Annotated in this window: 85 protein-coding genes, 4 tRNA genes and 1 riboswitch (1 of these 90 running past the window's edge); of the genes, 44 read left to right on the top strand and 45 right to left on the bottom strand. The window is 57.3% G+C overall.

Going from position 1 to position 93,692, the window contains the following annotated elements:
• From JXR15_RS07105 to cobS, 7 genes are all read right to left on the bottom strand, one after another.
• Window positions 1-910, bottom strand: a 910-nt coding sequence (locus tag JXR15_RS07105; RefSeq protein ID WP_422052537.1) for an ABC transporter permease, incomplete at its 3' end; no start/stop codon positions are given.
• Window positions 907-1,599, bottom strand: a complete 693-nt coding sequence (locus JXR15_RS07100; protein WP_422052536.1) for an ABC transporter ATP-binding protein — start codon at window positions 1,597-1,599, stop codon at window positions 907-909. The genes JXR15_RS07100 and JXR15_RS07105, both read right to left, overlap by 4 nt.
• Window positions 1,600-1,649: 50 nt before the next feature.
• Window positions 1,650-1,991 carry a DUF427 domain-containing protein gene (locus JXR15_RS07095; protein ID WP_422052535.1) on the bottom strand — a complete coding sequence of 114 codons (342 nt, stop codon included), beginning with the start codon at window positions 1,989-1,991 and terminating at the stop codon, window positions 1,650-1,652.
• 54 nt (window positions 1,992-2,045) lie between these two features.
• Complete coding sequence (locus JXR15_RS07090) at window positions 2,046-3,857, bottom strand: aminopeptidase P family protein (protein WP_422052534.1); 1,812 nt, start codon at window positions 3,855-3,857, stop codon at window positions 2,046-2,048.
• Between the two features lie 150 nt (window positions 3,858-4,007).
• Window positions 4,008-5,882: a cobaltochelatase subunit CobT gene (gene cobT, locus JXR15_RS07085; RefSeq protein WP_422052533.1), complete on the bottom strand. Its 1,875-nt coding sequence runs from the start codon at window positions 5,880-5,882 to the stop codon at window positions 4,008-4,010.
• 108 nt (window positions 5,883-5,990) lie between these two features.
• Window positions 5,991-6,488: a hypothetical protein gene (locus tag JXR15_RS07080; protein ID WP_422052532.1), complete on the bottom strand. Its 498-nt coding sequence runs from the start codon at window positions 6,486-6,488 to the stop codon at window positions 5,991-5,993.
• The gene (gene cobS / locus JXR15_RS07075; RefSeq protein ID WP_422052531.1) at window positions 6,481-7,467 is read right to left on the bottom strand and encodes a cobaltochelatase subunit CobS; all 987 of its coding nucleotides are present in this window, start codon (window positions 7,465-7,467) and stop codon (window positions 6,481-6,483) included. The genes JXR15_RS07080 and cobS overlap by 8 nt, the downstream gene beginning before the upstream one ends.
• Window positions 7,468-7,663: 196 nt before the next feature.
• On the opposite strand from cobS, the gene msrB reads away from it, so the two are divergent.
• The gene (gene msrB / locus JXR15_RS07070; RefSeq protein WP_422052530.1) at window positions 7,664-8,134 is read left to right on the top strand and encodes a peptide-methionine (R)-S-oxide reductase MsrB; all 471 of its coding nucleotides are present in this window, start codon (window positions 7,664-7,666) and stop codon (window positions 8,132-8,134) included.
• A gap of 99 nt (window positions 8,135-8,233) precedes the next feature.
• Here the strand turns inward: msrB and JXR15_RS07065 are convergent, their stop codons facing one another.
• Both JXR15_RS07065 and JXR15_RS07060 read right to left on the bottom strand, forming a co-directional pair.
• The gene (locus tag JXR15_RS07065) at window positions 8,234-8,941 is read right to left on the bottom strand and encodes a response regulator transcription factor (RefSeq protein WP_422052529.1); all 708 of its coding nucleotides are present in this window, start codon (window positions 8,939-8,941) and stop codon (window positions 8,234-8,236) included.
• Window positions 8,942-9,228: 287 nt separating this feature from the next.
• Window positions 9,229-10,245, bottom strand: coding sequence for an AraC family transcriptional regulator ligand-binding domain-containing protein (locus JXR15_RS07060; RefSeq protein ID WP_422052528.1), 1,017 nt, complete (start codon window positions 10,243-10,245; stop codon window positions 9,229-9,231).
• A 113-nt stretch (window positions 10,246-10,358) separates the two neighbouring features.
• Here JXR15_RS07060 and JXR15_RS07055 point away from each other — a divergent pair, with 113 nt between their 5' ends.
• Window positions 10,359-10,613: a hypothetical protein gene (locus JXR15_RS07055; protein ID WP_422052527.1), complete on the top strand. Its 255-nt coding sequence runs from the start codon at window positions 10,359-10,361 to the stop codon at window positions 10,611-10,613.
• Entirely contained in the window at window positions 10,610-11,005 is a 396-nt protein-coding gene (locus JXR15_RS07050) for a hypothetical protein (RefSeq protein ID WP_422052526.1), read from the top strand. The genes JXR15_RS07055 and JXR15_RS07050 overlap by 4 nt, the downstream gene beginning before the upstream one ends.
• Here JXR15_RS07050 and JXR15_RS07045 read toward each other — a convergent pair.
• Both JXR15_RS07045 and JXR15_RS07040 read right to left on the bottom strand, forming a co-directional pair.
• Window positions 11,002-12,543 (bottom strand): adenylate/guanylate cyclase domain-containing protein, encoded by a 1,542-nt coding sequence (locus tag JXR15_RS07045; RefSeq protein ID WP_422052525.1) that lies wholly within the window; start codon window positions 12,541-12,543, stop codon window positions 11,002-11,004. The two genes, JXR15_RS07050 and JXR15_RS07045, sit on opposite strands and share 4 nt — an antisense overlap.
• Window positions 12,544-12,689: 146 nt before the next feature.
• Complete coding sequence (locus tag JXR15_RS07040) at window positions 12,690-13,313, bottom strand: DnaJ domain-containing protein (RefSeq protein WP_422052524.1); 624 nt, start codon at window positions 13,311-13,313, stop codon at window positions 12,690-12,692.
• A gap of 75 nt (window positions 13,314-13,388) precedes the next feature.
• On the opposite strand from JXR15_RS07040, the gene JXR15_RS07035 reads away from it, so the two are divergent.
• Window positions 13,389-13,649: a BolA family protein gene (locus JXR15_RS07035; RefSeq protein ID WP_422052523.1), complete on the top strand. Its 261-nt coding sequence runs from the start codon at window positions 13,389-13,391 to the stop codon at window positions 13,647-13,649.
• 6 nt (window positions 13,650-13,655) lie between these two features.
• Here JXR15_RS07035 and JXR15_RS07030 read toward each other — a convergent pair whose 3' ends face one another.
• From JXR15_RS07030 to JXR15_RS07020, 3 genes are all read right to left on the bottom strand, one after another.
• Window positions 13,656-14,135, bottom strand: coding sequence for a DUF4177 domain-containing protein (locus tag JXR15_RS07030; RefSeq protein WP_422052522.1), 480 nt, complete (start codon window positions 14,133-14,135; stop codon window positions 13,656-13,658).
• 32 nt (window positions 14,136-14,167) lie between these two features.
• Window positions 14,168-14,761, bottom strand: coding sequence for a class I SAM-dependent methyltransferase (locus JXR15_RS07025; RefSeq protein WP_422052521.1), 594 nt, complete (start codon window positions 14,759-14,761; stop codon window positions 14,168-14,170).
• Between the two features lie 96 nt (window positions 14,762-14,857).
• On the bottom strand, window positions 14,858-15,331 hold the full coding sequence (locus tag JXR15_RS07020; RefSeq protein ID WP_422052520.1) for a thioesterase family protein: 474 nt from the start codon (window positions 15,329-15,331) through the stop codon (window positions 14,858-14,860).
• Between the two features lie 245 nt (window positions 15,332-15,576).
• Between JXR15_RS07020 and JXR15_RS07015 the strand changes: the two genes are divergently transcribed.
• Entirely contained in the window at window positions 15,577-17,736 is a 2,160-nt protein-coding gene (locus tag JXR15_RS07015; RefSeq protein WP_422052519.1) for a S8 family peptidase, read from the top strand.
• A 90-nt stretch (window positions 17,737-17,826) separates the two neighbouring features.
• On the opposite strand, the gene gatB is transcribed toward JXR15_RS07015, so the two are convergent.
• The 5 genes from gatB to pepN all read right to left on the bottom strand — a co-directional run bounded on the left by gatB (window position 17,827) and on the right by pepN (window position 24,588).
• Window positions 17,827-19,335, bottom strand: coding sequence for an Asp-tRNA(Asn)/Glu-tRNA(Gln) amidotransferase subunit GatB (gatB, locus tag JXR15_RS07010; RefSeq protein ID WP_422052518.1), 1,509 nt, complete (start codon window positions 19,333-19,335; stop codon window positions 17,827-17,829).
• Between the two features lie 75 nt (window positions 19,336-19,410).
• The gene (locus JXR15_RS07005) at window positions 19,411-20,724 is read right to left on the bottom strand and encodes a hypothetical protein (RefSeq protein WP_422052517.1); all 1,314 of its coding nucleotides are present in this window, start codon (window positions 20,722-20,724) and stop codon (window positions 19,411-19,413) included.
• Window positions 20,725-20,837: 113 nt separating this feature from the next.
• On the bottom strand, window positions 20,838-21,263 hold the full coding sequence (locus JXR15_RS07000) for a hypothetical protein (protein ID WP_422052516.1): 426 nt from the start codon (window positions 21,261-21,263) through the stop codon (window positions 20,838-20,840).
• Between the two features lie 2 nt (window positions 21,264-21,265).
• A complete protein-coding gene (locus JXR15_RS06995) occupies window positions 21,266-22,003 on the bottom strand; it encodes an SDR family oxidoreductase (protein ID WP_422052515.1) in 738 nt (245 codons plus the stop codon).
• Entirely contained in the window at window positions 22,003-24,588 is a 2,586-nt protein-coding gene (pepN, locus tag JXR15_RS06990) for an aminopeptidase N (protein ID WP_422052514.1), read from the bottom strand. Before pepN ends, JXR15_RS06995 begins: the two co-directional genes overlap by 1 nt.
• 210 nt (window positions 24,589-24,798) lie before the next feature.
• On the opposite strand from pepN, the gene JXR15_RS06985 reads away from it, so the two are divergent.
• A complete protein-coding gene (locus JXR15_RS06985; RefSeq protein ID WP_422052513.1) occupies window positions 24,799-26,931 on the top strand; it encodes a malate synthase G in 2,133 nt (710 codons plus the stop codon).
• A 126-nt stretch (window positions 26,932-27,057) separates the two neighbouring features.
• A complete protein-coding gene (locus tag JXR15_RS06980; RefSeq protein ID WP_422052512.1) occupies window positions 27,058-27,837 on the top strand; it encodes a gamma-glutamyl-gamma-aminobutyrate hydrolase family protein in 780 nt (259 codons plus the stop codon).
• A 170-nt stretch (window positions 27,838-28,007) separates the two neighbouring features.
• Here the strand turns inward: JXR15_RS06980 and JXR15_RS06975 are convergent, their stop codons facing one another.
• The 3 genes from JXR15_RS06975 to JXR15_RS06965 all read right to left on the bottom strand — a co-directional run bounded on the left by JXR15_RS06975 (window position 28,008) and on the right by JXR15_RS06965 (window position 31,199).
• Complete coding sequence (locus JXR15_RS06975) at window positions 28,008-29,267, bottom strand: NAD-dependent epimerase/dehydratase family protein (RefSeq protein ID WP_422052511.1); 1,260 nt, start codon at window positions 29,265-29,267, stop codon at window positions 28,008-28,010.
• 368 nt (window positions 29,268-29,635) lie between these two features.
• Window positions 29,636-30,322, bottom strand: a complete 687-nt coding sequence (locus tag JXR15_RS06970; RefSeq protein ID WP_422052510.1) for a pentapeptide repeat-containing protein — start codon at window positions 30,320-30,322, stop codon at window positions 29,636-29,638.
• Between the two features lie 124 nt (window positions 30,323-30,446).
• On the bottom strand, window positions 30,447-31,199 hold the full coding sequence (locus JXR15_RS06965; protein ID WP_422052509.1) for an SDR family NAD(P)-dependent oxidoreductase: 753 nt from the start codon (window positions 31,197-31,199) through the stop codon (window positions 30,447-30,449).
• 349 nt (window positions 31,200-31,548) lie between these two features.
• Between JXR15_RS06965 and JXR15_RS06960 the strand changes: the two genes are divergently transcribed.
• From JXR15_RS06960 to JXR15_RS06950, 3 genes are all read left to right on the top strand, one after another.
• Window positions 31,549-32,007: a methyltransferase family protein gene (locus JXR15_RS06960; protein ID WP_422052508.1), complete on the top strand. Its 459-nt coding sequence runs from the start codon at window positions 31,549-31,551 to the stop codon at window positions 32,005-32,007.
• A 135-nt stretch (window positions 32,008-32,142) separates the two neighbouring features.
• Window positions 32,143-33,714, top strand: a complete 1,572-nt coding sequence (locus JXR15_RS06955; protein ID WP_422052507.1) for a Re/Si-specific NAD(P)(+) transhydrogenase subunit alpha — start codon at window positions 32,143-32,145, stop codon at window positions 33,712-33,714.
• 12 nt (window positions 33,715-33,726) lie between these two features.
• Window positions 33,727-35,169, top strand: a complete 1,443-nt coding sequence (locus tag JXR15_RS06950; RefSeq protein ID WP_422052506.1) for an NAD(P)(+) transhydrogenase (Re/Si-specific) subunit beta — start codon at window positions 33,727-33,729, stop codon at window positions 35,167-35,169.
• A gap of 237 nt (window positions 35,170-35,406) precedes the next feature.
• Here JXR15_RS06950 and JXR15_RS06945 read toward each other — a convergent pair whose 3' ends face one another.
• Window positions 35,407-36,294 carry a DMT family transporter gene (locus tag JXR15_RS06945; RefSeq protein ID WP_422052505.1) on the bottom strand — a complete coding sequence of 296 codons (888 nt, stop codon included), beginning with the start codon at window positions 36,292-36,294 and terminating at the stop codon, window positions 35,407-35,409.
• An 84-nt stretch (window positions 36,295-36,378) separates the two neighbouring features.
• Window positions 36,379-36,584: riboswitch (FMN riboswitch) on the bottom strand.
• 143 nt (window positions 36,585-36,727) lie between these two features.
• Between JXR15_RS06945 and JXR15_RS06940 the strand changes: the two genes are divergently transcribed.
• The 12 genes from JXR15_RS06940 (at window position 36,728) to JXR15_RS06885 (ending at window position 44,943) form a co-directional block, all read left to right on the top strand.
• The gene (locus JXR15_RS06940; protein ID WP_422052504.1) at window positions 36,728-37,096 is read left to right on the top strand and encodes a MerR family transcriptional regulator; all 369 of its coding nucleotides are present in this window, start codon (window positions 36,728-36,730) and stop codon (window positions 37,094-37,096) included.
• Complete coding sequence (locus JXR15_RS06935) at window positions 37,089-37,460, top strand: carboxymuconolactone decarboxylase family protein (protein WP_422052503.1); 372 nt, start codon at window positions 37,089-37,091, stop codon at window positions 37,458-37,460. Before JXR15_RS06940 ends, JXR15_RS06935 begins: the two co-directional genes overlap by 8 nt.
• 113 nt (window positions 37,461-37,573) lie before the next feature.
• Entirely contained in the window at window positions 37,574-38,854 is a 1,281-nt protein-coding gene (locus tag JXR15_RS06930; RefSeq protein WP_422052502.1) for a DUF3422 family protein, read from the top strand.
• A gap of 250 nt (window positions 38,855-39,104) precedes the next feature.
• On the top strand, window positions 39,105-39,386 hold the full coding sequence (ihfB, locus tag JXR15_RS06925; protein WP_294113766.1) for an integration host factor subunit beta: 282 nt from the start codon (window positions 39,105-39,107) through the stop codon (window positions 39,384-39,386).
• Window positions 39,387-39,389: 3 nt separating this feature from the next.
• Window positions 39,390-39,740, top strand: coding sequence for a lipopolysaccharide assembly protein LapA domain-containing protein (locus tag JXR15_RS06920; protein WP_422052501.1), 351 nt, complete (start codon window positions 39,390-39,392; stop codon window positions 39,738-39,740).
• Window positions 39,741-39,779: 39 nt separating this feature from the next.
• The gene (locus JXR15_RS06915) at window positions 39,780-40,424 is read left to right on the top strand and encodes a phosphoribosylanthranilate isomerase (protein WP_422052500.1); all 645 of its coding nucleotides are present in this window, start codon (window positions 39,780-39,782) and stop codon (window positions 40,422-40,424) included.
• 257 nt (window positions 40,425-40,681) lie between these two features.
• Window positions 40,682-41,521, top strand: coding sequence for a LysR family transcriptional regulator (locus JXR15_RS06910; protein ID WP_422052499.1), 840 nt, complete (start codon window positions 40,682-40,684; stop codon window positions 41,519-41,521).
• A gap of 95 nt (window positions 41,522-41,616) precedes the next feature.
• Entirely contained in the window at window positions 41,617-42,870 is a 1,254-nt protein-coding gene (gene trpB, locus JXR15_RS06905; RefSeq protein ID WP_422052498.1) for a tryptophan synthase subunit beta, read from the top strand.
• Window positions 42,871-43,062: 192 nt separating this feature from the next.
• Window positions 43,063-43,332, top strand: coding sequence for a hypothetical protein (locus JXR15_RS06900; protein WP_422052497.1), 270 nt, complete (start codon window positions 43,063-43,065; stop codon window positions 43,330-43,332).
• A 154-nt stretch (window positions 43,333-43,486) separates the two neighbouring features.
• Entirely contained in the window at window positions 43,487-43,855 is a 369-nt protein-coding gene (locus tag JXR15_RS06895) for a PepSY domain-containing protein (protein ID WP_422052496.1), read from the top strand.
• A 158-nt stretch (window positions 43,856-44,013) separates the two neighbouring features.
• Window positions 44,014-44,412 carry a hypothetical protein gene (locus JXR15_RS06890; protein WP_422052495.1) on the top strand — a complete coding sequence of 133 codons (399 nt, stop codon included), beginning with the start codon at window positions 44,014-44,016 and terminating at the stop codon, window positions 44,410-44,412.
• Between the two features lie 39 nt (window positions 44,413-44,451).
• On the top strand, window positions 44,452-44,943 hold the full coding sequence (locus JXR15_RS06885) for a helix-turn-helix transcriptional regulator (RefSeq protein WP_422052494.1): 492 nt from the start codon (window positions 44,452-44,454) through the stop codon (window positions 44,941-44,943).
• Between the two features lie 51 nt (window positions 44,944-44,994).
• Here JXR15_RS06885 and JXR15_RS06880 read toward each other — a convergent pair whose 3' ends face one another.
• Together JXR15_RS06880 and JXR15_RS06875 are read right to left on the bottom strand one after the other, a co-directional pair.
• Complete coding sequence (locus JXR15_RS06880) at window positions 44,995-45,315, bottom strand: antibiotic biosynthesis monooxygenase family protein (RefSeq protein WP_422052493.1); 321 nt, start codon at window positions 45,313-45,315, stop codon at window positions 44,995-44,997.
• Between the two features lie 99 nt (window positions 45,316-45,414).
• Complete coding sequence (locus tag JXR15_RS06875; protein WP_422052492.1) at window positions 45,415-45,798, bottom strand: DUF2237 family protein; 384 nt, start codon at window positions 45,796-45,798, stop codon at window positions 45,415-45,417.
• A 127-nt stretch (window positions 45,799-45,925) separates the two neighbouring features.
• Between JXR15_RS06875 and JXR15_RS06870 the strand changes: the two genes are divergently transcribed.
• Together JXR15_RS06870 and JXR15_RS06865 are read left to right on the top strand one after the other, a co-directional pair.
• Window positions 45,926-47,290 carry an FAD-dependent oxidoreductase gene (locus tag JXR15_RS06870; protein WP_422052491.1) on the top strand — a complete coding sequence of 455 codons (1,365 nt, stop codon included), beginning with the start codon at window positions 45,926-45,928 and terminating at the stop codon, window positions 47,288-47,290.
• A gap of 181 nt (window positions 47,291-47,471) precedes the next feature.
• Window positions 47,472-49,592: a hypothetical protein gene (locus JXR15_RS06865; protein WP_422052490.1), complete on the top strand. Its 2,121-nt coding sequence runs from the start codon at window positions 47,472-47,474 to the stop codon at window positions 49,590-49,592.
• A 63-nt stretch (window positions 49,593-49,655) separates the two neighbouring features.
• On the opposite strand, the gene JXR15_RS06860 is transcribed toward JXR15_RS06865, so the two are convergent.
• The 4 genes from JXR15_RS06860 to JXR15_RS06845 form a co-directional block, all read right to left on the bottom strand.
• Window positions 49,656-50,822 (bottom strand): serine hydrolase domain-containing protein, encoded by a 1,167-nt coding sequence (locus JXR15_RS06860; RefSeq protein ID WP_422052489.1) that lies wholly within the window; start codon window positions 50,820-50,822, stop codon window positions 49,656-49,658.
• 71 nt (window positions 50,823-50,893) lie between these two features.
• Complete coding sequence (locus JXR15_RS06855) at window positions 50,894-51,931, bottom strand: DUF2332 domain-containing protein (protein WP_422052488.1); 1,038 nt, start codon at window positions 51,929-51,931, stop codon at window positions 50,894-50,896.
• Window positions 51,928-52,644, bottom strand: coding sequence for an aminoacyl-tRNA hydrolase (gene pth, locus JXR15_RS06850; protein WP_422052487.1), 717 nt, complete (start codon window positions 52,642-52,644; stop codon window positions 51,928-51,930). The genes JXR15_RS06855 and pth overlap by 4 nt, the downstream gene beginning before the upstream one ends.
• A 60-nt stretch (window positions 52,645-52,704) precedes the next feature.
• Window positions 52,705-53,802, bottom strand: a complete 1,098-nt coding sequence (locus JXR15_RS06845) for a fatty acid desaturase (RefSeq protein ID WP_422052486.1) — start codon at window positions 53,800-53,802, stop codon at window positions 52,705-52,707.
• Window positions 53,803-54,234: 432 nt separating this feature from the next.
• Between JXR15_RS06845 and JXR15_RS06840 the strand changes: the two genes are divergently transcribed.
• From JXR15_RS06840 to JXR15_RS06830, 3 genes are all read left to right on the top strand, one after another.
• Window positions 54,235-55,239, top strand: a complete 1,005-nt coding sequence (locus JXR15_RS06840; protein WP_422052485.1) for a DctP family TRAP transporter solute-binding subunit — start codon at window positions 54,235-54,237, stop codon at window positions 55,237-55,239.
• 89 nt (window positions 55,240-55,328) lie between these two features.
• On the top strand, window positions 55,329-55,994 hold the full coding sequence (locus tag JXR15_RS06835) for a TRAP transporter small permease (protein ID WP_422052484.1): 666 nt from the start codon (window positions 55,329-55,331) through the stop codon (window positions 55,992-55,994).
• Window positions 55,994-57,373, top strand: a complete 1,380-nt coding sequence (locus tag JXR15_RS06830; protein WP_422052483.1) for a TRAP transporter large permease — start codon at window positions 55,994-55,996, stop codon at window positions 57,371-57,373. Before JXR15_RS06835 ends, JXR15_RS06830 begins: the two co-directional genes overlap by 1 nt.
• Window positions 57,374-57,906: 533 nt before the next feature.
• Here the strand turns inward: JXR15_RS06830 and tpiA are convergent.
• From tpiA to JXR15_RS06805, 5 genes are all read right to left on the bottom strand, one after another.
• Window positions 57,907-58,650, bottom strand: coding sequence for a triose-phosphate isomerase (gene tpiA / locus JXR15_RS06825; RefSeq protein WP_422052482.1), 744 nt, complete (start codon window positions 58,648-58,650; stop codon window positions 57,907-57,909).
• A 66-nt stretch (window positions 58,651-58,716) separates the two neighbouring features.
• Window positions 58,717-59,115, bottom strand: coding sequence for a HesB/IscA family protein (locus JXR15_RS06820; protein ID WP_422052481.1), 399 nt, complete (start codon window positions 59,113-59,115; stop codon window positions 58,717-58,719).
• A 28-nt stretch (window positions 59,116-59,143) separates the two neighbouring features.
• Window positions 59,144-59,518: an SUF system Fe-S cluster assembly protein gene (locus JXR15_RS06815; RefSeq protein ID WP_299424460.1), complete on the bottom strand. Its 375-nt coding sequence runs from the start codon at window positions 59,516-59,518 to the stop codon at window positions 59,144-59,146.
• A gap of 193 nt (window positions 59,519-59,711) precedes the next feature.
• Window positions 59,712-59,987 carry an NfeD family protein gene (locus JXR15_RS06810; RefSeq protein ID WP_422052480.1) on the bottom strand — a complete coding sequence of 92 codons (276 nt, stop codon included), beginning with the start codon at window positions 59,985-59,987 and terminating at the stop codon, window positions 59,712-59,714.
• A 3-nt stretch (window positions 59,988-59,990) separates the two neighbouring features.
• Window positions 59,991-60,875: an SPFH domain-containing protein gene (locus tag JXR15_RS06805; RefSeq protein WP_283426169.1), complete on the bottom strand. Its 885-nt coding sequence runs from the start codon at window positions 60,873-60,875 to the stop codon at window positions 59,991-59,993.
• Window positions 60,876-61,005: 130 nt separating this feature from the next.
• On the opposite strand from JXR15_RS06805, the gene tgt reads away from it, so the two are divergent.
• The 3 genes from tgt to lon all read left to right on the top strand — a co-directional run bounded on the left by tgt (window position 61,006) and on the right by lon (window position 65,397).
• A complete protein-coding gene (gene tgt, locus JXR15_RS06800; protein WP_422052479.1) occupies window positions 61,006-62,136 on the top strand; it encodes a tRNA guanosine(34) transglycosylase Tgt in 1,131 nt (376 codons plus the stop codon).
• 11 nt (window positions 62,137-62,147) lie between these two features.
• Window positions 62,148-62,699, top strand: a complete 552-nt coding sequence (locus tag JXR15_RS06795; protein ID WP_422052478.1) for a hypothetical protein — start codon at window positions 62,148-62,150, stop codon at window positions 62,697-62,699.
• Window positions 62,700-62,994: 295 nt separating this feature from the next.
• The gene (gene lon / locus JXR15_RS06790) at window positions 62,995-65,397 is read left to right on the top strand and encodes an endopeptidase La (protein ID WP_422052477.1); all 2,403 of its coding nucleotides are present in this window, start codon (window positions 62,995-62,997) and stop codon (window positions 65,395-65,397) included.
• 61 nt (window positions 65,398-65,458) lie between these two features.
• Here the strand turns inward: lon and JXR15_RS06785 are convergent, their stop codons facing one another.
• Window positions 65,459-66,226, bottom strand: a complete 768-nt coding sequence (locus JXR15_RS06785; protein WP_422052476.1) for an SDR family oxidoreductase — start codon at window positions 66,224-66,226, stop codon at window positions 65,459-65,461.
• A gap of 91 nt (window positions 66,227-66,317) precedes the next feature.
• Between JXR15_RS06785 and JXR15_RS06780 the strand changes: the two genes are divergently transcribed.
• Window positions 66,318-67,214, top strand: coding sequence for a LysR family transcriptional regulator (locus JXR15_RS06780; protein ID WP_422052475.1), 897 nt, complete (start codon window positions 66,318-66,320; stop codon window positions 67,212-67,214).
• Here the strand turns inward: JXR15_RS06780 and JXR15_RS06775 are convergent.
• From JXR15_RS06775 to phaZ, 4 genes are all read right to left on the bottom strand, one after another.
• Window positions 67,211-68,572 (bottom strand): DUF3179 domain-containing (seleno)protein, encoded by a 1,362-nt coding sequence (locus JXR15_RS06775; protein ID WP_422052474.1) that lies wholly within the window; start codon window positions 68,570-68,572, stop codon window positions 67,211-67,213. The two genes, JXR15_RS06780 and JXR15_RS06775, sit on opposite strands and share 4 nt — an antisense overlap.
• Window positions 68,573-68,900: 328 nt before the next feature.
• A complete protein-coding gene (locus JXR15_RS06770; RefSeq protein WP_422052473.1) occupies window positions 68,901-69,092 on the bottom strand; it encodes a hypothetical protein in 192 nt (63 codons plus the stop codon).
• Between the two features lie 10 nt (window positions 69,093-69,102).
• Window positions 69,103-72,768: a vitamin B12-dependent ribonucleotide reductase gene (locus tag JXR15_RS06765; protein ID WP_422052472.1), complete on the bottom strand. Its 3,666-nt coding sequence runs from the start codon at window positions 72,766-72,768 to the stop codon at window positions 69,103-69,105.
• 590 nt (window positions 72,769-73,358) lie between these two features.
• Window positions 73,359-74,648, bottom strand: coding sequence for a polyhydroxyalkanoate depolymerase (gene phaZ, locus JXR15_RS06760; RefSeq protein ID WP_422052471.1), 1,290 nt, complete (start codon window positions 74,646-74,648; stop codon window positions 73,359-73,361).
• A gap of 108 nt (window positions 74,649-74,756) precedes the next feature.
• Between phaZ and JXR15_RS06755 the strand changes: the two genes are divergently transcribed.
• The 5 genes from JXR15_RS06755 (at window position 74,757) to JXR15_RS06735 (ending at window position 78,518) form a co-directional block, all read left to right on the top strand.
• On the top strand, window positions 74,757-76,550 hold the full coding sequence (locus tag JXR15_RS06755; RefSeq protein WP_422052470.1) for a PHA/PHB synthase family protein: 1,794 nt from the start codon (window positions 74,757-74,759) through the stop codon (window positions 76,548-76,550).
• A gap of 144 nt (window positions 76,551-76,694) precedes the next feature.
• Window positions 76,695-77,141: a phasin family protein gene (locus JXR15_RS06750; protein WP_299424478.1), complete on the top strand. Its 447-nt coding sequence runs from the start codon at window positions 76,695-76,697 to the stop codon at window positions 77,139-77,141.
• A gap of 136 nt (window positions 77,142-77,277) precedes the next feature.
• Complete coding sequence (gene phaR, locus JXR15_RS06745; RefSeq protein WP_422052469.1) at window positions 77,278-77,829, top strand: polyhydroxyalkanoate synthesis repressor PhaR; 552 nt, start codon at window positions 77,278-77,280, stop codon at window positions 77,827-77,829.
• Between the two features lie 157 nt (window positions 77,830-77,986).
• Window positions 77,987-78,424, top strand: a complete 438-nt coding sequence (locus JXR15_RS06740; protein ID WP_422052468.1) for an HU family DNA-binding protein — start codon at window positions 77,987-77,989, stop codon at window positions 78,422-78,424.
• A gap of 18 nt (window positions 78,425-78,442) precedes the next feature.
• Window positions 78,443-78,518 (top strand) — tRNA-Val (locus JXR15_RS06735).
• A gap of 129 nt (window positions 78,519-78,647) precedes the next feature.
• Here JXR15_RS06735 and JXR15_RS06730 read toward each other — a convergent pair.
• Together JXR15_RS06730 and JXR15_RS06725 are read right to left on the bottom strand one after the other, a co-directional pair.
• The gene (locus JXR15_RS06730; RefSeq protein ID WP_422052467.1) at window positions 78,648-81,458 is read right to left on the bottom strand and encodes a calcium-binding protein; all 2,811 of its coding nucleotides are present in this window, start codon (window positions 81,456-81,458) and stop codon (window positions 78,648-78,650) included.
• 376 nt (window positions 81,459-81,834) lie between these two features.
• Entirely contained in the window at window positions 81,835-82,836 is a 1,002-nt protein-coding gene (locus JXR15_RS06725) for a GlxA family transcriptional regulator (protein WP_422052466.1), read from the bottom strand.
• 115 nt (window positions 82,837-82,951) lie between these two features.
• Between JXR15_RS06725 and JXR15_RS06720 the strand changes: the two genes are divergently transcribed.
• Window positions 82,952-83,027 (top strand) — tRNA-Val (locus JXR15_RS06720).
• A gap of 182 nt (window positions 83,028-83,209) precedes the next feature.
• On the opposite strand, the gene JXR15_RS06715 is transcribed toward JXR15_RS06720, so the two are convergent.
• On the bottom strand, window positions 83,210-83,401 hold the full coding sequence (locus JXR15_RS06715) for a hypothetical protein (protein ID WP_294113700.1): 192 nt from the start codon (window positions 83,399-83,401) through the stop codon (window positions 83,210-83,212).
• 236 nt (window positions 83,402-83,637) lie between these two features.
• Here JXR15_RS06715 and JXR15_RS06710 point away from each other — a divergent pair.
• Window positions 83,638-83,714: transfer RNA gene (locus JXR15_RS06710), tRNA-Asp, on the top strand.
• Window positions 83,715-83,777: 63 nt separating this feature from the next.
• Window positions 83,778-83,854: transfer RNA gene (locus JXR15_RS06705), tRNA-Asp, on the top strand.
• Window positions 83,855-83,980: 126 nt separating this feature from the next.
• Here the strand turns inward: JXR15_RS06705 and JXR15_RS06700 are convergent.
• The gene (locus tag JXR15_RS06700; protein WP_422052465.1) at window positions 83,981-85,354 is read right to left on the bottom strand and encodes a M20/M25/M40 family metallo-hydrolase; all 1,374 of its coding nucleotides are present in this window, start codon (window positions 85,352-85,354) and stop codon (window positions 83,981-83,983) included.
• A gap of 217 nt (window positions 85,355-85,571) precedes the next feature.
• Between JXR15_RS06700 and hemA the strand changes: the two genes are divergently transcribed.
• From hemA to ispG, 3 genes are all read left to right on the top strand, one after another.
• Window positions 85,572-86,795, top strand: a complete 1,224-nt coding sequence (hemA, locus tag JXR15_RS06695; protein ID WP_422052464.1) for a 5-aminolevulinate synthase — start codon at window positions 85,572-85,574, stop codon at window positions 86,793-86,795.
• A 110-nt stretch (window positions 86,796-86,905) separates the two neighbouring features.
• Complete coding sequence (locus tag JXR15_RS06690) at window positions 86,906-88,123, top strand: helix-turn-helix domain-containing protein (protein WP_422052462.1); 1,218 nt, start codon at window positions 86,906-86,908, stop codon at window positions 88,121-88,123.
• Window positions 88,124-88,270: 147 nt separating this feature from the next.
• The gene (ispG, locus tag JXR15_RS06685; protein WP_422052461.1) at window positions 88,271-89,398 is read left to right on the top strand and encodes a flavodoxin-dependent (E)-4-hydroxy-3-methylbut-2-enyl-diphosphate synthase; all 1,128 of its coding nucleotides are present in this window, start codon (window positions 88,271-88,273) and stop codon (window positions 89,396-89,398) included.
• Between the two features lie 205 nt (window positions 89,399-89,603).
• Here ispG and JXR15_RS06680 read toward each other — a convergent pair whose 3' ends face one another.
• Together JXR15_RS06680 and JXR15_RS06675 are read right to left on the bottom strand one after the other, a co-directional pair.
• Window positions 89,604-90,359 carry a DsbA family protein gene (locus tag JXR15_RS06680; RefSeq protein WP_422052460.1) on the bottom strand — a complete coding sequence of 252 codons (756 nt, stop codon included), beginning with the start codon at window positions 90,357-90,359 and terminating at the stop codon, window positions 89,604-89,606.
• A 10-nt stretch (window positions 90,360-90,369) separates the two neighbouring features.
• Complete coding sequence (locus tag JXR15_RS06675) at window positions 90,370-91,716, bottom strand: M48 family metalloprotease (protein ID WP_422052459.1); 1,347 nt, start codon at window positions 91,714-91,716, stop codon at window positions 90,370-90,372.
• A gap of 41 nt (window positions 91,717-91,757) precedes the next feature.
• Between JXR15_RS06675 and JXR15_RS06670 the strand changes: the two genes are divergently transcribed.
• Both JXR15_RS06670 and JXR15_RS06665 read left to right on the top strand, forming a co-directional pair.
• Window positions 91,758-92,909, top strand: coding sequence for a pyridoxal phosphate-dependent aminotransferase (locus JXR15_RS06670; protein WP_422052458.1), 1,152 nt, complete (start codon window positions 91,758-91,760; stop codon window positions 92,907-92,909).
• 150 nt (window positions 92,910-93,059) lie between these two features.
• A protein-coding gene (locus tag JXR15_RS06665; protein WP_422052457.1) for an N-acetylmuramoyl-L-alanine amidase crosses the window boundary here: on the top strand, window positions 93,060-93,692 show its 5' portion. 597 nt of this gene lie beyond the right edge of the window; only the first 633 of its 1,230 coding nucleotides appear in the window; it begins with the start codon at window positions 93,060-93,062; its stop codon lies beyond the right edge, outside the window.

Here is a 93,692-nt window from a genome sequence, read left to right as displayed (position 1 = left end):
GTTCGTCATGGTCGCCATGCGCTTCGTGTTCGTCATGGTCGCCATGCGCTTCGTGTTCGTCATGGTCGCCATGCGCTTCGTGTGCGTCGTGGTCGTCATGCGCTTCGTGCTCGCCGTGGTCGCCATGCGCTTCGTGCGCGCCGTGGTCGCCATGCGCTTCGTGTTCGTCATGATCACCATGTGTTTCGTGATCGCTGTGGTCATCATGCGTGTGATCGGCGTTGCTCTGGAGCTGCTCTTCCAGAGCATGCGAAGCCAGAGGGTCGGCACTATGCGTTTCTTCCTCCGCATGAATGGCTTCAAAACCCTCCAGAGACACAAATACCATGCGATCAACTGCCGTATTGGTGCGCTTCAATATGCCGGTAATCTCAAACGGCGCTTCGTCATGGACTTCCAGTGCAACCGTGCCAGAACCGTGGGCATTCACGATCTCTGTGCCAATGCCGTAGTCAAGCCGCTCTGCGACTTCCGCGCCAATGACAGCAGAGGACGCATCCGCAAACTTGGCACCTTCAGCAAACACCAAAGGTTCACCACGGCTGTGCTTGAAGTGCTCAAAATAGTCCTGAGACGTGCCAACAACGGGGAATCCTTTGTGGTTGTCGCCCTGCATCAGCGGCACGGTCCAGGCCACTCCGGGCATCTCTGCAACCACGTCGGCCACGTCACCGGACATGCCTGTACCCGTGGAGCCAACACCAAATAGCGTGGCCAGCAGGATTTGCACGTCGTTGCCTCGAGGGGCGACGATCAGATCGATCCCTGACGCGGAGTTTGCAAAAGACGTGCGTGCGGAGTCGCGCAGGCGCTCGACGCTGAGGATCAGGGCCACGCTTAAGGCAATTGCCAAGACTGTCAGGGAGGCCACAAACCGGCGGTTCCAAAGGCTTTGTGCTACCAATGTCATTGGTTTTCCTCCGAATCCGTCAGACTTGAAATCTCGACCATACGATCGAAGTGTTGATCCAGACCGGTGTCATGGCTGGCCATCAGCAAGGCAGCGCCACTTTTCTGCGCCTGCTGACTTAGCAGCTGCATGAAAGAGTCTTTGGTGTCGGGATCCAACGCTGAGGTTGGTTCATCCGCGAGTATGACTTCGGGCGCACCGATCAACGCTCGGGCCGCGGCCACACGTTGCTGTTGCCCAACGCTGAGGTTGCTTGCTTTGGAGGCCCCCAGAGTGTTTGGGTCTAGTTCGAGTGCTGACATCAGTCGGCGGGCTTCGGTGTCAATGGCGCCGTTCACACGCTGGCGTCGGCGTTTGGAGAACCGGCACGGGAGCAGGACATTGTCCAAAGCACTCAGCCAAGGCACAAGGTTAAATACTTGAAAAATAAGCCCCAAATGGTCCGCCCGAAAGCTGTCCTTCTTGCTGGCGGGCAGCGTTCCGATGTCTTGTCCTGCAATCGTCACCGCGCCACTGGGGATGTCAATCACCCCCGAGATTGCGGAGAGCAGAGTCGATTTACCTGATCCGCTGGGGCCGCGTAGCATCACGCGTTCGCCGGTATCGATGTTTAAAGAGAGGTTTTGCAAAACCGGTGCGTCGCTACCGGGCCAGCTATGGGACAAATTGGAAATATGTATTTGGGACATAAGCTCGTTTTGGGGAAGGCGCGCCGTTTCCAGCACGCCGGATTGGGGGTCTAAACGCGTTCAACCGCCACCAGATCGCTGGTATAAAATGCGAGGTGGTCTTTGATACGTTCGGCGGCTTCAACCGGCGCCTCATAGCTCCATGCCGCATTGGCAATGGTTTGGCTTTTGGTCACGATCGAGAAATGGTTTGCGTCGCCCTTGTACGGACAATGCGTGGTTTTTTCGCTTGGGTCCAAAAACGCCATGGCGATGTCATCACGTGGAAAATAGATCACCGGCTTCAGATCGCCTTCGTTCAACTCCAACGCGTTGTTGCTTTCACCTAGGATGGCACCACCTGCACGGACAACCCAATTGCCTTCTGCTTTGCGGATTGTGATGTTTGTCATGTGTGGTCCCTTTCGGTTTCGCACCAGGTGCGGTTATAGTATAACATATCTTGTTTATCCAGCGGAATTTGTCAGCGTGGCGCAGGCGGCATCCAACCACATCTGCTGCTCTGCTGCGAGTCGTGGTGACAAAACCTGACGGCACGTCGCGTGATAGGCGTTTAACCAGTCCAGCTCGGCTTCGCTCAAGAGGGCTGTCACTACCATAGTCCGGTCAATTGGCGCATACGTGAGATTGCAGAATTGCAGCATCTCGCGGTGGTCATCACCGCCGGACAGGGCGGGGGCTTCCTCGACCACAATCAGGTTTTCGATGCGGATGCCAAAGGCGCCGGGGCGATAATACCCGGGTTCATTAGACAGAATCATGCCTACTTCCAACGGTGTGTCGCTCACCCGGCTCAGGCGTTGGGGACCTTCGTGCACGCAGAGGTAAGCGCCCACGCCATGGCCCAACCCGTGATCAAAGTCTTGACCGGCCATCCACAAAGGCAGGCGACCAATGGCCTCAATGTGGCTACCAGCAACCCCTTTAGGGAAGCGCATGCGTGAGATGGCGATCATGCCTTGCAGCACGCGGGTGAAGGCAATTTTGGCGTCCTCGCTCACCTCACCAATTGGCAATGTGCGGGTGATATCGGTGGTGCCATCGGCGTATTGTCCGCCGCTGTCCAGCACCATCAGGTCGCCGTTTTGCAGCGGACGGTTGGTCTCGTCAGTCACGCGGTAATGCATGATGGCCCCATTAGGGCCAGCACCTGCGATGGTGTCAAAGCTGATTTCCAACAGCGCATTGGTGGCCCGGCGGTATTCTTCCAGCTTTGTCACCACGTCAATTTCTGTCAGTGCGGTTTTGTCTTGTGTATCAAACCAGCTGAGGAAATTCACCACGGCTGCACCGTCACGCAAGTGCGCCTCAGCCATGCCGGCAATCTCAGCCGAGTTTTTGCGGGCCTTGGGCATGACACAGGGATCTTGGCCGAAGCTGATATCGGCACCGCTTTGCATTAGTGCGGATTGAACAGCGATAGGGGCGCTGCCTTTGTCGAGCCGCACAGTGCCGCTCCGTTGGGCAAGGTGCGGAATAAAGCTCTCTGGAGTATGTACGCGCACCGCGTCACCAAGGTGGTCCGTGACATCTGAAAGTTTCTCTGCTGCCATGAAAAGGTCCACGGAAGCGTCGGAGTTGAGCACGGCAAAACCATGGGCCAGCGGGTTACGAGGGATGTCGGCACCGCGAATGTTCAAAAGCCAGGCAATGCTGTCGGGCAGGGTGATCACAGCGGCGCTTTCGCCATGGGCGTTCAGGTCCGCCGCCAGACGTGCGCGTTTGTCGTGATGGGATTCTCCTGCGACAGACGTGGGGTGGCCTTTGACCGGGGCCATTGGTGGCGCAGGTTGGTCTTCCCAAATGGCATCAACCATATTGGGCACTGGCACAAAGGTGATGTCTTTTCCGTCAGCGGCGTTGAGCAGCGCCTCCATCTGGCCCACGGTGTAGAGCCATGGGTCAAACCCCACCTTGCCTGCGCCAAGGTGCTCCACAATCCACGGCCCTGGTAACTCTTCGGGCCAATCCACGGGGGTGAACACATCCGCCACCTGCTGTTGCACCTGTGTGCGGTAGCGGCCATCAACAAACACCCCAGCGATGTCGTTGAGCACCACACAAAACCCTGCCGATCCAGTAAAGCCGGTGAGCCATGCCAAACGGTCATCGCGCGGGGCGACGTATTCGCCTTGATGCGCGTCGGCACGCGGCACCAAAAAACCGTCCAGACCTTCTGTGGCCAACGTCTCGCGTAGCGCTTGCAAGCGGCTCGGCCCCTGTTCCGGGCGGGCGGTGACAGCAAAATCCTGAAACATGAGGTGGTCCTCGCAGCAAGTGAATGGGCGTTCAGTGATACCCAGAGAGCCGCCATTGACAAGTGTCTTGCCTGTGGCGCAAGCAGAAAGGGGGCCAGCCCCCTCGCAGACGCTCACCCCCGGGATATTTACAGACTGAGAATGCAGGTCTTAGCTGACCTTGCGCATCCCCATGACACGCGCACGGGCACGTGGATCGTTGTCAAATAGGGCGGCCAATTGCTCGGTCATGGCACCGGCCAACTGTTCCACATCGGTGATGGTCACCGCGCGGTCATAATAGCGGGTTACGTCGTGGCCAATCCCAATCGCCAGCAGCTCCACCATCTTGCGTTTTTCCACCATGGCGATCACGTCGCGCAGGTGTTTTTCCAGATAGTTGGCCGGGTTCACCGACAGGGTGCTGTCATCCACCGGCGCGCCGTCGGAAATCACCATCAGAATTTTGCGCTGTTCAGGGCGGGCCATCATGCGGCGGTGCGCCCATTCCAGCGCCTCACCGTCGATGTTTTCCTTCAGCAAGCCCTCTTTCATCATCAGACCCAAGTTGGGCCGGACACGCCGCCAAGGAGCGTCCGCTTGTTTGTAGACGATGTGACGCAGATCATTCAGGCGGCCTGGCTGTTGTGGGCGACCGTCGTTCAGCCATTTTTCGCGGGCCAACCCACCTTTCCACGCGCGGGTTGTGAAGCCGAGGATCTCGACTTTCACATTGCAGCGCTCCAGCGTGCGGGCCAAAACGTCAGCACAGATGGCGGCGATGGAAATAGGGCGGCCCCGCATGGAGCCAGAGTTATCAAGCAACAGCGTCACCACGGTGTCGCGGAACTCGGTGTCGTGCTCCATTTTGAAGCTGAGTGGGGTGGTGGGGTTAGCCACAACCCGCGCCAGACGACCGGCGTCCAATGTGCCTTCTTCGAGGTCGAACTCCCAGCTGCGGTTCTGCTGTGCCTGAAGACGGCGTTGCAGGCGGTTTGCCAGACGGCTTACCGCGCCTTTGAGCGGTTCCAGCTGTTGGTCGAGATAGGCACGCAGGCGCTCCAACTCGACCGGCTCGGCCAGTTCTTCCGCGGCAATTTCTTCGTCATGGGTGGTGTCAAAGGCGACGTAATCCGGGTCCGCGTCCGAAATCGGCGGTGCAGGCGGCGGATCCAGTGGCGCATCGCCATCGGGCATCTCAGCCTCATCCGACATCTCATCCTCAGCCATGTCATCCATGGTGACCTGCGCCTCAGACATGTCCTGTTGCTCTTCCTGAGATTGCTCAGGGCTGGCTTCGGTGTCTTCCTCGTCGCTGTCGTCTTGGCCTTGGCTATCCGGATCCTCCTGCTCTTCGGCCTGTTCTTCAGCGTCGTCTTCCTGATCCTCGATATCGTCGGGATCATCACCCAGCTGGTCGCCATACCCAAGATCTTCGATGATCTGGCGAGCGAATTTTGCGAAAGCCTGTTGATCAGACAGCAGGTCTTGCAGGTTGTTAAGGTGGTCACCGGCGCTTTGCTCGATATAGCCGCGCCACAGGTTCATCACATTGGCCGCAGCCGGGGGCAGGTCGCGCCCGGTGGCGAGATGACGTATCAAATAGCCCGCAGCCACAGGCAGAGGCGCCTGTTCCGTGGAGGTCATATCACCATAGCCACGCCCGTTGGCTTCCTGGCTGATTTTCATGTCGATGTTGGTGGCAGTGCCAGGCATGTCGCGCGCGCCCATGCCTTCGCAGCGCGCGGTTTCCATGGCTTCATAGAGATCGCGGGCGATGCCCTGACCCGGCGCATACCGTATGTGCGTGGCGTCATCATGGTACTTGCGCTGCAAGGCAAGCGCATCGGCTGTGCCACGGGCCAGAAGCACTTCGTCGCGGGACATGCGACGGCTGATTTGCGGCAGGCGGATGCTGTCCCCGGACATACCAGAGGGGTCGACCGTGTAGGACACCGATAGTTCGGGATCGTCGGCCATGACTTTTGTGGCCTCGGCCAGGGCCTTTTTGAACGGATCAGCTGGGTTGTCGGTTGGTTTTTTCATAGCAGAGATTAATCACGGTGAAGTGGTGCAGTGCAAGGTTCGAAATGGTGGAAACGCGTTCCACGCGAGCACATTGAAGATGGACATAAAGACGGCTCATCTCGGATCTTAGTCAGGAAATGGAACCTTCTTTATTTGATTGGTGAACGGGGGGCTACCTTGCTGATCTGCCATTGAGACGAAATGGGCCATGCAAGCAAAAGTCTGGTCCAACAAAATTTGCCCTTCACGTACATTGTATGGTGTGTGGTCAGTCAATAGCGCTGCCCAGTAAGTCTCGCCGTGACTCCGCCAATTGGGTTCCCATTCAATTGCAGTTTTGAAGGCTGCTTCAGCTTCTTTTACGCCTCCAACTGTGCGCAGAACCCAATCTGACGGTTGTTTCAAGTTCACCTGAGAACTGTATTTTGATTCACCTGGCTCTAGTGATGAGTTGGCGAGCTTGGCACCCAAAGCTCCAGCCAGTGCCGAGGCATACTCTACGGATAAACAATGGCGCGTGATGCGTTGTGCCGAAGCGTGATCTGGAAAATCTGGCATCGGTTCGGCATTACCGGAGACAGGGACAAGGGTGGCCAATGCGGCCACCCTCAGAAGCTTATCCAAGGCTCACGCTTGCCGCACTTTCCGGCAGCTCTTCATCAAAGCAGCGCTGATAGAATTCGGCCACGGTCTGGCGTTCCAGCTCGTCACATTTGTTCAGGAAGCTCAGGCGGAAAGCGTAGCCAACATCGCGGAAGATTTCCGCGTTTGCTGCCCAGTTGATCACGGTCCGTGGACTCATCACGGTGGACAGGTCACCGTTCATAAACGCGGTCCGGGTCAGGTCAGCCACGGTCACCATCTGGTTGATGATCTTGCGACCTTCGGCGGTGTTGTAGTGCGGCGCTTTGGACAGGATGATCGCGGCCTCGGCGTCGTGGCTGAGGTAGTTCAGCGTGGAGACCAGAGACCAGCGGTCCATCTGGGCTTGGTTGATCTGTTGTGTGCCGTGATACAGCCCGGTGGTGTCACCCAGACCCACGGTGTTTGCTGTGGCAAACAGACGGAAGTAGGGGTTTGGCGTGATCACTTCGTTCTGGTCGAGAAGTGTCAGTTTGCCGTCATGTTCCAGAACACGCTGGATCACAAACATCACGTCGGCACGACCGGCGTCATATTCGTCAAATACAATCGCTGTGTTGTTGCGCAGCGCCCAAGGCAGGATGCCTTCGTGGAATTCGGTGACCTGCTTGCCGTCGCGCAGTTTGATGGCATCTTTACCAATCAGGTCGATCCTGCTGATGTGGCTGTCGAGGTTCACACGCACACAAGGCCAGTTCAGACGGGCGGCAACCTGCTCAATGTGGGTCGATTTACCGGTGCCGTGGTAGCCCTGAATCATCACACGGCGGTTGTGGCCAAAACCGGCCAAGATCGCCAGCGTGGTTTCAGGGTCAAATTTATAGGTTGGGTCGATTTCAGGAACGCGGTCGGTGCGCTCTGCAAAACCCTTGATTTTCATGTCGCTGTCGATGCCGAACACTTCGCGCAGATCAATGTCTTCGGTGGGCTTTGTGTTGGTGTCCATCATGCCGTCCGCCATGTCCTCTGTCCTTCTCCCGGCAGCCCTTTTAGAGCGGCCCAAATCTATCGGCCTTTGGTGCATCAAATCCTGCGGGATCACAAGTGAAACTCTGCAAATTACGTGGTGTTGTCACGAAACTCACAGCCATGTGCTAAGTCGTTAGTTGCTAAACCGATCGCTGGTACGCAATTTTACGACCAAAGGAGGATGGATTATGCAACGTCGCCATTTCTTATCCGCCGCAGGCGCGGCAACCCTCGCAGCTATGGTTTTGCCGCGCACATCTCTGGCCAAGGAGTTTGAGGTCACCCGGACTGAGGCGGAGTGGCGTGCCATGCTCACACCCGTGCAATACAAAGTCATGCGCGATGAGGGCACGGAGCGGGCTGGGTCGTCGCCGCTCGATAAAAACTATGGGAAAGGCACTTACCATTGCCGTGGGTGTGACCTGAAGCTCTACAGCTCCAAACATAAGTACGACAGCGGCACCGGATGGCCCAGCTTCTACAAGTCGCTCCCCAAAGCGATTGGAACCAAGCCGGACCGCAAATTGCTTCGGGTCCGCACCGAATGCCACTGTCGCAGATGTGGGTCTCATCTGGGACACATCTTTGATGATGGCCCGAGACCCACAGGGAAACGCCACTGTCTGAATGGCGTTTCGTTGGTGTTTAAGCCAAAATGAGGCCGGGTGCGCCGCTGCCGAGGTGGGGCATTAAGTACGGTGACGGCGCAACCCGGCCTCGCTTCTCCGGAGGTGGATCATGGGAAAAGAACCGACCACTTAAGCGGCCACGGCCTCCGGGGAATCTGAGAAGCGATATCCAAGCCCATAAAGGGTCTCGATCGCCATAAAGTCGGGCGCAACTTCGCGGATCTTACGCCGGATGCGTTTTATCTGGCTGTCGATGCTGCGATCGGTGACAAACACGTCACCGCCATAGGCAAGGTCCAAAATATTGGCCCGGCTGAGCACTTGCCCGGGGCGTTGCGCGACGATCCATAGCACGTTGAACTCGGTCGCGGTCAGTGCAACCTCTGTGCCGTCCCAGCGGGCCTCGTGACGGAGCCGATCCAGTCGCAACGCTCCGCGCTGAATCACCGTTAGGTCATCCGCGTCACGGTGATTTGGTGCGGCGCTGCGCAAGGCTGCTGCCACGCGGGCGCCAAACACGCGCATCGAGAACGGTTTGGCCAGATAGTCGTCGGCCCCTAGGCGCAGCAGCATTGCCTCTTCGGTGGCGCTGGCGGTCGTGCTGGTCACGACAACCGGGATGCCAAAGGTGTTGGTGATCCGCTCAATCACATTGAGAGCATCCATAGAGCGTTGTCGCAGCTCCATGACCACCAGGTCCGGTGCCTGCCGGGCCAAGTCGCTCAGCGCGGTGTCAGGCGCAACGTGGCACAGGCTGTCGTGCCCGTCGTGCAGCAGCACTTCCTGCATCGCCATCATGTGGTGACGGTCCGGTTCGATTAGAAGGATTTTGGACATGGCCGCCCCCCGATCTGACCGCCACGCGCTGCCGAGTCATGTCGTGTGATTGCCACAAGTTGTGGCTGCCCAAGCTGGTTTATCCATACCAGCGCAACCAGGGCGCTAAGTACTAAAGCACTGAAAAACATGGCACCTCCCTTTTGAGATCTGATGTGAAAACTCGAAGAGAGTGTCTTGTCTCTTCATTCATCACACAGATGGGGAGGGTTCAGGCGCTTGCTTTGGGCAAAGTTGCCACTGTTTTGTCAAACCACGCCAATCGTGGCCGTTTTGACAAAGTCCGCTCAGGTCAGCGATTGCCGACGCTCGCCCGGCGATTGACCGGTCCAGCGTTTGAAGGCGGAGGCAAAGGAACTCACGTCAGAATAGCCTAGCAGAAAGGCAATCTCGCTCTGGCTCATATCGCTGTTCTTCAGGTAGCGGTCTGCCATTGCTCGGCGGAAATTCGACAACACGGTCTGGTAGGTGGTGTTGGCATCTCCCAAGCGGCGCGCCAAGGTGCGCGCGCTCATGCCCAGATCTCTGGCAACTACGGAAACCGACGTTTGCCCAGAGGCCATACGATCTGAGATGGCTTTTTCAACCACCAGTTCGATGTTGGACCGGTTCTTGGGGCGTTGCGCCAGGACCAGATCAGCATGCGCTTGCAGAACCTTGTGGAGCCCTTCGTCTGACGTGCTCAGCGGCACGTCCAGATCAGCGGTGCGGTATTGCAGGCTGTTCCATTGCGCCCCAAAAGTGACCGGGCACCCCAAAAGCTTCTCAAGCTCGGCCGCATTGTGTTTGCGACGGTGGCAAAAGGTGATGTGCTTGGGCAATACCGTGCGCGGCAACAACCGGTTAGTACCGCTAAGAAACTGGCTCACCTGGGCCTCAACAAATCGCCCGGTTTCCACCGTAGCCGGAATGTCCAGCCGCCATTTGAAAATTCCCTGATCATCCAGCTCGGAAATGTCACTTTCCATCGCCTCGGAGAACACCTGACCGTAACGCGCGAGGTTTGTGACAATGCACCGGATATCCTTGGAAGACCGCCCGAGGTAGCCAATCAGCCCGAGTTTTGCAAACCGCCGCGTTTGTCCCCAGCGCACCGCAATCAGGTCATCCTGTGTCAAGGCAAGGCCGTTTTCGACAATCCGCGCCAGTCCGGCGAGGGGGACCAGACTTTCGCTGTCCTGGAGTTCAGCGAGGGTGATGCCGGTTCCTTTGAGCACCTCTCTCTCGGGAAAGCCGAGTCCAATGATGTACTCGGAAAAATCGCGCCCCATGGCCGCAACATGTTTGGCGGAATTTTGCATCATGCGCACACATCACCGCATTTGTCGCTCAAAATCAAGACCGTGGCTGGAAGCTTGACCAGAAGCCAAGAATTCACTAGGTTTGTGTACCTTGGTACCAAGGTAGGATTCGTGCCGTGAAGAAAATAGAACGTGTGCAAACCGGGCTACGGCTGGAGAAGCGGCTCCTCAAAGTCATGAAAGGCCTGGCGGAGCACTTGGATATGTCCACAGCCGAGTTGGTAGAGGGGGTGATGCTGCATGCACTTGATGGCAAAGCCCCGTTTTCTCAGCAAACACTGCAGAAGGCTGCGATGTTGCGAGAGGTTTATGATCTCAACCTGTCGGCTGAGGACTCGCACAAACTGTCCGAAGAAGGATCAGACACATGAGACCATATCGTCAGACATTGCTCGCGATCGACAGCGGGACGTTGAATCCGGCAGATTTTGACCACCAAACCCATGTTGCGGTGGCATTCGAGGCCCTGCGTGAGGATGATTTCTTTACCGCGTCCAAGCGCATTGCGGATGGGCTGAAGCGGTTGACCATTTCGGCGGGTGTACCAGAGAAATTCCACGCCACGATTACACAGGCTTATATGTGTGCCATTGCAGAAGCCATGCATGTGTCCCCGGTAGAGACAGCAGAAGAATTCTTGGCGCAAAATGCGGACCTGTTGGCCGGTGGCTTTCTGAAAATCCGCTACAGTCAGGCGTGTCTCACATCCGAATTGGCGCGGCGGGTGCCGCTTTTGCCGGATCGGGTGCCCAACGCCGCTTAAGCTTTGTCGAGCGCTGCGCGGACAGCGGCGGCGATTTTGGTGCGGCTGTCCGCATCCATGCCCTGCATATCAACAACCAGGTTTTCGCCTTCCTCGCGTGCCGTGGCTGGGCGACGATTTGCGCCGTGGCGTAGCACACGATAGGGGATGATTTCTCTGGAAATGCCTTTGAAGTGTTGCGGCTCCAACGCCTCTGCTTTCACCAGATCGCGGGCATGCGCATAGGTTTCATAGCTCATAACAATGCCGCCGGGTTCCGCGATGCCTTCCAGCCTTGCAGCAAGGTTCGCTTCAGCTCCAATGATGGTGTAGTCCATGCGGGTGTCGCTGCCAAAATTTCCCACATTACAATACCCGGTGTTGATGCCCATGCGAGCGCGGAACGGATGCTCGATGCCCTTGGCGCGCCATTGCACCTCCAGCTCGTCCAAGCGTGCCTGCATGTCGAGCGCCATGCGCACACAGGCGCGCGCGTCTTCGGTGACGCCGTTGGTGGTGGGGTCTCCAATGAAGGCGACAATCGCGTCGCCAATGAACTTGTCGATGGTCGCGCCGTGTTTTTGCGCAATGGCGCCCATCTCGGTGAAATATTCGTTGAGCAACGCAGTCAGTTCTTCCGGTTGCATGCGTTCCGTTGTGGCGGTGAAATCTTTGATGTCGCTAAAAAACACCGTGAGCTTTTTGCGCTCGGTGCTGATCGCCACATCCCGTTCGCCTTCAAAAATTGACCGATACACCTGTGGCTCGAGGTATTTTGAAATTTTGAGCGATACATCCGCGAGGAAGGAGTTGTTTTCCGTCAGCTCGTCGTTGGCTGCGGCAAATTTTTCAGCCAACCGCAGCTGGTGTTTGGCAAAGGCAATGCCAAAGGTCCCGGCAATCAGCAGGTAACTGAGCAGGAATTTGAAGGACGCCAAGTCCAGAGTCAGCGGCTGTCGCACATGCACCACCTGAAGGCCGCGCACGTCTCCAACTTTCCAATCGGTCTTGGAGCTTTCGGGGTGGCTGTTGTGACACGCGACACAGGCGTCTTGCATGTAGACTGGGGCCGCCAAGGTCATCCGGTGGTCGAGCAAACCACCTTCTTCTGCAATTATCCGGTCGCGTTCATTTGCCGGGTCGCGAAAGGCCTGAAGCGCTCGGGTTTCAAACTCCGTCATATGGCGTTGCGGGCGGCCGACAAACGGGTGGTCGGACACAAAGTGGTAATCGACCCCAGGCAGGATCTCTGAAAACCGGGCGGACAATTCGATGGCAGCCGTGGCCGGGATCGGAAAGGCGCCTTCGATGTCATGGTAGTCGTGGCGGGCTTGGGGCGTATTGGGCGCGGCCTGGACACGGGCGACCACGTTCTCCGCATAATAAGAGCGCACATCATCCATCAGCTTATTCAAACTTGTCGCTTGGCGATGCAGGTTGTGGTGGGACAAGCTGTTGAGATCGAGCCAAAGGGCTACAGGCAGCAAGAGGACCGCACCGGCCACAACAGTATAAAGTCGTTTTGGGTGTGCTGTCAGATATTCAATCAGTCGATGCATCGCCGTTTCCCCGCTGTGCTCGCGCATTCACACTTCAGTGATACTTAAGCGTTGTTACAGTACAAACGGATTTCAAGCATTTTTCCGTCGCAAACAAAAAAGGCGCGACCCTTCGGTCACGCCTCACACATTGCGTTGCGCTACAGTTATTTAAAGTTGCGGCTCTCTTTGATTTGATCCCACGCCCACATGACTTCCTGCAGCTGGTCTTCTTGGCTGCGGTCGCCACCGTTCATATCGGGGTGCAAAACCTTGATGAGCTTTTTGTAAGCCTTGCGAATTTCAGCCTTGGTCCAGCTGTCTTTGGCTTCCAGAATCTCCATAGCGCGGCGTTCCGTGGGCGGCAGACGTTTGCCCGCACCGCCGCCTTTGCCGGGGTTCTGCGTGGCATTGCCGCCGAGCACTTGATGCGGGTTCTCGATGCCCAAGCGGGCCCAAGCACGGGCCTCAGGGTCGGTAAACTTCTTGGTCTCGCGCTCCCAGACCTTGTCTTTGGAGTTTTGCGCGTTCAGCTCCGCTTCGGTTTTGCCGTCAAAGAAGTTCCATTTCAGATTGTACTCGCGGATGTGTTCTTTGCAGAACCACTTGAATTCATCGAGTACATCGGGCGCACGTGGGGCGCGGTATGCCCCCGGCTCTTCGCATCCCGGATGCTCGCAAACGCGTTGTGACGTCTCTGACGCCCCTGACATGCCACGACGCCCTCGCGGGTTTTTCTTCTTTGCCGATTTAATCGACATGTCGAAACCAAAAGGATCTGATTTTGTCATTCGCGCACCTATTCGACTCGGAGCGGAGAGTTTACCCTAACCGGCGTCAGATTGAAGAGGCTGGAGATAAAAATTATGAGCGTCGCACAGGAAATTCACGACAAATTGTCCACCGCCTTTTCGCCGGTTGACCTGCAAGTTGTGGACGACAGCGCAAGTCACGCAGGACATGCGGGAGCCCCGGCTGGTGGCGAGAGCCATTTCAACGTCCGCATCCGTGCCGCTGCCTTTGCGGGGCAAAACCGCTTGGCCCGTCACCGGGCTGTGCATGCTGCTTTGGGGGCGGATTTGGTGGGGAGAATCCACGCCTTGGCACTGGACATAGACGCGGCCTAAGCGGGATTACTTGGACTGTTCCAGAGTCTCGACGCGCTTTTTTAGCGCCACGTTCACATCATCCACCGAGTCGGCCTCGTCCGGGTCCTTTTCCGCAGATGCGCCGGTCTTGTCGTTTTCGGCAAGCACTAGCGTGTCCTCAGTGGCAGCTGTCTCCGCTTGAGGCTCTGGCTCTGCAGGGCTGTCGTCCGGTGCAGGCAGTTCTGCCACCTTTGGGGCTTCCAGCGTTTCCGGTTGAAACGCCGCCACATCCCCCGCCTTTGCCCTACGGAACACCAATACCGAACGGTAGCTGGTGTTCGACCCGGTCAAGCCGCTGCGTTCCTCATGTGGCAACGTGTCGGCGCGCAGGTATTCCCAGCCTTCGGCACCCAGACGGTTCATCTCGATCTCAAGCGCATTTGCAAAGCGGCCTTCTGGCCCTTTGATGCCTTTGGCCTTTTGTCCACGTGTCGGGGCGGGGACCACTTTGTATTCATAAGTCATTGAAAAATCCGGTATTCATTGTTTGGCGGCGGTTAGCCGCGCAATCTCTTTGGCAATTTGCGCAGGCGGTCCGGATATTCCGGCACCTCTGCACTTTCCTTGAACATAGCCCAACTTGGGAACTTGTCTTGCGGGTCGCGGTTTTTGGACAGTTGGGTGCGCATCACCGGCTGGCCAAGCTCGTCGCCCAAGGCGTCCACGCAAATCTGCACCAATGGCCATTTTTCATGATAGTCGTGTCCGGCAATCATGCCTCCCACCTTCACTTTTTTGAGCCAGTCAAACATGGTTTTTCCGCGCTCTTCACCGGTGTGGGCGTAGCCGTCAACATAGACATAGTCGAAAAACTCATCCGGAAAGGCATTCAATGCCTCCTTAAAAGTCATCCGCAACAGCCAGTAATTCTGCCCCATGCCGATGTTCTTTAGCGCTTTGATGTATTCCTTGGTGTCGTGTTTATCGCCATAAATGTCGACCCCGTAGAGCTCTTTGAAAAGCCCACCTTCCATCAACCTCTTAGAGTACCAGCCTCCGGCCACCCCAAGCTCAATTCCAATGAGCCCATCGCGTTCCAGAAACTGCGGCAATTCCTTGCGCTCTTGTATGATGTCGATCACGTCTACCATTTGGCGGCTACCGTTTCACGTGACGACAAGGAGGTCCAGTAAATTGGCTGCCTGTGACGCGCTTGCCGATTAAACGTGTCACCTCTGCATCGCGTCTCATTTGCGGCGAAGCCCCATGATCCGTCCGACTCTTTCGGGGCGGGGGAGGCCGCTATGGGCGTCCGACAGCTCAGCGAATTTGGCAAGTATCTCTTCTGGCATTGGAGCAACGCGGGGCCCGTTTTGGTCAATATGCAACCCAACACCTTCACCGGTGGCCGAGATCCAGCCATCAGGGTGAATCAGTTCCTGATAGAAATGAAAGCTTTTGGCGTCGTAGTCGAGCAGTTGAAAGCTTGCGGTGACCTCATCTCCCAGGTGCAGTTCCCGCAAGTAGCACAAGTGAAATTCTGCGGAGAACGTTGTGTTGCCGGTGCGCTCTCGATAGGCGGGACCAAAGCCCAAAAACGCGCCGAGCTGGTCCACGCCACGATCAAACAGCACGTTGTAATACGCCATATTCAAGTGCCCATTAAAGTCGAGCCATTGTTCTTCGACGGCCATCGGTTTGGAGACAAATGGGGCGGTCATGGCAATCCTCCTATTGCTGCTAAACCTGTATGGCGCTCGCTCTGGCGCGGATCAACCTTTGGCTGAAGGTGTAACGTAGGGGCACAAAGGAGTGAGGCTGTGTTTCGCAGCGCTTCTATGGTGGGAAGCCCTTATTTTTAAGCAAAATCGGAGGGGTATTTCACAAAAGTCTAAGCGCTTTTGCAGGCCTTATTCAGGCAATGCTTAAGCTTCGCCACCTACCGTTTCCCTGTGTGTGGGCAACGATGAGTGGCACGATGGAGTGGCGAGACAAACGTCTTTCGACAGCAATTATTTTGGTGACCAGCGTTCTGGCAGGTTGCGGTGGCGAGGATACCCCGGCGGTGAAAGATACCGGAGGCGGCTCAGAGGGGTCATCTCTGCCGCAAACCGACAGTCAGATTTTACTGGCGTCGTTCCTCAGCAGCCTGGACAGCGTCCGCAGCCAGGCCAATCGCCTTCTCAGTGGCGATGTGCGGTACCAGGTGCAGGCCGCTGCAGGAGATCAGTTTGTTGATCGCAACAACAACCGGCGCTTTGATTCCAACACGGACACAAGGCTGGAAGGCAATCCCATTGAACATTCGGGCATTCATTATGCCCATGCCGCTGGCTTGACAGGTGAAGGGCAGATTATTGCCTTTTCCGACAGCGGGTTTCGCACAGGGCATGAGGCCTTTTCCGGCAAAAGCATCACCACTGGGTCCGGCATGTCGCAAGACGATCACGGAACTTTTGTGGCCTCCATCGCAACGGGCATTTCTGACGATATGATTGGCGTTGCGCCAAATGCTGATGCCATTTTTGGCAGTTTCAATACCTATTCCCAGCTTGCAGAAACCGCCAACGCAGCAGCCCGCGCGGGGGCTGTGGCGCTCAATAACTCCTGGGGGTATTCGGGCATGACCGCGACCCGCTCAGACTACAATTTTATCTTTGGCTCCTCCTCGGGGCGCGACTATCTCGATGCGCTGCGCAATTATGCGGATGACGGGATTGTCGTTTTTTCAGTGTCCAATGATTACAACGAGTCCAATGTGGGTTTGATGGCCGGTTTGCCGGTTTTGGAGCCTACGTTGGAGAACAGCTGGCTTGCGGTTGTAAATGGCGTGCCGACATTGCGTGGCGATGATGTTGTGTCGGCGGAGCGTGTGTCTGCGGGCTGCGGTGAGGCCGCCGCTTGGTGCATTTCCGCAAACGGCAGTTGGACAGGCGCCACTGCAAATTCCAACAGCAGTTATTCCTTTGGCACGGGCACGTCTTATGCGGCGCCAACGGTTTCCGGTGCCTTGGCGCTGCTGGCCGAAGCCTTCCCAGATATGACCCATCAGGAATTGCGCATTCGGCTTTTGGCCTCCGCTGACAATGAGTTTTCTGGTTTCAGAGAGGCAGGCACCGTAGAATTGGTTCCCGGTTTTGAGCACGCCTACAGCGAAGAATGGGGACATGGCTTTCTGGATGTGGCCGCTGCTTTGCTGCCGATAGGGCAAACCACGGTCACCACGCGCAACGGCACAGCGGTTAACACCGACGAGCCACTTGCGGTGGTTGGTGCAGCTAGCGGCGATGCCGTGGCGCGCTCTTTGCGCAACGTGAATGTGGTTGGCAAAGACTCCCTGTCTGCCTCCTTTATGATTGATGCCTCCCAGATGGTGGCGCACCGTCAAGCGGCGCCAATGTTTGCCGCACATGATGCAATCAACTTTGACCAATACCGCGTACCGGAGTTTGGGTCGTCGTCTTTCTTTGGTGCGCGCACAGGGCTGCCGATGCAGCTTCTGGACAGCGAATATGATCTCTCAATTTACCGGTCTCGTAGTGGTGGCTCCGATCGCTTTGGCCTCGGCCTACGCCGGACATTCGATCTTGGTGGCGCCAGCTTGCAGATTGGCGGCGGTCTTGGCGAGGACACAATGAACCTGCTGTCCGATTGGAACGGAGGCACCGACACGTCCCTTATGTCGATGGATATGGCGTTGTCCGCGGATGTGTCTGACAATGCTCAGATCAGATTTGCGCTTGGTTATGCCTTGGGGCAGGAGGCCTCCAGCCTGGGGCAATCTGCTGATGTTTTGCTCAATGGCGGTGCTGTGACCTACGCCCATCAACATGCGTTCTCGCACAATGACCGGCTGAGCCTGTCGCTGTCGATGCCGGCTGCGGTGTCCTCTGGCACAACTTCCGTGGCGTTGCCGGTGGTGAATGATGCAGGGGCTGTCACGCACCAGAACGTGCCCATTGATCTGGCCCCTTCGGATCGGGAAATGCGCCTGACACTAAGCTATGAGCGTCCGCTCACTCGCCGCACCAATCTGGGGCTGTCTCTGGCACATGCTGTCAACCGCGGCCATATCCCAGGCGCACGTGAGACGGCCGTGATGTTTGGCCTGCGGACACGGTTTTAAGCCAGTTCGTTAACGCCAAAAATGCGTAACGCGCCGGTTTTGACACCGACGCGTTACAGTCACGATACAGACGCAATACCGACGTGGCTTTTAGCCGTTCAGCTTCTGCGCCACCAATTGGTTAACGGCCTTCGGATTGGCTTTGCCGCCGGTCGCTTTCATCACCTGACCGACAAACCAACCCGCCAGTTTCGGGTTCTGCTTGGCCTTCTCAACCTGGGCTGGGTTGGCCGCAATGATCTCGTCCAGCGCGGCTTCAATCGCACCGGTGTCAGTCACCTGCTTGAGGCCCTTTTCTTCTACGATTTTGGCCGGATCGTCCTTGGTTTCGATATGAATCTCAAGCACTTCCTTGGCAATTTTGGTGCTGATCTCATCAGACGCCACCATCGCCAGAATGGCCGCGTTTGCCTCTGGGGCAACCAGGTCCTGAGGTGCTTTTTCCGCTTTGTTGGCGCGGCCCAGCACTTCGTTGATCACCCAGTTGGCGGTTTTCTTGCCGTCACCTTTGCCTACGGAGGCTTCAAAGTAGGTGGCTAGATCCACCTCGGCAGTCAGCACGGAAGCGTCATATTCGGTCACGCCGTAGTCATTGATAAAGCGGGCTTTTTTCTCGTCCGGCAGCTCCGGCAAACCTTTGGCGATATCGTCTACCCAGCCTTGTTCAATCTCCAGTGGGAGCAGGTCAGGGCAAGGGAAATACCGGTAGTCATGCGCTTCTTCTTTGGAGCGCATGGAGCGGGTCTCGTTTTTGTCCGCATCATACAACCGTGTTTCCTGATCGACCGTGCCGCCAGCTTCGACAATAGCGATCTGACGCTTGGCTTCGTAGTCAATCGCCGCCTGAATGAAGCGCATGGAGTTCATGTTCTTGATTTCGCAACGGGTGCCGAGGTGGGAGAAGTCCTGTGTTTCCATATACTTCTCATACTGGCCCGGACGGCAGATCGACACGTTCACATCCGCGCGTAGGTTGCCGTTCTGCATGTTGCCATCACAAGTGCCCAAGTAGCGCAGGATCTGACGCATCTTGGTTACGTAAGCGGCAGCTTCTTCAGGACCACGAATGTCGGGGCGGCTGACAATTTCCATCAGCGCCACACCGGTCCGGTTCAGGTCCACAAAGGACATATTTGGGTCCATGTCGTGCACAGATTTGCCGGCGTCCTGCTCTAGGTGAATGCGCTCAATGCGCACCAAACGCGCCACACCTGGGCCCATGTCGACCAGAATTTCCCCTTCGCCTACAATCGGTTCGTACAGCTGGGAGATTTGGTAGCCCTGCGGCAGATCCGGATAGAAGTAGTTCTTGCGGTCAAAGGCGGACTTCAGGTGGATCTCGGCTTTCAGGCCCAGGCCAGTACGCACCGCTTGCTCCACACAATACTCGTTGATGACTGGCAACATGCCCGGCATTGCGCTGTCCACGAAGGCCACATTGGAGTTTGGCTCCGCGCCAAATTGGGTGGAGGCACCGGAGAACAGCTTGGCATTGGAAGAGACCTGAGCATGCACCTCCATACCAATGACCAATTCCCAGTCATGTTTGGCGCCCGCGATTACTTTGGGCTTTGGGGTCTCATATGTCAGGTCGAGCATCGCTCACGCTCCTTGAATATCTGGCTGATCTGCGTTCTAGGCCAGCCAGATAAAAGGAGCAAGAGGGCGGGTGACTTATGGGTTGATTTGGGTGATGCCGTCGGGCGAAAAATGCACAGTCTGTCCAGCTTGCAGCCCGGCCATAAACGGCATGGCAACAGCTTGCAACGCCACATCGCGGCCCTTGGCAGACAGGCGTTCTTTGGAAATCACACGCGACGTGTTTTCAAACCCAATCTCCGCATGGCCCCAAATCAGCGGGTGAATTTCGCGCAAATGCTCGCGTACGACCATGTCAAACCCCGCGCGTAACGCCGGAGGCAGGTCTTCGCGCAGGCCGTCCGCGCCGTATTGCGACCGGGCATGTTGCCAGCTGCGATACAGGTGAGCCGCCATAAGGTTTGCGGAATGTTGATCCCCGCTGCGTTGCAGGGCATCCGTGACACCGTCGATGAAGTAGTCAACCTCCATCATCTCCAAGCCATTTGGATCAACCAACAAGGCGTCAAACCAAACCCATGCATAAGCGCCTGCTCCCCAAATATCGTAGGTTTGCGCGGCAATGCGACGGGCCTGCAAGTCAAGGTGGGCAAAATCACCGTACCAGCGAGGGAGGAGATAGTTGCCCAAAGCCCGCATATGGCGTGGGTTGAGGGGATCCAATTGGATCAGCGATTCAAACTCCGTACACAACGTGTTGAGAGGTTGGGCAGATCCCGGCAAAAGCGCACATCGCGCTGCGGAGAGGGCGGGAGAGAAGTATTGCTTGGGGCAATACCGGTTCAAAATGTCAGCCGCGCGATCAAAATGTGCCTGAAAGGCATCCCGGTTCACATCTCGCACATCGTCTTTGGCGGCGGCGCCGCGCCACGCCCAGCCGATGTCAATGTGCATATGGGCCACCACCAAGGCCATTGGATAGCTGTTGGGGTAGTCTTCCAGCAAGACTTCAAGGGCTTCAATTCCTGAGAAAAAATCCGCGCCTTCCGCAGGGCGGCCATGAAGCAACGCATGCTCTGCGGCACGCACAACGTCCGATCGTGCGCCAAACAACATGAGCTCCGCAAGCGGCGTGCCCGTCGCTGTGGTGGCGCGGTTTTGGTCGTGTGTGCGGATCAGCTCTTCTAGTTCTTCCCAGAGCTCCTGACGGGCGAGGAATTGTCCATGATCGCGAATCTTCTCGCTTTCGATTTGATCTGGCGTGGAGGCGTTGATTGGTATTTCCAGACGGCTCAAAAGAGTGCGGAACGTGTTGTTCCCTTCTCCAGAAAGATCAGATGCTTCTGGCTTTCGTGGCGCAGAAAACGCTTGTCCCAATCGGCGCAAAGTCGGCGCAGGTGCCGCCGGATGCCCTTGGGATTTGGCCTGATTTCTGGAAAACAATTTCATTATAGCTCCGATCTTCTCACAGGTCGGACTATGGGCGCGTATTCAGGCCAAAAAAGGGCACCAAGTTGAAATCATACGGACAGTGTCTGCCCAATTATGGTCAAATTCCTTACTCAAATCAGGCGCAGGCGATCACGCTTGATTGGGATGTCGTGCCGAGAAAGTGCGGCCTCTAAATCGGTGCGAGGTGGTAAAACATCTTGTGGAATCCGCACCTTAGCATCGTCAAACATGATCAGAGTGATGCGAAAGGCAACCCCGAGACGGGTGGCAATATGGGCCGACTTGATTTGATGGAAGCCAAGCTCCGCCTCTTGGGTGACGTTTTTCCAACGAATGCCGTTTTCGTCGAGCGCAAAACTTGCAATCGGGTTGAAGATCACGTCCACAAACGCAGGCACGGCGATAAGAGAGAGCACCACGACAATTGCCCAGTGCACGCCAATGGCAAGCAGTCCGAGCAGACCTGCGCTGACCAGGCACAACATCACAATACTGCGTGGATTACGACCGTGATGAGTGTGTTGAAGCGTGTCCATTGTCATCGGCCTCCCGAGACATCGAGTGTGCTACCGGTGATATAGCTGGCGTCATCTGACAGCAGAAACAGAATGGCGCGGGCAATTTCTTCTGCAGTGCCAGCGCGTTGCATCGGAATCTTATGTGCCAGAAGTTTGGCACGGTCTGGTGCGCCACCTTTGGCGTGGATCTCCGTGTCGGTGATGCCGGGGCGGAGGCTGTTGACGCGAATGCCTTGTGCGGCGACCTCGTCGGCCAGACCCTTGGTGAAAGTGTCAATGGCCGCTTTGGAGGCGGCGTAATCGACATATTCATTGGCGGAGCCGGTGCGGGAGGCCACGGAGCTTACATTGACAATGGCGCCGCCGCCTTGCGCTTGCATGCGGATCACCGCCTCTTTGGCGACAAGCATGGCGCCGATCACATTGACATCAAACATACGTTTCAACCGCGTGTGGGTGAACTCGGTCACAGGCGCGCCTTGGTCCACGATGCCAGCGTTGTTAGCGAGCGCGTCCACGCGGCCGAAGCTTGCGTCGATGGCTTTGAACATGGCTTCGACTTGGTCGGGATCCGCCACGTCAGCTTGAAAGAGTTCTGCACAGACGCCAAATGAGCGCACTGTTTCTGCAATACTTTCAGCACCTTGGGTGTCGCTGCGGTAGTTTAACGCGAGGTCATAGCCCGCTTCGGCAGCCAGTTTGGCGGTGGCGGCGCCAATGCCTGCGCTGGCGCCGGTGATCAGAAGAACCTTGGACATTATGCCTCCAGAATGCGGGTCACCATTTCGGTGGTGTCGCGGCTCAACCCATCTTGACTGGCGATCCGCTCAAGCTGTGCTTTCAAGAGCGCCTGCCGCTTGGCATCGTAGCGTTTCCAGGTTTGGAAGGCGCTGCACATACGCGCGGTGGTCTGTGGGTTCACAGGGTCCAGCTTGATCAGCCAGTCCGCCAGCACCTCGTAGGCCTCACCCGGCTCGTGGTGGAAACCCGCGTGATGTGCGGCCATGACACCCATAACTGCACGGAAGCGATTGGGGTTTTTCCAATCAAAGTCAGTGTGTTGGGTGAGCGTGGTGACAGTTGTCGCGAGCTGTTCTGGTTTGGCAAACATCACCTGCATCGAAAACCATTTGTCGATCACAAGCCGGTCGTCTTTCCATTGGTCATAGAAGGCTGCGACGGCATTGTCCCCTTTGTCCGCATCCAGAAGCGCACCAAAGGCTGCGAGTTGCAGCGTCATGTTGTCGGCGGATTTGTATTGTTTCGCAGCAGCTTCACCACCGTCCAGCCGGGTCAACAGGGAGAGCGCGGCATTTGCAAGGCTGCGCTTGCCGGCAGGCTCCGCATCTGGCGAGAAGGGACCCGCGACCTGATTAGAGGCGTAGATGTCGGGCAGCAGGTCCGCAAAGAACTTGGCCTTGGCATCGCGCAAGGATTCCGTGGCTGCATGGATTGTAGACGGGTCTGGTGTGTGGCCCTGTTTATGCAGAATGCCGGCCAATTCGGACTGCGAAGGCTGTCCCACCATTAATGCGCGGTAGGCCGGATCAAGGCTGTCGTCGCGCAAAAGTGTTTTCAGACCAGAGAGATAGTCTTGGTTGGGAGCGGTCCCATCCACGATTGTGGCAATCAGGCTGTCGCGTGCGAGATCGCGGCCCGCTTCCCAGCGGTTGAACGGATCGGTGTCATGCGCGAGCAAGAAGGCGCGGCGGGCGTTGTCGATGTCTTGGGTCAACGTCACCGGGGCAGAAAAGCCGCGTAAAACCGAGGGGATAGGGCGGGTGGCATGACCCTTAAAGGTGAAGCTCTGTTCCGCTTTGGTGAGTTCCAGCACCTCAGTGGGCAGCACTTCATCGCCATTGTCATTGAGCAGACCCACAGCCACCGGGATAACTTGTGGAGCCTTTGTGTCCTGACCCGGCGTTGAGACGCTGGATTGGCTCAGGTGCAGGGTGAAGGTGTCGCCATCGTACTCTTCGCGCACGGTGACTTCGGGCGTGCCGGATTGGGAGTACCAGAGTTTGAACTGCGTAAGGTCACGGGCAGTGCTGTCCTCAAAGACTTTGATCCAGTCCTCAATTGTGCAGGCCTGACCGTCGTGGCGCTCAAAATAGAGGTCGAGCGCCCTAGAGTAGGCGTCATCTCCGACCAGGGTTTTCAGCATGCCAATAACTTCGGCGCCTTTTTCATACACAGTGGCGGTGTAGAAGTTGTTGATTTCCTGAAAGCTTTCGGGGCGCACTGGGTGCGACAGCGGGCCTTGGTCTTCGGGGAACTGGCGGCCACGCAGGGCGAGCACGTCGTCAATCCGTTTGACCGGCTCAGAGCGCATATCGGCGGTGAACTGCGCGTCGCGGAAGACGGTCAGGCCTTCTTTCAGGCAAAGCTGGAACCAGTCGCGGCAGGTGATGCGGTTGCCGGTCCAGTTGTGGAAATACTCATGCGCGATGATGGCTTCGATGCGTTCAAAGTTGCCGTCTGTTGCAGTTTCCGGGGAGGCAAGCACGCAGGAACTGTTGAAGATGTTCAGCCCTTTGTTCTCCATCGCGCCCATGTTGAAATCATCCACGGCGACGATGTTGAACTCATCAAGGTCATACTCGCGACCGTAGACCTCTTCGTCCCATTTTATAGACTTTTTAAGGGCTTCCATGCCGAAAGCACATTTGTGCTCATCCCCGGGGCGGACGTAGATCGACAGACGCACGTCTTTGCCGGACGTGGTTTTGAAGCTGTCTTCGTGGGCGATCAGATCACCGGCCACAAGCGCAAAGAGATAGGCAGGCTTGGGCCAAGGGTCGATCCAGACCGCGTAGTTGCTGGCCGGTGTGACGGTTTGGTTGGTGCCGTATTCGTCGCCGTTGCCGTTAGATAGTAGCTTTGGTGTGTTTTCCACGTCGCCTTCGATGCGCACGGTGAAGGTGGCCATCACGTCTGGACGGTCAGGATAATAGGTGATTTTGCGGAAGCCTTCGGCCTCACATTGGGTGCAATACATGCCGTTGGACATGTAGAGGCCTTCGAGTGCGGTGTTGGCCTCTGGGTTGATTTCAACCTCAGCTTCCCAGGTGAAAGGGCCGTTGGGCACGTCGACTTCGATGCCGCCGTCTACGGTGTGGGGGGTAACCTCTGTACCGTCAATCTTGGCGTTGATCAGCTTAAGCTGTTCACCATGCAGGAAAAACCGCTTGTCAGTCGCCTCAGGATTGGGCCGAAATGCGATTTTGGAGAGCACCCGTGTTTTGGTGGGATGAAGGCGAAACGTCAACTCGACGCCATCCACGATGAAGCCAAACGGGGTGTAATCTTTGAGATAGATCGTTTGCGGCGCGGCGTCTTTCATCACGGTCTCCATTGGTTGCTCATCTTGGTGTAGCTTGTAGGGCGGCACTCGCAAGGGGGTAGGCGATTTTTCACAAAATGGATGTGCAGTTTCGCAAATTTATGGAAAAAGTTGAAAATCCCTTTGGTAAACAAAGGTAACCGGTTTTATTGCCTATAGAAAACATGTGCACTAATTGAGACGCGACGCCAGAGATGAGGAAGTTTCACGATGACCAAGAGAATTGAGCAGCACGGGCTGCAAATTGCCGACGAGCTCTATGATTTCATTGTGAGTAAGGCGCTTCCTGGAACTGGCATCGATGCGGATGTGTTCTGGCAAGGTTTGAGCGTATTGGCGCATGATTTTGGGCCAACCAACCGTGCACTGCTCGCCAAGCGGGAAGAGATCCAGCAGAAAATTGATGGCTGGCATTTGGCCCGCAAGGGTCAGGCGCATGATGCGGAGGCGTATAAAGCGTTTCTGCAAGAGATTGGCTACCTGGTGGCCGAGGGTGAAGAGTTCGCAGTGGAAACCGCCAATGTTGATCCGGAAATTGCAGCGATTCCCGGCCCACAATTGGTTGTGCCAATCACCAATGCGCGCTTTGCCTTGAATGCGGCCAATGCCCGGTGGGGCAGCCTGTATGACGCGCTTTATGGTACCGATGCGATGGGCGACTTGCCGTCCGGCAAAGGCTACGAGTCGGCGCGTGGGGCGCGCGTGATCGCCTGGGGGCGGAACTTTCTGGATAAGACACTGCCGCTGGCCGAAGGTAGCTGGGCAGACATTGGCGGATTGTCGGTTGAGGCTGGGCAGCTTGTGCCAGCTTTGAAGGCAGGAAGCGCGTTTGTTGGTCACGTGGGAGACGCTGTCTCGCCTTCGCGTATATTGATGAAAAACAACGGCCTGCATGTGGTTGTTGAAGTTGATCGCACAGGCAATATTGGCGCATCTGACAAAGCGGGTATCAACGACATCACGCTGGAAAGTGCCATGTCCACGATCATGGATTGCGAAGATTCCGTGGCCTGCGTGGACGCTGAAGACAAGGTTGTGGCCTACGGAAACTGGCTTGGCCTGATGCAGGGCAATCTGTCTGAAGAGGTTGCCAAAGGTGGCAAGACCTTCACGCGCGTTTTGAAAGATGACGTCTCTTTTACCGCAGCGAACGGTACAGAAACCTCGCTGAAAGGTCGCTCGTTGATGTTGGTGCGCAACGTTGGCCATCTGATGACCAACCCGGCGGTGCTGGATCGGGACGGAAACGAGATTGGCGAAGGGCTGATGGATGCGCTCGTGACGGTGATGATCGCGATGCATGACCTGAAGCGGGAAAGCGGCAATTCGGTGCATGGTTCGGTCTATGTGGTGAAGCCGAAGATGCACGGGCCGGAAGAAGTGGCGTTCTCGGATGCGATCTTTGCCAAGGTCGAGGACATTCTGGGCCTGCCGCGCAACACGGTGAAGATGGGCATTATGGACGAGGAGCGCCGCACAAGCGCCAACCTCAAGGAATGTATCCGGGCCGCAAAAGGTCGCGTGGCGTTCATCAACACCGGGTTTCTGGATCGCACTGGTGACGAAATCCACACGTCCATGGAAGCGGGCGCTTTCTTGCGCAAAGGCGAGATGAAGACCACACCGTGGATTCTGTCATATGAAGATCGCAACGTGGACATTGGTTTGGCTTGCGGGCTTCAAGGCAAAGCGCAGATTGGCAAAGGCATGTGGGCCATGCCGGATCTGATGGGCGCGATGCTGGAGCAGAAGATTGGTCATCCCAAATCTGGCGCCAACTGTGCCTGGGTGCCATCTCCAACCGCAGCGACGCTGCACGCCACGCACTACCATGAGGTGGATGTTTTGGCGCGTCAGGAAGAGATCAAAGCAGGTGGCGCACGCGGGACGTTGGACGATCTGCTGACGGTGCCGGTGATGGATGGGCGGAACCTCTCGGACGAAGAGATTGCCGCCGAGGTGGAAAACAATGCGCAGGGCATTTTGGGCTATGTGGTGCGTTGGGTGGACCAAGGCGTGGGCTGCTCCAAAGTTCCGGACATCAATGATGTGGGCCTGATGGAAGACCGTGCGACTTGTCGGATTTCCAGCCAGGGTCTGGCCAACTGGCTGCACCAAGGTGTGGTGAGTGAAGAGCAGGTCATGGCGGCGATGCAGAAGATGGCCGCCGTTGTGGATCGACAGAATACCAACGATCCGCTTTATGCGCCGATGGCGCCGGGTTTTGACGGGATTGCCTTCCAGGCTGCGTGTGATCTGGTGTTCAAGGGCCGCATTCAGCCGTCGGGCTATACCGAGCCGGTGCTGCATGCGCGGCGGTTGGAGCTGAAAGCACAAGCCTAACAAGCGAACAGGTCGGGGGATGCCCCGGCCTTTTTTCTTTGTCTTGAAGGATGTGAACGCTTCGGGGCTTTCTCATTTGGGATGCGCGTCCTATGGTTACCTGCGCAACTAGACTAAGAGGCCAGCATGACGCGTCCTGTCGTCGGGATCATCGGCAACCAATATCTGATCAATGACCAATATCCGGCACATGCCGGAGGCACCATGAATTCCGAAGCGGTTTCAGGGGTTTCTGGCTGTATGCCGCTGTTGATTCCCGCCGACCCAAGGTTTGTGTCTGTTGAAGAGTTGCTGGCGCAATGTGATGGCTTTCTGCTGACGGGTGGCCGGCCCAATGTGCACCCTGAGGAATACGGCGAGGCAGCGACAGCGGCGCATGGGGAGTTCGATCGGGCGCGCGATGCGATTGTGCTGCCGTTGGTGCGGGCTTGCGTGGACTCTGGTCAGCCGTTTATGGGGATTTGTCGGGGGTTTCAGGAGGTTAACGTTGCCATGGGCGGCAGTCTCTATCCAGAAATCCGCGACCTGCCGGGGCGGGACAATCACCGGATGCCGCCCGATGGCACGTTGGAAGAGAAATTTGCGCTGCGCCACACGGTGGAGTTCAGTGAAAACGGGCCGTTCCATCACCTGTTTGGCAGTCAGAAGGTGATGACCAACACTCTGCATGGGCAGGGCATCAAGCGTGCGGGTAGTCGTGTGATTATAGATGGTTACGCGCCGGATGAGACGCCGGAGGCGATCTATATTGAGGGCGCGCTGGGGTTCACTATGTCAGTGCAATGGCATCCGGAATGGGATGCGGCCAATGATCCGGTGAGCCGTCCGCTATTTGAGGCCTTTGGCGAGGCAGTGCGGGCCTGGGCACAGGGGCAAGAAGCCCGGTCCATGCTCAAGTCTGCCTAAAGATTAACGGCCAATACGACGCTGATTTCCACGTCGGTATCCTGTCGGTATTGCGACTGTTTCGCGACTGTCCATAAAAATGGAATATGTAATGGTTAACGGCGGAGCTATCGTGCGTTGCTGCGGCGAAAGGGCTTGGGACAGCGCCAAGCCCTTTGCCGATTTTCGCCTCAGGCGCTGTCTTGCATGTGCACCACGTCGCCGGTGTCACCCCGAGCCTTGCCCTCTTCGAGCGCTTTCACGGTGACAACGCCGGGCTTCTGGTTCTTGGTCCAGACCGTGGCGGCGGCAACCCGATCTCGAGTTATCCGGTCCGCGTATTTCTGCGCCACCTGATAGGTGTCAGACAGCAGGCCCTCGGCCAGGGTTGTTGGATTGAGACCAAGCTTGAGGAAGCTGGCGTTTGATACCCGCAGGTCGTTTTCAGCGGCCTCCTTGCGCGGGTTGTCGACCATGGCGACTTCGGCGCCGGTTAGACGCGCGACCAAATCTGCAAGTTCGCGCACGCGGTGGGTTTCTGTCATCTGGTTTCGGATGACGGGGCGGTCGCCTTTTTCCGGCGGGTTGGAGATTGCCAATTCGATGCAACGCACGGTGTCGCGGATGTGGATGAAGGCGCGGGTCTGACCACCGGTGCCGTGTACGGTGAGCGGGTAGCCAATGGCGGCTTGCATCAGAAAGCGGTTGAGAACCGTGCCGTAGTCGCCGTCGTACGCGAAACGGTTGATCAGCCGTTCGTCGCGACGGGTTTCATCGGTTTGGGTGCCCCAGACAATGCCTTGGTGCAGATCGGTCACGCGGATGCCGTCGTTCTTGGCGTAAAACTGGAACATTAGCTGATCCATGGTTTTGGTCATGTGGTAGATGCTGCCCGGGTTGGACGGGTAGAGGATTTCGCGGTTGTGGATGACGTTGTCATCGCCGCGCACCATGATTTGTTGATAGCCTTCTGGGATTTCCAAGCCCGCGCCGTCGTAGCCATACACCCCCATAGTGCCGAGATGCACAACATGGGCGTCCAGATCGAGTAGCACCAGCGCGGCAAGGAGATTGTGGGTGGCGTTGATGTTGTTGTCGACGGTGTAGCGCTTGGGGCAGGCGCCGCGCATGGAGTAAGGGGCAGACCGCTGCTCGCCAAAATGCACCACGGCGTCGGGGCGTACCTCGCCGAGCAGGATAGCGAGGTCGTCGAACTCTTGCGCCACGTCGAGCTCGACAAACCTGATGGTTTTGCCGCTGACCTCTTTCCAGGCCTCAATGCGTTCTTGGGTGGATTTGATTGGTGTTAGGCTGACCACGCCGAGGCGGTTGTCAATTTTGCGGCGTGATAGGTTGTCGATTATGGTGACGTCGTAACCCTGTTCGCTAAGATAGAGAGAGGTGGGCCAGCCGCAAAAGCCGTCGCCGCCAATAACCAGAACTTTGTTCATGCGCGTTCTCCCGATAAGTGTTTGGTCAACTGATTGACCAACTTGGTTGCCGAGCCAGGTGTCGGCAAAGGCAAGTTCAAATGAAGATCCGAGTACAATGGACCAGTTTGCGATAGTGCGAGAAATGTGTCTCTACGATATTTGAAAGTAAAAGAAACGTAAGGCACCAGATGACAGATCTCAAAGCTGTTTGTTGAAATGGTCTTGGAGCGAAGTTTGGGTTTTCACAACTAATCAGGTTGCCGTTGGCTTTTTCAACGGGAAGAATACGTGGCATCGCCTTTTTGTTGACGGCTCACATCGGGGGAGCCTAGCCGAGACGCCTCGCGTGCTGGAGTTCAAGAATAGAGATCCGGCCAGGCAGCGAATTAGTGCACCTGCAGACCCAATTGCCCCAGCAAAATCGCAGCCTGTTGCTTGGAGAGAATGGCCCCCTTGAAGCGTCTCAGGTCTGAGAGACGAATGCCTCCCAAATCGGCGCCACGCAGGTCTGCGTTTTCGAAACGGCTGTCGATCAAATGTGTGTCGCGCAGGGAGCAGTCTTCAAAGACAGCGTCGCGAAAATCACATTGGCTCATGTCCGCGTCGGTAAAATCCACCCGTTTGAGGGTCATTTTGCGAAACGAAAATTTGGGCAGCACCGCGAGGGCCAACAACACATCCTCAAGTTCGATACCAAGCGTGTGGGTTTCTCTGAGATCAGCGCCAGTCATTTTGCAATTGCGGAATTTTGAATGGGTGAGGGTGGCACCGCGCAGATTGGCGTTGCTGAAATCGCCGCCGTCGATGGTGCCCTCGGAGAAGTTGGCGCCCTGAAGCGAGAGACCGCCAGCGCGGCATCCCTTTAAAGTGGCGTCTTCCAGTGTGGCGCTTTTGAAAGAGGCTTGAGCCAGATTGCACACCTCAAACCGCCAGCCAGTGAGGTCGAGATCGGAAAGATCGCATCCTACCAGGGTGCAGCGCGTGAGCCTGTGTGGCTGGCCGGTTTGACTGGCCTGTTCAAGGTCCGCACGGGTGGGGCTGCAATCGACAAACTGGTGGGTTTTGACAGTCACGTGCGGCTCCAGACGTGGCAATGTGGGGTGGGTCCCCTAAGCCATACGGTGGAATTTTCGGTTTGGAAAGGCCAAGCAGGAAGCGGGAGCGGTGGCGCTCCCGCAGTGTGGTCAGCCTCTGGTGTCACATCTCGCCGCCAGCCACTTGCAGCGTTTGCCCACGGACAGAGTCCGCCATGTCGGAGCAGAGATAAAGTGCGGTATGCGCCACTTCTTCAGGTTTGATCAGCCGGCCGTGTGGGTTCACGCCGACCATCATGTGGCGGGCTTCCTCTTCAGAACAGCCGGTGCGGGCCATGATGCTTTCGATGTTTTGGTCGATGATCGCGGTTTCTACATAGGCGGGGCAGATGGCGTTAAATGTGATGGGCTTTAGCGCATAGTCGGCGGCCAGAGATTTGATCATGCCGTTCACGGCGTGTTTGGAGGTGGAGTAGGCGGGGGCGCCTTTCAATCCGCGCAAACCGGCAATCGAAGAGATCACCATGACACGGCCCCAGTCGGTCTGGTTCATCGACTTGAGGCTTTCCCGGATGGTGAGGAAGACGCCGTCGATGTTGATCGACATCATCTTGCGCCAGAAGTCCATGTCGGTCTTGTGCAGCGCGCGGCCTTCGGCAATGCCCGCGTTGGCGACACAGATTTGGATGGGACCGCGGGCAGCTACTGCTGCGGCGACGCCGTCCACCACAGAAGCCTCATCCGCCACATCCATGGCGAGGGGAAATAGACCATCGGAAGCCGCTTCTTCCAACACGTTCAGACGACGGCCGGTGATGGTGACTTGCGCGCCCTCGGCAGCCAGTGCCTTGGCGATGGCGAGACCAATGCCGGTGCCGCCGCCGGTGACCAATGCGTGTTTGCCCGATAGTGTCATGTCTCTCTCCCTGTCCTGTGTCGGGATCACCTTAGCGCGCGAATAAGACCGGACAAGCGTTCTGGTTGATTGCGCCGCAGGGTCACAAAAGTGGGGTAGGTGGTCAAAATGTCCGTGCAGTCATGCGGAAAATGCGCTCAAAATGGCATTTCGGGCAAAACTCCTGTCCTATTTTGGGCGCTCCATGCGGCTTTCTGGCCCTTTTTGACGCACGACGGGTCTGTATCGTTGCAGTGTATCAACGGATCGTTAAACCAAGGGGCATGATGCAACGACGCGCAAAGATAATACCAATTGGGGCCCGGTCAGTGCGCCGGCGCTTTGGCGAGTCCTGGTTGGGGATGGGCCTATGAGGGCTTTGCGGTTGATTGATATTCCGCCGGTCTGGTTGCTGGCGGCTTTAGCGATGGCTTGGTTGCAAGCCAACCATTGGCCCACGGGCCTGAGCTTTGGCCCGGTGTGGGCGGATCTGCTGGGCGGGTTGCTTGTGGGCGGCGGTGTGGTTCTGACCGCGTTGGCGGTGGTTGAGATGCGGCGGCATGAGACCACGATTCATCCGCATCACGACAGCGCACGGCTTGTGCAAAGCGGCATTTTCAAGCGCAGCCGCAATCCGATCTATCTTGCAGATGTGATGATCCTTGCGGGGTTGATACTCTATTGGGACGCGGTGCTGGCCCTGCCTTTGGTGCCGGTTTTCTTGTGGATCTTGGAAAAGCGTTTTGTCATTCCAGAAGAAAATCGCCTGCGGAGGACATTTCGCATGGATTTTGCGCACTATTGCGAGAAGGTGCGCAGGTGGGTGTGATGCCGTTGCGTCGCAGAAATACGGTAAGTTGCTTGTTTGCTTGTGCAGCAATTCAGGTGGCGTTAAAACATTATGCAAGTGCAGCATGGTCTGCGTGAAACATTATTGCTCTTAACCTGAAGGGGGATAAGAAAGGTGAAGATAGGTACACCAAAAGAGGTGTTTGACGGTGAGAACCGGGTCGCGATGACTCCGGACTCTGCCAAACAGCTCCAAAAGCTCGGTTATGAGTGCGCCATTGAAAGTGGCGCCGGTGCTGGTGCTGGATTTTCGGACGCCACATATGAGGCCGCCGGTGTTGAGGTTCTCAAGACCGCAGCCGCGCTCTGGAAAGCGTCTGACATTGTCGCCAAAGTGCGTCAGCCGGATGCCACCGAGCTGAAACGCCTGACCAAAGATAAGACGCTGATCTCCTTCTTCAACCCAGCTGGGAACGAAGACGGCATGGAAGCGGCCAAGGCCAAAGGCGCCAACGTGATTGCCATGGAAATGGTGCCACGCATTTCGCGCGCGCAGAAGATGGATGCGCTGTCCTCTATGGCCAACATCGCGGGTTACCGCGCAGTCATTGAGGCGGGCAACAACTTTGGTCGGTTCTTCACTGGCCAGATCACCGCTGCCGGCAAGGTGCCGCCAGCGAAGGTCTTGGTTGTTGGCGCCGGTGTGGCCGGATTGGCCGCAATTGGCACATCCACCTCGTTGGGCGCCATCACGCTTGCGTTTGACGTGCGTCCCGAAGTGGCGGAGCAGGTTGAATCGATGGGTGCCGAGTTTGTTTACCTCGACTTTGAGGAAGAACAGGCAGATGGCGCGGCGACTGGCGGCTATGCCGCTGTTTCCAGCCCAGAGTTCCGCGAAGCCCAGCTGGCGAAGTTCCGTGAACTTGCGCCGGACGTGGATATTGTGATCACCACCGCGTTGATCCCGAACCGCGAAGCGCCGGAGCTGTGGACCGAAGACATGGTTGCGGCAATGAAGCCGGGCTCCGTGATTGTCGATCTGGCAGCGGAAAAGGGCGGCAACTGTAAGCTGACCGTGATGGACGAGAAGATTGTGACCGAGAATGGCGTGACCATCATCGGCTACACTGACTTCCCATCGCGTATGGCGGCGCAGTCCTCCAGCCTGTATGCGACCAACATCCGTCACATGATGACTGACTTGACCCCTGAGAAAGACGGTCAGATCAACCACGACATGGAAGACGATGTGATCCGTGGCGCAACCGTGACCTTTGAAGGCGACATCACTTTCCCGCCACCCCCACCAAAAGTGGCGGCGATTGCGGCCAAGCCGAAGGAAGTCGTTCCTGAGCTGACACCGGAAGAAAAGCGCGCAGCCGAAGTGGCGGCGTTTAAAGCGCAGACCAAGCAGCAGGTGATGCTGTTGGGTGGCGGCGGGGCCTTGATCTTGTTGCTGGGTCTGGTGGCACCGGCGAGCTTTATGCAGCACTTTATTGTGTTTGCATTGGCCTGTTTTGTTGGTTTCCAGGTGATCTGGGGCGTGGCGCACTCGCTGCACACACCTTTGATGGCTGTGACCAACGCGATCTCCTCGATCATCATCTTGGGGGCTCTCATGCAGATTGGCTCAGGCAGCTTCCTTGTGATCCTGCTGGCGGCGCTCTCTGTCTTCATGGCCGGGATCAACATCTTCGGCGGTTTCCTCGTGACACGGCGCATGCTCGCCATGTTCCAGAAGTCCTAAGGAGGTCGAGCGATGGAATACGGTTTTACAACCGCAGCATACGTTGTCGCGGCAGTGCTCTTCATCCTTTCCTTGGGGGGGCTGAACAATCAAGAAAGCGCCAAACGCGCGGTGTGGTACGGCATTTCCGGCATGGCGCTGGCGGTGTTTGCCACATTGATCGGCCCCGGTGCGGGTCTGTGGTGGCTGTCCATTCCGCTGATCGCGGCGGGTGGCATGATTGGCTATCAGCTGGCGTCCAAGGTCGAGATGACCCAGATGCCGGAACTTGTGGCTGGCATGCACGCGCTGGTTGGCCTGGCGGCGGTGTTTGTGGGCTTCAACGCGCACTTTGAGATCGGCAACGCAGCGGAAGCTGTGGCGGCAGGTCCGGATGCAGTGAAAGAGCTTGGCACTTTTGGCAAGCTGATTGCCAAGAAGTCTGGCGTAGAGATCAGCATTCTGCTGGTGGAGCTGAGCCTGGGTGTCTGGATTGGTGCGGTGACCTTTACTGGTTCCGTGATTGCCTATGGCAAACTGTCAGGCAAAGTGTCCTCAAACGCTGAAAAGCTGCCAGGTGGTCACTTGCTGAACGCGGGTGCCGCAGGTCTCTCTTTGCTTTGCCTGATCTGGTATCTGAACACCGGTGGATTCTTCCCACTGTTGATCCTGACAATTGCAGCGCTGTTCATCGGTTATCATCTAATCATGGGCATCGGTGGTGCGGACATGCCAGTGGTTGTCTCCATGCTGAACAGCTACTCCGGCTGGGCCGCGGCAGCGATTGGTTTCTCGCTGGGCAACGACCTGTTGATTGTGGTTGGTGCGCTTGTGGGCTCCTCTGGTGCAATCCTCAGCTACATCATGTGTAAGGCGATGAACCGCTCCTTTGTGTCGGTGATCCTGGGTGGCTTTGGTGGCGCGGCTGGCCCTGCGATGGAAGTCGAAGGTGAGCAGATCGCAATTGAAGCGGATGGTGTTGCCAGTGCGCTGGACGATGCGGACAGCGTTGTGATCATCCCGGGCTACGGCATGGCGGTGGCTCAGGCACAGCAGAACGTGGCGGAGTTGACCCGTCGCCTGCGTGCCAAAGGCAAAGAGGTGCGCTTTGCGATCCACCCGGTGGCGGGTCGTCTGCCTGGGCACATGAACGTGCTTTTGGCCGAAGCCAAGGTGCCCTATGACATCGTGCTGGAAATGGACGAGATCAACGATGACTTCCCGGAAACGGATGTGGCCATCGTGATTGGCTCCAACGACATCGTGAACCCGGCAGCCCAAGAAGATCCGAACAGCCCTATCGCGGGCATGCCGGTTCTGGAATGCTGGAAAGCCAAGCAGGTGTTTGTCTCCAAGCGGGGGCAGGGTACCGGTTACTCCGGCATCGAAAACCCGCTGTTCTTCAAAGAGAACACACGTATGTTCTATGGTGACGCGAAAGCCAGCCTCGATAAGTTGCTGGGTATGATCGAGTAATCGATCACTGCCATAGAGTGTGGAAAGGGCGCCCTAGAATGGGGCGCCCTTTTGTTTTGCGGGGGTGTTTGGAGCGCGTGTAGACGCCTCCGGCGGGGATATTGGGGGACCGTGAATGAGACACATCGCGTTCCCACATTCATGGTCCAAAAAATATCCCGGGGTGGGTACAGCGTGCTGTGTCAGGGACAGCGCCCCTAAAGGCCCAAGCCCAAAGGCTTGAGCCACGCCAGGTTATCAGGCGGTTTGCAGGAGGGCTTCCTGGCGCATGAGGGCAAAGGAGGCGCCGATAATCAGGGCGGCGCCCAGCCACAGGCTGCCGGGAGGGGCGTAGCCAAATACCACCAAGCCAAGTCCCACATTGAAGGGTAATTTGAGGTGATCAAACGGCTGCAAATAGGCGGCGTCCGCGATGCTATAGGCGCGGGCCAGGGCATATTGGGCCACCGCCGTGCACAAACCAGCACCGATCAGCAGGAGGCCAGCGGTTATGCCGTCAAAGCCCAGGCCTGCGTCCAGTGCCAGACCGGCGTTGATCGGGGTGAGCAGCATCAGCAAATAAAGCGTCAATGTGGCCGGGCTTTCGGTGGCGCTCATCTGTTTGGTCATCAGGCTGGTCAGACCCCAGAAGATGGCCGCGCCAACCGGATAGAGCGCGTGGGGTGTGAAGGCATCTGACCACGGCGCCAGGATGATCATGCCGCCAATGAAGCCAATCACCACCGCGCCCCAGCGGTGAGCCGAAACCTGTTCGCCGAGCCAAAGGCTTGCCAGCACAGTAACAAAGAAGGGCGACAACATGATCAGAGCAATGGCCTGCCAGATCGGCACGTGGGCCAGGCCGGTGACCCAGAGCTGCACGCCAATTACGGCGCAGCCGACGCGCAGCAGGTGCTTGGGCAGAGCTTTTGTACGCAGGGCGTCAGGGGATTTGAAGATCATCCAGGGCACGAGCCAGAGCGTGGCAATCAGGTACTGCCAGAAGGCGACGCGGGTGGGGGGCAGGCCCATTTTCATGGTACCCCATTGTACAATGGTGTTGACCACGGCGAATAGCAGTCCGGCAAAGATCATCAGGAAAGCGCCGGCGGTGGCCGGGCGGGTGGTTTCAAAAATGCGAGTCATGGCGTTGTCCTTTCATCTGCGCTCACAACTCAAGGCAAAACAGGACAAGCCAAACAGGGCTGTTGCCAGCTCTGCTTAGGTTCTTCCCGCTCTCTTCCATCCGGACTGTGACCGTCGGCTCAGGAGTTGCACCTGATCTGCTGACACTTTCATATTGGCTCCGCATCTTGTCCCAAAACCGGGACCCACTTTTGGGGATGAGGACGTGTTCCATCTTGAAAGCCGCTCGCGGGCTTACAGCTGCGCTGCTTACCGCCGGTGGGGAATTTCACCCCGCCCTGAGAACGTTACGACCCGGAGATGGGCCGCAGCGGTAGGGATAGGCGGGCGTGGTGCGCGCGGCAAGCCAAAATTGAAAATGTACATTTTGGGGCTTGAGCTGGAGTGCACTCCAGCTCGTAAGGTGAACCGACTCATAGGAGCAGGAGAACAGATGCGGATTTCGGAGGTGGCTGCGGCCACGGGGCTAAGCGTGGACACGTTGCGGTTTTACGAGAAAATTGGGCTGATTGATCCGCCGCCACGCGATGGCGCGGGACGTCGCGTATATGACGACGCCGTTTTGGCTTGGATTCGATTCATAGGGCAACTCAATGCGACGGGCATGAAGCAGGCGGATCGGGTGCGGTATGCGCGCTTGAGGGCGGCTGGCGACAGCACGTTGCGCGCGCGGCGGGAGATGCTGGAGGCGCATCGCGAGGTGATGCGTGCCCAGATGGTGACGCTCCAGGAGACGCTGCAGCTCATGGATCAGAAAGTGAATTATTACAGAGAGTTGGAAGGAAAGTCTGAAGATGTCTAACGCATTGGAACGTGGACGCGCGGTTTTGGCGGATTTGAACCCCACCGTGGAAGGGGTTTTGGCGGAGCGCTATGACGGCTTGGTGCCGGAAATGGCGGAAAGCCTGGTCGAGTGGGCCTATGGACGGCATTACACTCGCGGAACGGTGGACCTGAAGACCCGGCAGCTGTGCACGGTGGCCGCATTGACCGCGCTGGGCGGGCAAACCGCGCCGCAGCTGAAGATCAACATTGCCAACACGCGGCAGGCCGGGGCTTCGCAGGAGGAGATTGCGGAGGTGATTTGGCAAATGGCGCTCTATGGCGGCTTGCCCGCCGCAATCAACGGCTTGAACGCGGCGCGGGAGGTTTTTGCGGAGGAGTAGGTCAAAAGACTTGGCTTATTGTATGCGGCGGTATTCCGGCAAGTAGTTGAAAAGTCACAAAAACATTTACTTTTGAGCGCGGCGGGGTAAGTTGGCGCGATCAGGAGAAGAGCATGTCCGCCATTCAAGACCACCCGCTGCGCTACAAACTGGCCAATGAGCTCCACGCGCGTCCGTTCCCGACGTTAAACGCGCCGTGCCGGGCGGTTTATATCGCCTGGCGCATTCCACAGGATCAGGTTGGCGTGGAAACCGCGGCGGAGCTCGAGCACCTTTATGATTTGCTCGACAGATTTGGCGCGCCGCATCCACAACCGGGCGCGACGCATTTCACCTGCCAGATCGGGCGGGACACGTTGAAATGGGAGCAGCACGCGGAGTTTGTGACCTACACTATGTTCCTGCCGCAGGTGAGCACGCGGGCGTTTGATCCGGCGGATCTGGATGTGTTTCCTGAGGATTGGCTGGCAGCGGCGCCGGGGCAGCGGGTGACGTCAGCTATGATCCGAGTGGAGAACATGCCCAGTGATGCGCAGATGATCTCACAGGTTTATGAATGGTTTTTGCCTGAAACAGTGGCGGTGAACTATGTGCTAGACCGGACCTGTGTTGTGGCCACGGACTTCCGTATCGCGGCCAACGGGCATCAGAACATGGCGGTGTTTGTGGCGCCGGAGACCGGCGCACGGCGTGTTGGCCGGGTGGTGCAGCGCTTGTGTGAGATTGAGACCTACAAATGTATGTCGATGCTGGGCTATTTCCGAGTGAAAGCGATTTCGCGGGAACTGGGGGCCTTGGAGACGGACGCAGGGCGCTTGATGGGGCATTTGCGCAGTGACCGGGATGATGCTGCGGAGACCTTGCAGGCGCTATTGGAATTGTCCGGCGATGTGGAGCGTTTGATTGCGGACACGTCGTTCCGGTTTGGCGCCACAGGCGCCTATGAGAAGATTGTGCAACAGCGTATCAAGATCCTGCGCGAAGAACGGTTTCATGGGCGCCAGACGTTTAGCGAATTTATGACGCGGCGCTATGATCCGGCGATGCGCACGGTGAATCACAGTGAGAGTCGCTTGCAGTCTTTGGCGGAGCGGGTGGGGCGCGCAGCGCAACTTTTGCGGACCAAAGTGGAGGTTGCGCGCTCAGCGCAGAATCAGGCGCTGTTGGAAAGCATGGATCGGCGAGCGGATTTGGCGTTGCGCCTACAGGAGACAGTGGAAGGTCTGTCGGTGGTGGCAATCAGCTACTACGCGGTCTCTTTGGCGGGCTATCTGGTCTATCCGTTGGCGACGCCATTGGGCATGAGCAAAGGGGTGGTTTTGGCGGTGCTGACTCCCATCGTGGTGCTGGGGGTCTGGGCAATGGTGCGGCGGATCAAGGCGAAGATGCACTAGATAGCCAATTGGCTTTTTGTTGCGAATCAATGGCTTCTCTGCGACGCGGCGAGACGGGTGACCCGGGGTCGCACAGACCTTAAGTGCAAGAATTTGCAGGTTTCACAGGTGCCTAGGCCGGAAAAATCGGTGATTTGAGCGGATTTCCACCAAGGGAAGCGGACAATTCGTTTCCGTTCTTCATCTTTCTTCTTATAGTCAAGAAGATGCATGCGAAAAGACCTGCACGCCCTCAGGGAGATAGACACCGATGATCCGTTCGGAATTGATTCAGAAAATCGCAGACGAAAACCCACACCTCTACCAGCGCGACGTAGAGCGCATCGTGAACACGATCTTTGAAGAGATCACAGAAGCGATGAGCCGCGGCGATCGGGTGGAACTGCGGGGCTTTGGCGCGTTCTCGGTAAAACAGCGCGACGCACGCGTTGGGCGCAATCCGCGCACTGGTGAATCGGTGGAAGTGGAAGAAAAGCACGTGCCGTTCTTTAAGACCGGCAAGCTTTTGCGGGATCGTTTGAACGGAAAGTAAGCTATGCGCTACATTCGCTATGCATTTCTCGGCGGCTTGGCTGTCGTGTTGATTGCGGTTGCTTTGGCAAACCGTGCCGTGGTCACTTTGACATTGCTGCCTGCGGTGGCAGAAGAGTGGTTTGGGATCAACCACGCGGTGGACGTTCCGCTGTTTGCGGTGATCTTTGGTGCCATTGTGGTGGGCCTTGTTGTGGGTTTTGTCTGGGAATGGATGCGCGAGCACCGTCACCGGGCGGACAAGACCAAGGCGCAGAAAGAGCTGCACAAAACGCAGCGCGAGGTGCGTCGTCTGAAAGGCCGCGAGGCGGAGAACAAAGACGAGGTGCTGACGCTTTTGGACGAAGCAAGCTGAGCGCTTTGCTTTGACCGGAAGGTCAGGTAGGTCCAAACCATGGATATTCGTGTCAAGATTTGCGGGCTAAAAGAGCCCGCGCATGTGGTTGCGGCGGCGGAAGCGGGCGCAGCCTATGTTGGATTTGTCTTCTTTGAGAAATCGCCACGCAACGTCGGTGTCGCGCAGGCGCGGGATTTGGCGGTGGAAGCCCCGGTAGGGGTGGCCAAGGTGGCGCTGACCGTGAATGCGGATGACGCGTTTCTGGACAAGCTGGTCGAGACCGTGCCGCTGGATATGCTGCAGCTTCATGGCGGTGAAAGCCCTGAACGCGTGGCCGAGGTGCGCGCACGATTTGGGCTGCCGGTGATGAAGGCCATTGGCATCGCGGATGCGGAAGATGTGGCCAAGATCGATACCTACGGTGCCGTGGCAGATCAGCTGTTGGTGGATGCCAAACCACCCAAAAACGCGGAGCTGCCAGGCGGCAATGGGTTGTTGTTTGATTGGCGATTGGTGAACCGCAAATATTGGCCACGCCCCTGGATGCTGGCCGGTGGATTGACCGCCGACAATGTGGCCGAGGCGGTCAAGATGACCGGCGCGCGTCAGTTGGACCTGTCCTCAGGTGTCGAAAGCGCGCCGGGGGTGAAGGACATTGGTATGATCCGTGCCTTTATGAAGGCGGTTGAGAACGCGCTGTGAAGCGCGGCGCGGATCGCGCAACCAGAGTTTGAGCAGAGCAAAGCGCCGCAGTTGCCGGCGCTTTTTTAATGCATTGGCCTTTGCGCGGAAGATCTCGCGTTCTTTGGCGTAGCTGGACAGGGGCTGTGGCTCTGATGGGCGGCTGGGGAGGAGATAGAAGTTCATCAAGAAAACCTCACATTGGGATTGGGCTTGACCACATTGCCGGTTTTGAGCTTCCATTATTAGAGCGCCTAAATGAGAGTTTGATTTCAAAAATGGAACAATTACCGCCTCTGGATGATTTGACCCTGTTTGTGGATGTGGCCCGAGAAGGGGGGCTGGCCGGGGCTGCACGGCGTACAGGCGGCTCGGTGCCGACAATCAGCCGCAAGATGACCGCGTTGGAGCGGCAGCTGGGGCGCAAGCTGTTTGAGCGTGGTCCGCGCGGCTATGCGTTGACCGCCGAGGGGCGTGCGGTTTTGGAGCAGTTACAGGACCTTAAGGACATTCAGGCGCGGCTGACCCGTAGTCTGGGGCAGCCTGATGCGGTGCGGGTGCGGGTGACGGCGGGGGCCTGGACCGCGTCTTACTTGGCGCGGCGGCTGGGGGAGGTGTGGCGCAAAGACGAACCTTGGCGGTTGGAGTTTGTTGAAAGCACGCGCATGTTGGACATCGCCCGGCGGGATGCGGACATCGGGATCCGCAGCCGGAGGCCGGATCAGCCGTGGCTGGCGGGGCGGCGCACGTCCAAAGTCGAATTTGCGGTCTACGCCGCGTCAGACGATGTGACTGGTTTCGTGGCGTTGAGTGCGGATGGACCGCTGACGCCCTCGGTGCGTTGGGTGCGGGGTAACCATGGCGGTGAGATCATCACAACCGCCTGTGAAGAGGGCACGCTGGTGGATTTGGCGGTGTCTGGCGTGGGGCGCGTGGTCATGCCGACGTTTGTCGCCAGCCGGGTCCCAGGGTTGAAACAGGTGGCACCGGTCATTCCTGAACTCTCTCATGATGAGTGGCTCGTGTGCCATCACGAAGCGCGTCATGATCCGCCCATTCGTGCAGCGTTGGAGGCGGTGGCAACGCTTTTGACATCCAAGTCGCGGCCACCCGCGTAGTCACAAAGTGCCCGCCGCGAAGGCAAGCCGCGCTTTGCGCTTGCGTGCCCCCCTTGCGGCGTTTTAGGTAACTGCGACGCAAGGGAGAGACGCATATGTCCAACGATCTTTTCAACAGCTTTATGACGGGTCCCGACGAAAACGGCCGGTTTGGCGATTTTGGTGGGCGCTTTGTCAGTGAAACGCTGATGCCGCTGATCCTTGATCTGGAAGCGGAATATGAAAAGGCCAAAGATGATCCGACCTTTTGGGCGGAGATGGACGATTTGTGGAAGCACTATGTGGGCCGTCCAAGCCCGCTCTATCATGCCGCGCGCATGACGGAAGAGCTGGGTGGCGCAAAGATTTACCTCAAGCGGGATGAGTTGAACCACACCGGCGCGCATAAAGTGAACAATGTGCTGGGCCAGATCATTCTGGCGCGGCGTATGGGCAAAACCCGGATTATCGCGGAAACTGGGGCAGGTCAGCACGGTGTAGCCACAGCCACCGTCTGTGCCAAGTTCGGCCTCAAGTGTATCGTCTACATGGGTGCGCATGATGTGCAGCGTCAGGCTCCCAACGTGTTCCGTATGCGCCTGCTGGGGGCGGAAGTGGTACCGGTGACCTCTGGGCGTGGGACGTTGAAAGACGCGATGAACGATGCGCTGCGCGATTGGGTGACCAATGTGCACGACACGTTCTACTGCATCGGTACGGCGGCTGGCCCGCATCCGTATCCAGCCATGGTGCGTGATTTCCAGTCGATCATCGGCAAAGAGGTGCGCTGGCAGCTGGCAGAGCAGGAAGGCGAAGGCCGTCTGCCGGACACTGTGATTGCGGCGATCGGCGGTGGATCCAATGCGATCGGTCTGTTCTATCCGTTCCTCGATGAGAAATCGGTCAACATCATCGGTGTTGAGGCCGGTGGTCGCGGTGTGAACGACAAAATGGAGCACTGCGCGTCCCTGTCAGGTGGTCGTCCAGGCGTGTTGCATGGCAACCGCACCTATCTGTTGCAGGATGACGATGGGCAGATCCTTGAGGGCTACTCAATCTCTGCAGGTCTCGATTATCCGGGCATTGGGCCGGAGCACAGCTGGCTGAACGATATTGGCCGCGCGCAATATGTCTCGATCACCGACAAAGAGGCGTTGGAAGCGTTCCAGTTCTCTTGCTCGATGGAAGGCATCATTCCGGCGTTGGAGCCTAGCCACGCGTTGGCGCATGTGATGAAGATCGCGCCGACTTTGCCGAAGGACCACATTCTGGTGATGAACATGTGTGGGCGCGGTGACAAGGACGTGCAGACCGTGGCGCGTCATCTGGGCTTTGACATGTCTGACACCGAAGGCCGCGCGGCGGACTAAACTCATAAGCACATCGAAGCTTTCTGGGCGTCCCTGTGGGGCGCCTTTTTCTTTGGGTCAGCGCTTTATACCAAAGGGTATAGGACTAGGCTTTTGCGGCACCGCCACGCGGGAGATATGGCGTAAATTTGGATGTAAGGCACATGCGGGCATGCGTCGTACTTGCCCCCCAAATTTTCGGAGGAATACCCAATGAAAGCCACTACAGATACCGCGTCTTCGTCCCGAGAAACCGCCACAACTATGCAGCGGGCCAAGCAACTTGCCGAGCGTGTTGTCACATCAATGCGCCAGCAGGGGTATCAGGACATTGAGTATATCCTGACCGAGTGCCAGTTGAAGGTGGTTGCCAGTGCAACCGGTAAAGCGCCGCGCACACAGTACCTTTCGATGCCCACGTCGTCCTTTGGCGGCGAGGTGAACGCCAGACGTCCAGTCCCGAAGCGCCGCTTTGTGCTCTGAATTTGGGGCCTAAACCAAGGTTTACGTCTCTAATCCCTTGGTCAATGGCGTGTTTAATAAACTCGTGGTCAATAGAGCGCGGGCCGATCTCATCACAGGTTGAGGGCACAGCGCCACTGACGGCGCTTCCACTCAACATCGAGGAGAAAGACCCATGAAACGCATTCTTTTGACATCCAGCGTGATTGCATTGGGGCTGGGGGTTCAGGTGCACGCAGAAACTTTTGCGCAACGCGTCGAAGCGGCCATGATCGCGGATGGCTATAGCGACATCGAGATCGAAATGGTCGATGGCAAGCTTAAGGTCGAAGGCAAGAAAGACGGGATGGAGGTTGAAACTGTGTATCTCGCCGCTTCCGAGGAGGTTTTGTCCGAGCACGTCGAAGAAGACGATGATGATGACGACGAAGATGACGACGAAGATGGGGGCGAAGACGAAGATGAGGACGATGACGACACCGAAGACGACGATGACGGCGACGCAGGCGCCGATGATGATGGCGAAGGTGAAGATGACGACTGAGACGGCATAGGAAAGCTGAAGGCTTGAGGTCTGCCAACCTCTGATCCGGTCCCAGTTTTTGCCATCCACTCACGGTTCCGGTAAACGGTATGGGATCGAAGTTTCTTCAGCCGGTCGGCGCGTTGTCCCTCGCGTCGACCATTTTGCGGATGAGTTACATGACACCAAAAGCACTTGCCCTAGGCCTCACGCTGGTCGTGACTATGTCGGGCGCGGCGCAAGCCGAGACGCGGGTTGAAGCCATTGCACGTCACTTGGCGGAGCAGGGCTATCACGACATTGAAATCGGTCGGACCTTTCTGGGTCGTGCACGTATAGAAGCTGAGAAAAATGGTATGGAGCGCGAGATCATCGTCAATCCGCGTACCGGGGAGATTCTGCGCGACTATTGGGAAGAAGATGGCGAGCACAAGGTGCTGGGCAGCTCGGCGGATAGCGAGAAATCGGAGCGGACCAACAGCGGTGTTGAAAGCGATGACCCCGAGGACGATAGCGACAACGAAGACGACGCGGATGACGATAATGACGACGAAGACGATGACAGTGACGATGGCTAGGGCGGTCGTCTGTTGTCAGTTTATGGCGGAGGTGACCTCGTGAATCGTCGCTGGGTTTTGATTGGGCTCTTTGTGCTGCAGGGCCTCTGTGCCCTGTTCTTTGTCACTGAGATTGTCCTCACAGTGATTGGTGCCCGCGCGGCGCCAATCAGTTGGCACATCCGGGAGCTAATGGAGCTTGGTGCGGTTGTCGGCCTTGTGCTGGGGGTGGTCCTTGGTGGGGTTGCTCTGCAACAGGCGGTGCGGGCGCGCAAAGACGCGGAGGCCAGCCTTCGAGGCGTGCAAATCGCCTTTCGCGATCACATGGAAGCAACCTTCACGCAATGGGCGTTGACACCAGCCGAGCGCGATGTGGCACTGTTTACTATCAAGGGCATGTCAATTCAGGAGATCGCGGGGTTGCGCAACACGTCGGAGGGGACAGTGAAGGCGCAGAGCAATGCGATTTATCGGAAATCTGGCGTGAGCGGACGGGCGCAGCTGCTTAGTCTGTTTCTGGACGACCTGTTGGCGGAGGACGCCGAGGACTAGGGGGCTGTGCAGGGCAGGGGCTGCCCCGCGCGGTTTTTTGGGCGGACAGCTTCAGCTCTCCTGCAGGATGGTCTCAAACCCTTCAAATTCCGGGTGACCTAGGATGGCGCCTTTGCTGCGGCTGTCTCCGGCGTTGCGGTGGGAGGCGCGGAACTGCTCGGATTTTGTCCAGGCCTCAAAATCCGCTTTGCTGTCCCAAAGCACATGGCTGGAATAGAGCGTGTGGCCTTCACGTTCTGGGCCTTTGAGCAGACGGAACTCGCGGAAGCCTTTGAGTTCTTTCAGGCGGCTTTCGCGGCTGCGCCAGACATCTTCGAAGTCAGCTTCGCGGCCTTCGGCGATTTTGAAACGGTTCATGGCGATGTAGCTCATGGGAGACCTTTCTCTCTGGAATTGGGGGGGAGAGCTGGCTGACCCGTCGCTAGGTGGCTGGCAAAATCGGAGGCATATGGCGCGTGAATGCCGGGAAGGTCAACCGGTTTGGCGGACGTCGTGTTCTTGCAGGACACGCAGAGGCACGATGTCGAGTGCACCTAGGTGGGTGGCCGCCAAGTTGACCTTGGGCGCGCAACCTTCGTCATGGGCTTGCAGGAAACGCGCGGCGCAGAGGCACCAGGAGTCGCCAGGCTTTAGGCCTGCAAAGTTGAACTTTGGCTGCGGGGTGGAGAGATCGTTGCCGACATATTTGGAAAAGGCGAGAAATTCCGCAGTCATGACAGCGCAGACCGTGTGGCTGCCTTGATCTTCGGCGCAGGTGTTGCAGGCGCCGTCGCGGAAAAAGCCGGTCAGCGGATCAGTGGAGCATGCGGCAAGCTTGTCGCCAAACACGTTTACGGAAGCGTCTTTTTCTACCATGCGCGGAGCTTTGCACAGGGGGCGGGCGGCAGGCAACGCTCATGCGTCGACGGCCGCGTGGAAAAACTTAAATGATCATTCAAGTTTCGATTGACGGGCGTGGCGTGCGTGGCGAAGCATGACGGTTATGAAACAGATTCTTGAACCCGCCCGCCAGATTGATGTGATCCATGAAACCGAAGTGCTGGTTGTCGGCTCCGGCCCCGGTGGGCTGTCAGCGGCGCTGGCAGCGGCACGGGCGGGCGTGGAGGTCACGCTGGTGGAGCGTTTTGGCTGTTTTGGCGGCAACATCACGGTTGTGGGTGTGGAAGGCATGCATTGGTATCGCCACGAGCAAACCGTGGAAAGCATGGGCATTCCCAAAGAGTTTGAGGATGCCGCCAAGGACGCAGGCGCGGCGGTGCCGGAGAGCCAGTCGTTGAGTTATGAGATCGACAGTGAGGGTTTCAAGCTGGTGGCGGATCACATGGTAGAGCAGGCGGGTATTCACCCGATGCTGCACCGGGCCTTTGTGGCGCCGATCATGGACGGCGGCGAGATCAAGGGCATCATCACCGAGTCCAAGGCAGGACGGGAAGCGATCCTGGCGAAGGTGGTGATTGATGCCACCGGGGATGCGGATATTGCGCATCGGGCTGGTGTGCCATGTCGGAAGGCGCCGCGTGAGGATCTGATGGCGGCCTCGGTGATGTTTCATCTCGCGGGCGTCGATAAAAAGGCCTTTATGGAAGGTGTTAAGGCCGATCCGCAGACCTACGCTGATTGGGGCGGCGGCGGGGAGTGGAACATCGAGACTTCTGGCAAAGAGGACGAGATGTTCTCGCCGTTTCTGCACAAGCCATTTGCGCAAGCCATCAAGGCTGGGCTGATCCCGCCGCATCTGAACACGATTGCGGGCACATGGGGCGCAGTGCATGACAGTGGTGAGATGACCTATATGAACCTTGTGCATCTGGCGGGGATTGACGGCACCGATCCGGACAGTCTCACAGCGGGTGAGATTGAGGGGCGCAAGCAAGCGATGCTGGCGATTGAGGCACTCAAACGGTTCATGCCGGGGTGTGAGAACGCACGGCTGCGGAACTTTGGCATGAGTTTGGGGATTCGCGATACACGCAAGGTGGACACGGTCTACAGCATGACCGAGCTGGATGTGCGCGAGCAGGGGCGGTTTGAGGACAGCATTGGGATTTTCCCCGAGTTTATTGATGGCTACGGGATTCTGATCCTGCCCACCACGGGGCGGTATTTTGAGGTGCCCTATCGCAATCTGCTGCCTCAGGGCCCGAAAAACTTGTTGGTGTCTGGACGAGCCACGGCGGGGCACAAGGTGGCCCATGCGGCAACGCGCAATATGGCGTGCTGTGCGGTGATCGGTCAGGGCGCTGGTGTAGCGGCGGCGTTGAGTGTGCAGCAGGCGCGCGCGCTTGATGACCTCAACATTACGGATATTCAGGCTGAATTGACCCGACAGGGGGCGCGGGTGCACTAGGCGGGGAAGCTCACCTTCAAAACTCTCCTTTAACGACACAAAATCGCCTCATGCGTGTGTGATATTCGTCGCCACCATTGAGGGTATTTTGCTGATGTTTAAGCTGTTGAAGTCCAAGCCGTCCTTTTCGCGCGCCAAATCCAGCCCCTTGACCTGTTCGGAATGGCTGGGGGCGTCGCTAATGTTTACTGAACTTGCACGAATCTATGGCCGGGACTCCGCCGCTTGGGGCAACGACAGGACGCATTGGAATGGCCAGGTGGTGAACAAAGGGCTTTTGGGCGCTTTTGAGATGCTTGTTGAGCAACAGGTGACCGGGCTTGCAATTGGTTTTATCGAGGCAAAAATTGCATTGGCGCGTATCTCGACGATAAAACCGTTCGAACGACCCCGGCCAATGCTGCAATTTAGCGGCTTTGCAAATCAGTTTGTAACCCTACTGAAAGGCCATTCACAAAAGGGATCCGGCGGTTACGAAACCTCCGAGAAAGACATGGTACAGGTCTTCGCTGAACCCGCCTCGATTGTAGCGGATGGCAAGGATATCTATCTTTGGAGTAGGGTCTTTAACGATAGCTTTGCCGCTGGCGTGCCCAAGTCTGTCCGGGGGGCGGGCGTGCGGTTCCTACGGGACGCCAAGTATTGGCAGGAGGTTGACATGCTCCGCAAATCTGAGCTCGAAAACTTGGATAGCAGCGCTGCTCAGTGGGCGCGGTTTTTGGGGGTTGCAGAGGACCAAACATATGTTGCTCAGGTGATCGCCACAAAACGCAAAGAGCGCGCAGACTACTGTGAAGGTGTGTTGAAATCGCTGAGCCCGGAGTTTCAGGCATTGTTTTCTGAGGTGGAGTTTACTGTGGACGTGTTTGACGCGGCTTTTATGTCTGAGGCCTCCCGTGAGTTGCGTGGCACGCTCATTGTGGATTTTTTGCGGATTTGTGATGCCGCCCAAGGGGTGGCTCAGGGAACCGCTGGAGATTGGCATACGCCCGGGCAACTCAGTTTGGACGTGAACTGGACTTTCTCAAGCATGCACAGAAGGTTTCAAAAGGAAAATCCCGCAACGGCAAATGCAGTCGCATTCACGCGGGCACAAGCGCGTGAAGTGATTGACCTATTGTTCAAGACCCGAAATTGGGGGGCTCGGTTTGTCACAAAGCCATTCCTGAATGCGCTGGCGCAGCCGCTGTCTGAATTGGATCAGGATGTTCTGGATCGAATAAAAGCCTCGGGCCTATATCGATCGATAGCCGATGTCTTGTTGGCGCCGTTTGATCAGGTGCAAGTCGATCAACCGACCGACGAGGAAATTATTGCACGCTCCTCGCAGGATCTCGCGCAACTCTGTGTCCGGTCAGCGCTGCGCGACATCCAAATCTGCCCCGGATGGGTGCTGAAAGAAGACGTTGTCGTGTTGTCGCAGCCGTCAGGACGTCGGCGTCCGCATCAGCACACATTACACGAAATGCGCGGCAGATTCTTTGAAACGAGTGCGCGTATTGGTGAGGCTGTCATCCTTGGCAAGGCAACGGCTGCTGAGCGGGCAACTTTACGCGAGGTGGAAACGCAGTGTCGGAAGGTTCTGGCTTTGATGACACCAGACCGCGTGGAACGGATCACAGTTGATGAACGTCTGAAATCGCGGCTCGGAGCGGAAGGCTATCATGCTATTCTGCGATCCCTTCAAAGCGACAGTGATGCGACTGTTTGGCGAAGCTATCTGGAGGACAAAGACAAGCAGCCCGAAACGCCAACATTTGAGGAGATGATCAAAGCCGAGGAGGCATTCCTCGTGCAGTTTACCTCGTTGCTCGATCACCTCGACGCCATCGCGCCGTTCTGCGCTGAGGGCTTGGACCTCCAGCCTGGTGTTGGTGCACAAAAGCCAACGCGAAAATGGTTGGCTTACGCGGATTCGTGGCTCACCGAAGAACGGTTGGCGCTCTTGTTGGCGCAGCTGCAAGGCTATGAGTTGCCCGGCCCTGAAGTGTACGGATACTATTTTGACTATGAGATGAAGACCTACAGAGATTTGGAACAATCGGTTCTACGCTATTGGGTATGGGTTTTGTCTCTACGTCCTCTTGAGCAGGTTGGCACAGTGTTGGAGCAACTAATCGTGCGTGGCAGCGAGAAAATACCGGGCATTGGTCCGAGATCGAAAAGGCTGGCATTTGCAGCGATTTGGGCTTTGGAGAACCATGGAGACTCGAAAGGGCGAGCGCACCTACGGGCGGCGCGGCAACATGTGACGTATAAGTCCATTGGCGCGAGGCTTGATCGGGCCCTTGGTGACAATTGATGGGAAACCAGAATTGAAAAGGCCTGCCGGTGTGGCGGGCCTGTGTTGTTTCTGTTGGCTTCGTTAGCCGCCTGCCGTTTCGGCAATTTCCCGGAACAATGCGATGTTGCCGTCGGTCACACCGCTTTCCTTGAATTTACGGTCGGCGGAGTTCACTGCGATCACCACGCCGTGCGGGCGGTTGATGTAGATGTATTGGCCGTAAACGCCGATGCCGAAGAATTCGCCGTCGCGCGGGTCTTTGGGCATCCACCATTGGTAGCCGTAGTGCAGATTGCCGTCTTTGGTGTTGGCGCTAGGCACGGTGGCGGCTGCGAGCCAGTCGGCTGGGACCACTTGCGTGCCGTTGTATACACCCTCTTGCAGGATCATCTGACCAAAGCGGGCGTAGTCGCGGGTGCGGATGTTCAGCCCGCCCAGCACAAAGGCCACGCCTTCGCCGTCGGTGACGTAGTAGGGGTCTTGTTCATAGCCGAGTTTGGAGATGATTTTCTCAGACAGCAGGTCGGGGATGGAGCGGCCGGTGGCGCCGCGGATGACCATGCCCAACACATGCGTGTCGATGGAGACATATTGGAATTGTTTGCCGGGCTCTACGAAGGTTTCAGTGAGGCCCGCAGCAAAGCCGTCCATGGTGCCGCCCATGGCAAGAACACGGCCCATGCGGTTGATATCGCTGTTGAAATCCAGGTAGTCCTCGTCAAAGGTCACGCCTGAAGACATCTGTAGCACATTCAGAACGGTGGCGCCGTCGTAGGCGGTGCCTTTGAGTAGCGGGGCGTAGGTGGTGACCTGTTCGTTGATGTCGATCAGGCCTTCGGCGACGACAATACCCATCAGCGACGACAGGTAGGACTTGGCCACCGACCAGCTGATCCGCAGGTCCTCAGGCGCGGTGTCCTGATAGTAGCTTTCGTGCACCTTCTGGCCGTCTTTGAGTACCACCATGCCGGTCACGGCGCGGTCTTTGGTCCAGCCATCAAAACTCGCAGGCATGGTCATGTCGGTGCCGTTGGGCAGGGTGCTGACTGCTGTGTCGCCTTTGGCAATCCCGGCGGAGAGGAAGAGCGTGTCCATGTTGGAGAAGTTGGAGACAATCTTCTCCTCGGAGAACAGCGAGTTCACCGCCAGCAGGCGGGTGATTTCTTCGCGTTTGAGTGCATAGACGGTCAGCGCGGCCAGGATCAGCATCAGTAGAATGCGGCCAAGCCATTTTCCAAAGGTGCGCATGTGTGGGGTCCCCTCCCTAATTTTGTTGGACGGAGTTGAGCATTAAGCGGCGGTGGGCGGCAACGGTGACGTTAGGGGAGTTCGGCGGGCGCTTGCCATTCCACCCAACGGCCGTGGAAGTCAGCGCGGCCCAAAGAGATCGTGTGATTGCCTGGCCAGAGGCGCAATGTGAGCGCGGCGCCGTGGGTGATGTCGTCTGCCTCGTAAGACAGCCATGCCAAAGGGGAGTCTTCAGTGGCTTGCGCGCCGGCGGCCTCCATCAAAGCGGTGCCGTGGTTTTGGCGCTCTTCCGGGAAGTATTGCCAGGCCACGGTGGAGTAGACCATGTGTAGCTCGCCCACGTTTGGTGCGGACAGGCGATGGTCCAGCCAAGAGATGGCGTCGTCTTGGTCGAGTCCTGCTGTGTTGAGTGCGATCGCTGCTTGGGTGCGAAGTAAGCGCTCTTCCTGATCGGCCCAGAGATAACTTTGCAGGCGCAGGGCGTCGTCAGCGTTGGCGCTGTTGAGTGGGTTGAGGTCCACACCGCGGCGGTTGGAGATGGTGACGTTTGCTTGTGGAGGGAGCGGGCCGGTCCAATCGGGGGATAGGGCCACTGTGCTCTGCGGGCCATAGCCCTCACCGACATCGAGGTGGAACTGATCAAACATCAGGTTCAGCCCGGCGGAGGCGCCGAGTTCGGAAAGCTTGATGGGCAGGGTGAACCGGTCCGCCAGCAGATGCGCGGTGGCGATTAGGACAGCAGCGCGGCGCACCTCGTTGGTTTGTGGCGCGTGGGTGATCCAGTCGGTGAGGAAGGCGTCGTGGGTGCGCAGCGCGGACAGAACAGCGCTTCGCAGGTCGGCGTCGTCGCTCTGGTTGGGTGGGTAGACAGCGGTGAGGTCCGCGTTTTTGCCTTGCAGAACCAAGGCATGCAAGCCGCCCGCGATGCGCAGCGGCAGGCTGTGGCCTTTTGGACTGATGTCGCCCTCAAACGTGGCACATTTGGCAGCAAGGGCCGTGTCCTGAGGCCAATGGTCTGCGAGCAGACGCAGCAGGCGGCCCATAAACGGGCTGTCGAGCGCTTCGCAACTCTCGGCTTGCGACAAAAATGCAGCCTGTAGTGCGCTCACGAGAATTTATCCATGAGTTTTTGCAGAGGGCTGCGGCTGTCCTCGGTGAGTTCCGGCGCTGTGGCAGGCTTTGATTTTGATGTCTCGGCCTTAGGCTCCGGTTTGGCTTTGGCGTTTGGATTGGCCTTGCCAGTGGAGGGGCGCGGCGGGTTGAGGCGCATGGCGACTGCGTTGGAAAACTTGGCGGTGTCGCCATCCGCGAGATGGGCTGCGCCGTCGGAAATCCCGCGCAGCATGTCATCAAGCCAGTCCTGATCCATCTTGTGGAAATCATGCAGCACGTAGCGGCTGACCAGATCTTTTTGCCCTGGGTGGCCTATGCCCATGCGCACCCGGCCATAGGCCTCGCCGATGTGCTGGTGGATTGAACGTAGACCGTTGTGACCGGCGTGACCGCCGCCCATCTTGTACTTCAGCTTGCCGGGTTTCAGGTCCAACTCGTCATGAAACACCACAACATCGGCTGGGGTGAGCTTGTAAAAGCGCATAGCTTCGCCAACCGATTGCCCTGACAGGTTCATGAAGGTTTCTGGCTTGAGCAGGAGCACCTTTTCGCTGCCCAAACGGCCCTCGGTGAGCGCGCCCTGAAATTTGCCTTTGAAGGGCGCAAAGCCGTGATCGGAGGCAATCTGATCCATCGCCATAAAGCCGATGTTGTGGCGGTTCTGCGCGTATTTGGAGCCCGGATTGCCAAGGCCAACAAAGAGTTTCATGAGGTCTGCTCGCGTAAGTTTCTGCGGCGCAATATAGCTTTGCCGCCGGGGAGAGGCAAATCACTCGGCTGGGGTGGCCTTATCGCCTTGGCAGCGGGCGAGGTGATCTTTGTCGTGCAGTGTGAGTTTGCGCGAGGCGGTGAAGTCTTGTCGGACGTGGTCCCACCAGGCGCCAAGATAACTCCGCTCTGCCTCGGCGTGAAACACCTCTGGCGCAGTGCGGCGCAGGGTTGGTAGGCGGGTCCAGGGCACGTTGGGGAAGGAGTGATGCTCGTTGTGGTAGCCGGTGTTGAACAGCAACCAATTGATGGGGCCGTATGTGGAGCGGGTGGGGTTCACATCGTCATCGCCGGGATGTTCTGTGAGCGATTGACCCAGGTTGGAGATGCCCAATTTGCCAAGGAAGAAGGAGAGCGACCAGAGGTGGTAGAGCAGGGCCCATGGACCAAGCAATACGAGCATTATGATGTTGGAGAGCGCGGAGACCACGATGTAAGGACGCATTTCGGTGGAGGTGGCGGAGGTGCCGGTGAAACGCGGCTGCGGGTCGCGCACGGGGCGGCCGGAGGCTTTGGCGTAAAGCGGTGGCAGGATTTTGTCTGCGATGAAGATGGAGCCAAGTGGCAGTGCGTGCAGGAAGAGCGTCAGAGCGGTGAGCAGTTTTTGCAGCACGGGATGGGTGCGGCCAATGGCAAAGCGGGCTTGCAGGGCGCAGAGGTCTTCGTGTTCGTAGTCATTGTCATAGTCGCCAACAAAGGGGTGGTGGCTGGTGACGTGTTGGCGCTGATAGGTGAGCTGTTTACCGTAGGAGGTCAGGATGAACTCCAGCCCGAGGTCAAAAGCGAGTTTGGGCGCTCGGTCGCGGAACACCAGCTTGTGGCAGGTCTCGTGAATGAGACTGGCTGCAGAGTGGTAGACCAACTGCCCAATCAGAAAGGCGGTGAGTCCGATCACCCAGATGGGTTGACCGGACACCAACCAGGCGATGCTCCAATGCACCGCCAGCAACACTGGCAGGGCCAGGGTTGTGAGCGGTTGTGTGCCAGGCAGTGCCGCCAGCTCCGGATGTACGGCAAGCGCTTCTTTGCGCATCTCGTTGTGGCGGCGCGACTGGGGTGAGATGCCTTTGGGGCGCGTGAGTTGGGCTTGGGTGGTCATCACAAAAGAACAATCTGAAATCGATGATCCCACCCTGACGCGGCGCAAGGGTGGGGTCAATGACAGGGCTTCATTTGACCGGAAATATCGCTGGGTGGGCGCATTGGAAATGCGCCAGGGGCAGAGCCCCTCAGGTGCGAGGCCATGCCTCGCGCCACACTTTTGCTTGGTCCTACGGCTGGAGAGTCGCTGTGCGGATTCCCGCACAAGTGTGAATTGCGCTGTGCGGGAAATCGCACGGGGGGCGGTTTGGTGCTCCAGGGCAGCCACCAAGTTTCTGGTATAACCATCTGCAAATACAGAAAATAACCGAGAGATGGGCGCAAAGGTAAAGAAACTATTGAGCGGGCTTTCGCCGACAGTCACAGTTTTGTCATCGCACGCTTAAGAGGCGTGAGGAGGACATCGGACAAATTCTGGGAGGAAACCGATATGAAATTTCTGACAACTGCCGCCACCGCGCTGGCGCTGACTGTGACCGGTGCGAGCTTTGTGTCCGCTGCCTGTGACGACGGCGAGATCGTTGTGAAGTTCAGCCACGTGACCAACACCGACAAGCACCCAAAGGGGATTGCAGCGTCGCTGCTGGAAAAGCGCGTGAACGAAGAGATGAACGGCAAGATGTGCATGGAGGTTTTCCCTAACTCCACGCTCTATAACGACAACAAAGTTCTCGAAGCGATGCTGCAGGGCGACGTTCAGCTGGCGGCACCTTCGCTGTCCAAGTTTGAAAAGTTCACCAAGCAGTTCCGGCTGTTTGACCTGCCATTCATGTTCAAAGACGTGGCAGCCGTGGACGCATTCCAGGCGTCTGACAACGGTCAAGCGATGCTGGACAGCATGCAGCGCCGCGGCCTGCAAGGTCTGGGCTACTGGCACAACGGCATGAAGCAGATGTCTGCCAACGTGCCGCTGAACGTGCCTTCGGATGCCAACGGCTTGAAGTTCCGTGTACAGTCTTCTGACGTGCTGGTTGCACAGATGGAAGCCATGGGTGGCTCCCCCCAGAAGATGGCCTTCTCCGAAGTTTACGGCGCGCTTCAGCAGGGCGTTGTGGACGGTCAGGAAAACACCTGGTCCAACATCTACGGCAAGAAGTTCTTCGAAGTGCAGGACGGCGTGACCGAAACCAACCACGGCATTCTGGACTATCTGGTTGTGGCCTCTGTGGACTGGCTCGACAGCCTGCCAGCCGACGTGCGTGAAGAGTTCTTGACCATCTTCAACGAAGTGACCGCAACCCGGAACGCAGAATCCTATGCGGTGAACCAGGCGGCCAAACAGTCGATCATCGACGCCGGTGGCACCATCCGTTCTCTGGACGCGGCACAGCGTGACGAGTGGGTGAACACCATGAAGCCGGTGTGGGACAAGTTCTCCGACGACGTTGGTCAAGACAACATCGACGCGGCACAGGCAATCAACGCCTCCATGTAAGTCTCTGACTTAACTTGAAATCACAGAGCGGGCGGGCCGCAAATGGCCCGCCCGTTTTGCCAACAAAAACACTCACGGGACGCGGGACAATGCAAACCAAGCATACCTTTGTGGACCGGATTGAAGAGACGCTGATCGCGTTTTTTCTGGGCATGATGACATTGATTACCTTTGCCAATGTGATTGCCCGGTTCGGTTTTAACTCCAACATTCTATGGGCCTTGGAAGCGACCGTCTTCCTGTTTGCCTGGCTGGTGCTTCTGGGCGCCTCTTACGCGGTCAAGAAACATGCGCATCTGGGCGTGGATGTGATTATCAATATGGTCAGCCCGGCTGCTGCGCGCATCATCGGCCTGATCGCGGCGGCCGCCTGTCTGGCCTATGCGGTGCTGATGCTGAAAGGTGCCTATGACTATTGGGCGGTTTTTGCTGATCTGCCGCCAACCTCCGGCCGTTGGTTCCCAACCGGCTTTGCCGAGAAGTTCCGCAGCCAGTCGTTCTATGAGGTGCAGGATGTACCCATGGTTGGCTTGTTCCAGTTCCTTGAGGATCTGATCAACTACGGCGACGAATACGAAAAGCTGCCCAAAGTGGTGCCGTATATCGTGCTGCCGATTGGCATGCTGCTGCTGACTTATCGCTTCTTCCAAGCGACCATGCAGATTTTCCGCGGTCAGACTGACCGCCTGGTGGCAAGCCACGAGGTGGAAGACGAAATTGAAGAAGTGCGTGCACTTCAAGGGGAGCACGACTGATGGAAGTTGTTCTACTATTCTCCATGGTCATTGGCCTCCTGCTGATCGGCGTGCCGATCGCGGTGTCCCTTGGCCTCAGCTCGATCTTGTTCCTGCTGTTCTTCTCAGATGCCACATTGGCCTCTGTGGCTGGCACGCTGTTTGAAGCCTTCGAGGGTCACTTCACCCTGCTGGCGATCCCGTTCTTCATCCTAGCGTCGAGCTTTATGACCACAGGTGGTGTGGCGCGGCGGATCATCCGCTTCTCCATTGCCTGTGTGGGCCACTTGCCCGGCGGTTTGGCAATTGCGGGTGTGTTTGCCTGTATGATGTTTGCGGCCCTGTCTGGCTCCTCGCCAGCGACGGTTGTGGCCATCGGCTCCATTGTGATCGCGGGCATGCGTCAGGTGGGCTACTCCAAGGAGTTTGCCGCCGGTGTGATCTGTAACGCGGGCACATTGGGCATTCTGATCCCGCCGTCCATCGTGATGGTGGTTTACGCGGCGGCCGTGGAAGTCTCCGTGGGCCGGATGTTCCTTGCGGGGGTGATCCCGGGTCTGATGGCTGGTCTGATGCTGATGATCACCATCTATGTGATGGCGAAGGTCAAGAACCTGCCAAAAGGCGACTGGCTCGGCTGGGGGGAGATTTTTGAATCCGGACGTGACGCAGGTTTTGGTTTGTTCCTGATCGTGATCATTCTGGGTGGCATTTATGGCGGTGTGTTTACGCCAACTGAAGCTGCAGCGGTGGCGGCGGTCTATGCCTTCCTGATCGCCTGCTTTGTCTACAAAGACATGGGGCCATTGGCGGCGGACAACAACGGTGGTCAAAAAGTCTCTCTGTTCAAGAAGCCTTATGCGCTGATCACGGCCTTTGTGCATGGCGACACCAAGCACACGCTGTTTGAGGCGGGTAAGCTGACCATCACGCTGCTGTTTGTGATCGCCAACGCGCTGATCCTGAAGCATGTGTTGACCGAGCAGCAAGTGCCGCAGCAGATCGCGGGTGCAATGTTGAATGCGGGCTTTGGTCCGGTGATGTTCCTGATTGTGGTGAACGTGATCCTGCTGATTGGTGGTCAGTTCATGGAGCCATCCGGCTTGTTGGTGATTGTCGCACCGCTGGTGTTCCCCATTGCCATTGAGCTGGGCATTGATCCGATCCACTTGGGTATCATCATGGTGGTGAACATGGAAATCGGGATGATCACGCCGCCAGTGGGGCTCAACCTGTTTGTGACCTCCGGTGTGGCTGGGATGCCGATGATGTCTGTGGTGAAGGCGGCGCTGCCGTTCCTCGCAGTGCTCTTTGTCTTCCTGATTATGGTGACCTACATCCCATGGATTTCGACATATCTGCCGAACACCTTCATGGGGCCGGAGATCATCACCAAATAGAGCAGGTGAATAAGCGGGGCGCTACCGCGCACGTTTGTTCGGAAGAGATGAGAGGCGACGCTCCAGTTTGGGGCGTCGTTTCTTTTTGTGGGGCCTAGAAGGGAGTTTGCTGAGAAGCGGTTCATGGGCAAGTGTGCCCTGAACGCGCCATGTCCAGTGTGTGGTTTGAGAGAACCGCCTCAAGGCCATGCCGCTGCGCGGGCGCATTCGCGCGCCGTGACCCGGCCCCCTCAAACGGTGGTGGTCTTAGGTGCGGGTGGCGATGTAGCCGCAGCTGGTGCGGCTGGGTGGACCTTTGGAGAAGGGCACGGAGCAAGTGCAGGGCGCTGTGAGGTTGATTGGTCTTGAGCCAGGCCTGGGCCAGGGCGCCGGTGCCGCAGCCTGCGTCCAGGACGGTTGGCGTGGAAGTGGTGGCAGGCAGGGCCGCCATGAGCTCGTCGTAGGCGGCGGGGTAGCCAAGGCGCGTGATGTCGCTGTGCCAGCGGTGTGAGAACTGGGCATACAGCGAAGAGAGCGGCGCCTTGGCCATAGGATTATGCGGCGTCGAGCGCGGTGATGATGGCGCCAAAATCGCTGGCCTTCAGGCTGGCGCCACCCACCAGCGCGCCATCCACGTTGGAGACGGCAAAGATCTCTTCTGCGTTGCTGGGTTTCACAGAGCCGCCGTAGAGCAGGGGCACAGTGCGGCCAACGCCTTCGCCAAAACGACGCTCCAGACGCATGCGCATGAAATCATGTACCTCGCCAATTTGGCTCATTGTGGGGACCTTGCCGGTGCCGATGGCCCAGATCGGTTCATAAGCCACCACCAGGTTTTCGCCTGTGGCGCCGTCGGGGATGGAACCTGCCAATTGGCCACCAATGATGTCGAGTGTGTTGTCGGCTTCGCGCTCGCTGAGGCTTTCGCCCACGCAGATCACGGTCACCAGACCAGCATCCCAGGCGGCATTGGCTTTGTTGCGCACGTCTTCGTCGCGTTCATTGTGGTCTTCGCGGCGTTCAGAGTGGCCAAGAATGACATGGGAGGCGCCGGCGTCTTTCAGCATATCAGCAGCGACATCGCCGGTGTGGGCGCCGCTGGCATTGGCGTGGCAGTCTTGGCCGCCGATGGCGACAGCGCCCGCCACGTCTTTGGCGCGGGAAGTCAAGGTGGCAGGGGGGCAGATCAGGATGTCGGTGGTATCGGAGGTTTCGAGAGCGGCAAGCGCCTTAAGCTCCGCCAGTGCCGCGGCGGTGCCGTTCATTTTCCAATTGCCTGCTGCCAGCTTGCGTCGCATGACGTGCCCCTTCAAAAATGTTGTTTGGCAAAGTCATGCGGGGGGGAACGGCCTAGGTCAAGGCCATCAGGTTAATTTTGGCGCTCCGTTCGCGGCAACTTGTTCTGCAAGCTCGTCCATATCTTTGAATTTGATGGATTCGCCGCAGCCGCAGGCGTCGGCCACGTTGGGATTGTTGAACTTGAAGCCGCTTTCCAGAAGCGAGACTTCGTAATCAATTTCGGTGCCAAAAAGGAACATTTGCGCCATCGGCGCAATCATCACCACGGCGCCGTCTTTTTCGACAATCTCGTCGTGCGGATCGCGGTCGGTCACGTAGTCCATGGTGTATTCCATGCCCGCGCAGCCGCCTTTCTTCACGCCAATGCGCAGACCGGCGTGGCCTTCTTTGTCCATGAGCCGGGCGATCTGTTTGATCGCCGCAGGTGTCATGGTCAGGGCTTGTTTTCCGGGAATGCCAAACATCGACTTTCCTTTCTAACCTATTGAAAGGTTACATGAAGCCCAGTTCAAGGCGGGCTTCGTCGCTCATCATTTCCATGCCCCATGGGGGCTGCCAAACCAGCGCAACCTCGACAGTGCGCACGCCGCCGACGCCAGCAATGGCTTCTTGCACCCAGCCTGGCATTTCGCCAGCCACAGGGCAACCCGGGGCGGTCAGGGTCATGATCACGTTTACGTCGTTTTCGGCAGAAATCTCAATGGTGTAGATCAGGCCGAGATCGTAGATATTCACCGGAATTTCCGGGTCATACACACTGCGACAGGCCTCAACGAGTTGCTCATGCAAAGGGTGATCGACGCTCGAAGGCGCGATCAAAGGGGTGCCTTCGACGGGATCGGAAGTTGGATCGGGGGCCTGTGTCATATTCTGTCCTGCCATAAACCTGAGCTTTTCATATAGGAAAACTTGCAAGCGGCGTCCAGAGGGGGAGGTGAGCGAAATTGGCGCATCGGTATTGCGTCGGTATCGCGGCTGTTTTGCGGAGGTGCCAAATGGGGCGTGAATGACGGGGGGGGGCTTGAAGAAGCAACGGAGCCCGAAGGCCCCGCACTAGAAATCAATCGTTGATGTCATGGTTGAAGGTTTTGACTTCACTCTTTGGCAACGCGAAAACCCGTCGCATCACCAGCCAGGCCACAAGGCTGAGGGCCGCAAACACCAGTAGGAGCATTGGCACCGACAGGAGTTGCAACGGGCCGAGTAGGGCAACGCCAACCAAGGCCGCGCCGATGGCGAAGCCGAGGAAGATGAAGCCCGGTGCCAGCACTTCGAGAATGGCCAGTACCAGAGCGGCGGCAAGCCAGACCCACCAAATTGTCAGAAGGTCTGTCATCGCTTACCCTTTCAACAGTTTGAAGGCGTCGCCAAAAGCCTCGAGCGCAGCGGCTGGCAGCACGATGGTTTGCTTGCCATCGCCGTTGCCAAGCGCGTTGAGCGCCTCGACTTGTTTCAACGCCACCTGGTATTGCGCCGCTTCGATGCCGTTTTCCTTGATGGCTTTGGCAACCACTTCGGTGGCGTAGGCTTCGGCGTCCGCGCTGATGCGGCGGGCTTTGGCGATTTGCTCTGCGGCGTAAAGCTCAGCGTCGGCTTGAAGTTCCACAGCGCGCTTTGTGCCCTCAGCTTCGGTCACCTGAGCGCGGCGTGCGCGTTCGGCGTTGAGCTGTTGCAACATGGCGTCGCGAGTGGCTTGGTCCAGGTTCACATCGAGTATTTCGGCGCGGGTCACTTCGATGCCCCAATCGTCCACAGCGGTTTCGACGCTGGCTTGAATGGAATCGATCAGGCTGGCCCGGTTGGACTGCACCTCATCCAGGTCCATTTTACCAATGTTGGCACGCACAATGCCAGCTACAGTGGTCGAGATGGCGCCGTCCACATCACGGATGCGGTACACCGTCTTTTCCGGCTCCAGAATGCGGTAGAAGACGGAGGTGTCGATCTGCACCAGTACGTTGTCTTTGGTGATCGCGTCTTGGGTGGCGTTGGGCAGCTGACGCTCCAGAATGGAGATCTGGTGGCGCACCACGTCCAGAAACGGCACCACAAAGTTGATGCCAGGCCCAAGCACCGAGTGCAGCCGACCAAAGCGTTCCACCACGTGTTTTTCCGATTGCGGCACGATGCGCACGCCTTTCAGAACCACAACAATCAGGAACACTGCGGCCAGCAGGATCACGATGTTTTCAGATAGTAACGAGAAGATCAGGTCTTCGTTCATTATGCTCTCTCCCCAGAAAGTGTTTGTTATCTATGGGTTGGAATATGGTCACATCGGCGTGTTTTACAAGTTACATGGTTCGGCGTAAGGAGGGGGAAATTTTGCGCAAACTCCCCGATGAAGGTCTCAGATGTCTGAAAAGTTCTCGTTTTCGCTACATGCAACCGATGGCAAAGCCCGTACCGGTGTGATCAACACGCCGCGCGGCGACATTCGCACGCCTGCATTTATGCCGGTTGGCACAGCGGCGACCGTGAAGGCGATGATGCCAGAGAGCGTGCGCGCCACCGGGGCAGACATCCTGCTGGGGAACACCTATCACTTGATGCTGCGGCCTACGGCGGAGCGGATTGACCGGTTGGGCGGCTTGCACAAGTTCATGAATTGGGAGCGGCCCATTCTGACGGACAGCGGTGGGTTTCAGGTTATGAGCCTCGCAGAGCTTCGTAAGCTGACGGAAAAAGGTGTCACGTTTAAGAGCCACATTGATGGGTCCAAACACTCGCTGACGCCGGAACGATCGATGGAGATCCAGAAGCTTTTGGGCAGTGATATTGTCATGTGTTTTGACGAATGCCCGGCGTTGCCGGCGGATCGGGACCGGATTGCGGAGAGCATGCGGCTGTCGATGCGCTGGGCGCAGCGGTCGCGCGATGCGTTTGGCGATCGGCCGGGGCATGCGCTGTTTGGTATTCAGCAAGGCGGGCTGGAGCAGGACTTCCGTGAGGAGAGTGCTGAAGCTCTCAAAGAGATTGGCTTTGATGGCTATGCTGTGGGTGGCCTCGCGGTAGGCGAAGGCCAAGAGAAGATGTTTGATTGTCTGGACTATGCGCCGGATATGCTGCCGGTGGACAAACCACGCTATTTGATGGGTGTGGGCAAGCCGGATGACATTGTCGGCGCGGTCAAGCGTGGCATCGATATGATGGACTGTGTGTTGCCGTCCCGTTCGGGGCGTACGGGGCAAGTATTCACGCGGTATGGCGTGGTGAACATCAAAAACGCGCGCCATGCGGATGATCCGCGGCCATTGGACGAAAACTGTTCCTGCCCGGCCTGTTCGAACTATTCACGCGCCTATCTGCATCACGTGTTCCGCAGCAATGAGATGATTTCCGGCATGCTGCTGACATGGCACAACTTGCATTACTTCCAAGAGATCATGCAGGGCATGCGCGATGCGATTGCAGCCGGAACCTTTGACGCCTGGGAAACAGAGTTCCACGCGCAGCGCGCGCAAGGCGATATTGAGCCGCTGTGAGGAGACAGTCCATGAAACGGTTTTTGATGGCGGCAGCCGTGGCTGCCTTGACGCCGGTTGCGGCAGTGGCGGATGGGTATTGCGGGGTCAGTGATCCGGCGGTGGTCTATGAACGGCTGGCGGGGAGTTGGGTGCGCGAAGGCAGCACATCCGTGGAGGGCAGTGTGACCTCCTTTGTGCGTCCAGCCCGGATGTTTGCCACGGAAATTGACGCGGACGGTCTGTACCACTCCGGCTTTGTCGACAGCCTTGTGGGCGAAGAGGTGGCACTGCGCTGGGCGGAGCCAAAGCCTTATGATGTGGACCGTGTGGATGACGTGCTGGACACCACAGAGCGCGCTGATTTGGCAGATCTGTTGAGTGATACGCAATGCGGTCCAGCGGGGCTGCCGCAGTTGCAGATTGAACTGCCGGAATTTGAGGGCGGGATCACGGTGTTTGGCACCATCACCTTGGTGCCGTACTTTGACGATCGGGTGCTAGAGATTTCTGAGCTGACCCTCAAAAGCGACGAAACGGTGCTTTTTATGACTGAAACGGTGTTGTTGCGTCCTGCGCAGTGAAGGCTGGAAGGGCGTCTTACCTGTTGGCGGGCAACAAGAGTATTTGTTTCAGCCTCGGTTGAGTAGGCTGCGCGTCACGCTTGGAACACCCTCTCTGTAAGCAAATTATTTTGCCTCTTTAGCCGTTTCCCGCCTTGTTCCTCACGTTCTGTAAAGGCATTGTGTGGTCCAACCAACAAAACGCCGTTGAAAGCGGGGACGAGGCACCCCAAATCAATAAGCCGAGGAAACGGAAAGGGACCAAAAGGTTGCCACATGTGGGACCCGCGTCGCTTTGCTAGAACAAGGAAAACTCATGACTGAGCCCCTCAACACATCTTATCCTGTGCTGCCGCTGCGCGACATTGTGGTGTTCCCACATATGATTGTGCCGCTGTTTGTTGGCCGGGAAAAATCGGTCCGTGCGCTTGAAGAGGTGATGGCCGATGACAAGCAGATTCTGCTGTCCAGTCAGGTTGATCCTGCAGAGGATGATCCAGATTTTGACGGCATATACCGCACCGGCGTTTTGGCCAATGTGCTGCAGCTGTTGAAGCTGCCTGATGGCACCGTAAAAGTGCTGGTCGAAGGTCAGAGCCGTGTGACCATCACCGACTTTGTTGAAAACGACGACTACTTTGAGGCCCGTGCCGAACATCTGGACGAAATGCCAGGCGACGCTGCCACCATCGAAGCGCTGCTGCGCTCTGTTGGCGACGAGTTTGAGCGCTATTCCAAAGTCAAAAAGAACATCCCGGAAGAAGCGCTGAGCGCGGTGGAAGACGCCAGCGAGCCTGCGCGTTTGGCTGACCTTGTGGCGGGCCATCTGGGTATTGAGGTGAACGAGAAGCAAGAGCTTCTCGAAACCCTGTCTGTGAGCGAGCGTCTGGAGAAGGTCTATGGCCTGATGCAGGGCGAAATGAGTGTGCTGAAGGTTGAGAAGAAGATCAAGACGCGCGTGAAATCGCAAATGGAGAAGACCCAGCGCGAGTACTATCTGAATGAGCAGATGAAGGCCATTCAGAAGGAGCTTGGCGACGGCGAAGAGGGCGAAGGCGAAATTGCCGAGCTCGAAGAGAAGATTGGCAAAACCAAGCTCTCCAAAGAGGCCAAAGAGAAGGCTGAGGGTGAGCTGAAGAAGCTCAAAAACATGAGCCCGATGTCGGCCGAAGCGACCGTTGTGCGCAACTATCTGGATTGGATGCTGTCCATTCCATGGGGCAAACGTGGCCGTGTGAAGAAGGACCTGGGCAAGGCACAAGAGGTTCTGGACACAGATCACTTTGGTCTGGAGAAGGTCAAAGAGCGCATTGTTGAGTACCTTGCGGTGCAGCAGCGCTCCAGCAAGCTCAAAGGCCCAATCATGTGCCTCGTGGGCCCTCCAGGTGTGGGTAAAACCTCGCTTGGTAAGTCCGTGGCAAAAGCCACCGGTCGAGAGTTCATCCGCATCAGCCTTGGCGGTGTGCGCGACGAAAGTGAGATCCGTGGCCACCGCCGGACGTACATTGGCTCCATGCCCGGTAAGATCATTCAGGCGCTGAAAAAGGCGAAGACCACCAACCCGCTGATCCTGCTCGATGAAATCGACAAGATGGGGCAGGACTTCCGCGGTGATCCTGCGTCCGCGATGCTAGAGGTGCTTGATCCGGAGCAGAACGGCACGTTTGTGGATCACTACCTTGAGGTGGAATACGATCTATCCAACGTGATGTTCCTGACCACGGCGAACTCCTACAACATGCCGGGTCCGCTTTTGGACCGGATGGAGATCATTTCACTGGCTGGCTACACCGAAGACGAGAAACGTGAAATTGCGCGTCAGCACTTGATTGACAAGCAGGTCAAAAACCACGGTCTGAAGAAAGGTGAATTCGAGGTATCGGATGAAGCGCTGCAAGAGATTGTGCGCACCTACACCCGTGAAGCGGGTGTGCGGAACCTTGAACGTGAATTGGCGAAGCTGACCCGGAAAGCTGTCACCAAGATTGTGAAAGGCGAGGCGGAGACTGTTTCTGTGACCCCGGACAATCTGGATGATTTCCTGGGCGTGAAGAAGTTCCGCTATGGCTTGGCTGAGGACGAGAACCAGGTGGGTGTTGTCACCGGTCTGGCCTGGACCTCGGTTGGCGGTGACCTGTTGCACATCGAAGGTCTGAAGCTGCCCGGCAAAGGCCGCATGAAGACCACCGGTAAGCTAGGCGACGTCATGAAAGAGTCGATTGATGCGGCGTCTTCTTACGTGCGGTCTATTTCGCCTCAGATTGGCGTGAAGCCAACGGTCTTTGACAAGATAGACATCCACGTGCACGTGCCGGATGGCGCGACGCCAAAAGATGGCCCGTCTGCGGGTTTGGCGATGGTGACGTCGATTGTGTCGGTGCTGACTGGCATTCCGGTGCGCAAAGACATAGCGATGACCGGTGAAGTGTCTTTGCGCGGCAATGCGATGCCGATTGGCGGTCTGAAAGAGAAACTTCTCGCGGCGCTGCGTGGTGGCATCAAAACGGTGCTGATCCCGCAGGAGAACGAGAAGGATTTGGCGGACATTCCGGACAACGTGAAAGACGGTCTGGAAATCATCGCGGTGAAGCACGTCTCTGAAGTGTTGAAACTGGCGCTGACCAAAGAGCCAGAAGCAATTGAGTGGGACGAGGCTGCGGAAGAAGCGGCTGCGGCGAAGCTCAAGAAAGAAGAAGCGGCGAGCGCGACAGCGCATTAAGGTCTTCTAAGCTTTGAATTTGAAGGCGCGTCGAGAGATCGGCGCGCCTTTTTTGTATGGGTTAGACCGGAGGCAGGCCAAGCACGGCGCGGCCTTCGTTGGTTTTCAGGGAAAAGTCTTGACCCGCGTGGGTCTTGCCATCCGGGCCGCAGAGGTAGGCGATGGCCTGTGCGACCCATTCGGCTGGGATGTGCGCGTCAGGTGCCAGCTGGCTGACTGGGTTGATGCCGGAGGCGCGGATGGTGGCCATCATGTCGGTGGCGACAGTACCGGGACTCAGGCCGACAACCGTCACACCTGCGTCGGCGTTTTCTTTGTGGGCTATGCCGGTGAGACGCACCACGGCAGCCTTGGAAGCACAGTAGTGGGACCAGCCTTCGAGGAAGGAATTGGCCGCACCAGACGAGATGTTGATGATGGTGCCCGCGCCTTGGGCGCGCATGACCGGCAGGGCGAAACGCAGGCCGTGGTAGACGCCTTTGATGTTCACATCGAGGACTTTGGACCATGCGGCGGGATCGCTGTCGGCCAAGGTGGTAATTGGGTCTATGAGGCCGGCGTTGTTCACGAGGATGTCGAGGCTTCCGAAAGTGTCGGTGGCGGTTTTGAATAGGGCTTCGACGGAGGCAGGGTCGCTGACGTCGCAGACCTGTAGCCGGGCCGCGCCGCCATCGTCGAGGATGCTTTGTGTCAGTTCTGACAGCGCGCTTTGAGAGCGGGCGGCGAGCACGACGTTGGCGCCAAGTTTGGCGAGGTGGTGGGCGGCGGCGGCGCCGATGCCGCGGCTGGCGCCGGTGATAATGGCGGTTTTTCCGGTGAGGTCAGTCATTGGGGTCTCCTTGTGTTGCCTTGGGGATAGGCCGTGAGGAAGCTGCGAGAAATGGCTGGATTGACAGATAAGTCGTGCGTAATTTGCATGAATGGATGTGCGAGATTTGGAATTGGCTCTGCTGGTGCAGGCACAGGGCAGCATTGCCGGGGCAGCGCGGGTGTTGGAATTGGATCCTTCGTCGGTGTCCCGCAGCCTCTCGGCTTTGGAGGCGGAGTTGGGGGTGCGGTTGTTTCACCGCACAACGCGGAAGCTGTCTACAACTGAGGAAGGCGCGGCCTATTTGCAGCGGGTGGCTCCGCTGGTGGACGAGATGCAGGCAGCAGCGCAGGCGGCTATGGGGGCGCGGCAGAAACCGGCAGGCACATTGCGAGTGACCGCGTCAGTGGCCTTCGCCTGTCAGAAGATTGTGCCGGTTCTGCCTGCGTTTTCAGAGCGGTATCCGGAGATTTCCGTCGAGGTGATCAGCAGCGATGCGAATTTGGACTTGGTTGAGCAGGGGATTGACCTGGCGGTGCGGCTGGCCCCGGCGCCAAAAGGGGATTTGGTGTCCAGTAAGCTGATGGATACGCGGTATTATTTGGTGGCGAGCCCAGCGTATTTGACGCGCGTTGGCGGGTTGGAGACGCCTGAGGAGCTTCGTGATCGCGACTGTTTGCGATATGCGTTGCCGGGGATTGGGGACGTCTGGCGGTTTCGTGGGGCGGGCGAAAAGCCGTTTAAGGTCAATGTGGCCGGGCGACACAAGTTTTCTAACGCTTTGGCGCTGTTGGAAGCTACGCGGCAGGGGCTGGGCGCGGCCTTGTTGGCGGATTGGCTGGTGGTAGAAGATTTGGCAGCGGGGCGGTTGGTGGAGATGTGCCCTAAATATCAGGCTACAGTGAGTGATTTTGAAACGGCGGCTTGGATGCTTTACCCAAACCGCCGGTACCTGCCCCGCAAAACACGCGTGATGATTAATTTTTTGCGCGAGAACCTGGCGCGTTAGCCGGGCCAGAGGGCGGTGTCTGGGTGGAACTGTGACCAGGCGAACCAGAAGGCTTGGTGGCTGCCGAGGTCCGCGCCACTGGCGTCGACTGCGCGGATGCCGCCTGCGTCGAGCTTGAGGCGGATGTTTTCATAGGCGATGTTTTCGCCTTTGCGTAGGGCCACAAGGGCTTTGGACCGCTGGAAGGCGACGGGCTGGCCGGAGGCTGTGACGATGCCGATGATGTCTTCATGCACGGGTAGGCGTGGGTCGACGTCACCCACCGGGAAGATCGGGCCGTTGGCGTCGCGACCATTGCGGAAATCGGGATTGCGGCCGAGGGCGAGGTATTCGGCCAGAACTGTGGTTTCGGGATGGGTGGTTCTCCATGTGCCCCAGTCTGTGGTGATGACGGCAGCTTGCTCCAATTTGATGCCTTTGTCGGCCAAGGGGCCGGTGACGGCGTGGCCGAGGAAGGTGTCAAAGACGGAGTAGGTGGTTAGGTCGTACATGACCTTGTTGGAGCGGCTGAGCAGGCCGGAGGTGCGCAAGATTGGCCGCTCGACACCGGCGGGCAATTGGTCGGTGAAATAGGCCTGGGCGGCGCCGCAGAGAGTGCAGTAGGGGATGCCAAGGTCGCGCCCGCCAAGGGTGTCGTTGACCATCTCGCGGACTTCCATGATCTGGCGGGGGTAGGCGCGGTATTCGCCGTTGACCTCAACGCCAAAGATGATGTCGTCATCTTTGAGCCAGGTGGCACCGGCGGCGTCGGTGACCTCGGGGTTGTCGGCGGCGGGGATGCAGTTGCACGGCTCATCGGTGGTGTCAAAAGCGCGGTTGTCGATCAGCACTCCACCCCAAGATACCAGCCGCCAGTCAATGTCTCCAGGCACAAACAGCGGGTCCCATTCCGGGACGATGGCGGTGAAGATAGCGCGTTTGAAGCGCAGGTAATCGGGTGGTTCGGGGATATCCCAGGCAATCAGATGATCGGTGACGACGCCCCAAGTGTTTTCGGTTGGTGTGTCGATCTCCAGCAAAGTGGCAGCGGCTTCGGAGAGGACGAAGTTTAATTGCGGGGAGGTCACAAAGCGCATCAGATCACTAATGATCCAGGAGAGGCGCGGGTCGCCTGAAGCTGCGATTTCGTCGAGGGCGAGCGTTTCGTCTCGGCCCCAGGTGCCTTGCTGCATGCTTTCGACGAAGGCCATGTCTGCGGCGGTCTCTAGGGCATCGGACAAGGGGCCGGAGGGCACAACGGGCGGTGTGCCAAATTGCTCGATCACATACGCGGGCAGGGGGGCAGCGTCCTGTGCAGAGACAGGCAGGGCGGTGGATAAGGCGATGGCGCAGAGAAGGGCAGAAAGGCGGAGAGACATGGTGGATCCTTGGCGCAAAGGGCGGTTTACTCTTTGTGGCTGAGGAACGGATGAGTGCGCCAATCAACTTGGATCAGGAGAAAGTGAGTGGTTGAAAGATTTGGCCACTGCACAAAAAAAGTAGGGGGCCAAAGGGCCCCCCAGTTTCGCCATTCAGGCTCACTCTATAATTACCGCTCGATGTTTTTTGCCTGCGGCCTGAATGTCGTCGGAGCGAGCGCACCCGCTCCGTGGAACACCACTGCCTAAACTTAGGGACGGCAGCGGAGTATGTCGTCGGGGGCCGAGGCCCCCTACCCAGGTCCCCCCGGGATCTCGTGGTCGCCGATCAGGAGCTTTTGCGGGCGGCAAAAATCCGGTGCTCGGCGTAATCGTCGTTGGCCGCCTGCGGGGCAGGGGCATCTGCTTCGCCACGTACCTTGCGGGCCCAGTCACCGCTGATGCGGATGGTGCCCACCAAGGTGTCATTGGTGGTTTGGCTTTGGTCGTCATTAGACGGAAGGCTTCTGCTCTTCGTCACAGTCATCTCCTTAGCTACAGCCCGAGGTGGCGCCGCAGGTGTTGCATTTCATGCAGGTGCCGTTGCGCACCAAAGTGTAGTTGCCGCAATCGCCACAAGGGTCGCCCTCGTAGCCTTGCATTTTGGCTTTGACCCGCTCGTCCATCGGAGCCGCCACCGCTGTGACGGAGGCGCTAGGTGCCATGTCTGATACGGTTGCGCCAGCGGTTTCCGGCACCAAAGTGGCGAGATTCTTGACGGCGTCCGAGTTATCCACAGAAATGTTGCCGCCGCCGTTCAACACCACCAGTTCTTGCGGCAAACGCTTGCGCAAATACCCGGTGGAGGAGATCTGCTTCAGCACCTCAAGCGAGCGAGTCGCAGCGGTGTCGGACAGTTCGGAGACGTTGGAAACACCTTCTTCCTCGCCACGTCCAACATCGTCAAACGTGGTGCCTTCTGGCTTGATATGCGCAAGGTCGGTGCGGTCGAGGTAAGACACGGCCAATTCGCGGAAGATATAGTCGAGGATTGAGGTGGCGTTTTTGATGGAGTCGTTGCCCTGCACCATGCCCGCAGGCTCAAATTTGGTGAAGGTGAAGGCGTCGACAAATTCTTCGAGCGGCACGCCGTACTGCAGGCCAACCGAGACAGCGATGGCGAAGTTGTTCATCATCGCGCGGAAGCCAGCGCCTTCCTTGTGCATGTCGATGAAGATTTCGCCCAGTGAGCCGTCGGAATATTCACCGGTGCGCAGGTAGACTTTGTGGCCGCCCACAACTGCTTTCTGGGTGTAGCCTTTGCGGCGTTCCGGCATTTTTTCGCGGCCGCGGGCCACTTCTTTGACGACGATTTTCTCGACGATCTTTTCGGCCAGAACTTGCGCCTTTTCGGTCATGGACCCGGATTCGAGCACTTCGGCAGCTTCGTCATCGTCCTCCACCAGCGCGGCAGCCAGCGGTTGGGACAGTTTGGAACCGTCACGGTACAGAGCGTTGGCTTTGATGCCGAGGGACCAAGAGAGCTCGTAGGCGCTCTGGCAGTCCTCGATGGTGGCATCGTTGGGCATGTTGATTGTTTTGGAGATCGCGCCAGAGATGAAGCTCTGGGCAGATGCCATCATGGTGATGTGGCTGTCCACAGAAAGGTAGCGCTTGCCTTTTTTGCCGCATGGGTTGGCACAATCAAAGATGTGATAGTGCTCTTCCTTGAGGAATGGCGCGCCTTCGAGGGTCATGGTGCCGCAGACGTGGTCGTTGGCCAGATCAATGTCCGCTTTGGTGTAGCCGAGGTGCCCAAGCAGTTCGAAGGCCGGGTCGTTCAGCTTCTCCGCTGGGATACCAAGCACATTGGTGCAGAACTCTTCGCCCAGCGTCCATTGGTTGAACACAAAGCGAATGTCGAAAGCGGACCCAAGAGCGGCTTCGATTTTTTCGATTTCGTTGGTGGTGAAGCCATGGCCGATCAGCGAGGTGTGGTTGATGCCCGGCGCGTTGCCGATGGTGCCGTGACCTACAGCGTAGGACACAATCTCTTCGATCTGCGCGGAGGAATAGCCGAGACCTTCCAATGCCGCAGGCACGGAGCGGTTGATGATCTTGAAGTAGCCGCCGCCTGCGAGCTTTTTGAACTTCACCAGCGCAAAATCAGGCTCAATGCCAGTGGTGTCACAATCCATCACCAGACCAATGGTGCCGGTTGGGGCAATCACCGAGGTCTGGGCGTTGCGGTAGCCGTTCTTCTCGCCCAGCTCGAGGGCTTCGTCCCAGGAGGATTTAGCCAATTCAACCAGGACTTGGTCTGGGCAGTTTTCAGCGTCCAGCGGCAATGGTTTGACGGCCAAACCTTCGTAACCGGAGGTCAGGCCTTGGGCCGCGCGGCGGTGGTTTCGGATCACGCGGAGCATATGTTCGCTGTTGCGAGCATAGCCGTCAAAGGCGCCCAGTTCCCCCGCCATTTCAGCCGAGGTGGCATAGGCCACACCCGTCATCAATGCGGTGAGCGCGCCGCCAAGCGCGCGGCCTTCTTCACTGTCATAGCCGTAGCCCATGTTCATCAGCAGGCCGCCGATGTTGGCGTAGCCAAGACCGAGAGTGCGGAAGTCATATGACCGTTGGGCAATTTCCTTGGACGGGAACTGCGCCATGGTCACCGAAATTTCCAGCGTCACGGTCCAGAGACGGGTGGCGTGCATGTAGTCTTCGGCCTGGAAAACGCCGTCCTTTAGGAAGGACAGCAGGTTCATGGAGGCGAGGTTACACGCCGTGTCGTCCAGGAACATATATTCGGAACACGGGTTGGAGCCGCGGATTTCGCCATCTTCCGGGCAGGTGTGCCAGGCGTTCACCGTGTCGTGGTACTGGATGCCCGGATCAGCACAAGCCCATGCGGCGTGGCCGACATCTTCCCAAAGGTCGCGGGCCTTGATGGTTTTGGCCACTTTGCCGTCGGTGCGGCGGATCAGCTCCCAATCGTCGTCGTTTTCCACAGCCTTCAGGAAGGCGTCGGTGACGCGGATGGAGTTGTTGGAGTTCTGGCCGGATACAGAGGCGTAGGCCTCAGAGTCCCAATCGGTGTCATAGGTCGGGAACTCGATGCTGGCGTAGCCCTGTTTGGCGTAATCCAGCACGCGTTTGATATACGTCTCCGGGATCATCGACTTTTTGGCGTCGCGGATTGCGGATTTCAGGCCTTCGTTGATCTTGGCGTCATAGGCGTCTGCCTCGGCACCATCCCAAGATTTGATCGCGTCAAAGATGCCGTTAAGCTTTTGCTCGTGCATTTTGGAGCCGGCCACGATGGAGGCAACCTTCTGCTCCTCTTTGACCTTCCAATTGATGTATTCCTCGATGTCCGGGTGATCGGCATCGACAATCACCATTTTGGCCGCGCGACGGGTGGTGCCGCCGGACTTGATCGCCCCTGCGGCGCGGTCGCCGATTTTCAGGAAGCCCATCAAGCCAGAAGATTTGCCGCCGCCAGAGAGAGATTCGCCGTCTGCGCGCAGAGAGCTGAAGTTGGTTCCGGTGCCGGAACCGTATTTGAACAGGCGGGCTTCGCGGACCCAGAGATCCATGATGCCGCCGTCGCCCACAAGATCATCCGCCACGGACTGAATGAAGCAAGCGTGCGGTTGTGGGTGCTCGTAAGCAGATTTGGATTTGGTCAGCTTGCCACTTTTGTAGTCGACGTAGTAGTGGCCCTGAGAGGGGCCATCAATGCCGTAGGCCCAGTGCAGGCCGGTGTTGAACCACTGTGGCGAGTTGGGCGCGGCGCGCTGGGTCGCCAGCATGTAGCGCATCTCGTCAAAATAGGCGCGAGCGTCTTCTTCGGAAGAGAAGTAGCCGCCTTTCCAGCCCCAATAGGTCCAAGCCCCGGCGAGGCGGTCAAACACCTGTTTGGCGCTGGTTTCGCTGCCGATGGCCACGTCATCGTTGGCCGGGACCGAGCGCCACAGGAACTCTGGAACACCTTTTTCACGCACTTTGCGCATTTTGGCCGGGACGCCCGCTTTGCGGAAGTATTTTTGCGCGATCACATCAGAGGCCACTTGTGACCAGCTGGACGGGACTTCGACGTCAGCAAGATGGAAGACAACTGTGCCGTCCGGGTTGCGGATCTCAGATTCGGTGGTCACAAAATCCAGATCTGCGTAAGCATCCTGTCCGGTCTTGGTGAAGCGTCGTTGAATCTTCATGCCTGTTGTCGTCCCCAGTGCCAAAGTGTCCCGTGGTGCACGTTCTGTGCGATTGATGGCGCATCCAGTGTGAACCCTTGGATGGTGGTTCGGACCAGCAGGCAAAGGGAGACCGGCGCGTAAACGTCATGCGTTTGCCGCTACAACAGACCCAAACGGGTGTTTATCAGAGTTTGTCTCCGCTACCTTGGTCGCCACAATATCTAGTGGGTTTTCTCGGCTGCTGCCACAAACTGGCGTATCGCCCCCTAAAGGGTCAACGGATTTATTTACCAAAAATCAGGATTTTTCCTGTTGACGGAAAGGGGCTGGCGGCGACTCGCCGATGGGGTCCGATTCCTCCACAGGCCTGTTTAGAGCCCGTTAATAATGGTTAATTCCGCTAAACGTTTGAAAAAAGGCGTTTCTGCTTTTGGGCGAGAGCAGGGGGCAGAGTTATCCACAATATGTAGGCCTAAGCGGGTATTTATGTGGAAAATATTGCGGCAGGCAGATGTGCATCTTTTGCAACGGTGGCCGGCAAATACAACAATGGGGCGAATCGTCTAACGATCGCCCCATTTGTGTGCGGAAGATTTTGACTTGCCGGATTAGGCGGCGGTGTTCTTATTGGCTGGCTTGCGCGCGGCAGCGGCTTTCTTCTTTGGCGCCGCCGCGTTGGCATCGATGAATTCGAGCACCAGAGGGCGGATGTTGTTGCGCCAGCTCTTGCCTGCAAAAATCCCGTAGTGACCGGCGCCCGGCTCAACGTGGCTTGCCTTTTTGTCGTCAGGCAGGCCAGTGCAGAGGTCCAGAGCGGCAATGCATTGACCGGGGGCGGTGATGTCGTCTTTGGCACCTTCGACGGTTTTCACAGCCACGGTGGTGATCTTGCCAATGTCGACCTTGCGGCCTGCCACAACAAATTCGTTGTTGGCGATTTCGCCGTTTTTAAACAGACGCTCCACCGTGGAAAGGTAGAATTCGGCGGTCATGTCCATAACAGCCAGATATTCATCGTAGAATCGGTTGTGCGCGTCGTGATCTGACGCCTCGCCGCGGGACACGCGCATGATTTGGTCGTTAAACGCCTTTGAGTGGCGCTCGCCGTTCATCGACATAAAGGAGGAGAGCTGCAACAGGCCTGGATAAACCATCCGACCCACGCCGGGGTATTTGAAGCCCACACGTTGGATCATGGTTTCTTCAAGCTGCCCCATGGTGACGCGATGGCCAAAGTCGGTGACTTCGGTGGCGGCGGCGTTAGGATCAATTGGCCCGCCAATCAGGGTGAGGGAGCGCGGCTGCGCTGCCGGGTCTTCTTCGGCCAGATAGGCGGTGGCGGCCAAAGTGAGCGGGGCAGGCTGGCACACGGCGATCACATGGGTGTCGGGGCCAAGCTCTTTCATAAAATCGACAAGGTAGAGGGTGTAATCCTCAACATCAAACTTGCCATCGGACACGGGGATGTCGCGCGCGTTATGCCAATCGGTGATGTAGACTTCGCAATCCGCAATCAGGCTTTTCACGGTGGAGCGCAGCAGGGTGGCGTAGTGGCCGGACATTGGTGCCACCAACATGACCTTGCGCTTCATCGGTTTGCGGCCGGAAACTTCAAAGTGGATCAGGTCCCCAAAGGGGCGTTCGATCACGGTGTTGATGTTGACGATGTGGTCTTTGCCGTCTTCGCAGGTGAAGCTGTCGATGCCCCAATCCGGCTTCACAATCATGCGTTGGAAGGCGCGTTCGGTGACCTCGCCCCAAGCTGCCATCCATTGCAAACCCGGGTTTGGGACCAATGCGAAAGCTGGGTATGACGCCATGGCGCTGGCGGTGGCGCCCAACCATTGGTTGGTGTTCCGCATCGTTTCCATCAGGTCATACGTGGCCATGTATCGCATGTGCTTCGTCCTATCGTTTGGGGTATGCACCCTGTGTTTTCCCCAGTAATATTGAGGGGGCGCTTGGTTAATGCTGCACAGCAGCGACATTAGGGCGAATGGGTTAATATGACAACAAATGAGACTGAAACTGGCGAAAAAATGGATCGCCTGAACGCGAATTTGGCAAAAGTTGAAGCTTTGTCGCTGCGATTAACCGAAGTGCTTGGTCGCCATAAGCCATTGAGAGATGAGCTAAATTCCCCGGAACCTGAAGTCTTCATGAACGCTGCGAACGCCTATTGGCAAGCGATGGTCGACAACCCCGGAAAAGTTATCGAAAATCAGCTCGATCTGTGGGGAAAGTCGGTTAAATCTTTCGTAGACGCACAGAATTTAATGCTTAAGGGGCAATTTTCTGCACCGCAGGATGACACACCGACCGACCGCCGATTCTCTCACCCAATGTGGAAGACCCATCCCTATTTCAATCTTCTCAAACAGCAATACATGCGCAATTCCGAGGCGATCAAAACCGCTGTTGGTGAGCTCGAGGGGCTGGCGCCGAAAGACAAACAACGGATTGAATATTTCTCGAGCCAGATTGTCGACATGATGTCGCCGACCAACTTTTTGGGGACCAACCCGGATGCGTTGGAAAAGGCTGTGGAGACAGAAGGGCAGTCCCTGATCGACGGATTGCAGAACATGATCTCTGATCTGGAGGCCAACAACGGTGAGCTTCTGGTGAAGCTCGCGGACGAAGACGCCTTTGAGATTGGGCGCAACATTGCGACAGCCCCGGGTAAGGTGGTGTACCGCAATCGCATGTTCGAGTTGCTGCAGTTTTCGCCAACCACCGAGACGGTGCATGAAATACCGTTGATCATCTTTCCGCCCTGGATCAACAAATACTACATTCTGGATCTCAAAGAACAGAACAGTCTGATCCGGTGGTGTGTGGCGCAGGGGTACACTGTGTTTGTGGTGAGCTGGGTCAATCCTGATCTGTCGCACGCGGATGTGGGGATGGATGACTATATTGAGGAGGGATTCCTCGAAGCCATTGCGCAGGTCAAAGACATTACCAAGCAGAAACAGGTGAACGCGGTTGGCTATTGTATCGCGGGGACCACACTGCATCTGACGCTGTCGTTGATGAAGCAGCGCGGTGACAAATCGGTGAAATCCGCGACGTTCTTCACCACGCTCACGGATTTCTCTGACCAAGGTGAGTTTACGCCGTTTTTGCAGGATGACTTTATTGACGGCATTGATGATGAGGTCGAGGAGTTTGGCATCCTGCGGTCCTTTATCATGCAGCGAACGTTTAGTTTCCTGCGGTCCAATGACCTGATCTACGGTCCGGCGATCAAGAGTTACTTTATGGGGGAGGCACCGCCCGCGTTTGATCTATTGTACTGGAACGGCGATGGCTCTGGCTTGCCAGGCAAAATGGCGCATCAGTATTTGCGCGAGCTGTGTCAGGCCAACAAATTTGTTGGTGAGGGGGTTGAGCTGTGTGGCACAACTTTGAAAATCACTGACGTGGATGTGCCGGTCTGCGCCGTAACCTGTGAGACAGATCACATCGCGCGGTGGAAAGACTGCTACAACGGATTTCAGCAAACCAAGAGCCGGTCCAAGACCTTCATCGTATCGCAGTCGGGCCACATCGCCGGGATTGTGAACCCGCCAAGTAAGAAGAAGTATGGCCATTACACCAATACCGATGTGAAAGGCACGGCGGATGAGTGGATGCATGGCGCAACCTTCAACGAGGGATCCTGGTGGCCGCGTTGGGATGCGTGGTTGTCGAAGAAATCAGGCAAAAAAATATCCGCCCGAGAGGAAGGGGACGAGAATCACCCTCCGCTTGGAGACGCTCCGGGCAGTTATGTTTTGAAAAAAGCATATAAATAACAAAGGCATGAAAGGTTTTTGCTGCAATGCAGCAAAAACTTCTTGAAATGCTGCGTCGCAGAAAGCATATTGTTTCCAGAGACTAGAAACGCAGCCCATAGTCCTCATCTTCACGGGCTGTCATTTGTTTAAGGAACTACACCAATGGCTAAAGCGACACAGGACATGACCGCAATGTTCAAAGACGTATTGGGCGCATTCCCGGTTGATACATCTGCTTTTGACGACGCGTTCAAAAACTCCGCAGCGCTGAACGAAAAGCTGACCACTGTTGCTCTGGGCGCGGCTGAAAAGTCCTCCGAGATCTCTACAAAGTGGACCAAAGACACTCTGGCGAAACTGGGCGACATGTCCAAAGCCAAAGAAGATCCAGCTGACTACGCCAAAGCGATGACCGATTTTGCCTCCGCTCAGGCTGAAGTTGCTGCTGAAAACATGGCGGCGTTTGCCGAAGTTGCCAAAAAAGTTCAGATGGAAACTGTTGAACTGCTGATGTCTGCCGGCAAAGAAGCGTCTGAAGAAGCAACAGCTGCAGTGAAAAAGGCCACCAACGACGTGACCGCTGCCGCGAAAAAAGCGACTTCCAAGTAAGAAAAGCCGCAACTCGGCATCCTTATCCTCCCTAAGGAAGCAGATTGCGTGAGCGGGCTTTATGCCCGCTCTTTCTTTTTGTGCTGCAGTCGCATAGGCTTTTTCTGCAGCGCGCAAAATTTTTGGGGAGAATGACGTGGGCGAAGACAACAAACCACTGCTGATCAAACGCTACGCCAGCCGGCGGCTCTATAACACAGAGACCAGTGACTATGTCACCTTGGACGATATTGCCGGCTTCATTCGGTCCGGTCGTGAAGTCCAGATTATCGATTTGAAAAGCGGGGATGATCTGACCCGTCAGTACCTGCTTCAAATCATTGCGGAACATGAGAGTCGGGGGGAGAATGTCCTGCCGGTGAATGTGCTCAATGATCTGGTGCGGGCCTATACCACTCAAGCTACATCAATGGTGCCACAGTTCTTGCAAACTTCGTTTGATATGCTGCGTGACAGCCAGGAAAAGGTCATGGAAAGCATGGGGACAGGCATGACGATGCCTGGGCTGGAAGCAATGCAGGCGCAGCAAGAAGCCTTTATGAAAGCGATGACCGGCGGCATGCCGTGGCCCGGCAGTTCCACGCCTGCAGCTGAGAAAGAAGACACCTCCAGTGGCGACGGGGAAGACCTCGATGACATCAAGAAGCAATTGGCCGAATTACAGGACAAGCTGTCCAAGTTGAAGTGACGGCTTTGTTTGGATCCGAGTAAATATGAGTGGCGCACATTTGGTGCGCCACTTTTGGTTTTGGCGTTGATATTGTGGCAAGTACCCGAATTGCCTGTCTTTTTTACCTGTCTGTGCTATGGTTGGCATGTCGAGCAGACCAGTGAGGTAGAAAACCATGGCTAAGGCTCCCGCAACCACGCGCAAAAGCGTGTCCGGCAGTAAGACGCGCGCACGTGCGACCACGTCCCGCAAAACCAGCACCAGTTTGAAAGAGATTGCAGAAGCATCACCTGCAGCTGTGTCTGAGAAAGCAGAGGGTATTGCCGCGGACGATGGTTTGGATCTCATGCGCAAAAAAGAGCTCATCGAGGCGGCTGTTGCCCGGGCTGGCGTGAAGAAACGTGATGCCAAGCCAGCTATTGAGGCGGCACTTGCCATCCTCGGGGAGACGCTCACATCTGGGCGTGGTCTGAATATGCCGGGCCTTGGCAAAGTGAAGGTGCAAAACAGCAAAGATCTGGACGAAGTAAAGGTGGTAAATCTGCGTTTGCGTCGGAAAACGACAGAAGGTGCAGAAAGTGACGAAGAGGGTCTTGCAGAGCCTGCGGAGTGAGTCTAGAAGGCGCGTATCGGGTCGTTAGCTCAGTTGGTAGAGCGCTTCGTTTACACCGAAGATGTCGGGAGTTCGAGCCTCTCACGACCCACCATTTTTTTAACGGGCGCTCCCTTAAGTGGTTGAGCGCCCGTTTCTTTTCTGAATAGAAGCCGGAGCTGGCAGCGATCTGCCAGTACAAAAGAGGGCACCCCTGGTAGGGAGGTGCCCCTGTCGACCTTGGCTACACCAACTCGAAAACCACGTCGTCCTGAAGTGCCGCAAGGGTCATATCCCAGATCATCAGAGATACTTGGGAATTCACCTCTAAGAGCAGATCGTCGCCAACTTGCTGCGCATAGTCCGAGATGTCATTGCCGACGCTGCGGGTGGTATAGATTCGGATTGTATCCACATCGTCTTCGAAATCCTGGATGACGGAGCGGCTGCTCTGGCCACCGATTAAAGCTTCCAGATCAAACTCGAAGGTATCTGCGCCGGCGCCGCCAATTAACGCATTGTTGCCTGTACCGCCTGAGAGCCGGTCATTGCCAACGCCCCCGTAAAGCTCGTCGTTGCCATCGCGGCCGGTTAGAACGTCGTTGCCGTCACGCCCATAGAGCGTGTCGTTGCCGTCAAATCCGTCGAGATGGTTTGTGCCAGAGGTGCCAAAAATCTTGTTGTGGCCGGATTGCGAGCCGGCGGCGCTTTCGAAGTTTTTGATCGTGTCATTTACAGCCCAAGATCCAGAGACCATGTCTGCCTGCAAGTCAATTACAACGCCTGCGCGGCTGTCGCGGTAGCTGATGATGTCATGGCCATAGCCGCCATCAAAGTATTCGGCGCCACCTCCGGCAAAAACGTAGTCATCGCCTTCGCCAAGGAAGACGCGGTCATTGCCTTTGCCAGCATAGACAGTGTCGTTGCCGTCTCCAGCGAAGATATTGTCGTCTCCGCCGTAGGTTCTAATCATGTTTGCGCCGGACGTACCGGTGATTGTGTCGTCGCCGGTTTTGGAGCCCGAGACGTTTTCAAAGCCGCTGATGGTGTCGTTGCTGGCCCAGGATCCGGAGACTTCATTGGTTTCCAGATTGACGTTCACGCCATTGCGGCTGTCGTAATAGCTGAGGTAGTCATTGCCATCGCCGCCGTGGAATTCCTCGCGCCCGCCGCCAACGCGCACGTAGTCATTGCCGTCCCCAAGGTTGACTGTATCGTTGCCTTTGCCAGCGTAGACTTTGTCGTTGCCTCCGCCTGCGTGGATGATGTCGTCGCCGCCGTAGGTTTTGATTTTGTTGGCGCCAGACGTGCCAGTGATAGTGTCGTCACCAGTTTTGGATCCCGAGACGTTTTCAAATCCGCTGATGGTGTCGTTGCTGGCCCAGGATCCGGAGACTTCATCGGTCTCCAGGTTGATAGTCACGCCATTGCGGCTGTCGTAATAGCTGATGTGGTCGGTGCCCGCGCCACCGTGGAACACTTCCGCACCGCCGCCTACACGAACGTAATCATTGCCGTCGCCAAGGAGAACCGTGTCGCTGCCTTTGCCGGCGTAAACCTTGTCGTTGCCCCCAAAGGTCCGAATGGTGTTGGCGCCGCTGGTGCCGCGGATAACATCACGCCCGAATTCGGACCCGTCGACGCTTTCAAAGCCGCTGATGGTGTCATTGCTGGCCCAGGAGCCGGACACCTCGTTGGTTTGAAGGTTGATGTTTACGCCATTTCGGCTGTTGAAGTAGCTGATCCGATCGTGCCCAGAACCGCCATGGAATTGTTCCGCACCGCCACCGACAAACACGGTGTCGTTGCCGCCGCCAAGATACACCTTGTCAGCGCCTTTGCCGCTTTCAACAGTATCGTCGCCACCAAAAGCCTGAATGAACTCCGACTCGTCGGAGGCGTTGATGAGATTGTTGAACTCGTCTCCAGTTCGGCTTTGGAGGTCGGTGATGTCGACAACATAGATTGAGTAGTCGCCGGTAAAACTGGTGTTTTGGTTTGAGGAGAAGAAATTCCCAATTTCAAAGTCGTACTTGCTGTGTTCAATTGAAGTCCACTCGAAGGTAACGTGTGCCACCGAATCCGTGCGGGTATAATTGGGCCACCAGTCTGCGTTGAGTCGCAGAAAGGACATATCGACACCTTTAAGTGTATCTGGGGTCAAATACTCAATTGTGAGCGCGTAAGATGAATCCCTGGATCCAAAGAAACTAAACGCATCCGCATCAAAGTCGTAAGCAATACTCCCCTCTATTGGAGTATTCGCGCCCAACCGCGTCGCATTCGTGGGGCTCTCCATAGTCGACCTGTGTGTGTGCCGAGTGGCTTGATGGTCGTCGTCGCCTATTTTTTCAATCGTGTAAGAGTAGTTTGAGGGAGCGGTCCCTTTCAAATAGAATTCTACGGGATCATCGGAATCTGCAAGGAATAACAGTTCGCCGCCTGTCTCTATTGTATCTGCCCAGTTGCTGGTGAACCATCGACCACCTGACCAAGACATGTAGTTAAGGTTTGGCGTTAGCGGGGCTGTGGCCTCGTCAAAGACAATCCTATAAATGCCGCCTTCTTCCACGTTGAAGCGAACAACGTCCACGTCATCGACAAAGTTGATCGCCCCTTCGACGGTGTCCCCGGCATTGAAGGTTTCGGAAGGAGCCCCAAAGCGATTTGGAAAATCGTCTTCGTGTGCGACAACGGTTCCAGAGTAAGTATTTTCAAAAGAAAAGAAAGAATTGTGTGTATAGTGATCCACAGACAAATACACGGTCTTTGTTTCTTGAGCCATGTATGAGAAGCTCAAAAAATTGAATTTTAGAGAATCTTCGCGATCATGGTGATTGGTGTAGGCCACTCTGTCGCCATCCGGCTCATACAAGCTGAGGCTCATGTTGGTGGTCATGTTGTTCAGGTAAACGCTAAAGGTGTAGGACTGCCCTGCGGTCAGTTGGATCGCAAATTTGTCACGGTCTTGATCGTGGTCTACAACGCCTGAAAATGGAGTACCCAAGGAGACAGAAGTTGCGCCTGCGATAGTATCTGAATGATCGTCTGGCATTGTTTTGTGCTTTTGTTGTGAAGTTGCGTTCGAATAGGTGCCTGGCGCAGCAAAAGACTGCTTAATCAAATAGACACGGTGAAAATGCGGGCTCGAGAAAGCTGTCCTGCTGTAACTGCTCAGGGCCTTAATGGCCAGTTAAGCCCGAACCAATAAAAGCAAATATGATTGCAGGTTGCAAACCGCCGTTGACGCCCGGAGCGGACCTTTCTTTGTTGGTCGCGTTCAGCTTGGTTCTCCACCGCCTTGCGCTTGACATTACATATGATTATGCGGTTGTTGCGAGTTTTCAATTATCGCTAAAGATGAGTTAAAAGGATGCAAAACTCAAGTGGTTTTGGAGGTGACGTCCTTTTTTGCGGGAATTTCCGAAAGGTCACCCGTGTCCTGCGGAGAACCGGTGGGGCGAGATGCCATAGGCTTCGCGGAAGCGTTTGGAAAAGTTTCCGGCGGATTCATAGCCACAGGCGATGGCGACATCGACCACCGGCATATCGGTCTCTGCCAGCAAGATACGGGCGCGTTGCAGACGCAGGTCTTGCAGGAAGCGTTTTGGGGTTGTGTTCAGGTGGGTTTTGAACAGGCGCTCCATCTGGCGTCGGGATACGCCGAGGCTGCGGGCAACTTGATCCAGGTCGATGGACTCTTCGACGTTTTCCTCAAAATGGGCAATGATTTTGACCAGCTTGTCGTTGCGGTTGCCGATCACTGCGGCGGTTGAGCTTTGCTGACGGTCGGTCTCGGAGCGTTGCACGGTGTGTAGGCACATATTGAGCACGGCGCGGGCGAGGGGGGCGCCGTGGCGGTCGTAGATCAGCTTCAGGAACAGATCCATCGCAGCGACTCCACCGCCGCAGGTCATGATGCGGTCATCAATCGCGTAGAGCTGCTCTAGTGGGTCTAGTGTGGGATACTGCTCGCGAAAGGGCGTGATGTTTTCCCAATGCAGGGTGAAGGCCTTGCCTTCGAGAATACCCGCCTTGGCCAAGGTGAAGGCGCCGGTGCAGAGGCCGCCAACCCGGCGACCGGTGCGCCATTGGTGACGTATCCAATCAGCCACTTTGGGGGTGGCTGCGTGTTCGGGCTCCACACCGGAGCAGACAAACACACAGGCGCTGGACGGTGTGTCGCCAAGGGGCGCGTCGATTCCAATTTCGATGCCATTGGAGCAGCGCACATTTTCGCCGGTCTCTGACATGGTGGTCCAGGTGTAGAGAATCTGGCCAGTGAGCTGATTGGCGATGCGCAAGGTCTCTACCGCTGAGGTGAAGGCCAGCATCGACAGATTCGGTTGCAGCGCAAAGACAATAGAATCAGGGGTTTCGACCACATCTACAGCAACATGGGCAACGCCTTTGGGCACAATTGGATCGGGCATGGGGTGTGTTTTCCCTTTTTTGCCGCCACCCTATGAGGAAGTTGGACAAGACGCAAAGAAAGTTCAAAAAGGGGGCTTGCATGTCCCTGCGCCACGGTCTAAATCCCCGCCTACCGGGTCGTTAGCTCAGTTGGTAGAGCGCTTCGTTTACACCGAAGATGTCGGGAGTTCGAGCCTCTCACGACCCACCATTTTCCCTCTACCAGCGCAGAAACCCCTTTGGGTTTGAGTGATCTTCGCAAGTGGAATGCCGCTATGTGACGTTGACTGAATCGGGCGTATTGCAGTCATGATTGCTGGTTTTCACCTGTATCGCGACAAAAAAAGGCGATCCCCGTAGGGACCGCCTGAAATTCCAGTTTATGGCTGAAATTTAGCCAGCAGTTGCCGGTGCACATACAAGAGCGCCGGTGTCTGTGGTCAGCAGGTCGTAGCCGGCCATGCAGCTTGCGTTGCCACGCTTGTCAAAATCTGGCTGAGCGTAAACCGGAGTTGGCTCTTCTTGCTGAGAACACGCAGCAAGAGTGATACCGGCAACACACAGGGCAGCATAAAGTGGTTTCATCGGGTTATTCCTTCAAAAGCAATTGAATCGAGTAAGCGCATCTAATCACAAAAAATTCAGCGCGCAAAGCACTCTACGCGGGAGTTTGCTTAAGGGGAAACCCCTGTTGTGAAAGCTCCACAATTGTCTTCGGAAAATTTCTTCGATTTTCTCGCGGATATCCGCTTGACGCGCCAGAGCGCTCGGCATAAACCACGCCACACGCTGAACGGCACACGCCAGACAGCAGGTAGTGAGCGGTTGTAGCTCAGTTGGTTAGAGTACCGGCCTGTCACGCCGGGGGTCGCGGGTTCGAGCCCCGTCAACCGCGCCACCACTACCAGCCCAGGTCCTGGGTCCTTCGGGAATGGACACGCCGAAAGGCGAAGATATATGCGCGGTTGTAGCTCAGTTGGTTAGAGTACCGGCCTGTCACGCCGGGGGTCGCGGGTTCGAGCCCCGTCAACCGCGCCACTTCTTCCTCCCCTAAACAGAGATGATGATTTGGTTCCACGCATATTATCTTTGCGTGGATTTTTGGCAGTACAAAAAAACGCGCCCCGAGAGGCGCGTTTTGTGATTCTGAGTGTTTCCAAATGGTTACGCCGAGAGCGCAGCCAGGATTCGCGCCCATGAGCGGGTGCCTTTGTGGAAGCTCTCCACGTTGTATTTCTCATTGGGAGAGTGGATCTGGTCGTCGTCGCGGCCAAAGCCAATCAGCATCGAATCCATGTTCAGCATCTCTTTGAAGAAGCCTGCGATTGGGATGGAGCCGCCGCAGCCAACATAGGCCGCCGGACGCGGCCACTCGTCGCTGAGGGCAATGCGCGCCTTTTCAAAAGCCGGGTCTTCGATCGACATTTGTGAGGCGGTGGAGCCTTTTTCGGAGCGGTACTCCACGGTGAATCCCTCGGGCAGGCGGCTTTCCAAATGGGCGCGGAAGCTGGCACGGATTTTGTCCGGTTCCTGCTGGCCGACGAGGCGGAAGGAGAGCTTGGCTGAGGCTTGGGAGGGCAGGACAGTTTTGAAACCGTCACCGGTATAGCCGCCCCAGATGCCGTTTACGTCGCAGGTTGGGCGGGACCAGATTTGCTCCAGCGGGGTGCGGTCTTGCTCGCCCGCCGGGGATTTTAGACCAACATCGCCAAGGTATGTACCGTGGTCGAAGTTCAAGCCCTGCCACTGTGCACGGATGTCGTCAGCCAATTCGGGCACGTCATTGTAGAATCCCTCCAAAGTCACCGCGCCGGTGTCGTCGTGCAGGTCAGCGAGGATGTTGCTCAGCACGCGGATTGGGTTCATGGCGATGCCACCGTACATGCCGGAGTGTAGGTCACGGCTTGGCCCGGTAATGGTGAAATCTTCGGCCAGCAGGCCGCGCAACATGGTGGTGATGGCCGGTACGGCGCTTTCAAACAAGCCGGTGTCACAGATCAGGGCGATGTCGCAGCTCAGCTCTTCGGCGTTCTCTTTTAGGAAGGGCACAAGGCTTGGGGATCCGGATTCTTCCTCGCCCTCAAACAGGAAGGTGATTTTGCACGGCAAGCTGCCATGTTCGTCTTTCCAGGCGCGACAGGCTTCGACAAAGGTCATGAGCTGGCCTTTGTCATCTGACGAACCACGCGCGCGGATCACTTGGCCGGCGTCAGTGTCTTCCAGGGCTGGGTCAAACGGATCGCGGTCCCACAGCTCCAGCGGGTCCACAGGCTGCACATCATAATGCCCGTAAAACAGAACGTGAGGGCCGGGGCCATCCACATGGCCAACAACCATTGGGTGGCCAGTTGTGGGCCGTTTTTGTGTTTCAATGCCAAGGCTTTGCAGCTCATTGACCAACCAGTCCGCAGCGGTGCCGACATCGGCATCAAACGCCGGGTCAGTGGAAATGGATTTGATGCGCAACAAATCAAACAGGCGCTCCAGCGCCTCTGGCATGTTTTGGTCGATGCGGGCGAGAACGGGATCAAGCGTCATGAAAGCCTCCTTCGGGTGCGACGATTTGCAGGGACCGTACCATCGCAAACCACACTGTCCAGACTCGCTCTTTCACAGTTTGATCGATATCAATGTGCGAAAGATGTATCATTTGGTAGCCATTGCTGAAAGCGCGACAGATGACTAAAAGAGCGCCAATGCCCAGATGGGGTGTTGCGACGCCAGGTCGCCCGGACCGGGAAGAAGGAAAGCCACTGTGGATTACACTGCAAAGCTAGATAACGCACTCAACCGTTTGCACGATGAGGGGCGCTATCGCACGTTCATTGATATCGAACGTAAGCAGGGCCATTTTCCCCATGCTACATGGACTCGCCCCAACGGTGAGGTACAGCCGATCACGGTGTGGTGTGGCAATGATTACCTTGGCATGGGGCAACATCCGGTTGTGCTCGAAGCGATGCATGAAGCGGTGGATGCCACCGGCGCGGGCTCTGGCGGGACGCGCAATATCTCCGGCACCACGGTCTATCACAAACGTTTGGAAGCCGAGATTGCCGACCTGCACGGCAAAGAATCAGCACTGCTTTTCACCAGCGCCTACATCGCAAATGATGCAACTTTAAGTACTTTGCCAAAACTCTTCCCCGGTTTGATCATCTATTCGGATGAATTGAACCACGCGTCGATGATTGAAGGTGTACGCCGCAATGGCGGGGCAAAACGTATCTTCAAACACAATGATGTGGTGCATTTGCGCGAGCTTCTGGAAGCGGATGATCCGGCGGCGCCAAAGCTGATTGCCTTTGAATCAGTCTACTCGATGGACGGCGATTTCGGCCCGATCGAAGCGCTCTGTGATCTGGCGGATGAGTTTGGCGCGCTGACCTATATTGATGAGGTGCACGCGGTGGGTATGTATGGCCCGCGCGGCGGAGGTGTGACCGAGCGTGACAACCTTGCGCATCGTATCGACATCATCAACGGCACCCTTGCCAAAGCCTATGGCGTGATGGGCGGCTATATCGCCGCATCCGAAAAAATGTGTGATGCCGTAAGGTCTTACGCGCCTGGCTTCATCTTTACGACGTCTTTGCCACCAGCCGTAGCGGCCGGTGCTGCGGCCTCTGTGGCGCACTTAAAAACTGATCAGGCGCTGCGCGATCAGCACCAGACACAGGCGCAGATTCTGAAGCTGCGTTTGAAAGGTCTGGGCTTGCCGATCATCGATCACGGCAGCCATATTGTGCCCGTGATTGTGGGCAATCCTGTGCACACAAAGGTGCTGTCTGACCACCTGTTGGAAGACTACGGCATCTATGTTCAACCCATCAATTTCCCGACTGTGCCACGCGGCACGGAGCGTCTGCGCTTCACGCCCTCTCCGGTGCATGGGCCGAAAGAAATTGATGCCCTTGTTGGGGCAATGGACGCGCTTTGGAGCCACTGTGCGCTGAATCGTGCCGATATGGCGGGGTAAGATGACTTCTTAGTGTAGAAACCCTTGTTTGTGTTATATTCATACCTAACAAGGGGATCGGTTCGAATCGGGGACTTTCAGGACCGACGATGCAATAAGAGGCCAGTGGGATGATCGGGCGCAGATTCAAGCGCAATACCGAAGCGGTAGACGAAGGCCCGAAAGGGTACGACGATTTTGACGTGCAACTTGGCGACATGATGCGCGGCGAACGAGCGACTTTGGGGAAGTCGCTCTTGGATGTGCAGCGCGAGTTGCGAATCCGTGCAAGCTATGTGGCTGCAATTGAGAATTGCGACCCGTCAGCCTTTGAAACCCCAGGATTTATTGCCGGCTATGTGCGGTCTTATGCGCGGTACCTCGGCATGGATCCGGAACAGACGTTCAGCCTGTTTTGTGCGGAGAGCGGGTTTTCCACGGCGCACGGGATGTCGGCGGAGGCCTCTGGCGTTCGTAAGGCGGAACCCATTGCGCCGGCCATGACGGGCCACGATCCGTTTTCTTCCTCAAACACGCCGTTTACGCCGATGCAGGAATCTCTGCTGTCTCGGGTGGAGATGCGGGCGGTGGGATCCTCGCTGGTGCTGGTCGCGCTGATTGCGGGGATTGGCTACGGCGGCTGGTCGGTTCTTAATGAAATTCAACGGGTTACTCTGGCGCCGGTGGAGCAATCTCCGGTGGTGTTGAGTGATCTGGATCCGCTGGATGGGGCCGGGCGTGCGCCTGTTGCGACCTCGCAGACGGAGGCGACAACCGATGTGGCCACCGCTGGTGCAGGGGTGTTTGCCCCGTCCGATGCATTGGATCGGTTGTATCGTCCGCAAGCGCTGGATGTGCCGGTTTTGGTGGCGCGGGATGCGCCTATTTCCCAGCTGAACCCAAACAACATTGGGGTGTTTACACCGGAGCTACCTGCAGCGGTGGCGATGGCCGCGCCCGTGGCTGACACATTGCCGGTGCCAAAAGTTGTTGAGGATGATGCGCCAGAGCTGGTGCTGATGGCGGTGCGGCCTGCTTGGGTGCGGGTGCGAGCGGCGGATGGCTCTGTTTTGTTTGAGAAAATCCTCGATGCGGGTGAGGAGTATGTGCTTCCGGCGACGGAAGAGCCACCGACACTGCGTGCCGGCATGTCCGGTTCGGTATACTTCAAGGTGAACGGCGAGCTGTACGGCCCGGCGGGTGAAGGCACGGGGACTGTGCGCAATCTTGCATTGGCCACGGATGCGCTCAAAGAGAGCTTTGCGGTGGCGGACCTGAACAATGATCCGGAGCTGGCCAAGATCGTGGCCTTGGCGGCGGCACAGAATGTGGTGATTGCGGACGAGTGATCCGGATCAAAACCCACTGAGATTCCAATCAGTTAAGAGAGCGCCTTTGTGGCGCTCTTTGTCTGTGCGCCATCGCGCATTGCCCCTTTTACCGGAAGCGATTAGACAGGCATCAAACCCATCTCTGCTGTGGTGAAAGGTCTTGATATGTCGATGAATCACATCCGTCCGTGGCGCAATATCGAGCGACGCAAATCCCGTCAGATCATGGTGGGCAATGTGCCTGTGGGCGGCGATGCGCCGATTGCGGTGCAGACCATGACCAACACCGACAGTGGTGACGTGAAAGCCACGCTGGGCCAGGTACTGGCGGCGGCGGAGGCTGGCGCGGACATAGTGCGCATCTCTGCGCCGGATGTGGCCGCGACTAAGGCGCTGAAAGAAATCACAAAAGAGAGCCCGGTTCCGATCGTGGCGGACATTCACTTCCACTACAAACGGGCGATTGAAGCGGCGGAAGCCGGAGCGGCGTGTTTGCGGATCAATCCAGGTAATATCGGGGACGAGAAGCGGGTCAAAGAAGTGATCAAGGCGGCCAAGGATCACGGCTGTTCAATCCGGATTGGTGTAAACGGCGGTAGCTTGGAAAGACACCTGTTGGATAAGTACGGCGAGCCGTGCCCTGACGCGATGGTAGAGAGTGGTCTCGACCATATTAAGATACTGCAAGATAACGATTTTCACGAGTTCAAGATTTCTGTGAAAGCCAGCGATGTCTTCATGTCAGCAGCGGCCTATCAGATCCTTGCGGATGCCACCGATGCGCCGATTCACCTTGGGATTACCGAAGCCGGTGGCTTTGTCAGCGGGACCATCAAATCGGCCATTGGTCTTGGTCAGCTGCTTTGGATGGGCATTGGTGACACGCTGCGGGTGAGCCTGAGTGCGGATCCTGTGGAGGAGGTCAAGGTGGGTTTTGAGATCCTTAAGAGCCTTGGCCTGCGTCACCGTGGGGTGAATATCATCAGTTGCCCAAGCTGTGCCCGTCAGGGGTTTGACGTGATTAAGACCGTGGAAACATTAGAAAATCGCCTTGCGCATATCCACACCCCGTTGAGCCTGTCGATCATTGGTTGCGTGGTGAACGGGCCGGGCGAGGCATTGATGACAGATGTGGGATTCACCGGTGGTGGGGCTGGTTCTGGCATGGTGTATCTTGCCGGGAAGCAGAGTCACAAAATGTCCAATGAGGCGATGGTCGATCACATCGTCGAAGAGGTGGAAAAGAAGGTGGCGGCGATTCAGGCTGCGGAGGCTGCTGACGCGGCGGAGTGATCCACCTTTACATGCGACTCAAAGATTAACGGCCCTCTGGGGCCGTTTTTTACGTCGGTATTCTGTCGGTATCGTGGCTGTTTTGCGGAGGTGCCGATTTTCGAAACGGGCTGATTACACCAGCGTACGTTGCGCAACGGGCGCTGAACGCAAAACACCGCAACGGTGGCCGTCGCGGTGTTAGACTGTTTGGTTGGCGCGAGGCTTAGCCGCGTTTGTCTTTCACAATCGCCTGCATGCCTTTGAGCGGTACGTAGCCGCGCACCATTTCGTCATGGAAAACAAAGCTCGGGGTGCCGGTGATGTTCAGATCACGGGCGAGGGCGCGGGTAGTGGCAATTTCCTTCTCCACCTCGGGCGCGTCCATGTGATCCAGGATCAAATCCGCATCAAAGCCCAGCCCCTTGGCCACTTTGCGAAGGGATTTCTCGTTCACGTCACCGCGCATTTTGATCAGCGTGTCGGCGGTCAATTTGTAGGCTTCGCCGCCAATCTTCTGTTTCACGGCAATGGCAAAGCGGGAGCTGAGGTCACTGGCTTCACCGAGGATCGGGTATTCTTTCACAATGAAGCGGATGTTGCCGTCGCCTTTGATCAGCTCGGCCACTTCGTCATGCGCTTTGCGGCAGTAGCCGCAGCGGTAATCGACAAACTCCACAATGGTGATGTCGCCTTCGAGATTACCACCCACATAGCTGTAGCCGTCGTCAAACAGGCGGTCGGCGTTGTTGGTCACCAGATCAAAGTCTGCGGTGGCCTGTGCTGCGGCGTTGCGTTCTTCCAGCACGGCCACGGCTTCCATGATCACCTCCGGGTTCTCCAGCAGGTAAGCGCGGACTTCAGCACGGAAAGCGTCGCGTTCTGCATCCGACAGTTTGTCGATGTCAAAGGCCAGAGCCGGTGCGGCGGCCAGGGTGAGCGCCAGGGCGCTGCTGGCCAGTTTGGTTTTGAATGTGCTCATGGTGTTTTCCTCATTTCTTGTCTTTGCGGCGCTTGGCAGCGCGGGCGATGTCATCTGCCCGCCGGAAAGCGCTGGAGCCTTGCGGAAGGCGGGCCATGGCGCGGCGGGCGTGGATTTCTGCGTCGTCCAGTCTGTTCGCGAGCGCATAGCGTTCGGCGGCCAGAAGCGAGGCCATGCCGTGTTGGTTGGTTTGGGCATATGCAGAGCCGAGATCGCGCAGCACGCGGGCATCTCGGAAGTCGCGGGCACGGGCGGCCTCGAGATATTGCAGCGCTTCTTTTGGACGGTTTACGGTCAGCAAGGCGCGGCCCAGGCCGCCAAGGATGAGCGCGTTGCTCGGTGCAAGATCAGCGGCCTTTCTGTAAGCGATCACAGCGTTTTGGAATTGGCGGCTTTCCAGCAGGATTTGCGCCTTGAGTTCGTAATAGTAGGGATCGTCAGGGCGGGTTTCGAGGGCCTGATTGATATGGGAGACCGCTTTGGCTGTATTTTGCTGACGGTGGTAGGCCACGGCCAAGCGCATGTGGCGCACGTCTTCAGCGTCGCTTTCTTGATGGCGTGACAGGGTCCATTTGGTTGGGCGGATGAAGGCGGTGGTTTTGCCACGGGCGCGGTCATACCAGTAGTTCAAATCCGGGTTTGGTTTGGCATTGCCAGCATAGGCCGCCACAAAGCCTTCCGCCGCGCGCAGACGGTCTCGGGTCAACGGGTGGGAGCGCATGTAAGGGTCTTGGCGGGAGGCGGAAAGCAGTTCCTGGCCTTCAAACAGGCGGTGCACATCCAGCGTGCCGGACGGGTCGATGCCTGCGCGGGCGAGGTAGCGGATACCAGATTGGTCAGCGGAGGATTCCTCCGCCCTTGTGTGGGCGAGAAATTGTCGCAGGGCAGAACTTTGCGTGCCAAAGGCGAGGGCTGCGCCCACATCGCCGCGACCGGAGACAGCGGCGGCGGCCAATCCAAGGGCGAGGCCGAGGCCGGCGGTGGTGCGGGCCGAATCAAGGTTGGCCATGCGCCGCGCGATGTGGCCGTTGGCGATATGGGCGGCTTCGTGGGCGATCACTGATTGCAGCATTTCCGGCGTGTTCATGCGCATGATCATGCCGGAGTTGATAAAAATATGGCCGTGGTCGATGACAAAGGCGTTGAGACGCTGGTCGTCCACCAGAAGGATTTTGATGTTGCCCCCAAGGCCTGCGGCATAGAGCACGGGTGCAGCCATGCGTTGTAAGGCATGTTCAATGTCGGGATCGCGCAGCAAAGACACTGCTTGGGCGGCAGTAGAGGCAAGCACAAGCGCGCAGGTCGTCAGCAGCGTGACGACGCGGGCGCGCAAAGCGGTGATTGACGGCGCCGTCATTTCGCGGTGAAACCTCATGAGCGACAATAGGAACGAAATTGATGCGGACTTCAAGGCGTGGGGCGGTTGATCCCTTTATTGTGATGGATGTGATGGAAGCGGCGCGTCAGGCCGAGGCGGATGGGCGCCACATCATCCATATGGAAGTGGGCCAGCCCGGAACGGCAGCCCCGGAAGGCGCGCGCACCGCGCTGACCAAGGCGATGGCGGAAGACGCCATGGGCTACACCGTGGCCTTGGGCCTGCCAACGCTGCGGGCGCGGATCGCACAGCTTTACGGCGAGTGGTACAATGTGGACCTTGATCCGGCGCGGGTGATTGTCACGCCGGGGTCCTCAGGCGCGTTTTTGCTGGCGTTTTCGGCGTTGTTTGACGCGGGGGAACGGGTGGCGATTGGCGCGCCGGGCTATCCCAGCTATCGCCAGATTTTGAAGGCGCTGAGTTTGCAGCCGCTGGATGTGCAGACAGCGCCGGAAAATCGGTTGCAGCCGGTACCGGACGATCTGCGCGCGTTGGATTTTGAAGGCTTGATGGTGGCCTCACCTGCGAACCCCACAGGCACGATGCTCGACAGTGCCGCGATGGGCGCCTTGATTGATCTGTGTCGCGAGAAAGACGCGGCCTTTATCAGTGACGAGATTTACCACGGCATTGAATATGAGGCCAAGGCGGTCACGGCGCTGGAACTTACCGATGAGTGCTACGTGATCAACAGCTTCTCCAAATACTTCAGCATGACCGGCTGGCGTGTGGGGTGGATGGTCGTGCCGGATGACCACGTGCGCAAGATTGAGCGTTTGGCGCAGAACATGTTCATTTGCGCGAGCCATGCCAGCCAGGTGGCGGCTTTGGCTGCGATGGATTGTCCCGAAGAGCTGGAGGCCAATATGGCGGTGTATCGCGCCAATCGGGCCTTGATGGCAGAAGGTTTACCAAAGGCGGGGTTCACCCAATTTGCGCCGCCGGATGGGGCGTTTTACTTCTACGTGGATGTGAGCGCTTTCACGCAAGACAGCCGGGTGTTTGCGCGGGAGCTGTTGGAGGAAGCAGGTGTAGCCGCAACGCCGGGTTTGGATTTTGATCCGGTGCGGGGCCATCAGACGCTGCGGTTCTCCTATGCCCGCAGCACAGCCGACATTGAGGAAGGTCTGGCGCGATTGAAAGTGTTCATGGCCGCACGTGGATTTGTTTGAGACGTGAGTGCGGTGGGGGCCTTGCCCCCGTCGCCATTTGGCGACTCCCCCAGGATATTTGCGAACTGTGAAAGCACAGCGTGGCGAAGGACGGCGGGCTGATGTACTGTGTCGTCAAAGAAGACGCGCAACAGCGGGCAGGGCGGCAGCATGAGCAGAGTGTTTTGGGCTTTTATTGTGATGGTTTGGGCAGGCGTGGCCGCGGCGCAGGAGCGGGACTTTTCGGCGCTTGCGCGGCTGGATGTGTCTGAGAGCGGATTATCAGAAGGTTGGCGCGGGGCGGCGGAACTGACATTGAGCCTGAGCCAAGGGGTGCCCTGGCGGGTGTTCACGTTGGATGAGCCGCGGCGTGTGGTTTTGGATTTCAAAGAGATTGATTGGGAAGATCTGACGGCGGACGAACTGGGCGCGGTGGAAGGCGTCGAGGCGGTGCGGTTTGGCGCGTATCGCCCCGGGTGGAGCCGTATGGTGCTCGATCTGGCGCGGCCCTTTGCGGTGGACAGCGCGGGTATGGTGGTCGAAGAGGCCACTGGCAAAGCGCGGCTGGAGTTGGTGTTGGCGCCAAGCGACACACTGGCCTTTGCCAAGACCGCGGGGGCGCCACATGATCCGCGTTGGGATTTGCCGGAACCTGCGGACACCACAGAAGTGGCGCGCGAGGCCCGAGCGGATTGGGCACCAACGGTGGTGGTGATTGACCCAGGCCATGGCGGCATTGATCCGGGGGCGGAGCGGGACGGGGCGCAGGAGAAAGACCTGATGCTGCTGTTTGCGCGGGAGCTG

Origin of the sequence: Shimia sp. (genome assembly GCF_049116215.1) — a bacterium.
GTDB lineage: Bacteria > Pseudomonadota > Alphaproteobacteria > Rhodobacterales > Rhodobacteraceae > Shimia.
This window is presented reverse-complemented; position numbering and strand designations above follow the sequence as displayed.

Excerpts from the sequence above, each read along its gene's own strand:
- JXR15_RS06780 (WP_422052475.1), top strand. The coding sequence starts at position 66,318 with ATGGATGTGCGAGATTTGGAATTGGCTCTGCTGGTGCAGGCACAGGGC.
- JXR15_RS06810 (WP_422052480.1), bottom strand. The coding sequence starts at position 59,987 with ATGACAGACCTTCTGACAATTTGGTGGGTCTGGCTTGCCGCCGCTCTG.
- JXR15_RS07060 (WP_422052528.1), bottom strand. The coding sequence starts at position 10,245 with ATGATGCAAAATTCCGCCAAACATGTTGCGGCCATGGGGCGCGATTTT.
- JXR15_RS06880 (WP_422052493.1), bottom strand. The coding sequence starts at position 45,315 with ATGAGCTACATCGCCATGAACCGTTTCAAAATCGCCGAAGGCCGCGAA.
- JXR15_RS06730 (WP_422052467.1), bottom strand. The coding sequence starts at position 81,458 with ATGCCAGACGATCATTCAGATACTATCGCAGGCGCAACTTCTGTCTCC.
- JXR15_RS06920 (WP_422052501.1), top strand. The coding sequence starts at position 39,390 with ATGCGCTACATTCGCTATGCATTTCTCGGCGGCTTGGCTGTCGTGTTG.
- JXR15_RS07030 (WP_422052522.1), bottom strand. The coding sequence starts at position 14,135 with ATGACTTATGAATACAAAGTGGTCCCCGCCCCGACACGTGGACAAAAG.
- JXR15_RS06700 (WP_422052465.1), bottom strand. The coding sequence starts at position 85,354 with ATGACGCTTGATCCCGTTCTCGCCCGCATCGACCAAAACATGCCAGAG.
- lon (WP_422052477.1), top strand. The coding sequence starts at position 62,995 with ATGACTGAGCCCCTCAACACATCTTATCCTGTGCTGCCGCTGCGCGAC.
- JXR15_RS06945 (WP_422052505.1), bottom strand. The coding sequence starts at position 36,294 with ATGACTCGCATTTTTGAAACCACCCGCCCGGCCACCGCCGGCGCTTTC.
- JXR15_RS06690 (WP_422052462.1), top strand. The coding sequence starts at position 86,906 with ATGATCGGGCGCAGATTCAAGCGCAATACCGAAGCGGTAGACGAAGGC.
- JXR15_RS06755 (WP_422052470.1), top strand. The coding sequence starts at position 74,757 with ATGACAACAAATGAGACTGAAACTGGCGAAAAAATGGATCGCCTGAAC.
- pepN (WP_422052514.1), bottom strand. The coding sequence starts at position 24,588 with ATGAAAGACGCCGCGCCGCAAACGATCTATCTCAAAGATTACACCCCG.
- JXR15_RS06680 (WP_422052460.1), bottom strand. The coding sequence starts at position 90,359 with ATGAGCACATTCAAAACCAAACTGGCCAGCAGCGCCCTGGCGCTCACC.
- JXR15_RS06750 (WP_299424478.1), top strand. The coding sequence starts at position 76,695 with ATGGCTAAAGCGACACAGGACATGACCGCAATGTTCAAAGACGTATTG.
- JXR15_RS06950 (WP_422052506.1), top strand. The coding sequence starts at position 33,727 with ATGGAATACGGTTTTACAACCGCAGCATACGTTGTCGCGGCAGTGCTC.
- JXR15_RS06935 (WP_422052503.1), top strand. The coding sequence starts at position 37,089 with ATGTCTAACGCATTGGAACGTGGACGCGCGGTTTTGGCGGATTTGAAC.
- JXR15_RS07020 (WP_422052520.1), bottom strand. The coding sequence starts at position 15,331 with ATGACCGCCCCATTTGTCTCCAAACCGATGGCCGTCGAAGAACAATGG.
- JXR15_RS07090 (WP_422052534.1), bottom strand. The coding sequence starts at position 3,857 with ATGTTTCAGGATTTTGCTGTCACCGCCCGCCCGGAACAGGGGCCGAGC.
- JXR15_RS06775 (WP_422052474.1), bottom strand. The coding sequence starts at position 68,572 with ATGTCTCTCCGCCTTTCTGCCCTTCTCTGCGCCATCGCCTTATCCACC.
- JXR15_RS07095 (WP_422052535.1), bottom strand. The coding sequence starts at position 1,991 with ATGACAAACATCACAATCCGCAAAGCAGAAGGCAATTGGGTTGTCCGT.
- cobT (WP_422052533.1), bottom strand. The coding sequence starts at position 5,882 with ATGAAAAAACCAACCGACAACCCAGCTGATCCGTTCAAAAAGGCCCTG.
- JXR15_RS06895 (WP_422052496.1), top strand. The coding sequence starts at position 43,487 with ATGAAACGCATTCTTTTGACATCCAGCGTGATTGCATTGGGGCTGGGG.
- JXR15_RS06805 (WP_283426169.1), bottom strand. The coding sequence starts at position 60,875 with ATGAACGAAGACCTGATCTTCTCGTTACTATCTGAAAACATCGTGATC.
- JXR15_RS06940 (WP_422052504.1), top strand. The coding sequence starts at position 36,728 with ATGCGGATTTCGGAGGTGGCTGCGGCCACGGGGCTAAGCGTGGACACG.
- JXR15_RS06715 (WP_294113700.1), bottom strand. The coding sequence starts at position 83,401 with ATGAAACCACTTTATGCTGCCCTGTGTGTTGCCGGTATCACTCTTGCT.
- JXR15_RS06765 (WP_422052472.1), bottom strand. The coding sequence starts at position 72,768 with ATGAAGATTCAACGACGCTTCACCAAGACCGGACAGGATGCTTACGCA.
- JXR15_RS07050 (WP_422052526.1), top strand. The coding sequence starts at position 10,610 with ATGAGACCATATCGTCAGACATTGCTCGCGATCGACAGCGGGACGTTG.
- JXR15_RS06815 (WP_299424460.1), bottom strand. The coding sequence starts at position 59,518 with ATGACACAGGCCCCCGATCCAACTTCCGATCCCGTCGAAGGCACCCCT.
- JXR15_RS06930 (WP_422052502.1), top strand. The coding sequence starts at position 37,574 with ATGTCCGCCATTCAAGACCACCCGCTGCGCTACAAACTGGCCAATGAG.
- JXR15_RS06890 (WP_422052495.1), top strand. The coding sequence starts at position 44,014 with ATGACACCAAAAGCACTTGCCCTAGGCCTCACGCTGGTCGTGACTATG.
- ihfB (WP_294113766.1), top strand. The coding sequence starts at position 39,105 with ATGATCCGTTCGGAATTGATTCAGAAAATCGCAGACGAAAACCCACAC.
- JXR15_RS07015 (WP_422052519.1), top strand. The coding sequence starts at position 15,577 with ATGAGTGGCACGATGGAGTGGCGAGACAAACGTCTTTCGACAGCAATT.
- JXR15_RS06975 (WP_422052511.1), bottom strand. The coding sequence starts at position 29,267 with ATGAACAAAGTTCTGGTTATTGGCGGCGACGGCTTTTGCGGCTGGCCC.
- trpB (WP_422052498.1), top strand. The coding sequence starts at position 41,617 with ATGTCCAACGATCTTTTCAACAGCTTTATGACGGGTCCCGACGAAAAC.
- tgt (WP_422052479.1), top strand. The coding sequence starts at position 61,006 with ATGTCTGAAAAGTTCTCGTTTTCGCTACATGCAACCGATGGCAAAGCC.
- JXR15_RS06740 (WP_422052468.1), top strand. The coding sequence starts at position 77,987 with ATGGCTAAGGCTCCCGCAACCACGCGCAAAAGCGTGTCCGGCAGTAAG.
- JXR15_RS07005 (WP_422052517.1), bottom strand. The coding sequence starts at position 20,724 with ATGAAATTGTTTTCCAGAAATCAGGCCAAATCCCAAGGGCATCCGGCG.
- pth (WP_422052487.1), bottom strand. The coding sequence starts at position 52,644 with ATGAAACTCTTTGTTGGCCTTGGCAATCCGGGCTCCAAATACGCGCAG.
- JXR15_RS07040 (WP_422052524.1), bottom strand. The coding sequence starts at position 13,313 with ATGACAAAATCAGATCCTTTTGGTTTCGACATGTCGATTAAATCGGCA.
- JXR15_RS06675 (WP_422052459.1), bottom strand. The coding sequence starts at position 91,716 with ATGACGGCGCCGTCAATCACCGCTTTGCGCGCCCGCGTCGTCACGCTG.
- JXR15_RS06865 (WP_422052490.1), top strand. The coding sequence starts at position 47,472 with ATGTTTACTGAACTTGCACGAATCTATGGCCGGGACTCCGCCGCTTGG.
- JXR15_RS06875 (WP_422052492.1), bottom strand. The coding sequence starts at position 45,798 with ATGGTAGAAAAAGACGCTTCCGTAAACGTGTTTGGCGACAAGCTTGCC.
- JXR15_RS06965 (WP_422052509.1), bottom strand. The coding sequence starts at position 31,199 with ATGACACTATCGGGCAAACACGCATTGGTCACCGGCGGCGGCACCGGC.
- tpiA (WP_422052482.1), bottom strand. The coding sequence starts at position 58,650 with ATGCGACGCAAGCTGGCAGCAGGCAATTGGAAAATGAACGGCACCGCC.
- JXR15_RS06840 (WP_422052485.1), top strand. The coding sequence starts at position 54,235 with ATGAAATTTCTGACAACTGCCGCCACCGCGCTGGCGCTGACTGTGACC.
- JXR15_RS06870 (WP_422052491.1), top strand. The coding sequence starts at position 45,926 with ATGAAACAGATTCTTGAACCCGCCCGCCAGATTGATGTGATCCATGAA.
- JXR15_RS06995 (WP_422052515.1), bottom strand. The coding sequence starts at position 22,003 with ATGTCCAAGGTTCTTCTGATCACCGGCGCCAGCGCAGGCATTGGCGCC.
- cobS (WP_422052531.1), bottom strand. The coding sequence starts at position 7,467 with ATGGCGGACGGCATGATGGACACCAACACAAAGCCCACCGAAGACATT.
- msrB (WP_422052530.1), top strand. The coding sequence starts at position 7,664 with ATGCAACGTCGCCATTTCTTATCCGCCGCAGGCGCGGCAACCCTCGCA.
- JXR15_RS06985 (WP_422052513.1), top strand. The coding sequence starts at position 24,799 with ATGACCAAGAGAATTGAGCAGCACGGGCTGCAAATTGCCGACGAGCTC.
- JXR15_RS06980 (WP_422052512.1), top strand. The coding sequence starts at position 27,058 with ATGACGCGTCCTGTCGTCGGGATCATCGGCAACCAATATCTGATCAAT.
- JXR15_RS06835 (WP_422052484.1), top strand. The coding sequence starts at position 55,329 with ATGCAAACCAAGCATACCTTTGTGGACCGGATTGAAGAGACGCTGATC.
- JXR15_RS06915 (WP_422052500.1), top strand. The coding sequence starts at position 39,780 with ATGGATATTCGTGTCAAGATTTGCGGGCTAAAAGAGCCCGCGCATGTG.
- JXR15_RS07065 (WP_422052529.1), bottom strand. The coding sequence starts at position 8,941 with ATGTCCAAAATCCTTCTAATCGAACCGGACCGTCACCACATGATGGCG.
- JXR15_RS06900 (WP_422052497.1), top strand. The coding sequence starts at position 43,063 with ATGAAAGCCACTACAGATACCGCGTCTTCGTCCCGAGAAACCGCCACA.
- JXR15_RS06830 (WP_422052483.1), top strand. The coding sequence starts at position 55,994 with ATGGAAGTTGTTCTACTATTCTCCATGGTCATTGGCCTCCTGCTGATC.
- JXR15_RS06910 (WP_422052499.1), top strand. The coding sequence starts at position 40,682 with ATGGAACAATTACCGCCTCTGGATGATTTGACCCTGTTTGTGGATGTG.
- JXR15_RS07000 (WP_422052516.1), bottom strand. The coding sequence starts at position 21,263 with ATGGACACGCTTCAACACACTCATCACGGTCGTAATCCACGCAGTATT.
- JXR15_RS06845 (WP_422052486.1), bottom strand. The coding sequence starts at position 53,802 with ATGACCACCCAAGCCCAACTCACGCGCCCCAAAGGCATCTCACCCCAG.
- JXR15_RS06795 (WP_422052478.1), top strand. The coding sequence starts at position 62,148 with ATGAAACGGTTTTTGATGGCGGCAGCCGTGGCTGCCTTGACGCCGGTT.
- JXR15_RS07025 (WP_422052521.1), bottom strand. The coding sequence starts at position 14,761 with ATGGTAGACGTGATCGACATCATACAAGAGCGCAAGGAATTGCCGCAG.
- JXR15_RS07100 (WP_422052536.1), bottom strand. The coding sequence starts at position 1,599 with ATGTCCCAAATACATATTTCCAATTTGTCCCATAGCTGGCCCGGTAGC.
- JXR15_RS06820 (WP_422052481.1), bottom strand. The coding sequence starts at position 59,115 with ATGTTTGGCATTCCCGGAAAACAAGCCCTGACCATGACACCTGCGGCG.
- ispG (WP_422052461.1), top strand. The coding sequence starts at position 88,271 with ATGTCGATGAATCACATCCGTCCGTGGCGCAATATCGAGCGACGCAAA.
- JXR15_RS06725 (WP_422052466.1), bottom strand. The coding sequence starts at position 82,836 with ATGCCCGATCCAATTGTGCCCAAAGGCGTTGCCCATGTTGCTGTAGAT.
- JXR15_RS07035 (WP_422052523.1), top strand. The coding sequence starts at position 13,389 with ATGAGCGTCGCACAGGAAATTCACGACAAATTGTCCACCGCCTTTTCG.
- JXR15_RS07045 (WP_422052525.1), bottom strand. The coding sequence starts at position 12,543 with ATGCATCGACTGATTGAATATCTGACAGCACACCCAAAACGACTTTAT.
- JXR15_RS06860 (WP_422052489.1), bottom strand. The coding sequence starts at position 50,822 with ATGCGCACCTTTGGAAAATGGCTTGGCCGCATTCTACTGATGCTGATC.
- JXR15_RS06670 (WP_422052458.1), top strand. The coding sequence starts at position 91,758 with ATGCGGACTTCAAGGCGTGGGGCGGTTGATCCCTTTATTGTGATGGAT.
- JXR15_RS06960 (WP_422052508.1), top strand. The coding sequence starts at position 31,549 with ATGAGGGCTTTGCGGTTGATTGATATTCCGCCGGTCTGGTTGCTGGCG.
- gatB (WP_422052518.1), bottom strand. The coding sequence starts at position 19,335 with ATGCTCGACCTGACATATGAGACCCCAAAGCCCAAAGTAATCGCGGGC.
- phaZ (WP_422052471.1), bottom strand. The coding sequence starts at position 74,648 with ATGCGATACATGGCCACGTATGACCTGATGGAAACGATGCGGAACACC.
- JXR15_RS06785 (WP_422052476.1), bottom strand. The coding sequence starts at position 66,226 with ATGACTGACCTCACCGGAAAAACCGCCATTATCACCGGCGCCAGCCGC.